89 protein-coding genes and 1 riboswitch (2 of these 90 running past the window's edge) are annotated in these 115,343 nt (G+C 34.8%); of the genes, 82 read left to right on the forward strand and 7 right to left on the reverse strand.

Annotation, left to right across the window (positions count from 1 at the left end):
• A protein-coding gene (locus tag R9X47_RS22175) for a DUF892 family protein (protein WP_432663261.1) crosses the window boundary here: on the forward strand, positions 1–471 show its 3' portion. The gene continues 3 nt to the left of window position 1, outside the view; 471 of the gene's 474 nt are visible here — the last part of the coding sequence; the start codon falls outside the window, past its left edge; its stop codon occupies positions 469–471.
• A 243-nt stretch (positions 472–714) separates the two neighbouring features.
• Here R9X47_RS22175 and R9X47_RS22180 read toward each other — a convergent pair whose 3' ends face one another.
• On the reverse strand, positions 715–1,572 hold the full coding sequence (locus R9X47_RS22180; protein ID WP_432663262.1) for a hypothetical protein: 858 nt from the start codon (positions 1,570–1,572) through the stop codon (positions 715–717).
• Between the two features lie 178 nt (positions 1,573–1,750).
• Between R9X47_RS22180 and R9X47_RS22185 the strand changes: the two genes are divergently transcribed.
• Together R9X47_RS22185 and R9X47_RS22190 are read left to right on the forward strand one after the other, a co-directional pair.
• A complete protein-coding gene (locus R9X47_RS22185) occupies positions 1,751–2,935 on the forward strand; it encodes a GGDEF domain-containing protein (protein WP_432663263.1) in 1,185 nt (394 codons plus the stop codon).
• A gap of 217 nt (positions 2,936–3,152) precedes the next feature.
• Positions 3,153–3,551 (forward strand): hypothetical protein, encoded by a 399-nt coding sequence (locus R9X47_RS22190; protein WP_432663264.1) that lies wholly within the window; start codon positions 3,153–3,155, stop codon positions 3,549–3,551.
• 103 nt (positions 3,552–3,654) lie between these two features.
• Here the strand turns inward: R9X47_RS22190 and R9X47_RS22195 are convergent, their stop codons facing one another.
• Together R9X47_RS22195 and R9X47_RS22200 are read right to left on the reverse strand one after the other, a co-directional pair.
• A complete protein-coding gene (locus tag R9X47_RS22195; protein ID WP_432663265.1) occupies positions 3,655–5,484 on the reverse strand; it encodes a YcaO-like family protein in 1,830 nt (609 codons plus the stop codon).
• Positions 5,485–5,502: 18 nt separating this feature from the next.
• Entirely contained in the window at positions 5,503–5,838 is a 336-nt protein-coding gene (locus tag R9X47_RS22200) for a YlbF family regulator (protein ID WP_432663266.1), read from the reverse strand.
• 214 nt (positions 5,839–6,052) lie between these two features.
• Here R9X47_RS22200 and R9X47_RS22205 point away from each other — a divergent pair, with 214 nt between their 5' ends.
• The 44 genes from R9X47_RS22205 to R9X47_RS22420 all read left to right on the forward strand — a co-directional run bounded on the left by R9X47_RS22205 (position 6,053) and on the right by R9X47_RS22420 (position 61,968).
• Positions 6,053–6,781 (forward strand): GntR family transcriptional regulator, encoded by a 729-nt coding sequence (locus R9X47_RS22205; RefSeq protein ID WP_432663267.1) that lies wholly within the window; start codon positions 6,053–6,055, stop codon positions 6,779–6,781.
• Positions 6,782–6,951: 170 nt separating this feature from the next.
• The gene (locus R9X47_RS22210) at positions 6,952–8,139 is read left to right on the forward strand and encodes an SIS domain-containing protein (RefSeq protein ID WP_432663268.1); all 1,188 of its coding nucleotides are present in this window, start codon (positions 6,952–6,954) and stop codon (positions 8,137–8,139) included.
• Between the two features lie 42 nt (positions 8,140–8,181).
• On the forward strand, positions 8,182–9,039 hold the full coding sequence (locus tag R9X47_RS22215; protein ID WP_432663269.1) for a tagatose bisphosphate family class II aldolase: 858 nt from the start codon (positions 8,182–8,184) through the stop codon (positions 9,037–9,039).
• A gap of 15 nt (positions 9,040–9,054) precedes the next feature.
• Positions 9,055–9,990, forward strand: a complete 936-nt coding sequence (pfkB, locus tag R9X47_RS22220; RefSeq protein ID WP_432663270.1) for a 1-phosphofructokinase — start codon at positions 9,055–9,057, stop codon at positions 9,988–9,990.
• Between the two features lie 99 nt (positions 9,991–10,089).
• On the forward strand, positions 10,090–11,364 hold the full coding sequence (locus R9X47_RS22225) for an extracellular solute-binding protein (RefSeq protein ID WP_432663271.1): 1,275 nt from the start codon (positions 10,090–10,092) through the stop codon (positions 11,362–11,364).
• Between the two features lie 212 nt (positions 11,365–11,576).
• Positions 11,577–12,506, forward strand: a complete 930-nt coding sequence (locus R9X47_RS22230) for a carbohydrate ABC transporter permease (RefSeq protein WP_432663272.1) — start codon at positions 11,577–11,579, stop codon at positions 12,504–12,506.
• Between the two features lie 81 nt (positions 12,507–12,587).
• The gene (locus R9X47_RS22235; protein ID WP_432663273.1) at positions 12,588–13,445 is read left to right on the forward strand and encodes a carbohydrate ABC transporter permease; all 858 of its coding nucleotides are present in this window, start codon (positions 12,588–12,590) and stop codon (positions 13,443–13,445) included.
• A 40-nt stretch (positions 13,446–13,485) separates the two neighbouring features.
• Positions 13,486–14,736, forward strand: a complete 1,251-nt coding sequence (locus R9X47_RS22240; protein WP_432663274.1) for a Gfo/Idh/MocA family protein — start codon at positions 13,486–13,488, stop codon at positions 14,734–14,736.
• 21 nt (positions 14,737–14,757) lie between these two features.
• Positions 14,758–15,744, forward strand: coding sequence for an N-acetylglucosamine kinase (locus R9X47_RS22245; protein ID WP_432663275.1), 987 nt, complete (start codon positions 14,758–14,760; stop codon positions 15,742–15,744).
• Between the two features lie 414 nt (positions 15,745–16,158).
• Positions 16,159–17,316 (forward strand): N-acetylglucosamine-6-phosphate deacetylase, encoded by a 1,158-nt coding sequence (gene nagA / locus R9X47_RS22250; RefSeq protein WP_432663276.1) that lies wholly within the window; start codon positions 16,159–16,161, stop codon positions 17,314–17,316.
• Positions 17,317–17,485: 169 nt separating this feature from the next.
• A complete protein-coding gene (locus R9X47_RS22255) occupies positions 17,486–18,370 on the forward strand; it encodes an energy-coupling factor transporter transmembrane component T (protein WP_432663277.1) in 885 nt (294 codons plus the stop codon).
• Positions 18,343–19,920, forward strand: coding sequence for an ABC transporter ATP-binding protein (locus R9X47_RS22260; protein WP_432663278.1), 1,578 nt, complete (start codon positions 18,343–18,345; stop codon positions 19,918–19,920). Before R9X47_RS22255 ends, R9X47_RS22260 begins: the two co-directional genes overlap by 28 nt.
• Positions 19,921–19,948: 28 nt before the next feature.
• The gene (locus R9X47_RS22265) at positions 19,949–20,575 is read left to right on the forward strand and encodes an ECF transporter S component (protein ID WP_432663279.1); all 627 of its coding nucleotides are present in this window, start codon (positions 19,949–19,951) and stop codon (positions 20,573–20,575) included.
• 92 nt (positions 20,576–20,667) lie between these two features.
• A riboswitch (cobalamin riboswitch) is annotated at positions 20,668–20,878 on the forward strand.
• A 200-nt stretch (positions 20,879–21,078) separates the two neighbouring features.
• Positions 21,079–22,014: a DUF4430 domain-containing protein gene (locus R9X47_RS22270; RefSeq protein ID WP_432663280.1), complete on the forward strand. Its 936-nt coding sequence runs from the start codon at positions 21,079–21,081 to the stop codon at positions 22,012–22,014.
• A 10-nt stretch (positions 22,015–22,024) separates the two neighbouring features.
• Complete coding sequence (locus tag R9X47_RS22275) at positions 22,025–23,338, forward strand: S-layer homology domain-containing protein (protein ID WP_432663281.1); 1,314 nt, start codon at positions 22,025–22,027, stop codon at positions 23,336–23,338.
• Positions 23,339–23,364: 26 nt separating this feature from the next.
• On the forward strand, positions 23,365–24,396 hold the full coding sequence (locus R9X47_RS22280) for an Ig-like domain-containing protein (RefSeq protein WP_432663282.1): 1,032 nt from the start codon (positions 23,365–23,367) through the stop codon (positions 24,394–24,396).
• 151 nt (positions 24,397–24,547) lie between these two features.
• Positions 24,548–25,807, forward strand: a complete 1,260-nt coding sequence (locus tag R9X47_RS22285) for a prenyltransferase/squalene oxidase repeat-containing protein (RefSeq protein ID WP_432663283.1) — start codon at positions 24,548–24,550, stop codon at positions 25,805–25,807.
• A 15-nt stretch (positions 25,808–25,822) separates the two neighbouring features.
• The gene (locus R9X47_RS22290; RefSeq protein ID WP_432663284.1) at positions 25,823–27,964 is read left to right on the forward strand and encodes an S-layer homology domain-containing protein; all 2,142 of its coding nucleotides are present in this window, start codon (positions 25,823–25,825) and stop codon (positions 27,962–27,964) included.
• A gap of 296 nt (positions 27,965–28,260) precedes the next feature.
• Positions 28,261–30,381, forward strand: a complete 2,121-nt coding sequence (locus R9X47_RS22295) for a BglG family transcription antiterminator (protein WP_432663285.1) — start codon at positions 28,261–28,263, stop codon at positions 30,379–30,381.
• A gap of 16 nt (positions 30,382–30,397) precedes the next feature.
• The gene (locus R9X47_RS22300; RefSeq protein WP_432663286.1) at positions 30,398–30,679 is read left to right on the forward strand and encodes a PTS sugar transporter subunit IIB; all 282 of its coding nucleotides are present in this window, start codon (positions 30,398–30,400) and stop codon (positions 30,677–30,679) included.
• 61 nt (positions 30,680–30,740) lie between these two features.
• On the forward strand, positions 30,741–32,009 hold the full coding sequence (locus tag R9X47_RS22305; RefSeq protein WP_432663287.1) for a PTS ascorbate transporter subunit IIC: 1,269 nt from the start codon (positions 30,741–30,743) through the stop codon (positions 32,007–32,009).
• A gap of 238 nt (positions 32,010–32,247) precedes the next feature.
• A complete protein-coding gene (locus R9X47_RS22310) occupies positions 32,248–33,069 on the forward strand; it encodes a transketolase (protein WP_432663288.1) in 822 nt (273 codons plus the stop codon).
• 1 nt (position 33,070) lies between these two features.
• Entirely contained in the window at positions 33,071–34,006 is a 936-nt protein-coding gene (locus R9X47_RS22315; RefSeq protein ID WP_432663289.1) for a transketolase family protein, read from the forward strand.
• 452 nt (positions 34,007–34,458) lie between these two features.
• Positions 34,459–36,636 carry an ATP-binding protein gene (locus R9X47_RS22320; protein WP_432663290.1) on the forward strand — a complete coding sequence of 726 codons (2,178 nt, stop codon included), beginning with the start codon at positions 34,459–34,461 and terminating at the stop codon, positions 36,634–36,636.
• 17 nt (positions 36,637–36,653) lie between these two features.
• Positions 36,654–37,985: a sigma-54-dependent transcriptional regulator gene (locus tag R9X47_RS22325; protein ID WP_432663291.1), complete on the forward strand. Its 1,332-nt coding sequence runs from the start codon at positions 36,654–36,656 to the stop codon at positions 37,983–37,985.
• 461 nt (positions 37,986–38,446) lie between these two features.
• Positions 38,447–39,634 carry a CaiB/BaiF CoA transferase family protein gene (locus R9X47_RS22330; RefSeq protein WP_432663292.1) on the forward strand — a complete coding sequence of 396 codons (1,188 nt, stop codon included), beginning with the start codon at positions 38,447–38,449 and terminating at the stop codon, positions 39,632–39,634.
• 58 nt (positions 39,635–39,692) lie between these two features.
• Entirely contained in the window at positions 39,693–40,067 is a 375-nt protein-coding gene (gene madL, locus R9X47_RS22335) for a malonate transporter subunit MadL (RefSeq protein ID WP_432663293.1), read from the forward strand.
• Between the two features lie 17 nt (positions 40,068–40,084).
• Positions 40,085–40,849, forward strand: coding sequence for a malonate transporter subunit MadM (gene madM, locus R9X47_RS22340; RefSeq protein WP_432663294.1), 765 nt, complete (start codon positions 40,085–40,087; stop codon positions 40,847–40,849).
• 308 nt (positions 40,850–41,157) lie between these two features.
• Entirely contained in the window at positions 41,158–42,705 is a 1,548-nt protein-coding gene (locus R9X47_RS22345) for an acyl-CoA carboxylase subunit beta (protein ID WP_432663295.1), read from the forward strand.
• A 47-nt stretch (positions 42,706–42,752) separates the two neighbouring features.
• Positions 42,753–43,112, forward strand: coding sequence for an OadG family protein (locus R9X47_RS22350; RefSeq protein ID WP_432663296.1), 360 nt, complete (start codon positions 42,753–42,755; stop codon positions 43,110–43,112).
• Positions 43,113–43,144: 32 nt separating this feature from the next.
• Entirely contained in the window at positions 43,145–43,546 is a 402-nt protein-coding gene (locus tag R9X47_RS22355) for a biotin/lipoyl-containing protein (RefSeq protein WP_432663297.1), read from the forward strand.
• Positions 43,547–43,597: 51 nt separating this feature from the next.
• Positions 43,598–44,761 carry a sodium ion-translocating decarboxylase subunit beta gene (locus R9X47_RS22360; RefSeq protein ID WP_432663298.1) on the forward strand — a complete coding sequence of 388 codons (1,164 nt, stop codon included), beginning with the start codon at positions 43,598–43,600 and terminating at the stop codon, positions 44,759–44,761.
• A 144-nt stretch (positions 44,762–44,905) separates the two neighbouring features.
• The gene (locus R9X47_RS22365) at positions 44,906–46,009 is read left to right on the forward strand and encodes an ABC transporter ATP-binding protein (protein WP_432663299.1); all 1,104 of its coding nucleotides are present in this window, start codon (positions 44,906–44,908) and stop codon (positions 46,007–46,009) included.
• Positions 46,010–46,412: 403 nt separating this feature from the next.
• The gene (locus R9X47_RS22370) at positions 46,413–47,270 is read left to right on the forward strand and encodes a class II fructose-1,6-bisphosphate aldolase (protein WP_432663300.1); all 858 of its coding nucleotides are present in this window, start codon (positions 46,413–46,415) and stop codon (positions 47,268–47,270) included.
• Between the two features lie 68 nt (positions 47,271–47,338).
• Positions 47,339–48,379, forward strand: a complete 1,041-nt coding sequence (locus R9X47_RS22375) for a PucR family transcriptional regulator (RefSeq protein WP_432663301.1) — start codon at positions 47,339–47,341, stop codon at positions 48,377–48,379.
• Between the two features lie 362 nt (positions 48,380–48,741).
• Positions 48,742–49,920 carry an acetyl-CoA C-acetyltransferase gene (locus tag R9X47_RS22380; protein WP_432663302.1) on the forward strand — a complete coding sequence of 393 codons (1,179 nt, stop codon included), beginning with the start codon at positions 48,742–48,744 and terminating at the stop codon, positions 49,918–49,920.
• Between the two features lie 270 nt (positions 49,921–50,190).
• A complete protein-coding gene (locus R9X47_RS22385) occupies positions 50,191–51,549 on the forward strand; it encodes a sigma-54 interaction domain-containing protein (protein WP_432663303.1) in 1,359 nt (452 codons plus the stop codon).
• Between the two features lie 668 nt (positions 51,550–52,217).
• The gene (locus R9X47_RS22390) at positions 52,218–53,411 is read left to right on the forward strand and encodes a CaiB/BaiF CoA transferase family protein (protein ID WP_432663304.1); all 1,194 of its coding nucleotides are present in this window, start codon (positions 52,218–52,220) and stop codon (positions 53,409–53,411) included.
• A gap of 26 nt (positions 53,412–53,437) precedes the next feature.
• Positions 53,438–54,622 carry a CaiB/BaiF CoA transferase family protein gene (locus R9X47_RS22395; protein ID WP_432663305.1) on the forward strand — a complete coding sequence of 395 codons (1,185 nt, stop codon included), beginning with the start codon at positions 53,438–53,440 and terminating at the stop codon, positions 54,620–54,622.
• Positions 54,623–54,934: 312 nt separating this feature from the next.
• Entirely contained in the window at positions 54,935–56,566 is a 1,632-nt protein-coding gene (locus R9X47_RS22400) for a BCCT family transporter (protein WP_432663306.1), read from the forward strand.
• Positions 56,567–56,981: 415 nt separating this feature from the next.
• Positions 56,982–58,121: an acyl-CoA dehydrogenase gene (locus tag R9X47_RS22405; protein WP_432663307.1), complete on the forward strand. Its 1,140-nt coding sequence runs from the start codon at positions 56,982–56,984 to the stop codon at positions 58,119–58,121.
• Positions 58,122–58,150: 29 nt separating this feature from the next.
• On the forward strand, positions 58,151–58,930 hold the full coding sequence (locus tag R9X47_RS22410; protein WP_432663308.1) for an electron transfer flavoprotein subunit beta: 780 nt from the start codon (positions 58,151–58,153) through the stop codon (positions 58,928–58,930).
• Positions 58,931–58,950: 20 nt separating this feature from the next.
• Complete coding sequence (locus R9X47_RS22415; protein WP_432663309.1) at positions 58,951–59,964, forward strand: electron transfer flavoprotein subunit alpha/FixB family protein; 1,014 nt, start codon at positions 58,951–58,953, stop codon at positions 59,962–59,964.
• Between the two features lie 1,134 nt (positions 59,965–61,098).
• Positions 61,099–61,968 (forward strand): radical SAM protein, encoded by an 870-nt coding sequence (locus R9X47_RS22420; protein WP_432663310.1) that lies wholly within the window; start codon positions 61,099–61,101, stop codon positions 61,966–61,968.
• Positions 61,969–62,121: 153 nt separating this feature from the next.
• Here the strand turns inward: R9X47_RS22420 and R9X47_RS22425 are convergent, their stop codons facing one another.
• Positions 62,122–62,520 (reverse strand): winged helix-turn-helix transcriptional regulator, encoded by a 399-nt coding sequence (locus R9X47_RS22425; protein ID WP_432663311.1) that lies wholly within the window; start codon positions 62,518–62,520, stop codon positions 62,122–62,124.
• 550 nt (positions 62,521–63,070) lie between these two features.
• On the opposite strand from R9X47_RS22425, the gene R9X47_RS22430 reads away from it, so the two are divergent.
• The 22 genes from R9X47_RS22430 (at position 63,071) to R9X47_RS22535 (ending at position 90,948) form a co-directional block, all read left to right on the forward strand.
• The gene (locus tag R9X47_RS22430; protein WP_432663312.1) at positions 63,071–65,032 is read left to right on the forward strand and encodes a sigma 54-interacting transcriptional regulator; all 1,962 of its coding nucleotides are present in this window, start codon (positions 63,071–63,073) and stop codon (positions 65,030–65,032) included.
• A 301-nt stretch (positions 65,033–65,333) separates the two neighbouring features.
• Positions 65,334–66,638, forward strand: coding sequence for an acetyl-CoA hydrolase/transferase family protein (locus R9X47_RS22435; protein WP_432663313.1), 1,305 nt, complete (start codon positions 65,334–65,336; stop codon positions 66,636–66,638).
• A gap of 46 nt (positions 66,639–66,684) precedes the next feature.
• The gene (locus R9X47_RS22440; RefSeq protein ID WP_432663314.1) at positions 66,685–68,145 is read left to right on the forward strand and encodes a 4-hydroxyphenylacetate 3-hydroxylase N-terminal domain-containing protein; all 1,461 of its coding nucleotides are present in this window, start codon (positions 66,685–66,687) and stop codon (positions 68,143–68,145) included.
• A 214-nt stretch (positions 68,146–68,359) separates the two neighbouring features.
• A complete protein-coding gene (locus tag R9X47_RS22445; RefSeq protein WP_432663315.1) occupies positions 68,360–69,718 on the forward strand; it encodes a hypothetical protein in 1,359 nt (452 codons plus the stop codon).
• A gap of 350 nt (positions 69,719–70,068) precedes the next feature.
• The gene (locus R9X47_RS22450; protein ID WP_432663316.1) at positions 70,069–71,616 is read left to right on the forward strand and encodes an acyl-CoA carboxylase subunit beta; all 1,548 of its coding nucleotides are present in this window, start codon (positions 70,069–70,071) and stop codon (positions 71,614–71,616) included.
• A gap of 223 nt (positions 71,617–71,839) precedes the next feature.
• Positions 71,840–72,199, forward strand: a complete 360-nt coding sequence (locus tag R9X47_RS22455; protein ID WP_432663317.1) for an OadG family protein — start codon at positions 71,840–71,842, stop codon at positions 72,197–72,199.
• A gap of 32 nt (positions 72,200–72,231) precedes the next feature.
• Positions 72,232–72,612, forward strand: a complete 381-nt coding sequence (locus R9X47_RS22460) for a biotin/lipoyl-containing protein (RefSeq protein ID WP_432663318.1) — start codon at positions 72,232–72,234, stop codon at positions 72,610–72,612.
• Positions 72,613–72,661: 49 nt separating this feature from the next.
• Positions 72,662–73,825, forward strand: a complete 1,164-nt coding sequence (locus R9X47_RS22465; protein ID WP_432663319.1) for a sodium ion-translocating decarboxylase subunit beta — start codon at positions 72,662–72,664, stop codon at positions 73,823–73,825.
• Positions 73,826–73,942: 117 nt separating this feature from the next.
• The gene (locus R9X47_RS22470; RefSeq protein WP_432663320.1) at positions 73,943–74,200 is read left to right on the forward strand and encodes a 4Fe-4S dicluster domain-containing protein; all 258 of its coding nucleotides are present in this window, start codon (positions 73,943–73,945) and stop codon (positions 74,198–74,200) included.
• A complete protein-coding gene (locus tag R9X47_RS22475) occupies positions 74,200–76,113 on the forward strand; it encodes an aldehyde ferredoxin oxidoreductase family protein (protein WP_432663321.1) in 1,914 nt (637 codons plus the stop codon). Before R9X47_RS22470 ends, R9X47_RS22475 begins: the two co-directional genes overlap by 1 nt.
• A 612-nt stretch (positions 76,114–76,725) precedes the next feature.
• The gene (locus R9X47_RS22480; protein WP_432663322.1) at positions 76,726–77,871 is read left to right on the forward strand and encodes an acyl-CoA dehydrogenase family protein; all 1,146 of its coding nucleotides are present in this window, start codon (positions 76,726–76,728) and stop codon (positions 77,869–77,871) included.
• A gap of 281 nt (positions 77,872–78,152) precedes the next feature.
• Positions 78,153–78,800: a CoA transferase subunit A gene (locus R9X47_RS22485; RefSeq protein ID WP_432663323.1), complete on the forward strand. Its 648-nt coding sequence runs from the start codon at positions 78,153–78,155 to the stop codon at positions 78,798–78,800.
• Between the two features lie 28 nt (positions 78,801–78,828).
• Positions 78,829–79,479 (forward strand): 3-oxoacid CoA-transferase subunit B, encoded by a 651-nt coding sequence (locus R9X47_RS22490; RefSeq protein ID WP_432667683.1) that lies wholly within the window; start codon positions 78,829–78,831, stop codon positions 79,477–79,479.
• Between the two features lie 23 nt (positions 79,480–79,502).
• The gene (gene fabD, locus R9X47_RS22495) at positions 79,503–80,456 is read left to right on the forward strand and encodes an ACP S-malonyltransferase (protein WP_432663324.1); all 954 of its coding nucleotides are present in this window, start codon (positions 79,503–79,505) and stop codon (positions 80,454–80,456) included.
• A 115-nt stretch (positions 80,457–80,571) separates the two neighbouring features.
• Entirely contained in the window at positions 80,572–81,435 is an 864-nt protein-coding gene (locus R9X47_RS22500; RefSeq protein ID WP_432663325.1) for a 3-hydroxyacyl-CoA dehydrogenase NAD-binding domain-containing protein, read from the forward strand.
• A 17-nt stretch (positions 81,436–81,452) separates the two neighbouring features.
• The gene (locus tag R9X47_RS22505) at positions 81,453–82,235 is read left to right on the forward strand and encodes an enoyl-CoA hydratase-related protein (protein ID WP_432663326.1); all 783 of its coding nucleotides are present in this window, start codon (positions 81,453–81,455) and stop codon (positions 82,233–82,235) included.
• 64 nt (positions 82,236–82,299) lie between these two features.
• The gene (locus tag R9X47_RS22510; RefSeq protein ID WP_432663327.1) at positions 82,300–83,484 is read left to right on the forward strand and encodes a M24 family metallopeptidase; all 1,185 of its coding nucleotides are present in this window, start codon (positions 82,300–82,302) and stop codon (positions 83,482–83,484) included.
• A 144-nt stretch (positions 83,485–83,628) separates the two neighbouring features.
• Positions 83,629–84,381: an electron transfer flavoprotein subunit beta/FixA family protein gene (locus R9X47_RS22515; RefSeq protein ID WP_432663328.1), complete on the forward strand. Its 753-nt coding sequence runs from the start codon at positions 83,629–83,631 to the stop codon at positions 84,379–84,381.
• 27 nt (positions 84,382–84,408) lie between these two features.
• Entirely contained in the window at positions 84,409–85,395 is a 987-nt protein-coding gene (locus R9X47_RS22520) for an electron transfer flavoprotein subunit alpha/FixB family protein (RefSeq protein ID WP_432663329.1), read from the forward strand.
• Between the two features lie 106 nt (positions 85,396–85,501).
• A complete protein-coding gene (locus R9X47_RS22525; protein ID WP_432663330.1) occupies positions 85,502–87,502 on the forward strand; it encodes a methyl-accepting chemotaxis protein in 2,001 nt (666 codons plus the stop codon).
• A gap of 289 nt (positions 87,503–87,791) precedes the next feature.
• Entirely contained in the window at positions 87,792–89,966 is a 2,175-nt protein-coding gene (locus R9X47_RS22530; protein WP_432663331.1) for an alpha-galactosidase, read from the forward strand.
• Between the two features lie 157 nt (positions 89,967–90,123).
• A complete protein-coding gene (locus R9X47_RS22535; RefSeq protein ID WP_432663332.1) occupies positions 90,124–90,948 on the forward strand; it encodes an AraC family transcriptional regulator in 825 nt (274 codons plus the stop codon).
• Between the two features lie 59 nt (positions 90,949–91,007).
• On the opposite strand, the gene R9X47_RS22540 is transcribed toward R9X47_RS22535, so the two are convergent.
• Positions 91,008–93,368: a helix-turn-helix domain-containing protein gene (locus R9X47_RS22540; protein WP_432663333.1), complete on the reverse strand. Its 2,361-nt coding sequence runs from the start codon at positions 93,366–93,368 to the stop codon at positions 91,008–91,010.
• Between the two features lie 445 nt (positions 93,369–93,813).
• On the opposite strand from R9X47_RS22540, the gene R9X47_RS22545 reads away from it, so the two are divergent.
• From R9X47_RS22545 to R9X47_RS22605, 13 genes are all read left to right on the forward strand, one after another.
• Positions 93,814–95,265: an extracellular solute-binding protein gene (locus R9X47_RS22545; protein ID WP_432663334.1), complete on the forward strand. Its 1,452-nt coding sequence runs from the start codon at positions 93,814–93,816 to the stop codon at positions 95,263–95,265.
• A gap of 65 nt (positions 95,266–95,330) precedes the next feature.
• A complete protein-coding gene (locus R9X47_RS22550; protein ID WP_432663335.1) occupies positions 95,331–96,290 on the forward strand; it encodes an ABC transporter permease subunit in 960 nt (319 codons plus the stop codon).
• Entirely contained in the window at positions 96,283–97,146 is an 864-nt protein-coding gene (locus tag R9X47_RS22555; protein ID WP_432663336.1) for a carbohydrate ABC transporter permease, read from the forward strand. The genes R9X47_RS22550 and R9X47_RS22555 overlap by 8 nt, the downstream gene beginning before the upstream one ends.
• 12 nt (positions 97,147–97,158) lie before the next feature.
• Entirely contained in the window at positions 97,159–99,525 is a 2,367-nt protein-coding gene (locus tag R9X47_RS22560; RefSeq protein WP_432663337.1) for a glycoside hydrolase family 95 protein, read from the forward strand.
• Positions 99,526–99,575: 50 nt separating this feature from the next.
• The gene (locus tag R9X47_RS22565; protein ID WP_432663338.1) at positions 99,576–100,535 is read left to right on the forward strand and encodes a sugar phosphate isomerase/epimerase family protein; all 960 of its coding nucleotides are present in this window, start codon (positions 99,576–99,578) and stop codon (positions 100,533–100,535) included.
• Complete coding sequence (locus tag R9X47_RS22570; RefSeq protein WP_432663339.1) at positions 100,532–102,520, forward strand: beta-galactosidase trimerization domain-containing protein; 1,989 nt, start codon at positions 100,532–100,534, stop codon at positions 102,518–102,520. The genes R9X47_RS22565 and R9X47_RS22570 overlap by 4 nt, the downstream gene beginning before the upstream one ends.
• Before the next feature lie 26 nt (positions 102,521–102,546).
• Positions 102,547–103,146, forward strand: coding sequence for a DUF624 domain-containing protein (locus R9X47_RS22575; protein ID WP_432663340.1), 600 nt, complete (start codon positions 102,547–102,549; stop codon positions 103,144–103,146).
• Positions 103,143–104,921 (forward strand): L-fucose isomerase, encoded by a 1,779-nt coding sequence (locus tag R9X47_RS22580; protein WP_432663341.1) that lies wholly within the window; start codon positions 103,143–103,145, stop codon positions 104,919–104,921. Before R9X47_RS22575 ends, R9X47_RS22580 begins: the two co-directional genes overlap by 4 nt.
• An 11-nt stretch (positions 104,922–104,932) precedes the next feature.
• On the forward strand, positions 104,933–106,591 hold the full coding sequence (locus tag R9X47_RS22585) for a ribulokinase (protein WP_432663342.1): 1,659 nt from the start codon (positions 104,933–104,935) through the stop codon (positions 106,589–106,591).
• Positions 106,592–106,694: 103 nt separating this feature from the next.
• On the forward strand, positions 106,695–107,294 hold the full coding sequence (locus R9X47_RS22590; RefSeq protein ID WP_432663343.1) for an MgtC/SapB family protein: 600 nt from the start codon (positions 106,695–106,697) through the stop codon (positions 107,292–107,294).
• Positions 107,295–107,423: 129 nt separating this feature from the next.
• Positions 107,424–107,849: an L-fucose mutarotase gene (gene fucU / locus R9X47_RS22595; protein WP_432663344.1), complete on the forward strand. Its 426-nt coding sequence runs from the start codon at positions 107,424–107,426 to the stop codon at positions 107,847–107,849.
• 508 nt (positions 107,850–108,357) lie between these two features.
• Positions 108,358–110,667 carry a glycoside hydrolase family 95 protein gene (locus R9X47_RS22600; protein WP_432663345.1) on the forward strand — a complete coding sequence of 770 codons (2,310 nt, stop codon included), beginning with the start codon at positions 108,358–108,360 and terminating at the stop codon, positions 110,665–110,667.
• A gap of 135 nt (positions 110,668–110,802) precedes the next feature.
• Positions 110,803–112,926: an ATP-dependent helicase gene (locus tag R9X47_RS22605; RefSeq protein ID WP_432663346.1), complete on the forward strand. Its 2,124-nt coding sequence runs from the start codon at positions 110,803–110,805 to the stop codon at positions 112,924–112,926.
• Positions 112,927–113,058: 132 nt separating this feature from the next.
• On the opposite strand, the gene R9X47_RS22610 is transcribed toward R9X47_RS22605, so the two are convergent.
• Both R9X47_RS22610 and R9X47_RS22615 read right to left on the reverse strand, forming a co-directional pair.
• Positions 113,059–114,441, reverse strand: coding sequence for an alanine/glycine:cation symporter family protein (locus tag R9X47_RS22610; RefSeq protein WP_432663347.1), 1,383 nt, complete (start codon positions 114,439–114,441; stop codon positions 113,059–113,061).
• 337 nt (positions 114,442–114,778) lie between these two features.
• On the reverse strand, positions 114,779–115,343 hold the 3' portion of the coding sequence (locus R9X47_RS22615) for a DNA-binding domain-containing protein (RefSeq protein ID WP_432663348.1). It continues 272 nt past the right edge of the window; 565 of the gene's 837 nt are visible here — the last part of the coding sequence; its start codon lies off the right edge, out of view; it ends in the stop codon at positions 114,779–114,781.

Genomic DNA, 115,343 nt, shown 5'->3' on the forward strand with positions numbered 1-115,343 from the left:
TTAAATTTAAGCCAAAAAGAAAGATTGTTATTAGAGGATCAGAAAAGCCATGAAGATGCTTGCGTAAAGAAATATACTAAATATGCTAATGAAGCCGAGGATCCAGCCTTAAAGCAAATGTTCTTGGATCATGCAAATCAAGAAAAGCAGCATTTTGATACTCTTAATCAAATACTAAGTGGACAGCTTCCAAGCATGCCAGGTGGGCAACAACAAGGTCAGCAAAATAATAATCAATATGCTGCACAGGCTCCAAGCGGAGGAGCTTCTTATAGTCAAAAGGATGCATATCTTTGCCAGGATCTTTTAACCACTGAAAAATATGTATCAGGCACTTACGATACAACTATTTTTGAATGTAGAGACACAAATTTAAGACAGATTCTAAACCATATTCAGAAAGAAGAACAGCATCATGGAGAAGATATATTCAATTATATGCAGAGTAAGGGTATGTATAAGGTGCAATAGGGGGTGTCTCAGAATGACGAATTTCTGCGTTATTCGAAAATTCATCGACTTGGCACGTACATGAGTACTAGCCAAACCGCTGAATTTTCAAAACCTTGAACTTCATTCATTCTGAAACACCCCTGTGGCATACTCATAAAATTCTTTTATGAGTATGCCACACTCTAGGTTTGCGGTCATTCTCTCTTGTCTACCTAGACTTAAGAGATTTGACCCAAGAACCTAGTAGCTAGAGGCTAGTAACTAATAGCTTAACTTCTTATTCTTCTCCAATATCGTCTTAGACAATATATTTTTATCACATTCTTCTATAGCGTCCATAGTAGGAGCTAAGACGTATAGAAAGAGAGATAGATCATACTCCTTTAAGTACTTAACGTAGGTTCTTCCCTTTAATGTAATCAAGGGAAAATCATCACCTGTATAATATCTATCAATAGGTTTTCCATATTGAATATAAGCTCTATGGTCTTCTTTAAAGCTATGAACGGGACTATTAGTGAGGATTGTAGAATCTACTTTAACCCAATCACCATGATTGATATAGCTGATATCATAGTCTATACTATCAATGGAAACATCAAATCTCATATCCTTTCTAGAACAACCTAAACTACTGAGAACCAACTCTTCCTGATCATATCTTGGTACAAGGGATATCTCCTCAAGATTTATCTGTCCATCACTAGAAAAACCAAATGGTGTCTTTGATTTATCAATATTTTTAACTAAATAACCTCCATAGAAGCTGCTAAAATATCTAGAGTCTGGATCATAATAGACCGATGAGCCATCCCTTAATTTAAAGTAACCGAAGTTATAGAGAATAGTTAGTGCAGCCTTCCGACCCAAAACCTCTGAAAAACCTAGATCATCATTAAATATCATAACAAAGGGGTACCAGTCTCTTTTTTTTGTGCTTAATCCCCCAGGTATTTTTAGATCGATATCATATTTACTTAATAGGCTATCTTCTTCTTGAATCCTACTATAAAAGAACATAACGAAATAGCTTCTTATGGGAAACCATAACGAGGTATTGAGAAAAATAAATAATATTATAAAGAAAATTGAAATGAAAAATATAGGTTTCTTCTTCATAATTAATACCACCTAATATTAGATTTACGAATACATATATAACTCATATTATTCATTGATACTGCAATAATTAGAAAAAGCAAAAAAAATGTCGAAAATACAGAAAAATGGGTATACAAAGTGTAAGGAATTTAATATATACTATAGGTAACCAAAGATTTTGTGAAGGAGCATTATTATGATCCAACTAGACATTTCAATACAAGCTAAGTTTCTGATTATAATATGTTTTTCTTTTTTAATATTTACGTTTACAATAAGTATGAATAGAAAGAAATCCTTATCAAAGGCTTTAGGCTTAGCCTTCATTCTCCCATTTTCTATATGTGTTTATTCCCTTATGTTTTTGGAGGGGGTATCGACATCATATATATTTTGGTCTTCAGAGATGGCCTTAACGATAGTTTTCATTATATCAATGTTTCTTAAGTTTGATAATAAGAGTTATGATTCAGCAATTGTTATTATTTTTATAACAGGTCTTTGTTCTTATTTTGTCTTACTAAAACCAGATATAATTCCATTATATTTATTATCTGATAGAAATCAAATTTTTATATCTATGTATATAATTGCTGTAAATCTAGGTCTAATAAAATATAGAAAGTTTCCCAATAAATCATTTTTCCTAGCAAACACCTTATTACTTATTAGTACAGGTTTGAACTTTTTTGAAGATAATAATTATGGCATAACTTTATCTATAGTTATTAGATTTTTTGCTTACCTGACTTTCTATAGGTATATCCATAGTGAGACTTACAATGAGATTATGAGTAAGCTTAAAGAGGCAAGTAAGCTAAAGCAAAAAATAGATAGATCAGTTAACAAGGAAGTAAAAAAGCAATTATTACATTATGAGATAGCCAAAGAGAAACTACTAATTAAATCTAAAACCGATTCATTGACTAAAGCATACAATAAAGAAGCGATAATCAATATAATTGATGAAATGATAAACTCTAAAGAAAATGACAAATTTTCAGTTATGATGTTTGATATAGACAATTTTAAGCATATCAATGATACCTTTGGACATATTACAGGTGATGTTTGTATAAAGAATTTAGTTAATACTGCGAGAAGCAGTATAAGGGAGAGAGATCTTCTAGGAAGATTTGGTGGAGATGAATTTGTTATAGTTCTACCGGGCTTAGACATTGAAGAAGCAAGTGTAGTAGCGGAACGTCTTAGAGAAAATGTGAGTTCAATGAAAAATCCTAAATTCACTATATCTATTGGAATATCTTCATATCCACAGGATGGAAATACAGTAAAAGACCTGATTTCTTTAGCTGACAACGGATTATATGTTTCGAAAGAAAAGGGAAAGAATATGGTGTCACACACTAAGTTAATTTAACTGGGAGCAAATATAATTGCTCCCAGTTTTTTACTTTTAGATTACTTTTTGAAGAGTTATCTTATTAATTCGAACTACACTCTCGGAATATTTATCTAACTTTTCTAAATTTATAACGGCTTTAATGTATTTTACTTTCACATTAATGTATCTTCTACATATTATAATATTGAACGTAAATTAAATTAATAATTCAAATTTAAGAGGTGATATTTTAATGGAACATTATGGTTATGATAATATGGAAAATGAAGAAATGATGCCGATGCAAGATATGATGCCAATGCAGTCTATGCATCCAATGCAACAAATGCAACCAATGGATTCTATGCATGCAATGGCTTGTATGTGTGCAATGGCTTGTATGAGCGCAATGGCTTGTATGCACTCAATGCATGCTATGCAGCCAATGGCAATGGACCCAATGGCGAATCAAATGATGAACCCAATGCATATGGACCCAATGGCGAATCAAATGATGAACCCAATGCATATGGACCCAATGGCAAATCCAATGATGAACCCGATGCATATGGACCCAATGGCAAATCAAATGATGAATCCAATGCATATGGACCCAATGCAATCAATGAATGGTATGTATCCGACAAGATAAGGTTAAACAATTTTAAAGTATAACAAATTTTTCTAAAATAATAGCTAGCTGTATTCAAAAAGGTTCCTATACCATTAAGGGTAGGAACCTTTTTGAATCTATATTATAGATCTAGAAGTTTTTTTAACGCCCTTTGATCAATCGGATTTGCAGCATATCGTTCCTTTAAGGTCTTATAAATTCCTTCCGTTATCTGAGTGAAGCAATGGGCTTTTAGCTTACATTCGTCACAATTCCAACATTGTAGCTGACCATATCTATTGAATATAGCCTCAGGATTTCCAATATCGCCTAGCATTCCACTTATAATATTAACTGGATAGAAGAGTTTCAGAATTTCAATTGCGTCACTTTGACTTAACCCATCTACGCGTGCTCCTATATAATCCCTAATACACTTGTAATAAGTGATTTCTATCTTGTTTTTGTAGTTTCCTAATTTTAGGTAACTTATAAATCTATCAAAAATGTTAAAGGCTTCATATAGATTTCCTAAATGGTAATGTAGGGACCCAATAAATAAATCAATATTACTATAGTACCATGGAAAGATAGCTTTAGTCTTAAAATTTAAAAATTGAGAAATCGATGAAAATCTGTTGTATTTCTCTTCTTCAAAAAAACTAAATATTTCATTTATAGACTCTGTAGATAACTTCTCTAGGTTTCGAATATGCCGTTTTACTGTATTATATCGGGAGTATCTTTCTAGAGCCCTAATATCATCGAACTTCTCTATTTCACTTAACCCAGGTATTATAACATGATAACTAGGAAAATTGAGATACGAAACATCGCGAACAAAAATACTAAAGCCTTTGTTTTCTATAAAATTAACCATATATTTAAACATTTCTACATTGTTTAATTCATGAACGGTCTCAAATTCTTTAAATTCATAGCTAAATTCATGGCTAAAGAGTTCCATTGGATAAATCCCAGAACCATTCACAAGTATATTTATGAGATTATCATGTTCATCATCAATAGCGGTTTTATATGAGAACTCCTTTACGCCCATCATACTTCTTACATTTTGACCTTGTAAAAGCTCCGTTAATGTTCTTTCAGCTGCTATTTCAAATATGGGATGAGATCCAAACTTGATGAAGTAGCTTTGATCATCCCTGTTAATAAAGATTACTCCAATTACAGGATAGCCTTCATTTAAAGAGCAATCCTTGAGTATAACAGAATAGTTACCACTGCTTTCTATACTATTTATCATTGATTCTATCCTAGGATATTTTTTTATGTATTCCCTTGGTATAGTAGGAGGAGTTATTTTATTTAAAATAATTTCTTTATTTACATGGCGTTCTATGATTTCGGATATACCTTGCACTAAAGCTTCTTGAGGGGTATTTCCTGCACACATTCCATTGGACATATACATCTTAGAAACCATTTTTATTGGTATGTGGGACAACTTATTATTACTTATGTTTAGGTATGGAAGTGATATAAAATCACAGGGTATATGTTCATATGAAATGTAGGTCCATTTATCAAGAAGTTCTTTTATATCAATTGTTGGTTCAATACGTTCTAATTGAGTGTTAATCCAATCCTCGTCACTATTCAATAGTTCACTAGTAGTTAAACATTTTTCATCAGGGGCATAGAAAAAACCCATATATTCAAAGTTTTCCTTACTAAAATCCATGGAAAGTCTGAAGTGAGATTGATTTTGTATTCTTTCTAAGAGCTCTGCATAGGCACTTGCCAAGGCATATTCATTAGTCGTTCCCTTGCCATTTGATTTAATACTTGTATTTTCAACTGATAAAGTGACTGAGTAAAAATCCTTTGCAGAATTTTGCCAGTTTGTTTCTACGGTTAAAATGCCTAGGTCAGTGAATATATTTCTTATCCTATTGATTGTATTTAATGGAAGTTCATCTTTATATTTTCTTTGACTTAATGAGTTCATAACATTATTCCCCCCATATTACTTTTCAAGCTCTGAGTCTATTAAGCTGTGTATAGTTTGAAATAAGTTGAAAATCATGTCGTTAAACTCCTTGCCTGAATTTAATAGTTTATTTACTTCTGGAACTTGAGATAATTTTCTAAAGGTTTTATTTACTTCCATGGCAAGGTGACCAGTTTCCTTGCCTTGCATATTGAGATTATATAGCTCCATTTGCTTTTTCTGAAAAAGGTCTACTTCATCCTTTAAACCACGATATTTTTCTATATCTGCCTTTGCGGTTTTAAGTTCTTTAAACTCGTCGGTATTTTGGATTGCATTTACCAGGTTTCTAATTTCCTTTTCTAATGACATATAATCAACTCCTCAATTTATTGCTAATTCATAACATTATATTCTCTCTAGCTTGTATGTATTACAAAGCAGATCATATACAGTGTTGTTGACAATATTAGGAATTTGTATTAACATAGAAAACATAAGGTACGTACCACGTTACAAGTGGCTATCATTTTACCAGTGTGAAAGGATGGAGGACCTATAAGAAATACGTAAGATGAGGTGACATATGTCAGTAATTAAAAAAGGCGACAGGGTACCATTATATTATCAATTAATGGATATCATAATCGACGAGATTAACAGTGGGAAGTATAAGGAGAATGACAAACTTCCATCGGAAAGAGAATTATGTGAAATGTACGATATTAGCCGTGCCACAGTAAGGCAAACTATTCAGGAACTTGAGAAGGACGGGTATATCTATAAACAGCATGGAAAAGGAACCTTCGTTTCACCTGAAAGATTTAAACAAGATCTCTTAAAGTTCTATAGTTTTACTGAGGAGATGAAGAAGTTAGGTAAAGTTCCTTCATCTAAGGTTATAGACTTTGAAATAGTAGAGAGTGATGAAAATATTGCTAAAGAAATGGAGATGCAAGAAGGAGAGAAGGTATATAAATTTACAAGATTAAGGCTTGCAGATGGAAGGCCTATTATGCTTGAAACAAGCTATATTCCATATAAGCGATTTGAAGGAATAACAAGGGAAGACTTAGAGCATGAAGCAATGTATGATATTTTTACAAAGAGGTACAATGCTGTTTTCTCAAAGGCCGAAGAGAGTTTTCAACCTGTTTCTACAAGAGAAGATGAGGCAGAATTATTAGAAAATCAACCGGGAGCTCCAAGTATGATGATAGAGAGAATTACCTATGAAGGAGAAAAAATTATTGAATATACTGTAGGTATTGCTAGAGGCGATAGATTTAAATATCGTGTTGTATTAGAGAAATAATTATTGTTGACAAAAGAATCAGAAAATATTATGATTATATAAAGTGGTTAGTACCAGTTGCGGTGGAAATATTTTCAGGAAGAAATTTTTTTGAATTAACTGGTACTAACAACATTATATCATAACGTTATGTTCCGATGTCCACTTGAAGAAAGGAGTGAGTTATATATATGAACTCAATCTTAGGATACGAGGAATCGTACCTTAAAGAAATAAATGGTTACATTACTGCTAAAGAAATAAGGCAACAGCCAAGGCTATGGAAAGAGACAATTGAAATTATTAAAGACAATAAGGAAAAAATAAAGGAATTTTTCAATGGCGTCAATGGAGAAGAAAATTTAAGAATAGTATTTACAGGTGCAGGAACTTCAGCGTTTGTAGGAGAGTGTGTTGCTCCATATTTGGATAACTTAATTGAAAGGCGAGTTGAAGCAATATCAACAACTGATATCGTAAGTAATCCGGAAAATTATCTACATTCAGATACTCCTACATTACTTATTTCATGTGCTAGATCAGGCAACAGCCCGGAAAGTGTTGCAACAGTTGAACTTGCCGAAGATATAATAGAAAATCTGTATCAAATAATTTTAACCTGCAACCCAGATGGAAGTTTGGCTAAAAAGGCATCTGAAAGTGACAAAAACTTACTACTGTTGATGCCAGCGGACTCAAATGATCAAGGCTTTGCAATGACAGGAAGCTTTACCACAATGGTATTATCCTCATTATTAATTTTTAATCTTGATAACCTAGAGCAAATGGAAAAAGACTTCTTAGCTATGTCTAAACTAGGAGAAGATCTGCTAAAGAATAGATTTAATGATATTAAGAAGCTTTCGGATTTAAACTATGAAAGAATCATATACTTGGGGTCTTCGACCTTAAAAGGCCTTGCCAGAGAATCTGCTTTAAAGAACCTAGAGCTGACAAGGGGCAAGATTATTTCAGACTACAATTCCTCTCTAGGCTTTAGACATGGACCAAAGTCAATAATTAATGACAAAACTCTAATTATTTCATATTTATCAAATGATAAATATACAAGGCAATACGAGATAGATTTACTAAGAGAAATGAAGGAGGAAAATGGTAATAAGAAAATTATTGCAGTTTCTGCCCAGAAAGATGACGAAGTAGAGAAGTTAGTGGACTATTTTATTTCACTGGATGCTGATGATGTGGAGTTCAAAAGCGATGCGTTCTTAGTACTAAACTATATATTGATTGCACAGGTGTTTGCATTGTTTAAATCAATCAGTTTAGACATATCTCCTGATAACCCAAGTCCAGATGGTGTTGTTAATAGAGTTGTTAAGGGTGTAATTATCCATCCATATACGATTGATGAATAAAGATATAGACTAGATATCATGAAAAACGGGGGGCAATGCAATATGTCTATAGTATCAACTAAGGAAATGCTTATAGATGCGCAGAGGAGAAAATATGCAGTACCGGCCTTTAATATACACAATCTAGAAACTATGAAGGTAGTTGTAGAAGCCGCAGAGGAATTAAGATCTCCAGTAATACTTGCAGCTACTCCTAGCACCGTTAAGTATGCTGGGGCCGAATATTTAGTTGCCATTGCAAAGGCAGCAGCTCGAAAACACTCAATTCCAATTGCACTACATTTAGATCATTATGAAGATATAGATCTAATAAAAAGATACATTGGCTTAGGTTTTTCATCTGCAATGATCGATGCATCCCATGAACCATTTGAAGAAAACATTAGAAGAACTAAAGATATAGTAGAGTATGCCAAGGTAAGAGGAGTGACCGTTGAGGCTGAACTTGGAAGGTTAGTTGGTCAAGAGGATGATTTGATAGTTGATGAAAAGGATTCTGTTTATACTGATCCTAATTTAGCAGTAGAATTTGTTGAAAAGACAAATATTGATTCATTAGCCGTTGCAATAGGAACAGCCCATGGATTATATAAGTCTGAGCCTAAGTTGGATTTTAATAGATTAGCTGAAATAAGGGAGAATGTAAGTATTCCTTTAGTTCTTCATGGTGCTTCAGGAGTACCCCATGAAAGTGTAGAAAAATCAATAGAGCTGGGCATATGTAAGGTTAACATAGCTACAGAGCTCAAAATTCCCTTTGCAAATGCAGTTATGGAGTTTTTTAAGGAGAACCCTAGGGCTAACGATCCGAGAAAGTATCTAGTACCAGGGAAAATGGCAATGAAGGAAGTTGTTCTACAAAAGATAAGGATGTGTAGAAGTTACGGAAAGGCATTTTAGAGGGGTGAATGCTCAGTGATTGCAACAATAACTTTAAATCCATCGGTAGATAAGAGATATTTTGTAACTGATTTTCAAAAGGATGGAGTATTCAGGGCAAAGGAAACCCAGGAAACAGCAGGTGGTAAAGGTTTAAATGTAGCAAGAGTAATTAAGAGTCTAGATGAACCTGTCATAACAACAGGATTTATTGGAGGGAAAAACGGTCAGATAATCGAGGAAAAGCTAAATGAGCTTCAAATAATAGACGAGTTTGTAAAAATAGAGGGCGAAACTAGAAATTGTATAGCTATATTATCAGATGATTCTAGTCAAACAGAAATACTAGAATCAGGGCCCAGTATATCCCAAAAGGAAATAGATAAATTTTTAGTAAGGTATGATGAAATACTTAGCAAAGCTACTATTCTTTGCGCTTCAGGAAGTATTCCTCATAATCTTCCTAGAGATATATATAAAGAACTAATACTAAGAGCAAAAGAATACAATGTGAAATTCTTGCTAGATACAAGCGGTGATGGATTTAAGACAGGTATTGAATCAGCACCCTATTTAGTAAAACCCAACAAAGAAGAACTAGAGGAGTTAACTGAGATTAGTATTGAATCCGAGGAAGACATAATAATCTCTGGGAAAGAGCTACTTAAAAAAGGGATAGAGATTGTTGTTATATCCCTAGGTGGAGAAGGCTCGATAGTATTTTCTAGAGATAATATATTTAAAGTAAAATTGCCTAATGTAACTGTAGTAAATCCTGTGGGATCAGGAGATTCAATGATTGCAGGTTTTGCAGTTGCACTTAAAAGAGGCTATAGCATTGAGAAAATGATAAAATTTGCTTCTGCAACAGGTACAGCAAATGCCATGGAGAAAGAAACCGGTAAGGTTTCTAGGGAAATAGTTATGGAATTAATGGATAAGATAAAAGTTGAAGTGATAAGCAAACGTTAACATAGCTAAATAATAGACTTGAGCAACATTCTGCCTGAATTTATAGTTACTAACCTTTTAACAAGGTTAAGATAAAAAAAGAAAAGGGGAGCTGAGGAAATGAAAAAAGTTTTATCAATTATACTATGTGTAGCTTTAATGGTTACAATGCTTGTAGGATGTGGTCAGAAGGAGTCAGGCACAGAAAGTAGTGATGGTGGAGATAAGCCTGTAACATTAACATTTGCTCTTTGGAATAAGGACCAAGAGCCAGTTATGCAGGAAATAGTGAAAAAGTTTGAAGAAACTCATCCAAATATAAAGGTTAATGTTCAGTTAACACCATATAAGCAGTTTTGGACTAAGATGGAAACAGCAGCAACTGGTGGGTCATTACCAGATGTATTTTGGATGAATGGTCCTCGTTTTATGAAGTACGCATCAAGTGATATGTTAATGCCGATAAGTGATAAGATAAAAGCAAACAATATTGATATGAGTAAATACCCACAGGGGCTTATAGACTTATATACCTATGATGGAAAGCAATACGGGATTCCAAAGGATTGGGATGTTACTGCTCTTTGGTATAATAAAAAACTATTTGATGCAGCGGGCGTGGAATATCCGACAAATGAGTGGACTTGGGATGATATGGTAGAAGCAGCTAGAAAAATCACAGATGTAGATAAAGGGATCTATGGTACGGCTGCAAGAATAGATGATAATCAAGTAGGAGTATATAATACTATACCGGCAGCAGATGGTTTTGTAATATCAAAGGATAGAAAGCAATCTGGTTATAATACTGAGGGAAATGTTAAAGGAATAAATGTATGGTTAGATTTAATTAAAGAAGGTCTATCACCTACAGTGGAAGAAATGACAGATACATCTGCGGTAGATATGTTTAGTTCAGGAAAAATAGCAATGATGTACGCTGCATCTTGGAATGTAAAGCCCTTTATGGAGAACGAGAATATTAGGAATGATATAGATTTAGTGGTAATGCCAAAGCTTGAGAAAAGGGCAGCCGTTATCCATGGTCTAATAAACGCTATATCTGCTGGAACCGAGCATCCAGAAGAAGCATGGGAACTAGTTAAATTCTTAGGGAGCAAGGAAGCTAATGAAATATGGGCTGAATCAGGTGTTGTTATACCTGCACATAAGGACGTTCTTGATGTTTGGAAAAACTCCTTTGCAAATATCAATCTTCAAGCCTTTGTAGAGGAACTTGAGTATTCTGAGATGTATCCATCTTCTCTTAACAATAGATGGTCTGATGTAGAATTCGAGACTTTAAAACAGATATGGAATGAACAAATATCAGTTGAAGAGGGTTGCAAGGTTATTTACGAGCAAATGAGTAATTTGTTAGAACAGGAAAAGTAGAGTAGAAGTCCAATGAGGGTGCCTCAGAATGACGAATTTCTGCGTTATTTGAAATATTCACCGACTTGGCATGTACGTCAGTACTAGCCAAACCGTTGAAATTTTAAAACCTTGAACTTCATTCATTCTGAAACACCCTGGGGCTGAACTGATAAGAGATCTTTATGAGACAGCCCCATTTTAAATTCTAAATGTTTTGAAGGAGGCTTTAAATGGATTTACAGGCTACCCAAATTAATAAATCTAACAATAAAAAAGGAATAAGGAATAAGTGGAAAAATGATTATCTATGGGCATATATTTTAATATTACCAACGGTTTTAGGTATCGGAATTTTTTATGTTGGGGCCTTTTTTCAAAATTTATTTTACAGTTTTACAGATTTAGGGACCTTTGGAAAATGGTCATGGATAGGATTTGAAAATTATCAAAGGATGCTTACTGACCCTCAGATACCTCAAACATTAGCTAATACCTTTAAATATACAATCTTAGCAGTTCCCTTAACAATATCAGTTTCAATAGTGGTAGCAGTTCTTCTTAATTCTAAAATCAAAGGAATTGGGATTTATAGGACTCTTTATTTTCTGCCTGCCGTTACGATGCCTGCCGCAGTAGCAATGGTATGGAAGTGGCTTTTCAATGGGAATTATGGTCTTATAAATGTATTGCTTGCTAAAATCGGTATAGATGGACCTGCATGGATAGCCAATCCTAAATTTGCGATGTTTGCTTTGGTGACAGTTGCAGTTTGGATGGGTGTAGGTTTTAATATGGTAATACTATTGGCTGGGTTGCAGAGTATACCTAGAAGCTACTATGAGGCAGCGTCAATTGATGGTGCTGGGCCTATAGCTCAATTCTTTAAAATAACCTTGCCATTATTGTCACCTACTATATTCTTCATATTAATAATGGCATTGATTAGGGCTTTCCAAGTGTTTGATTTGATTTTCCTCATGATAGGAAAGACGAGCTTAGCGATTGAAGAGACAAGATCAATAGTATATCTATTCTATAAACATGCATTTGAATGGCATGACAAGGGATACGCTGCTGCTATAGCTGTAATAATTTTTATAATAATAATGATTATTACGATTATACAACTTAGATTACAGAAAAAATGGGTTAATTATTAGTTAGTAATGTTATTTTAAGATAGCATGACTATATATAAACTAAGATTTACTTGGAACTCTTCATAGATGGAGGATTGATCAATGAGTGAAATTGCTATTAATAAAAATAAAAAGCTTAAGAAACGTTTTAACTATAAAATTTTAGTCCATATATTTTTGATATTGGGGATTGTTGTTACGGTAACTCCATTTATTTGGATGATACTTACATCTTTAAAAACCCTTGGAGAATCAACCTTGGTTCCACCTAAAATTTTCCCAGAAGTAGCCCAGTGGAAAAACTATATTGATGTTCAAAAAACTTTACCATTTTCAAAGTTTTACTTCAATACAGTAGTTTATACTGTAGTTAGAACTATAGGACAAATTGTTCTTTGCTCAATGGCTGGTTATGCATTTGCAAGGATAGAATTTCCAGGGAAAAAAATCATATTTATTATACTACTATCTGTACTAATGATTCCAGGGCAAACCTTTTTGTTACCTCAGTTTATGATTATGGCAAAGCTTAAGCTTATAAATACTATAAGAGCATTAATAATTCCAGGGATATTCAGTTCCTTTGGTACTTTTTTAATGAAGCAATTCTTTATGCAAATACCGAAGGAATTGGAAGAGGCTGCTATACTAGATGGATGTAATCATTTTCAAATCTATAAAAATATAATGTTGCCTCTAGTTAAACCAGGACTGATTGCATTAGCTATTACTTGTATATTAGATAGCTGGAATCAATTAATGTGGCCTTTGATTGTTAATACTTCTATAGATAAAATGACACTTTCAGCTGGTCTAGCTTCATTATCGGGAGAGCATTTTGTAAACTTCCCGCTCAATATGGCAGGGTCAGTTCTAGCCATATGGCCTATGATAGTTGTATTTATAATATTCCAGAAACAGTTCATAGAGGGTTTAAGTCATACAGGAACAAAGGGTTAGAAATCCATATATTTATTGTTAGGTAGGAGGTTATAGGAAAATGTCTAAAGTAAGAATTGCACTTATTGGTGCTGGAGATAGAGGTAAGGATAGATATGGAGAATTTGCAATCCAGTATCCAGAAAATATCGAATTTGTTGCAGTTGCTGAACCAAATGAAATAAAGAGAAAAGAGTTTGCTCAGAAGCATAATATAGCGCTTGAACATCAGTTTGAATCTTGGGAGCCATTATTAGAAAAGACAAAGTTTTGTGATGGGGTAATTATTGCGACTCAAGATGATATGCACTACGAACCTACGAAGCTTGCCATTGAAAAGGGATATCATGTTCTTTTAGAAAAACCCATGTCAAATGATTTGAAGGAGTGTATAGAACTTGGAAAACTTGCCAGCAAATCAGACAAAGCCTTTATGATTTGTCACGTTCTAAGATACACACCATTTTACAGTGCAATAAAGAAAGCAATCGATGAGAAAATGATTGGAGAAGTGAAATCAATACAGCATAATGAAAACATTGCATACTACCACTTTGCCCACAGCTTCGTTAGAGGAAATTGGAGAAATTCTGATGAGTCTAGTCCTCTGATACTAGCAAAGAGCTGTCATGATATGGATATACTATTGTGGCTAGCAGGCAAGCGATGTGTAAAGATATCTTCTTTTGGAGATTTATCATTCTTTAAGGCCGATAAAGCCTTTGAAAATGCCGGCGAAAGATGTGTAGAATGTGATGCAGAAAGGGAATGTCCATACTCTGCTAAGAAAATATATTATAAGTCTATTGGTCAGTGGCCTACCACTGTTATTAGTGAAATACAGACAAAGGAAGCAGTTGAAAAGGCTGTTAAGGAAGGGCCCTACGGTAGATGTGTGTTTAAATGTGATAATAACGTGGTTGACCATCAAGTGACGATTATAGAATTTGAAGATGGAGTAAATGCTACCTTCAATCTAAGTGCATTTACTAATAAACAACACAGAACCCTAAAGATTATGGGAACAGAGGGCGAAATAAGAGGCGATGATAACAGAAACGAGATTGAGATACAAAGATTCGGCTCTAATGAAAGAATAATAATAAATCCAGAGGTAACTACTGGAGGCCATGGTGGTGGTGACCATGGTATAATGGAGGATTTTATTTCCTTAATTAAGAACAATAGTGGAAAGGCCTTGACTTCAGCGGATATTTCAGTGGAAAGTCATGTAATGTCCTTTGCGGCTGAGGAATCAAGAGTTAATAATAGGACTATAGAGATTAAAGAGTTCTATAAGAAATTTGACTAATTTTAGATTAGGGATGGTAAAATGATATTTTTAGGCGTAGATGGTGGAGGAACAAAGACTGCTTTTATGCTCATAAATGAAGAAGGTAGGATACTTGGATACACGGTAAAGGGAACCTGCCATTATAAGCAAGTTGGAATAGATGGTTTTAGTAGAATTTTAAAAGAAGGAATTGAAGAAGGCTGTAATAAGGCTGGGATAAATATTGATGATATCTCCTTTTCTTTTCTAGGGTTACCGGGATATGGTGAGATAGTAGAAGATGCAAGAAACATGGAAAAAGAAGTAAAGACTGCTTTAATGTCTGATAGATTCAGATGTGGAAACGACGTAGAAGCAGGATGGGCAGGGTCCTTAGCATGTAGACCAGGTATAAATATTGTTGCCGGTACTGGAGCAATAGGTGTGGGTATTAATAGAAATGGAAAGATTGCTAGGGCCAGTGGATGGGGTCATATTTGTGGTGATGAAGGTTCTGCATACTGGTTAGGTAAAAAAGCCATTGAGATATTTGGTAAGGAGTCAGACGGAAGATTGGAAAAAACTCCAATATACGAGATTATGCGTAGGGAGTTAAATATAGAAAGAGATTTTGATTTGATTTCAATAGTTTTAGATAAATATAAGGTAGATAGAGGTAAGATAGCAGGGCTTGCTGAGTTTGTTTTTAAGGCGGCTCAAGAAGGGGATAAATATGCAATAGAAGTGTTTGAGGAAGCTGCTTATGAGCATTGTCTAACTATAGGGTCAATAATTAAGCAATTAGATTTTTCAGAGGAAGATGAGTTGCTTGTGTCCTATTCTGGTGGGGTGTTTAAGGCGGGAGAGTTAGTTTTAGATCCCCTTGAAAGATATATTTCAGGTCTTCATAAAAATATAAGAATAGTTAAGCCAGTGTTAAAGCCTATAACGGGATCGGCTTTGTATGCATTAAAATTAGGAGTAGAGGAATTTGATGAAGAAATAATTGTTAGATTAATAGATGATGAAAGATCAAAAGTACAATAATATGTATGACAGATGTTTATGCTTCTAAGGCGAAATAAATGAAAAAGAACGTAAAAGCGATGAAAATTTTGAGAAAGCTAAGATTCGTTCCATTGTAAAATCTTAAATCATGATAACTCGCTGCGCTCAGACAATCATGATTCTTAACAGATTTTACAATTTCACTCATCAAGTTTTCTTTACAAAATTGTTCAAAAGCTTTTACTTATCTTTTTCATTTATTTCTTATGTAGACTTACAAGGTGAGATTTTATTTGGGAAAAGAATAGAAAAACAGAATATTCACAAGGGGATTCTAATGTATAATATAGAAGTAGAAGGACAAAAAATTGTTTTTCTACTTTTATTATTGATTAATAGAGACATAAACATATGACTTTAAAAATAGAAACTTAATAGAAAGGAGAGAGTTAAATGAAATACTTAATTAAAGCTTCTGAAATTTATTGTGAAGATGGTATTGTGAAAAATGGTAGTTTAGTAGTGAATAATGAGATAATTGAAAGTATAGTTCCTTGTGAAGAAGAACAAGAATTAGATATAATTGACTGCACTGGATATAAAATAATACCTGGATTAATAGATTTACATATTCATGGTGCCAATGGTTTTGATACTATGGACTCTAGCTATGAGGCATTAAATGAAATATCAAAGTATCTTTCAGCTAATGGGGTAACTTCATTTTTACCTACTACAGTTACGGCTGACTGGGAAAGAATAAGAGAGGCTGTTGTAAATGTTGAAAAGACCATGAAAAAAGGGGTGGAAGGTGCTTCAATAATTGGCTCATATGTTGAGGGGCCATTTATAACGGAGAAGAACAAAGGAGCCCATCCTGCGGAGTTTATTAGAAGTTTAGATGATAGTGATGTTGATAAGTTATTAGAGGATTCGAAGGGTAGCATAAGGGTAATTACGATTGCTCCGGAAAAGGATGGCTCTATAGACTTAATCAAATCATTAACTTCAAAGGGGATTAAGGTTTCAATTGGACATACAAATGCAACCTTTGACGAAACTAAAGAAGCCATAGAAAATGGAGCAAATATTGCCGTACATGTTTTTAATGGCATGAGAGGGCTACATCATAGGGAGCCAGGTGTTGTAGGAACAGTTTTAGCCGTAGATGAGATATATGCTGAGCTAATAGCTGACACGATACATGTTCATCCTGAGGTAATGAAGATATTAGTTAAGTGTAAAGGGGTAGATAAGGTTTGCCTAATCAGTGACTGCATGAGAGCAGGTGGACTTAAGGATGGAGAATACAAATTAGGAGAATTAGAAGTTATTGTAAAGGATTCAGTTTCACGTTTGAAGAGTGGTTCTCTTGCAGGAAGTACACTTAAGCTTATTGATGGTGTTAAAAATATGATTGAAAAAGTTGGAATAGGTTCCATGGATGCCGTTCACATGGCATCTTTAGTTCCCGCCAAAATACTAGGTATAGATAATAAGTTAGGAAGTATAAAGGAAAATAAAGTAGCTAATATGACTATTGTTAACAATGATTTCCAAGTTGTCATGACCATTATAAATGGAGAGATAGTGTATAACGGCTTAGAATAATGAAAGAAGGAGCAAAGTAGATATATCTTAGTTTAAACCCGAAAGTCAACAAGTCTTCGGGTTTAAATTATTTATAGGTTAATTTATTTTGAAAAAAGCCCATACAATGCTATAATTAGTATGAATTATAGCAAATTAATATTTTGCGAACTATTGGGTAGGTGTTAAAATGTTAAAGCTACATCCCTTTTCAGTTATAATATTAACGGGAATTATTTTTTTTGCAGTTATTTTTTATAATCATCCAATTTATATAGCTTTTATGTTAATGTTTTTGATCAGTAGTTTTATTTTATTAGGAGAAAATAAAAAGTTGAAAAACGCTTTAAAATACAGCCTTTTTATGATATTACTAATTATAATAATAAATCCAATAGTATCAAATAATGGTATGACAGTTATATATAAAGGCTTAAGGCTACCTATAATAGGACGGTTTAAGATTACTTTAGAAGCTATCGTGTTTGGAGTGTTTATGGGATTAAAGCTTATGTCAATGACCTTAGTTTTTCTTTTATATAGTATTCTAATCGATGTAGATGATTCCTTTGGATTTTTTTCGAAGTATGCCCATAAGCTTACCTTAACCTTGTCTATGACTACAAATATAATACATAGATTAAGATTAGAAATAACGAGGGTAAGGGATGTAATGGTTTTAAGGGGAGCAAATTTAAATGAAAAGAATATCTTAAAGAGGATAAAGGCATATTATCCTATCTTAAAGGTAGTTCTGATATCATCATTAGAAGGGTCTATAAATAGAGCTGAGGCATTACATTCAAGGGGATACGGTAAAGGGAAAAGAACTCTCTACTCGAAGCTTGAGTTTAAGCCGGTAGATTACATACTAACAGGATTAAGTTTCATTTTTTTAGGATTATTAATATATGGATGGGCTACAAATAAGGGAAGCTATTCATATTATCCAAGATTAGAAGGCTATGAGTATAAAGATATTATCTTTTTAGTTATTATGAGTATACCTATGTTGATTAACCTTGTATTAATTTGGGGGTGTAAGAGATGGAAATTTTTAAAATACAAAATCTAACATATTACTATCCTAATGCAGAAGAGCCAGCCCTCAATAACATAGACCTCACTATAAATGAAGGAGAGTTCATACTACTTCTAGGGAAATCCGGATCGGGTAAATCAACATTAGGGCGAGTGTTCAATAAAATAGTACCGGAATTCCATGGTGGTAAAATTGGTGGAATTATAAATGGAACAAAGGAAGTTGGAATGGTATTTCAAGACCCTGAAAAGCAATTGGTTATGGATAAGGTCGAGAGGGAGCTTGCCTTTGGCCTTGAAAATTTAGGTATTAAACCTGACCTGATGAGAAAAAGGATTATGGAGACCTTAAGCTTTCTAAATATGTGGGAGATAAGGGACAAAAAAACCTTTGAACTTTCAGGGGGGCAGAAACAAAAAACTGCTGTAGGTGCTACAATTGCAATGGGATATAGGTTCTTAGTATTAGATGAACCTACATCACAACTTGATCCCGTAGCAGCAGAAGAAATATTGAATATATTGAAAAGGTTAAATGAAGAATTGGGATATACTATCATTTTAATTGAGCAAAGGATAGATAGATGCTTTCATTTGGCCGATAGAGTATTATTTATGGATAAGGCGAGACTAGTTTTTGATGGAAATCCTGAGGAGTTTGCCTTTTGGTGTAATTCGAGGGATATGAAATTTTTACCCTCAATGTCAGACCTATTTGTAAAACTAGAACACGACACTATACCACTTACGGTAAAAGATGGGAGAAAAAAGCTCAAGGAATTAGGTTATTACGGAAGTAATCAAGAATTAGAAAAAAATAAAAGAGATATTTTAAATGAAAAAGAAATAATAAATATCAAAAAAGTAAGTTATACATATGAAAATGGAAAAGAGGCCCTTAAAAATTTAGATTTGAAAATTGATAAGGGAGAGATATTAGGGATAATGGGTGAGAATGGTGGAGGTAAGTCCACCTTGCTGAAAAATATATCTGGGATATTAAAGCCTACAAAAGGGAAGTTGATTGTAGGAGGCGAAGTCGGATTTCTTTCTCAAAATCCCAACGATTATTTATTCAATGATACAGTCTATGAAGAACTTAAATATACATTAGATAATAAAAACATTAAAGATGATGGTAGAATAGAAAGGGTTTTGAAGGATTTAAATATCTATAAGTATATAGATAGAAATCCAAGGGATTTAAGCGGTGGTGAAAGGCAAAGAGTTGCCCTTGCTTCTATACTAGTAATGGAACCGGATATATTGCTTTTAGATGAACCAACTAGAGGATTGGACAAGGACTTAAAGGATAGATTGGGAGAGATAGCTCTTCAGCTCAAAGGGAGAGGGAAAACTATTATAATAGTAACCCATGATGTAGAATTCTTAGGAAAGTATGCAGATAAAGTTGGCCTTATTTTTGATGGGAGTATAGCCCAGATAGGTTGTAAGTATGATGTTTTAACAACAGGTATATACTATTCAACTCAGATCAATAAACTTTTTTCTGGAAATGTTGATGGAATTCTAACTTTAGATGATGCCTTGAACTTGTTTAAGAAAGAACAGGCTGCAAGTTAATCTGGATTTAAAGAAGGTGATACTAAATATGAACTATGGCATAGTTTCATCCATAATAATTTTAGCTTCTTTTTGCTTTGTTTTTATATCCTATGAGAAAAAGAAGACTTCTGTAAAGGAAATATCCCTTATTGCAACCTTAGCAGGACTAGCAGGTGTGTCTAGGGTCCCCTTTGCTGCGCTAGCTAATGTACAGCCGACTACCTTTTTAGTAATAATTTCTGGATATGTGTTTGGACCGGGATTTGGATTTATGGTAGGGGCTATAGCAACTCTTGTTTCAAACAGCTTTTTAGGTCATGGTCCGTGGAGTCCATGGCAAATGGTGGCCTGGGGGCTTGCTGGGTTTAGTGGTGGAATGCTAAAGAAGATAATGAAAAAGCCTCATAGATTAAAATTAAGTATATTTGCTTTTGTATGGGGATTTCTATTTGGATACATCATGAATCTATGGCATTGGCTGTTTTTTGTATATCCATTAAGTTTCAAAAGTTTTATAGCTATATATATTAGATCCTTCTATTTTGATTTAATGCATGCCATTGGAAATTTTGTATTTACATACTTTTTAGGTAAGGACTTTATAAATATACTTGTAAGATTCAAGGATAGGATAAGTTACAGTGAAATACCACCTGAGAAAATAATTGAATAATTCGAGTTTAATTGTAGAAAACACTTGAAATAAAAGTGGGATATTTTATAATGAATATATAAGAACTACGTAATCAAGTTTATTACAATAAAAATTTAAAATAGTGTTATGGTTTGGGAAAAGGGTGAAATGCCCTTGCTGTAGTCGTAGCTGTAACCAGGGATGAGAGTCAAATTATGCCACTGTCCAAGAATTTTGTTAGCGAGAAGATGTTTGAGTTAATAAGGTTCTGTGAGAGGATGGGAAGGCTTGACTTAAAGATGATCTGGGAGCCAGAAGACCTATCATAGCATGATTTAATTAACCTCCGACTAGAGGGATTAAATATATATGTAATTGCGGTATAGTTTTCTTTTATATCTGAATTTATGTATATTTTTAACCTTTTCCTAATAGGAGAAGGTTTTTCTATTGAGGTTATTTCTCGAAGGGAAATGCGACTAAAGCGAAGGGGTTCTACGTTCTTGAGTTCTTACTTCATTAAATTTTGGAGGTGAAATAATATGAAAAAACTATTATTTCCATTACTGATTATTTGCATATTCACATTAGTGGGTTGCAGTGAAGAAACTGTTTTAGAAAATGCTAAGGTAAATGTAATTATCTCAAAGAATTTTGGGGATGAAGAACTAACGAGTAAAGAGATAAGTGTTTTAGAAGAGTCTAGTGTAATGGAAGTTATGGAAGGTAATTTTGATATAGAAACTGCCTATGGAGGAGGATTTATAAACGGAATTGATGGTTTGAAATCAGGTTTTACTGGAGTTAAAGATAAGAAGAAAGTTGATTGGTTCTATTATGTAAATGGGATAGTAGCTGAGGTTGGAGCAAATGAATACTACCTGGGGCCAAATGATCTTGTAATATGGGATTATCATGACTGGAGCAAAAGCATTTATCTTTCTAGCATAATTGGAGCCTATCCTTTGAATTTTATAAATGGACATGGAGAAGGAAACCTAAAAACAGAAATTCTTATAAGTCAGGATTATGAAAAAGAAGGTAATGGGTTATTTGAATTTTTGAAGGCAGAAGGTCTTGAAAGTATCGAGACAAAGGGGTTAAAGGAAGAAGAACTAGAAAATGGAGAAATAAATTCAATTGTAATTGGAACGTGGAATGAAATATCGCAGTTTGACTACATAAAAGACGTCTATGAAAATGGGAAAAAAGCTGGTCTGTTTTTTAAGCTCGGTGAAAATATAACAGCCTTAGATGCAAAAGGCGAGATTTCCAATGTATATGAAAAGGGAGCGGTAATAACTTCTATAACTAAGGAGTATGGATTAAATGGAACCCTTTGGCTAATTACTGGTAATGATGAAGCCTCTATAAAAAGGGCAACTAGACTACTTTATGAAGAACCGGAAAAGATTAAGGGAAAATTTTCTGTGATTGTAGCGGATGATGATGTAATAAGCATTCCAACAAAAAAATAGGAGGGATTATATGAAAAGGTTTATTAGTTTTGTTCTTATCTTTGTTCTATTATTTTCAAGTATATCATTTGGACTAGAACTAAAAGATACAGCAGAGTATTTGAAAAACCAGGATTTAGACGAGTGGGGAATTTTAGCCTTGTATTCAAAGGGTGAAGATGTCAAAGGAATATCATTAGAGAGAATTGATTCAAAGGTTACTACAGACTATGAGGCTTATATCATGGGAGCCTTAGCTCAAGGTAAAGATATACCTAAGGAAATCGAGATAATCAAGAATAGCCAACTAAGCAATGGGAAGTTTGCCGATTTTATAGATGCTACGGGTGAAGACTTGATAAATGCTCATGTATGGGGGATTATATCACTTTATTCAGCAGGTGTAGAAGAATTTGATAAGGAAAAGGCACTCCAGTGGTTAAAGGAAAATCAGAATGAAGACGGGGGATTTCCAGTATATACTGGGGATTCAGATTCTGATTTAGATATGACTGCTATGGGAATCGTGGCCTATAAAGCATTAGGTCTTAACAAGGAATCAGAGGAAGTGAAGAATGCTCTTAGGTTTATAGATAAAAATATAAGTAAAAGGGAAAACTGTGAAAGCCTTGCATGGAACATCATGTCAAGGATAAGCGTAGGGGAAAAAGTAGACAAAGAATTATATGATAAGCTGATGACATATAAGCTCGATGACGGATCCTTTAAGCATATAAAATCAATGACTAAAGGAAGCTATATAGCAACTTGGCATAGTCTTTTAGCTAGAGTTGACTATATGAATAAGGTATCTATATTTGATAAATTACATAATGCGAATAAATCTGTAAAATTTAAGGATTTAAGTGAAAGTGATTATGGATATGATGAAATAGTAACTCTTGTTAACAAGAATGTAGTATCAGGTTATCCAGATGGAAGCTTTAAACCGAATAATGAGGTTAAAAGATCAGAATTTGCTAAGTTTTTAATCTACGGACTAGGCATGCAGGATGAAATATCAATAACTACAAATGAGTTCAATGATTTAGAAGGTCATTGGGCAAATAAAATTGTTGCCTTAGCAGTAAAGAATGAATATATAAAAGGAATTGATAATGGAAAGTTTGCTCCGGAGGATAAGATAACAGGAGCACAGGTTGCTACTATGCTTGTAAGGGCTAAGGGTTTAGAAAATGAGGCTAAAGAGATACAAGGTGAAAAATGGTATGAGGGTTATGTAGAGATAGCTGAGAAATATAATATGCTCTATGATAATTTTGACCCAAATAGTAATGCAACAAGAGCTCAATGTGCAGTATCTATATCAAAATTAAGTAAATAAATTACTTACTCATGAGGAGGATTACTATGAAAAAAAGAATGCTGGGTTTATTAATTGTATTTTCCATGATATTTAGTTTTGCTCCATTAGTTAATAGTGACTTAGAGGCTTATGCAGATAATAGCGGTAAGGAAATTCGTGTAAGAGTAGAAGGAAAGACTACGAATCTGCATGATAGTTTTATTACATTAACTGATGAAGAGACAGGACTGGATTTACTAAAGGAAGCAGTAGGAGAAGCAAGTATAGAAGGTTCAAATGGTGATTATGGATATTACATAACTGGAATATTAGGAGAGAGTGGAGAAAGTACAAGCGAATACTCTTCATCTTGGGGATACTATGTAGTATCTAACGGTGAAACTGAAATCCCAATGACAGCTATTGACAACCTACAATTAGATAATGTAGATGAGCTTATATTTTACATAACTGCATCTGGGCCTAACTGGGAGCAACTTACATTTGTACCTAAGGTAGAAGTAGGAAATGAAGGAAATGATACGTTAATAGTAGTAAATAAAATAGTAACTGATTGGTCTACGGGGGGAACAAGCCATGAGCCTGTAGAGGGAGCTACTGTATATATAGAAAATGTTGGAGAATATACAACCGATGTTGATGGTAAGGTAGTAGTAGATCTAGAAACCGGTGAATATTCTGTAGAGGTATTTAAAAATGGAGATTATCCGGAATTAGTAAGAGACGTATTTGTAATCATTGTAGAAGACAAGTTTAATGAAGATGACAGTGATTATGATCTATGGGAATCAGAAAATACTGATGTAGCATCAAATAAGACATGGAATATAGTTTTCAATATGGAAATTGAGAAGGATTCTCTTCAGGATAGCATAATAGTAGTAGATTCTGAAAGAAATATTGTTACCGGAGAAGTTGAAGTAGATTCTAATAATAAAACTGTATTAGTAAAGGCTCCAGAAGGTGGATATGATGCTGGAGAAACATATACATTGTATATAAAGAATCAAATTCAATCCATTGATGGAAAAACATTAAAAGCGTCGTTGAGAATGCCTTTTACTATCGCTGAATAATATATGGGGCTGTCTCATAAAAGTATCTCATGAGCTCAGTCCCGGGGTGTTTCAGAATGAGTGGAGTTCAAGATTTTGAAATTCATCATTGTGGGACACCTCATTTTAATATGTAATGGACTTAGAGAGTATAGAAGAAAGGATAGGAAAAATGAATAATAAGTTAAGGAAATCATTATTTTTTATTTTAATAATCAGTATGTTTTTTACAATAAACACTTCTTTTGCAGCTAGCAGCAAAGATGATGAAGAATTGATAGAGGATGCTTTAGAAGATCTATTAGATTACTATGAAGACGATGAAGAGTATAGCTTTAGGGAAGCAATTGGATTAAATTATTCTAGTGAAAACCTGGACAAGGAAATCAAAAGTATAGCTAAAAACTTTGAATTAAGTGATGAAGAGGCTGCATCAGATTATGCTGGAAATATAATCGGCATTATTGCTTCTGGAGAAAATCCAGAAGACTACGATAGCGAAGATCACGTAGAACTGCTTGTAGATTCTCAAGAGAAAAGTGGAAAGTTCATTGTAAATGCTGGTGATGATCATCCAGCTACTTTAGCTTGGAGTATAATAGCATTAGACATGGCAGAGGCGAAGTATGATGAAGAAGATGCTATCACAGCTCTATTAGATGAACAAAATAAAGATGGTGGATTTACTTCCAATCCCGATGTGGATACAGCGGCAATGGTAATAACTGCTCTTGCAAATCATAAAGATATAGATGGAGTAGAGGATGCTATAGATGAAGCCCTCGAATTTATTAAATCAAATCAGTTAGACTCAGGAGGATTTCCCTTTATGGGCTCTGATAACCCCTATTCAGTATCCTGTGTTATACAAGCTCTTATTGCCAATGATATAGATCCTTTATCTGAAGAGTGGCATGAAAATGGAAATAGTTTGTTGGATGCGCTTTTAGACTTTAAAGAAGATGATCATTTTGAATATAAGACTAAATGGGGGAGTGAAACAAACTCTGCTACTGAGCAAGCATTTATAGCTCTTGCAGACCTGTATAGAGGTGAGTCCATGTATCAGAACGTAGAGATTTATGAAGACGATTCTGATGAAGAGGAAGAGCAAAATGGAGAATTGAGCTTGGATATATACCAAGATGGAAAGTTTAGAAATGGAGAAGAGGCGAAGATTGAAGTTGAGATAGAAAATGATACTGATGAAGATCAAGAAGTTACTTTGATTATAGCTCTTTATGATATAGATGATGATGAAATGATAAATTATACGCATATTACAAGAACAATTCAAGAAGATAATGAAGAAACAGTAGCAGCAGGATTCCTTATTCCTAGAAAGGGCGACCATGAAGTTAGGGTGTTTTTGTGGGATAATTTAGATGATATGAACATACTGGCGGATCCAATATATTTAGATGTAAAATAGCAGGAGTGATTATTGGTGAAAAAATTAATTTTAGTATTGCTACTAATACTTAGTCTTACGACTCAATCATTTGCAGGGATAAATGTAGAGGTTGAAGTTGATGAGGATGCAGAGGTAAAAGTAAAAATTGATTCAAACTATGAACGTGAACCTATATCTATAATGGTTTACGATGATGACCGGAAATACTACATTGATCAGGATGTTACATATAAGGATGGAAGCGCTGAGTTCTATTTTAAACTAGAAGAGGATGAAGAGTACGATGCAAAAGTAAATATAAATGGGAGACAAAAAAAGTTTTCTATTTCAACAGAGGAAATACTCCTAGATGAGACTGTATATGTTTATATAAAGGGGCATGAAGATGTGATCCTTTCGAAAACAGAGGTTGGAATTGAAGAAGATGATACTTTGATAGATGTATTGAAAAGGGTTTTGGAAGAGGAAGACATCAATTATAAGATTAAAAGCGGATATGTGAAAAGTATAGATGGACTAGCAGAATATGATTTAGGTGCAAAGAGTGGTTGGATGTTCTCAATTAACGATGAATTTCCCGAAATTGGAGCAGACAGTATTGAAGTTGAAGATGGGGATTATATTAAATGGCTTTATACAACTGATTTAGGTGCAGACATTGGAGCTCTTAATCCCAATATTACACCTGAGGATGAGCTTGAAGAGACATTAGAGAGAGCAAGAGCATTCTTGAAAAGTTCAAAATTTACTGAGAAGGATATTATTGAAGTAATAAGCGATATAATAGAGCTTATTGAGGAGAATTTTTTAGAGGTTAATACGAGAAAAGATGCTGAGGTTTTAGTAGACTATACAGATGAAACCTTGAGGATTGTTGAAGCAGCTGTGGAAAAAATCGAATCTAGAAAATATCTAGAAAGAACAATAGAAATTTTAGAATCCCTTTCAGAATTTCTTACTGAACCTTTGGAGTTTATAAAAGAAGAAAGAATGAAAAATGAAGTTAGGGAAGATGCTTCAAAAATTATAACTATACTATTGAATGTTACATCTGAGATGAAAGATATTAAGAAGTTAGACGATGAGATTGAGGAAATAATAGATTCTGTAGCTGAAGTAGTTAGTGATCTTGATGGAGAAAAGAAATTGGAGATAAAAGAATCTCTTGGAGACGAAGACGAAATAGAAATAAATTTCCCTAAAGAGATTTTAGAGAGTATTTGGGAAGAGGGAATAGAAAGATTAGAAATAAATACAGAAATAGCTTCTTTTAATATAGAGTCTGATACCTTTAATATTAGTGATAGGAAACAAGATATACAGATAAAGCTAAGGGAAGAGAAAGATATAACAAATGAGAATCAAAATAATATAGTAGATATAGAGATAATGATTGATGGAGACCAGGTATATAATTTGCATAAGCCTATAGAAGTAAGAATTCCCTATAGTGTAAATGGACAAGACTATGGGAATATAGACGTTTTCTTATTAAAGGATGATGAAACAAAGGAAATTATAGCTGGAAAGTATGATACTTTGACTGAATCTATCAAATTTATAAGCAGCGAGTTAGGGAAATATACTTTTAGTGTACCGGAAAAACCAAAAAAGAAATTTTTTGATTTAGATAATCATAGTTGGGCAAAGGAAGCAGTGAATGTTATGATCGCAAAAGGAGTTGTAAATGGAAGAAGTGATACAGAATTCGACCCAGACTCAGAAATAACTAGGGCGGAATTTGCCACATTGATTATTAGAATGCTAGAATATGAAATAAATGATAATATCTCAATTCCATTTGAAGACGTAGATAAGAATAGCTGGTATTATAAATATGTAGCGGCTGCATATAAGAATGGGTTAATAAATGGAAGAGAAGAAACAAAGTTTGATCCCAACGGAAATATAACGAGACAAGAGATGGCTAAGGTAATAGCTAAGGTTCTTGAAAACGAATCTGTTAACGTAGAAGAAAATACTGAGCTAGACTCCTTTGAAGATAAGGAAGATATAGCTACGTGGGCAAAGAGTTCAGCAGCTCTGGCAGCAAAAGAAGGGATAATTACGGGTATGGAAAATGGAAGATTTGCTCCAAATGAAAAGGCAAACCGTGCTCAGGCCGTTGTAATGCTTCATAGATTATACAAGATATTACAAGCCAAAGTACAATAAGTAAGGGGGCTGCTTCTTAGGAGAAATAAATGAAAAAGAACGTAAAAGCAATGAAAATAGAATACTAACTTATAAAAAAACCGAAGGCAAAATAAAAGCCTTCGGTTTTTTATTTTGTGAAAAGACCTCAAATTGAAGAATTATTTATCACCAGTGGAATATATATAAGTTGTAGCTTGTACAACTATTACAGGTTATTTTAAGATTAATCCATTTTTGCAGTTTAAGAATATACATATGTTGGACTTTTATGAAAAGCTATACAAACATATTTATTAATATAAGGATGGGATTGTATGATTCTAGATAAAAGATCCAGTGCTATCTTAGTGAAGATAATTGATGAGAATAAACCCATTACCGTAAAGAAAATATCTGAAGAAGTAAATATTTCTGAGAGAACCATTAGGTATGACTTAAAAAAGATTGATGATTGGTTAGCGTTTAATGGAATTAATAAGTTAATAAGAAAGCAAGGGAAGGGACTTACCATCTCTAATGAAGATAAAGCCCTCGTTAGAGATAAATTAGAGGATATTGAAGTATATTCATATGTAAACTCCAGTGATGAACGAAAGAAAATTATTGCTTTAAAACTACTAGACTCTCAAAAACCTATAACAGTAAAGGCTTTGCAGAAAGAGTTATTTGTAAGCAAAAATACGGTGCTCAAGGAAATGAAAGCATTAAAGAAGTGGTTTGAGGAACGTGAAGTTAAACTGATTGGTAAGCCAAGGATTGGATATTTTCTTGAGGGAAATGAAAATAGAAAAAGAAGTTCTGTGAAGGAATTAATGACAGAAATCCTTGATAAGGATATGGCAATTGACATTATTAAGGCAATAAACGGAAGACACGGGGTAGACAATGGTATTTCCAGGGAGTTGAAAAGCTTATTTGAGGATATAGATATAAATCATGTTGAAGAATGTGTAAGATATGCTGAGAGGCTATTGAAAAAAGAGTTTACTTATAACTCATACTTGAATTTAGTAACTCATTTAGCGATTGCTATAAAACGACTAACATCTAATATGGAAATAAATATATCAACAAGTAACCTAGAGAAGATTAAGAGATTTTCAGAATATAAGGTCTCAGAAAAACTAGCTAGAAAGTTAGAAAAGAAAATCAGAATAGAAATACCAGAAGATGAGATTGCGTATATAACTATGCATCTTGTAGGATCTAGAGTGCAAAAAGATTTAAATAGTCAATTCGAGAGTGAGTCAGTCTTGGAAATAGTTAGTTTTTTAGTAAGCAATTTTGAGAGAGAGTACGGAATTATATTTTCTGATAAGGAAAGCTTAGTTAAAAATCTAATTTTACATTTGAGACCGGCCATATATAGATTGAAATTTAATATTAGGATACAAAATCCCCTATTGAATGATATTAAAGCCAGATTTAAAAAGATCTACGATATAACAGAAAATATTATTAAAGTGATTGAAGAGAGATATGATTTAAAAACACATGAAGGGGAGACAGCCTATATTGCTATGCATTTTGCTTCAGCTCTGCATAAGGAAAGAGATACTATTGTAAGCAAAGTTAGTATTTTAGTGGTTTGCGGAAGTGGAGTCGGTACATCAAAGCTATTAGAAGCTCAGCTTAAGGTCAAATTTCCACAAATAAATATAGTAGATACAATCTCTTCTTTTGAATGTGATAAATACAAAGATAAGAAAATAGATTTCATAATATCAACTATAAATATTGAAAGCAAGTTTTTTTCCACTTTAGTTGTAAACCCTTTATTAGATCCAGATGATTGTAGATTAATACAAAATACTCTTAATATCTCTAGAATAGGAAATAGTAGTTTAAATGAAAATATAGTGCTCAAAATAATGAATTCAGTATCAAATCATTGTGATATAAGGAATTATGAGCAGTTACAGAATGAAATAGCCTTCATTCTAAAAAATAATCAAAGAGACAATGACTTCAAAGGAGGAAAACCTATGCTAAATAATTTATTGACCCCTGACAGTATTCAATTAAATGTTGATGCAATGGATTGGGAGGATGCTGTATATAAGGGTGCTAAGATACTCTTGGATAAGGAATATATAACGAAGAACTATATTAACGGAATTATCAATAAAGTAAAGGAAATCGGACCCTATATAGTAATCGCCCCAGGAATAGCACTACCCCATGCAAGGCCAGAAGAAGGGGTAAAGAAACTTTCCATGAGCCTAATAACGCTGAAGAGACCTGTGGAATTTGGAAATGAAGATAATGATCCAGTTAAGCTTTTAATAACCCTAGCAGCCATAGACAATGAAACCCACTTAAAAGCACTATCTCAACTTATGGGGCTTTTAAATAATGGTGGTGATATTAAAAAGATACTCAAAGCAGATCAGAAGGAAGAAATACTAGATATTCTTGAAAAGTATTCTAAGTAGAGGGGAGGTGTTGTATATGAAGATACTAGTTGTATGTGGAAGTGGGCTAGGTAGCAGTTTCATAATGGAAATGAGCATAAAGTCTATTATCAAAGATATGGGAGTAGATGCCGAGGTAACCCATACAGATTTGGGATCGGCTAAGGGTGAAGGTGCAGATATTTATATTGGAACAAAGGACATAACTAGCCAACTAGAAGGGATAGGTGGAGAAGTAATATCCTTAAAGAACATGATTGATAAGGTGGATATGAGGAGACAGCTTGAGATGACTTTCAAGAAGCTTGGTGTTATGTAGGAAATTCTAATATCTGTTATGAAAAAGTAGTGAATTATTGCAAACTTAAGGGGGGAATTATATGTCATTTTTTAGATTCCTAATGTATGATGTTTTAAGTGTGCCCGCGGTTCTAGTTGGTCTTGTGGCACTAGTAGGTTTGTTAGCTCAAAGAAAGTCGTCTACTGATTGTATTAAGGGTACCTTAAAGACTATTATGGGATTCATTATTTTAGGTGCAGGAGCAGGTGTAGTAGTAGGTTCATTAAATCACTTTTCTGAAATGTTCCAGTATGGATTTGGTATAACTGGTATAGTTCCTAATAACGAAGCCGTTGTATCAATAGCTCAAAAAGCCTTCGGGAAAGAGATGGCATTGATTATGTTTTTCGGTATGATTGTAAATGTTATTATAGCTAGATTTACTAAGTGGAAGTATATATTTTTAACTGGACATCATACCTTGTATATGGGAATAATGATAGCGGCTATATTAGCAGCGGGAGGTATGTCAGGAGCAGGGCTAGTGGCGATAGGGTCAATAATCCTAGGTATTGTAATGGTATTTTTCCCTGCTATCGCACAGCAATTTATGAAGGATATAACAGGAACCGATGAGGTAGCATTTGGTCATTTTGGAACTATAGGCTATGTATTAGCAGGTTATATAGGAAGATGGATTGGAAACAAGGAGAAGTCAACTGAGGAAATTCAACTTCCAAAGGGGCTTTCCTTCCTAAGGGATACACCAGTAGCTATAGCATTTACAATGGGTATTATTTACTTGGTTTCGGCCATTGCTGCTGGTAAGGAATTTACAGAGAAAATAAGTGGAGGCCAGCACTTTATAGTATTCTCAATAATTCAGGCGATAACTTTTGCAGCCGGTGTATTTGTAATTCTTCAAGGGGTTAGAATGATTCTTGCTGAGATTGTTCCTGCCTTTAAGGGTGTAGCTGAGAAGATAGTACCCGATGCAAAGCCTGCATTAGATTGTCCAGTTGTATTCCCATATGCGCCTACGGCAGTACTTTTAGGATTTTTGTCAAGCTTTGCAGCTGGAGTTATAGGAATGTTCATTCTTATGGCACTGGGGTTACCAGTAATTATCCCAGGGGTAGTACCGCACTTCTTCTGTGGAGCCACAGCGGGGGTATTTGGTAATGCTACAGGAGGTAGAAGAGGAGCTTTAATTGGAGCCTTTGCCCATGGTCTACTAATAACTATTCTTCCGGTTTTACTAATGCCAGTATTAGGAGATCTAGGCTATGCAAATACAACATTTAGTGATACAGACTTCGGTGTAGTAGGAATTCTGTTAGGAAATATTCTAAGGATATTTGTTCATTAGGAGTTGCAGTTTGTCGGGGAGGATTATATCATCCCTGAGGCTGTTAACAAACCCGAATTTCTTCGTTGTTGCTTCAATCAAGAACCCTTACGTATGTCTATATACGCTGCAGCCGCTTGGTTTCAGCACGCCTCGAACTTCGAGTTTCTTAACAGCCTAACATCTTGTTAACTTTGTTAACAATCTGGGGGAGGATTATATCCTCCCTTTTTAATGTAATTTATAGGAGGGAGAGATAATGCAAATCGATGAATTAAAATTAAAGGCAGTTGAAATAAGGGAAAAGTTGATTGACTATGGATATAAAATAGGAAAATGCCACTATGGTGGGACATTATCGACGATAGATATATTAACGACACTTTATTATGAAGTTATGGAGATATCTCCTGATAATCCTAAATACGAAGAAAGAGATAGATTTATCCTTAGTAAAGGCCATGGTGTCTTAGGCTTATATATTATTCTTGCAGATTTAGGTTTTTATTCTATGGATAATATTAGTCAATATAAAGAAGTTAATTCAATGTTACAGGGTCATCCCCATTCCCTAAAAACTCCAGGAATAGAAATGACTGCAGGATCATTAGGGCAAGGGATATCATACGGAATGGGAAAGGCTATTGGATTGAAGCTAAAGGGTATAAAAAATAGAGTCTATGTTATGGTCGGCGATGGAGAGCTTCAGGAAGGACAGAATTGGGAAGCAATTGCAGCGGCAAATCACTGTAAACTAAATAATATGGTTGTAATAGTAGATCATAACAAGCTTCAATTAGACGATACATTGGCTAGTGAACTAAGTTATTGCGAGCTGGAAGAAAAGTTTAGGTCCTTTGGATGGACTGTAAGAAGTATTAACGGACACGATATAGGACAAATTTTAAGGTCTTTGAAGAAAGAAAATGATCTGGGACCTACAGCAATTATTGCCAATACCATAAAGGGAAAGGGTATTTCATTTATGGAAAATGAGATCGGGTGGCATTGTGGAAAGATGAGCAAAGAACAGTACTTAGAGGCTAAAAAACAACTTAAGAAATTAAGAGAGGTGATATGATATGAAGTCGCCTAGAGATGTCTTAGGGGAAGTCTTAGTTCAATTAGGTAGAGAGAATGATAAAATAATTATTTTAAATGCAGATTTAGCATCGTCAACAAGGACTAAAAACTTCAAGGATGAGTTTCCTAGTAGGTATTACAACCTAGGAATATGTGAGCAAAATATGATGTCCTTGGCAGGAGGTCTAGCTAGTGAAGGTTTTATACCTATAGCAAGTACGTTTGCGGTGTTTGCAACTGGTAGAGCATATGATCAAATAAGACAATGCGTTGCATATAGTAAAAATAATGTGAAAATTGCTGCAACCCATCCTGGATTGGCCGTTGGAGGTGATGGTGCAACTCATCAAGCTTTAGAGGATATCTCCCTTATGAGGACAATTCCAAATATGGTTGTATTGGCACCTTCAGATGAAATAGAGACAAAAAATGTTATAAAAAAGGTGATAGATTATGAGGGGCCAGTCTATATAAGAATTGGAAGGGCTGAGATGCCACAGATATATAGTGAAGATTATAGTTTTGAGATTGGAAAAGGTAATACTCTGAGGTCCGGAACTGATATTACAATAATAAGTCATGGTATTATGACCTATCATGCTCTATTGGTGGCAGAAGAGTTGATGATAGAGGGTATAGATGCAGAGGTTATAAATATGGCAAGTATTAAACCAATTGACAGTGAATTAATACTATCCTCAGTTAAGAAAACAGGAGCAGTTGTAACGATAGAAGATCATAGTATATACGGCGGATTAGGTAGTTCTGTTGCTGAAATAGTTGTAACAAATAATCCTATACCTATGAAAATAATAGGGATTCAAGATACATTTGGTGAATCGGGAAGTGTGAAGGATTTATATAAGAAGTATGGATTAGATACAGAGTCAATAAAAAATCAGATTTTGAGATTTTGTGAGAAATTTAACTTATAGTATTTTCATCAATTAACACGTGTTTTGTACACATTGTACATTTATAGATACGATCTTTGGAGATTTTGTCAATATATTACTTAACGGTTTTATCATAAAATAATATATATAGCAATATAAAGGTGGTAAAACTAAAAGGACTAGAAATCCCTCTCCCTTTAATAGATAGATAAATAATTATTGTGTATTGGATGTTTCTACAGATTGACTGAGAAAACTCCTGTACACAATAATTATTTTTTTGTATTTAAAGAAAAAATAGTAGTATACTAATTAACCTATTAAGAATTACTCGTTTTGCATATGTTGTAATTTAATTTTATAAAGGATATAATTGTGAAATATAAAATAAACAATATATGAAGTAAGCGGCTACAGTATAAAATTTAGACTAGGATGATTTTTGTAGGTATGCTTTGTTATAAAACTACTTATGAAAAAGAGGGATAGATATGAACAGAGACAGTTTAAAATTTAAAATACCCTTCTTTATTATAATTTTTGCTATTTGCTGTGTATTTTTAACTGGGTCAATACTTCAATACATAGTTTCTGATAATTTAGAGAAAAAAGCTATGGAAAAAAATATGATAATCTCAAGAATGATAAGCAACCAAATTTCATTGTATTTAGAAGATGCTAGAAAAACTGTTGTGACTGCAAGTAATTTTTCATCTCAAAGCTATGGTGACTTATCTCAAATCAAGCAAGAAATATTTAGAATATATGACAATTTTGATTACTTTTCTTTAATATTTTTCATGAATTCAGATGCAAAAATGGTATTTTCTAAACCCACTAATAAGCATGTAAAAAATAGAGTTTATACAGATAGAAGCTATTATTGGGATATTATGAATGGTAAAGAATCTACAATTAGCCCACTACTCATAAGTAGTGTTTTAGGGAAACCTCACTTTATTATAGCAGCTCCAGTATATGACTCTACAGGAGAAAAGATAGGATTAATAGGAGCTGGAATACCCCTAGATAATATTAAAAAGGTCATAGAAAAGACACAAAAGCAATTCAATGGTAACATATGGATGACTGATGAAAATGGTGTTATGGCAGTACATCCAGAAATGGATGTAGATTTCGAATTGATAAAAATGGTAAACAGAAGGGCAAATGCTGGAAAAATTGAAACGGATTTTGAAAGTATTTTTGTAAACCAAGAGGATATTATATGTGATTATAACATTGAGGGCAGAAAGCTTTATGGGGCCGTTACCTTCATGGAAGAGACAAACTGGATGATAGTAGTTGAACAAGATGAAGAGGCAATTTTTTCAGAAGTTTTAGAATTGCAGAATAAGCTGAAAAGCGTAATGGTAATTGTTATACTGGTTGCTCTAATTTCTGGACTTATATTAGCTCGTAAAATAACAAATCCAATAGAAGGTCTTGTAAATCAGATTAGAAAACTAAGTGGTGGATTAAAGGAAATTCAACCAATAGAAATAGATTTGAAATCTAAGGATGAAATAGGAGAATTAGCTAAAGCCTTTGGGGATATGAGTATAAAACTGCATAAAAATGTTAAGGCATTAGAGAATTCATATAATAGAGAGAATAGACTACAGCAGTATCTTAACAATATACTTAGGAGTTTAAAGAGTGGAATTTTAGTTATTAATAAGAGAAGTAGAATAACCGTATTAAACAAAGAACTAGAAGCAATAACAGAATTTGATTCTGAGATTTTTATGAATAGAAATATTGATGAATTTTGGAAGAAAACCGGTTTGAGCTTAGAATATACTAGCAATGGAGTATTAAATGAAGGAAAGACATTTACAGATATAGAAGTAATAATGAAAAATAAATATGATAAAGAAATATATTTAAATGTTTCGGCTTCGGCTGTTGTAGACAACGATAAAAACGTGCTAGGGGTTGTATACCTTTTTAGAGACCTAACACGGATAAAGATTATTGAAGAAGAGCTTAACAGAGAAGACCGTATTCGTACCCTTGGAGAGTTGTCGGCATCTATTATTCATGATATTGGAAATCCTTTAGCGGGGATAGGCAATTTAATTGAAATCCTACAAGAGGATATATGTGACGCTGAAATGAAAGAAGAAGTTTTAGATGTTCTTGAAAAAGAAGTGAGTGATCTAAATAATCTCGTTATAAATTTTTTAGACTTTAGTCGCACTTCAAAACATGAAAAAGAGTCTACGAACATAAAAAAATTAGTCAAGGATATTATTAATCTACTAAAGCCCGAAATAATTGCTAAGAAGATAAAATTAACAAGAAAATTTGTAGATAAAGAAATTTATCTAAATATTGAGAGAAGAAGTATTAAGCAATCTCTTATAAATATATTCAAAAATTCCATACAAGCAGTTAATATTGGAGGAGAGATATATGTTGAAATCGATATTAGAGAGGAATTTGTTGCAATAATCATTAGAGATAATGGAGTAGGTATAGATAAAGAAAAGCTAGAAAATATTTTTTATCCCTTTTTTACAACAAAGGAAGAAGGAACAGGCCTTGGACTTTTTATAGCATATAATGTGGTAAAAGAACATGGTGGACAAATCAATGTAAAAAGCGACATAGGTAAAGAAACGGAATTTCTAATAACATTACCGATAAGTGATACAAAATCATAATGAATAGGTGAGTAAATATGAAAATTCTTGTCATTGATGATGAAAAGAGCATAAGATTATCCCTTCAAATAAATCTGAAGAAACTAGGAGTAGATATTTTTACTTCTGAAACAGGTGAAAATGGGCTAGAGATAATACAATCTGAAGATATTGATTTAGCTATAGTGGACATAAAATTACCTGGAATAGATGGAATAGAAGTTTTAAAAAGAATAAAGCTAATAAAACCTTCCTGCATAGTTATTATGATTACTTATTTGAGCGAAGTAAAATTAGCTGTTAATGCTATGAAATTAGGAGCCTTTGATTATTTCACAAAGCCATTTTCCTTATCAGAAATAAATGAATCCATAAAAAAGACATTGGAATACGTTAGAATAAAGAAAGAATTAAATAAATCCATACCACAAAATGAGGTTCTCTTACTAGGTAATTCAAAGAAGATGCAAAAGATAAGAGAAATGGTATGTCAAATAGGAAGTATGAACTATAATACCTGTATCCTACTTGAAGGGGAAAGTGGTGTAGGAAAAGAGGTAGTGGCCAGGACAATCTACAATGTAAAGTGTAGCAATGAACAAGAATTTATGGCAATTAATTGTGCGGCTATTCCAAAGACCTTACAGGAAAGTGAGTTATTTGGTTATGAAAAGGGAGCCTTTTCAGATGCAAAAGCTTCAAAGATAGGTTTGATCGAAAAGGCAAACGGAGGAGTTCTTTTTCTAGATGAAGTTGCTGATATGGATTTAGAATTGCAGGCAAAAATGTTAAGGGTTCTTCAAGAAAAAAAGTTTAGAAGAATCGGAGGATTAGTCGAAAAAGAATTTCAAGCGGTTATTGTTGCTGCAACGAATAAGGACTTAAAAGAGGAAATTAAGAGAGGAAATTTTAGAGAAGATCTATATTATAGACTGAATATAGTTCCTATTAAAATCCCCCCGCTTAGAGAGAGAACAGAAGACATTTCAGAGTTAATTAATTATTTTATAAATATGTATAATAAAAAGCTTGATAAAGAGGTAATATCAATTAATAACAACGCTTTAAAGATATTAATTGAATACAGTTGGCCTGGAAATATAAGAGAGCTTAAAAACATGATTGAACGGATAATGATTTTTAAAGTAGGCACAGAAATCATGGTAGAGGATTTACCAGAGGAAATATTTGATAACACCGATTCTGACGACGATCCGAATAATTACTATAACTTGGAGACTGCTGAAAAGGAAGCTATAAAGAAGTGTCTACAAAAAAATAATTGGAATATAAGTCATGCTTCTACGGAATTGGGAATATCCAGACTAACACTCAGAAGAAAAATAGAGAAATATGAAATTAAAAAATGATAAAGTATAAAAATTAAGTGGTAACTTTTGAAAGCTAGTGGTAAAAAAGTTACCACTATTTTTATACTTTTTTTTATGTTCCATCTGTAATGAAGTGAATTGCCCGTTTTATTTTCCAGAAAATTTGGCATACTATTTGCTCAATATATATAGTTGTGGTTGAGAGTATTAAATAACTCAAGTAGTCACTGAGAGTTCTTTTGGCTCATGTTATGAGTTTGCTTTAAATTAAAAGATAAAGATTAAAACAAATTCATAAGAACCGCCAAAATGAGACCTCAGAGTCTCTCCCTTGTTTATTAAATTTCTTAGTCACATATCTAACAGAGTTGATAGTGAAACTTAATATATATATATCAAAATAAGCCGATGCCTCTAAGGTGGTCTTGATGTGTATAGATTAAAGCTTTCACTGTAATCTCTATAAAAAGATTAATAAAAATTAAAGGATGGTGTATCTTATGGAAAAAGCTTTAGAGGGTGTAAGAATACTAGATTTAACTCGTGTTTTAGCTGGTCCATACTGTACTATGGTTTTAGCTGATCTAGGAGCTGACGTTATAAAGGTAGAAATGCCAGATAAAGGTGATGATTCCCGTCAGTTTGGACCATATGTTAATGGAGAAAGTGCGTATTTTATGAGTATCAACAGAAACAAGAGAAGTATAACTATGAATCTTAAAAAAGAAGAAAGTAAAGAACAGTTCTTAAAGCTAGTAGAAGAAGCTGATGTAGTTGTTGAGAACTATAGACCTGGAACAATGGAGAAGTTAGGGCTTGGTTATGAGAAACTAAAGGAAGTTAATCCAAAAATTATTTATGCGGCTTCCTCAGGATTTGGACATTCAGGGCCATATAGTCAAAGACCTGCATACGACGGAGTAGTTCAAGCTATGGGTGGTATAATGAGCATTACTGGAGCAAAGGGAGGAAAACCAACTAGGGTAGGACCTTCTGTAGGAGATATAACTGCAGGTTTATTTACTGCTATTGGTATATTAGGGGCGTTAAACTATAGAAACCAAACGGGTGTGGGTCAAAAGGTTGATGTAGCTATGTTGGACTGCCAAGTTGCTATTTTAGAAAATGCCATTGCAAGATATTTTGCTACGGGAGTATCTCCGAAGCCAGCTGGGAACAAGCACTCTTCGATTGTTCCATTTGAGCCATTTGAAACTTCAGATGGAGAAATAATGATTGCTGCTGGAAATGATAGCTTGTGGAAAAAGTTATGTAAAGAGATGGAAAGAGAAGATTTAGCAGAGGATGAAAAGTTTATAACAAATCCACTAAGATCAGAAAACTATGATGAATTAAGACCTCTTGTTGCAGAGAGAATTGTATTAAAGTCTACTGACGAATGGCAGAAAATACTGGATAAAGCTGGTGTACCTAACGGTCCAATAAACAATATAGAAAGAGTTGTGAATGATCCTCAAGTATTGGCAAGGGAAATGCTGGTTGAAGTAGAACATTCTAAGGCAGGAAAAATGCAGATACCTGGAATGCCTATTAAGATGAGTGTTACTCAGGGAACTATAAGAACTGCAGCGCCTTTACTCGGTGAACATACTGATGAAGTGTTAAAGTCGTTGAACGGATTAACGGATGATCAAATACAAGAGCTTAGAGACAAGGGTGCTATTTAAAGATAATGATAAGTGATTAAGATAGTAAAATATTAAGAAGCTAAAGGGAGGTAAAACTATGGAAATATACGGATTGGGTATAGTTGCTTTATGCATGTTCACAGGGTCCTTTCTAGGGTACTCATTCGGAAATTTACTAGGAGTTAGTGGTAATGTTGGTGGTGTCGGAATTGCTATGTTATTCTTAGTTCTTATAAGTAATCATTATGAATCAAAAGGAAAAGCTTTTCATGAGAGAACACAAAAAGGGATTACATTTCTTAGTACCCTTTATATTCCTATTGTAGTGGCTATGGCAGCTAGACAAAATGTAGTTGCAGCTTTTCAAGGAGGAATAGTTGCATTTGCAGCCGGTGGAGTTGCAACTATAGGCGCAATGTTTTTAGTGCCTTTGATTTCTAAATTGTCTAGAGAAGGCAATGCTACAAAATAGATAAGGAGGGATTAAGAATGGTTATGGATATAATAGTTAAGTTGTTTTCAAAATATGCTTTAGTTGGTGCATTTGGAGTAGTAGCTTTAATAATGCTTGTTTCATACAGCTTAGCAGCAGCTATTGGACAAAGAAGAATGGGCTCAGCTATTGCTATAGTAGTGGGACTAGTCCTAGCATTTATTTCAGGAAAATATACAGGCGGAACAAAGGGGTTATCGGATATAGGGATATTCTCAGGAATAGGCCTTTTAGGTGGCAGTATGCTAAGGGATTACGCTATCATATCTACAGCCTTTGGTGTTAAAATCGAGAATCTAAAAAAAGCTGGCTTACCTGGAATTGTTTCCTTGTTAATAGGAGTTAGCTTTTCCTTTATAGTAGGCTCATTAATAGCCTTTTCTCTAGGTTACAAAGATCCTATTGAAATAGCAACTATTGGAGCAGGTGCAATAACATTTATTGTAGGTCCTGTAACAGGAACTGCTCTAGGAGCAAGTTCCGATATAATTGCCCTTTCTATAGCTGCAGGTGTTGTTAAATCAGTATTAACTATGATCATAACTCCTTTAATTGCAAAGAAGATAAAGCTTGACAATCCTACGGCTGCAATGGTTTATGGTGGACTTATAGGTACTACTAGTGGAGTTGCAGGAGGTCTAGCATCAACTGATCCAAAGTTGGTTCCTTATGGAGCTATGACAGCAACATTCTTTACGGGTCTAGGCAGTCTATTAGCTCCATCAATTGGATTTTTAGTTATAAGAGCAATATTTGGTTAAAAAAAGGGATGCCTCAGAATGGCAAATTTTTGCGTTATTTGAAATGTTCATCGATTTGGCACGTACTTTAGTACTAGCCAAACCGCTGAAATTTCAAAACCTTGAACTTCACTCATTCTGAAACATCCCGGTGCTAGACTCATAAGATAACTTTATGAGACAGCCCCTTAAATTAATAGCAGTTATATGAGAGTGTCTCAGAATAATAAAATTATGTATTATTTGAAATTCATTATGAAACATCCCGGGGCTGAACTCATAGAGTGATTTTATGAGACAGCCTCATTATAGTGATAGGAGGTAGGAACATGTCCGTAGATAAATTGAATGAATTACGTAAACGCCGTCAAAAGGTAGTGGAAGGTGGAGGTAAAAAAAGAATTGAAGCTCAACATAAGAAGGGAAAATTAACAGCTAGGGAAAGAATAAGTCTTCTATTTGATGAAGGTAGCTTTGTTGAGCTAGATGCCTTTGTAACTCATAGATGTACAAACTTCGGTATGGAAAAAGTGCAGACACAAGGAGAAGGTGTAGTAACAGGCTATGGTATGGTAGATGGCAGAGTAGTTTATGCCTTTGCACAGGACTTTACGGTAATAGGTGGCTCTCTGGGAGAGATGCATGCAGCGAAAATTTGTAAAGTCTTAGACAATGCATTAAAGGTAGGAGCACCAGTTGTTGGAATTAATGATTCCGGTGGAGCAAGAATACAAGAAGGGATAGACTCCTTATCAGGATTTGGAGATATATTCTACAGAAATACAATTGCTTCAGGAGTAATTCCGCAGATTACAGCGATAATGGGACCATGTGCAGGAGGAGCAGTATATTCTCCAGCCATAATGGATTTTACCTACATGGTAGATAAGACAAGTCAAATGTTCATAACAGGTCCTCAAGTTATTAAGACCGTTACGGGGGAAGAAGTATCTGCAGAAGCACTAGGTGGAGCTATGACTCATAACAGTAGAAGTGGTGTAGCCCATTTTGTAGCATCAGATGATGAAGACTGTATAGCTCAGATTAGAAGACTACTTAGTTTTTTACCATCAAATAATATGGAAACAGCTCCAACTTTTGAAATTGGTGATGATATAAATAAGATTATCCAAGAGTTTGACACAATCATTCCGGATAGTCCAAACAAACCATATGATGTGAAGGATATTATTTCATTAATAGTTGATGATGGAGATTATTATGAATATCAGCAGTATTTTGCTCAAAACATAGTTACTTGTTTTGCAAGGATAAATGGAAGTACAGTAGGAATTATAGCCAATCAGCCTAAGGTATTGGCAGGATGTCTTGACATAAATGCTTCGGACAAGTCAGCAAGATTCATAAGAACCTGTGATGCTTTTAATATACCACTGCTTAACATAGTAGATGTACCGGGCTTCTTACCAGGAAGTAATCAAGAGCATGGTGGAATCATAAGACACGGTGCCAAAATGCTCTTTGCATACAGTGAAGCAACAGTACCAAAGGTAACTCTAATAGTTAGAAAAGCATATGGTGGTGCATATATAGGAATGTGTAGTAAGCATCTTAAGGCAGATGTGGTGTTAGCATGGCCATCGGCGGAAATAGCAGTTATGGGACCAGAGGGAGCTGCAAATATTATCTTTAGAAAAGATATAGCAGACTCAGATGATCCAATAGGAACTAGACAAAGGAAGATAGAAGAATATAAAAAGGAGTTTGCAACTCCATATAAAGCAGCAGAAAGAGGATATGTTGACGATATAATTGAACCAAATGCCACAAGACCAAGACTCGTTGATGCATTTAATATGTTAGATTCTAAGAGAGAAACAAGACCAGCTAAGAAGCACGGAAATATTCCACTATAAATCATACAGACAGACTCTAAAGTAATATAGGAAAAGAGGTGGGAAGATTGTTTGGTGAAAGTATTACTTTTGCAGACGGATTACTTATCACAGCCCTAGGTATGGGAGTAACCTTTGCTGCACTAATAGCATTATCCTTTATGTTGGACTTAATGAAGGTGTTATTCTATAAAGAACCAAAAAAAGCTCCTGTTAAGGTTGAGCCTAGACCTAAGGCAGCTCCAGAGAGCCCGGCACCAGCAAAAGAAGATGATGAAGAGCTTGTAGCAGTAATTACAGCAGCGGTAGCTGCAAGTTTAAATACATCTACCCACAATATAGTTGTAAGGAATATTGTGAGGTTACCGGACAGGGCTCCAGCATGGGGTAGAGCAGGTAGAATTGATCAAATGAATAAAATGTTATAGAAAATCCCATATGAGCAGAAGGAGGAACAATTATGAGAAAATTTAATATAACTGTGAATGGTAAGGCATATGAAGTAGAAGTAGAGGAAGTAGGAGGAGTACAATCGGCTCCAGTATCAAGACCAGCAGCAGCTCCTAGAGCAGCAGCACCAGCGGCTGCACCAAAGCCAGCTGCACCAGCACCAAAGCCAGCGGCTGCGCCAGCACCGGCACCGGCAGGAGGAAACACTATAACAGCGCCAATGCCAGGAACAGTACTTGACATAAAGGTAAATGTAGGAGATACAGTTTCAAATGGTGATGTACTGCTTATATTAGAAGCTATGAAAATGGAAAATGAGATAATGGCACCGGCAGGTGGGAAGGTAGTATCAGTAAACGCTACTAAGGGAGCATCCGTAAATGCAGGAGATGTTTTAATAGTAATAGGATAGTATACAATATAGGATTAAAAGTCTAACGACGAAAGTGAGGGAGAATACAGGATGTTTTTAGAACTGATTAACAACTTTTTCGCAAGTACAGGATACGTTGCTTTAACATGGCAATCTCTTGTTATGTTAGGTATAGCTTGTGTACTACTTTACTTAGCTATAGTAAAGCAATATGAACCTTTACTATTGCTCCCTATTGCCTTTGGAATGCTCCTTGCTAATATCCCATTAGCAGGACTAATGGATTATCCAGTTTACGAAGTAGGAAAAGATGGATTACCCCACTTAAAACAGCTAGGTGGTTTATTATATTATCTATATCAAGGGGTAAAGCTTGGAATATATCCTCCACTTATCTTCATGGGTGTAGGAGCAATGACGGATTTCGGACCACTAATAGCAAACCCAAGAAGTTTACTTTTAGGAGCGGCAGCACAGTTTGGTATATTTACAACATTCTTAGGAGCCGTTGCATTAGGATTTACAGGACCAGAGGCAGCATCAATAGGTATAATAGGTGGAGCAGATGGACCAACAGCAATATTTCTAACATCTAAACTTGCACCACATCTACTAGGACCTATAGCAGTAGCGGCATATTCATATATGGCACTAGTACCAATAATCCAGCCACCAATTATGAAGGCCCTTACAACAAAGGAAGAAAGACAAATAAAGATGGAGCAATTAAGAGTCGTTACAAAAACAGAGAAAATTATATTTCCAATAGCAGTTACGTTGCTTGGAGCTCTATTACTGCCATCAGCAACAGGATTATTAGGAATGCTAATGCTAGGTAACCTATTTAGAGAATCAGGAGTAGTAGATAGAATACTTAAAACAGCACAAAACGAATTAATAAACATAGTAACAATATTCCTAGGAATAACAGTTGGAGCAACAGCAAGTGCGGATAAATTCCTTAAGGTACAAACCTTAATGATAATAGGACTTGGATTATTAGCCTTCTGTGTAGGAACAGCAACAGGAACATTATTCGGTAGACTAATGTGTAAATTAACAGGAGGAAAGGTTAATCCACTAATTGGTTCAGCAGGAGTATCGGCAGTACCAATGGCGGCAAGGGTATCACAAGTAGTAGGACAAAAAGAAAACCCATCAAACTTCCTACTGATGCATGCAATGGGACCCAATGTTGCAGGAGTTATAGGCTCGGCTATTGCTGCTGGGGTACTGTTATCACTATTTGGTTAAAAAACAGGCGTGTGCCTGTTTTTTTATTGCCCTTTGTATAGTTTGTACATTTGAGATTATTATCTTTGGAACTTTTGTCAATATATTAGTTTTAGATATTATAGTAGAATAAAAATATAAATTACTAAGAGGGGGAAATATGTAATGGCAGGATTAAGTTTAAGTAAAATAAACAAGGTTTATCCAAACGGTTTTCATGCTGTTAAGGATTTTAATTTGGAAATAGAAGATAAGGAATTTGTTATATTTGTTGGGCCGTCTGGATGTGGAAAATCTACTACATTAAGAATGATAGCTGGACTAGAAGAAATATCATCGGGAGAGCTGTATATTGGAGAAAATATAGTTAATGATGTTGCTCCAAAGGATAGAGATATAGCTATGGTATTCCAAAACTATGCATTATATCCTCATATGACTGTATATGATAATATGGCATTTGGATTAAAAATGAGAAAAGTACCAAAGGCAGAAATAAAAACTAGAGTAGAAGAAGCGGCTAAGGTATTAGGTATAGAAGATTTGCTAAAGAGAAAGCCAAAACAGCTTTCCGGTGGTCAAAGACAGAGGGTTGCCCTAGGAAGAGCAATAGTAAGGGAGCCAAAGGTATTCTTAATGGATGAGCCACTATCAAACTTAGATGCTAAGCTAAGAGTGCAAATGAGAGCTGAACTTAGCAAACTTCATCAAAAGCTTCAAACGACAATCATTTATGTAACCCATGACCAGACAGAGGCCATGACAATGGGTACAAGAATAGTTGTTATGAAGGATGGAATAGTTCAACAGGTAGCAGATCCTCAAACAATATATAACCAACCATCAAATATGTTCGTTGCAGGGTTTATTGGAAGTCCTCAAATGAACTTCTTACATGGAGACCTTTATGAAGAAGGTGGGGAAGTATACTTCAAGTTTAATAAAAATTCAGTAAAGATACCTAAAGACAAAGCCGAAATTCTACGCCAACAGGGTGAAGTAGGTAAAGAAGTAATATTAGGAGTAAGACCAGAAGATATAAAAAATGAATCTACTAAAGCTTCGGAAACTGGAGCTATAAACTCGCAGGTTGAGGTAAAAGAGCAATTAGGATCTGAAACATATCTATATCTTGAGATTGATGCTAATAAACTTATAGCTAGGGTTAAGCCTACATTCAATCCTAATATTGGAGATACTGTAGAATTATACTTTGATATGGACAAAATCCACATTTTCGATAAGACTACTGAAAAAGCTATATTTTAATAGAGTGTTTAAAAGGGGATGTCTCAGAATGGCGAATTTCTGCGTTATTTGAAATGTTCACCGACTTGGCACGTACGTTAGTACTAGCCAAACCGTTGAAATTTCAAAACCTTGAACTTCACTCATTCTGAAACATCCCGGGGCTGTGCTCATGAGAAACCTTTATGAGACAGCCCCTTTATAAATATTTTAACTAAAGCTTGATATAAAAGAGTAAAAGGGTTATAATATAAATTGAAAAAAATGATTTTGATTTCTTTGATGGGACACATGTAGTCCATGCGGGTTAAAGTTATAACAAATTTGTCCCAGTCAAATCTCTGCACCGGTTAAAATAAAGTTTCTATAATAATATATAAAATAAAGTTTTATAATATAACATATGAATGAAGGAGGAAATACAATGTTAGTATCAGGAAAACAAATACTTGATCATGCACACGAAAATGGATATGCAGTTGGAGCATTTAATGTAAACAATATGGAACAGGTTCATGCAATAATTGAAGCTGCTGAGGAAACAAAGTCACCTGTAATAATCCAGGCGAGTCAAGGTGGACTAAAGTATGCTGGAGTAGAGTACATAGCAGCAATGGTTAAGGTAGCAGCTAAAAACGCTTCTGTACCAGTAGCACTTCATCTTGATCATGGTACTGATTTTAAGCAAATAATGCTATGTTTAAGAAATGGATTTACTTCTGTAATGATAGATGCTTCACACTATGAGTTAGAAGAGAATATTAGAAAAACAAAGCAAGTTATAGATATGGCTCATGCCGTAGGAGTTTCAGTTGAAGCTGAGCTTGGTAAAATAGGCGGAGTAGAAGATGATATAGCTGTTGATGAGAAGGATGCAACATACACTGATCCAGATGAAGCAGAAAGATTTGTGAAGGAGACAGGTGTAGATTCCTTAGCCATAGCTGTTGGAACAGCCCATGGACCATACAAGGGTGAGCCTAAACTTGATTTTGACAGAATAAAGGTTATTAAAGAAAGACTTAATATGCCAATAGTTTTACATGGATCTTCAGGAGTACCTGAGGAAAGTATAAAGAAAGCAGTTAGCCTTGGTATAAACAAGATAAACATAGATACAGATATCAGAATGGCCTTCCATAAGGCAGTGAAAGAGTTTGTAAAAGAGAATCCAGATGTATATGATCCAAGAAAGATAGTAGGACCAGCTAGAAAAGCAATGAAGGAAGTAATTGCAGAGAAAATGAATATGTTTGGTTCTGTAGGAAAAGCTTGGAGATAGATAATTAGAAATCAAGAAGAGGGTAGGTTTATTATCCTCTTCTTTTTTTAAAGGTAGGTGGCTTACTTATGGATATAAGGAAAATAAGGCATTTATTTGGAAAGTTTCAAAATATAATAAAAGATGAAATAAGTCTCATGGATGATAGAGGATATGTAATATACAGCTCGAATCTTGACAGAGTTGGAGAATATGATACATCTTTCAATTATGAGGAGACTAATAATGGAATTATATCAATAAATAATAAGCTATATTATTCAATTCATACTAACTATAGCAATAACTTAATAATTTCCATTGAGGGGAATAAACCTGAAAATAAAAGATTATTACAAGTAATTGCTCTATTTCTATCTGAAAACTTAAACAAACTGACAAAAGAAGACTTTATAAAAGCAATTATTCTAAAAGAACTTAGTGACGATGATATAAAGGAACTTAGTAGTAAGTTTGACTTGAAATTTGATTCTCAGACAAAGGCAATTGTAATTAAACTCTCAGAAGAAACTATAGATGAAGCCTATAGCGTAATAACAAACATGTATCCAGACGAAATTTTGATTAGATTAAGTAATAATACACTTACCTTTATAAAAATAATAAACAATAATAAAGATTACGATGATTTAGAGCAGAGTATTTATGATACGATTTTTTCTGAATTATTATATGAACCTAATATTGGCGTTGGGATTATTGCCCATAATCTAAGTGAGCTTTATGAGTCCTATGAAAAGGCAAATCTATTGATAAAATTAGGAAGTAAATTTGCTGAGGATACAAAGATATATCATTATAACGATTTGCTCTTGCCTATGCTGATTGATAATGTGGAAGAATCTAGATTGAAAGATATAATGAATTGTGCAAATAGCAACGTAGAAAGTATATTATTAGACAAGGAACTTTTTCTAACGGGAACAAAATTTCTGGAAAACAACCTCAATATAAGTGATACTGCTAGGAAACTCTATGTTCATCGTAATACACTAATTTATCGACTAAATAAGATTCAAAATATAACCGGACTAGATTTGAGAAATTTAAATGATGCAATAAAATTCAATATATTAATGCTGGGATTAAAATTCTTACAAAATGAGTAGAAAATATATTGATAAAATATAAAACCAAATATATAGAAAGAGATTCAATTTTATTTGAGTCTCTTTTTTTATGTAAAATCATCAGTTGTTTCGGAAGTAGAATGAAAATATCAAGTTTAGAAGACTTGTCTGAATCCCTTGAAAATATTCGAATAAGACCGGTTTTTCTCTTGTCAATTCTACTGACAAATGAACGGAAACTTTTTCACTACATAGTATCTTTTTTGATACTATAATACAAAAAAGTACATACTTGATTAAAAGTATTTTGCGATATATAATTCCCTTAAGATTAAAAAGTAACTAAAAATTATAAAGATAGAATAATAAAAATATATAAATAATTTATAGGGGGAATAAAAATGAGAGAAGCAGTAATTGTTAGTGCAGTTAGAACACCAATAGGAGCTTTTAATGGGAGTTTTAAATCTCTTTCAGCCGTTGATCTAGGAGCTGTAACGGCTAAGGAAGCTATTAAAAGAGCAGGTATTAAGCCTGAGATGATCGATGAAGCACTTATAGGTAATGTATTGCAAGCGGGACTTGGACAGAATGTAGCTAGACAAGTTGTTATTAGAGCTGGAATACCTGAAACAGTACCGGCGATATCAATAAATAAGGTATGTGGTTCTGGTCTTAGAACGGTAAGTATGGCTGCCCAGTTTATAATGCTGGGAGATGCCGATGTAATCCTAGCCGGAGGTACAGAAAGTATGACTAACTCTCCATATCTTTTAAATAAGGCTAGATGGGGACACAAAATGGGGCACGATAAAGTAATCGACTCAATGATAAATGATGGATTATGGGATGCCTTCAATGATTATCATATGGGGATTACAGCAGAAAATGTTGCTGAAAGATGGAATGTTACAAGAGAAGAACAAGACAAATTTGCATTAACTAGTCAGCAAAGAGCTGAAGAGGCTATAAATGCAGGAAAATTCAAGGAGGAAATTGTTCCAGTAGAAGTACCACAAAGGAAGGGTGATCCAATAGTAGTTGATACAGACGAATACCCTAAATTTGGATCAACAATAGAAAAGCTTGGGAAATTAAGACCTGCTTTTAAGAAGGATGGTACAGTAACTGCAGGAAATGCATCGGGGATAAACGATGGCGCTGCAATGTTTATAGTAATGGCTAAAGAAAAAGCAGAGGAATTAGGATTAGATATCTTAGTTACAATAAAATCCTATGCATCGGCTGCAATAGATCCAGCTATTATGGGTTACACACCAGTACCAGCATCAAGAAAAGCTCTAGAAAAGGCTGGTTTAGCTATAGAAGATATAGATTTAATTGAATGTAATGAAGCATTTGCAGCTCAATCTTTAGCAGTAGCAAAGGACTTAAACTTTGATATGGAAAAAGTAAATGTTAATGGTGGAGCAATTGCATTAGGACATCCTATTGGAGCATCGGGAGGAAGAATTTTAGTTACTTTAATTCATGAAATGGCAAAAAGAGATGCTAAAAAAGGATTAGCAACTCTTTGTATAGGTGGAGGTCAAGCCACTTCAATAATAGTAGAGAGATAGTAAGTACTATAAAAACAATATATAAAACTTCATTAAGAACTCAAGGGTTTATTCCATAAAATGAACCCTTGAGCTTTTTCATTTGATATAAAAAATAAGGGCATATATCAATTTAAACTTAACTGATTTGATAAATTGGCATAGTATTTGCATCTCTTGTTAATGAATATGTATAAATGTATAATGGAACTTATAGATAAAATATTAACAAACTAAGAAAATACATATACATAAGGTTAGAAAACATTTAATATTTGTTGGGGTGATTTGATGATAGATTATAGTGGCAAATTCGACTTAAGAACCCTTATTGACTTAATGGACAATATTTATGATGAGATCGTGATTTGGGACAACAACTATACTGTTTTATATGTAAACAACGCATGTTACAGACATTATGGACTGAGGCCTGAGGAGATAATTGGAAAGACCCTTGATGAGTTTATTGTTACAGAAAAATATTGGTCTCCTTCAAGCTTACCATATGTATATAGTGAAAAAAAATCTATTATTCAACATCAAAAAACATTATTAGGAATAGATGTTGTGACTATATCTGTACCCATCTTAGACGAGCAAAACAATGTGAAGTATGTTATTCAAAGCGTTAGAGATGAAGATGATTACTTATATAAAAAGCTTTCTCCTATGGAGGCTTCTGCCGACGATAAGTTTCATAGGAATAATTACATAATTCATAGAAGTGATAAAATGAAGAGAGTAATTAAATTCGCAAGAAAGATTGCTCCAGTTAAAGTGCCTTGTATGATTTTAGGGGAAACGGGAACTGGAAAGAGCCTTTTAGCAAGATATATTCATGAAGTAAGTGATAGAAAAGCGAAGCCCTTTATAAGTATTAATATGGCAAGTATTAATCCTACGCTTATTGAATCAGAAATCTTTGGGTATGAAAAAGGTGCCTTTACCGGAGCAAATAGAGAAGGTAAGAAAGGACTTTTTGAACTAGCTAATGGCGGAACCCTTTTCTTAGATGAAATTGGAGAGGTACCTATGGACCTTCAGGCAAAGTTTCTTCATGTTATACAGGAAGAAGAATTTATTCCTATTGGAGGAATTACCCCTATAAAGCTTGATGTAAGGATAATATGTGCTACTAATTGTGACTTGAAACATATGGTAGAAGTTAATAAGTTCAGAGAAGATTTATATCACAGGTTAAATGTATTTGAAATCACTATACCACCACTTAGAGAAAGAGAAGAAGATTTATACACTCTTATTTCACATTTTTTGAATGTTTTCAACAAAAAGTACTCTAAAAACTGTATTTTTTCTGAAAAATCCATGAGTTTATTAATGGCTTATCCATGGAAGGGCAATGTAAGAGAACTTTCCAATGTTGTTGAAAGAGGTATTCTTACAGCGGAGGAAAACCTTATCCTGGCTACTGATTTACCCGCCAGTTTTTTTAAGATTGACAACCTTAAATCTAACTGTGATAGTCATTTAGAAAACTTAAGCCTTTTAGAAGCAATAGAAGAGGTCAAAAGAAAGATGATTACCGATGCCTATAAAAAATATAAAACTACAAGAAGAGTTGCTGAGGCGTTAAGCACGAGTCAATCAAAGGCATGTAGGCTAATTAAGAAATATGTTAATGAATAATTTTTGATAGTATGTAAACGGGTTGTTGTGAAATAGTATTGATAAAGAAAAAATCTTATAAGGTGAGAATAAAGAGTTGTACTGTTAAGGAGTATATGTCTAAAGGGCATATGCTCCTTTTTGCATGCTGTTAAGCTGATTAACTCTTTTGTTACTAGACAATTCTGATATTAATAAAATTCTCTGTCTATAATATTTCTCTTTTTTCAAAATTTTTATCCAATTAAAATTGAAGTGTTGAAGCTGAGACTATTACTTGATTATAGCCTATATTAGGCTTGGATGTTTGTTAAAAATATATTGTTAACTTTGTTAAAAATCTATGTATTTTTTTATAAAAAAACGCATTATTTTTGATTTTCTATAGTTAAGCTCAAAAAATGAGTCATAAATGAAATCTTGAGTTAAGCTTGACTCAAAATAGCTATTGTGATTATATTTGCAATATTTGAACAGATTTTAAGATGGGTCATAGGCATAATTTTTCGAGTCAAGAGTAACTCAAAGAACTATATCATATGATAAAAATATAACGAAAATCTCGCTTTTTGTTGAATTTTTCACATGGCACGGTTATTGCTTTTAGAGTATACACGAGCTCAAGAAATAAATCGATATCGTACCACAATTAAAATTAAACTATTAATTCATAGAAAGGGGTATAAATTATGAGACCTTTAGAAGGAGTCAAAGTAGTAGATTTTACTCAAGCACACGCAGGAAGCTTAGCCACTATGATTTTAGCCGACTTTGGTGCGGAGGTAATTAAAATTGAAAGAGCAGGTGTTGGCGATTTAGCTAGATACTGGGCACCTATAAAAGATGGTAATAGTGCTTACTATGCTTATCTAAATAGAGGTAAAAAGAGTATTAGTATTGATGCAAGAAAAGAAGAGGGTAAAGAAATTATTAGAAAGCTTGTTGCAGAAGCTGATGTAGTATGTGAAAACTTTAAATACGGTAGTATGGACCGTATGGGACTAAGTTATGAAGAACTTAAAAAGATCAATCCTTCAATAATTTATGCATCATTAAATGGATTTGGACAAAATGGTCCATATAAAAAGGCTATAGGACTTGACTTACAATTACAAGCGATGAGTGGACTTATGGACAGAACAGGATTCCCTGATGGAGCGCCTACAAAGGTTGGTGCAGCTATGGGAGATCAATTCAGTGGTCATTATATGGCTATGGCGATTAACCTTGCTTTAATCCATAAGAAAAAGACTGGTGAAGGACAACAGATTGATATAGCAATCTTAGATTCACTATTCTCTATACTTGAGGCAGCTCCAGTTACACAATGCTTAAGGGGATCTGTACCGCCAAGAGTTGGTAACTCATATCCTTCAATCTCACCTTATGATACTTTAGAGACTAAAGACGGTTATGTTTCTGTTGGTATATCTACGGACAGACAATGGCAAAAGTTCTGTAAGGCTCTTAATCTAGAACACCTTGCAAATGACCCTAGATATGTAAACAATGAAAGTAGAGGAGAGCACTACGAAACTGGTTTAAAGCAAGCTTTAGAAGAGGTTACAAGAGAAATGTCTAAGTTTGATATAGAGAGAATCTTAAGAGAGGCTAGACTTGCTTGTGGTGCTGTTTATACAGTTGAAGAAGCTATGAGATCTGAAAATGTTGCTGCTAGAAAAATGCTTGTAGATGTTGAAGACAAGGCACTAGGAAAAGTAACTATGCCAGGTATTGTTATTAACTTAGAAGGTACTCCTGGAGAAATTTCTCATGGAGCCCCGCTTTTAGGTGAACATACAGATTCATATCTTACTCAGTTAGGATATACAATGGATGAAATTGCAGCGTTATCTGATCAAAAAGTAGTTGAAAGAGCCTAAATTGTAGAAGGAAAGGGGAGTTAAATATGAAAGTATTAGAAGGAGTAAAAGTAGTTGACTTTACGCAAGCTTATAGTGGTCCGTTCTGTACTATGCAACTTGCTGACTTTGGTGCAGAGGTAATTAAGATAGAGAGAAGAGGTATAGGAGACCAATCACGTGAGTGGACACCTATTGAAAATGGACATAGTGGTTACTATTCAGCAATTAATAGAAATAAAAAAGGACTTTCTCTTGATATAGCTACTCCTGAAGGTCGGGAAATCGTTTTAGGCCTTATTAAAGAGGCTGATGTGGTTGTTGAAAACTTTAAAGTAGGAACTCTTGATAAACTTGGTCTTGGTTATGAGGAAATGAAGAAAGCTAACCCTGAGATTATTTATGCATCTATTTCAGGATTTGGTGAAACTGGACCATTAAAAAGTTTAGCAGCATATGATAATGTTGTGCAAGCTATGACTGGAATCATGGAAATGACAGGTTTCGTAGATGGTATACCTACTAAGGTTGGCCCTGCTATCGGAGATAACTTTACTGGACTTACAATGTCATTAGCTATTACAATGGCATACTTAAACAAGCTGAACACAGGTAAAGGACAAAAAATCGATGTAGCTATGTATGATGCTATATTTGCTATTCTTGAAAGTCCAATCCTTTTTGATACAGTATTAGGCGAAAAATCAACGAGAACTGGTAATGCTGATCCGGCTACACTTGTTCCTTATGATGTATATGAATGTCAAGATGGATACTTCTCAGCTGGTATTGCAAGTGATTCAGGATGGCCTAAGTTCTGTGAAACAATTGGAATGCCTGAGCTTATTGAAGATCCTAGATTCGTTGATAATGACTTAAGATGTAAGAACTATGAAGAGTTTACTGCGATTGTTTCTGAGTACTTTAAGGCTAAGACAAAGATTGAATTAGCTGACACTTTTGTTGCAGCAGGTGTACCTAGTGCTCCAGTTTTAACTGTTCCAGAGATCATGGAACATCCTCAAATTGTTGCTAGAGATATGATGATTGAATTAGAAGACCCAGGTATTGGGAAACATCTTGCTATTGGTAATCCTATGAAATTAAGCAAGACTCCTGCTGTTATACAAAAAGCTGCGCCTTTAATGGGTGAAGATACAGATGAGATACTTAGGGGAATCGGATATAGTGATGCAGAAATCAAGAGTTTATATGAAAATGAAATAGTGTAATTAAGTTTGTACGGATGTAGAATTTGATTATATATTCTATGTTGTATAGCAATAGTGATCTGTATAGTATACCACCTTTTGGTAAGACTGTGTTTTACATAGCTATATCAAAAGGTGGGATAGTTTAATGAAAATATTGGCCGGGTAATAACTTTTCAATTCTGTGTAATTTTAGAATTTAACGCTATTTTTAAAAGGATTTATTTCTGAATTATAAATAATAGGGGATAAACATAAAATCTGAAATTATATTTATAGAACAAATTCCTGAGGGTGAAAAATTGATTTATCAAAAATATAGGGGGAATTAATGTGGTGAAAAAGAACGAAAGTACATCTACATCAGCACTGCACGAGAGATATGAAGTTGTCCTCATGGCTTTAAGTATCTTAGTTATTGTTGGCGTAGTTGCAGGTTTAACTCTTTATCCTGAACAAGGTAAAGTGGTTGCAAATAGTATTCTTAGTATGCTGACCAATACATTTGGTTCGCCTATGCAATTATTTACAGTATTGGTTCTTGCCTTTTTAGTATGTATATCTTTATCTAAGTATGGGGATATTCGACTTGGAAATTCTAAGCCTCAATATTCTACACTTAGTTGGGTAGCAATGATGTTTTTCTGCGGAAATGGTGCTGGAACAGTATATTGGGCCTTCTTAGAATGGGGATACCATTTTAACGCTGCGCCGCAATTGAATGGTGTGCCGATTAGTGAGGCTATGAACTATGAGCTAGCTATGGCCTATACTTTCTTTGACTGGGGTCCATCAGCTTGGGCGTTATTATGTGTATTTGTTTTACCATTTGCTTATCATTACTATATTAAGGAAGATAGCGAATTACGTTTCAGTATTCTTTGTAAATATGCCATGGGTGAAAAAGCCGTTCGTGGTTTATTTGGTAAAGTGGTTGACTTCATATTCATCTTTGCAGCTGTTGGTTCTATAAGTATCACAGCAGGAAGTTCTGCTTCAACTATTTCAGCTGCTATAGCTGATTTAACAGGAATACCGCATACATTTACGTTAACAACTTCGGTTCTTATTGGTGTAGCATTACTGTACTCTGCAAGTTCCTTTGTGGGTATAGAAAAAGGTATGAGAAGAATTAGTGACTCTAACGTTTATCTTTGTATGACACTACTAGGTTTCATACTGATAGCTGGACCTACACAACAGATAATTGACTCTATGATTAACTCTCTTGGTATCTTAGCAGCGGAGTATCCTAGAATGAGTTTATGGACAGATCCAGTAGCAAGAACAGGATATCCACAAAACTGGACTGCTTTCTATCTAGTATATTGGCTTACATTTGGACCTTTCACTGGATTATTTGTAGCCAAAATTTCAAAGGGAAGAAAAATAAAAGAAGTTGTAGCAAACATGATAATAAGTGGATCTTTAGGTCTTATATTATTCTTTGGTATCATAGGTGGATATCAACAGTCATTAAGAATGAATGGCGTATTGGATATTCCTAAAATGTTGGCGACTGGAGAAGCACCATTAATCGCTACAGCTACAGTAAATTCCCTTCCACTTGCTAAAATAGTAATGCTTGTATACCTTTTTGTAATCGTATTATTCTTAGCAACAACTCTAGATGCGGCTTCATTTACATTGTCTTCAACGGTGTCTAAGAAGCTAAAAGCAACTGAGGAACCAAACAAGTTCTTAAAGTTGGTATGGTGTCTAGTATTAGTAGCACTACCTATTGCAATATCATTTATTGGAACGGATATTAATACGATTAAATCTATTGTACTCTCTACGGGACTACCTTTAGTAGCGATACTCATCATTATTTATGTTGGCTTCCTACGTGAGTTAGTTAAGGACTTTGGAAGGGTAAGCCGTGAAGAGATACAAAGAATGGGAGATTTAGGAGGAGATGCAGAAGTAACTCCTCAAGAAATATCAAAGGTAGAAGCATCTTAAGAAGAATCCCAAACCCCTCAGGTATCATAATTACATAGATAGGAAATTCAGCTGGAGTAAAGATTCCAGCTGAATTATATTTTGTCTTGAAATGGATAAATTTAACTTTAATATCGATAGTATCTTAAAGATACTATACTACTTATATGGAACTACAATTCTGTTCGGATACTACAATACAAAAACGGTACAATAAAACAAAAAAGTGCGTACTTGTAGATAAGAAAGAAATTGGTTAAAATTATATCAGAAAGAAAATTGAAAAAATTATAACAATGATGTCGACATTATTATAATGAATATTAGTTAATCTTTGTTAAGAACAGATTTTTTTAACAAAGATTGAATGAAGATTGAAAAATTTAGAATTAAGTAGATAAATCAAATTAAAATCTAATATTTAGGAGGTAAGTAAATGAACTTTGAATTGACCAAAGAGCAAAAGTTAGTAGTACAGGCGGTTAGAGAATTTGCAGAAACTGAAATAAAGCCTATAGCTGCAGAAGCTGACCAAACAGGGGTTTTCCCAATAGAGCAATATAAGAAGATGGGAACAATGGGACTTATAGGTTTACCTTACTCAACAGATTATGAAGGAGCAGGTGGAGATTATTTATCATATATCCTTGCCGTTGAAGAAATCTCAAAGGCCGATGGTTCTTTAGGAATATCTTATTCAGTACAAACATCACTTTGTATGGGTGCATTAAATGCTTTTGGTACAGAGGAACAAAAACAAAAGTATCTTCCAGACCTGTGTACAGGTAGAAAAGTTGGTTCTTTTGGATTGACTGAGCCAAATGCAGGGACAGATGCTTCAGGTGTTCAAACGATAGCTGTGAAAGATGGAGATCACTATGTACTTAACGGACAAAAATGTTTTATAACAAACAGTCCAATCGCGGATACATTTGTAATATTTGCTATGACAGATAGAAGCAAAGGTACTAGAGGAATTTCAGCATTTATAGTAGAAAAAGAATATGCTGGAATCTCAATAGGAAAAATCGAAGATAAGATGGGAATCAGATCTTCTCAAGTTGGAGAAGTTGTTCTAGAAGATTGTAGAGTACCAGCAGAAAACCTACTTGGTAAAGAAGGTAAGGGATTTGGTATAGCAATGAAGACTCTTGATGGAGGAAGAATTGGTGTAGCGGCTCAAGCCTTAGGAATTGCAGAAGGTGCTTTAGAAGAAACTATCACATACATGAAGGAAAGAAAGCAATTTGGAAAGCAACTTTACAAGTTCCAATACTTAGCTTTTAGAATGGCTGATTTAAAGGCGAGAATCGAGCAAGCAAGATATCTTGTATATAAGGCTGCTATGGATAAAAATGATGGAAAGCCATACGCAGTATCAGCAGCGCTGGCAAAAATGACTGCATCTGATTGTGCTATGTACGTAACAACAAACTGTGTACAAATGTTAGGTGGATATGGATTTATTAAGGAGTATCCAGTAGAAAGAATGATGAGAGATGCTAAGATAACTCAAATCTACGAAGGAACAAACGAAGTTCAAAGAATGATAATTTCAGGAGATATGTTCAGATAATATAAAACCATAATGAGGAGGGTTAAGTAATGAATATCGTTGTTTGTGTAAAACAAGTTCCAGATACAAATGAAGTTAAGATAGATCCAGTTAAAGGAACGCTTATAAGAAGTGGTGTTCCATCAATTATCAATCCAGATGATAAGAATGCTTTAGAAGAGGCTTTAAGATTAAAAGATGCCTTTGGAGCGAATGTTACTGTTATCACCATGGGACCTCCACAGGCAGAAGCTGTATTAAGAGAGTCAATTGCAATGGGTGCAGATGATGCAGTCCTAATTACTGATAGAGCTTTTGCAGGTGCAGACACATTAGCAACTTCACATGCATTAGCGGGAGCATTAAGAAAGATAGACCATGATATAGTATTTGCAGGAAGACAGGCGATAGATGGTGATACTGCTCAGGTTGGACCAGGAATCGCAGAGCACTTAGAATATCCTCAGGTTACTTATGTTGAAGAAGTAGCGGTTGGAGAAGATTCGCTAAAGGTAAGAAGAGCATTAGAGGACGGATATGAGATGTTAGAAATTAAAACACCTTGTCTTCTTACAGCAATTGATACATTAAATGAACCAAGATATATGAATATGAGAAATATATTCACTACATTCGAAAAGGAAATAAAGATTTGGAATGCAGAAGATATAGGTGTAGATAAATCACTTCTAGGTTTAAGTGGTTCCCCGACTAAGGTATTCAAATCTATGACTAAAGAACCAAAAGGTAAAGGTGAAGTAGTTGAACTATCACCAAAGGAAGCAGCAGCTGTTGCAGTTTCAAAATTAAAGGAGAAGCACTACATTTAATAGACTAGGAGGGATAAAGGATGAATTTAGCTGATTACAAAGGCGTTTGGGTTTTTGCTGAGCAAAGAGATGGAGAAGTACAAAAAGTTGCATTTGAATTATTAGGAAACGGAAGAGAAATAGCAGATAAGCTAGGAGTAGAACTAACAGCAGTTCTTTTAGGAGATAAAATAGAGAATCAAGCAAAGGAATTATTAGCTCATGGAGCTGATAAGGTTATATATATAGAAGATGAGAAGTTGGCAAGATATTCAACTGAAGCATATACGAAAGAAATATGCGATATAATCAATGAAAGAAAGCCAGAGATTGTATATATCGGAGCAACATATATAGGTAGAGATTTAGGACCAAGAGTAGCAGCAAGAATTGCGACAGGTTTAACTGCAGATTGTACGGCACTAGATATTCAAGAAGGAACTGGTCACTTATTAATGACAAGACCTGCATTTGGTGGAAACCTAATGGCAACAATCATTTGTACAGATCACAGACCACAAATGTCAACTGTAAGACCAGGTGTATTTGATAGATTAGAGAGAGACGAAGCAAGAATAGATGAAGCAAAAATTGAAAAATTATCTGCTAGCTTAACAGAAGCAGAGATGAGAGTTAAGTTATTAGAAGTTGTAAAAGAACTTAAACAAGTAGTTGATATTAGTGAAGCAGAAGTATTAGTTTCTGGTGGTAGAGGAATGGGTAGTAAGGAAAACTTTACAATCCTTCAAGAACTTGCTGATGCATTAGGTGGTACAGTAGCAGGTTCAAGAGCAGCTATAGACAACGGATGGATAGACCATGCACTACAAGTAGGGCAAACTGGAAAAACAGTAAGACCTAGAATATATGTTGCTTGCGGTATTTCAGGCGCAATTCAGCATTTAGCAGGTATGCAGGATAGTGACTTCATCATAGCTGTAAATAAAGATTCAGGAGCTCCGATTATGCAAGTTGCAGATCTAGGATTAGTTGGAGACCTAAACAAAATAGTTCCGGAGTTAACAGCTCAAGTTAAGGCTATGAACATAGCTTAGTAATAATCTTGGATATTAGATATAAAATGTTTCTTAGATTGAGATAAGCAGACCTAATTAGATATAAATTACTTTAATAAATTTTAGATGGAACAGCTGACCTGATTCAGGCAGCTGACTCCGATAAATGAGTATATGACGGCTTAGATTTAGATTGTGAGATCAAATGCTAGCCTATAAAAATGATTTAAATTAGATTCGGTAAGTGAAAGGATAGAAACTACAATAAAAATTTTATATTCGGAATCCTTCAAACAACTGCTGTATAAAATTAAAATGTAGTTTTATAAATCCATTCTATAAATAGACTTGTGAACTTATAGGTTTTACTTTAAAGCTTTTTTGCAATGTCCCTTGTAAATAGTTTTTACCCCAATAAAAATAGTATGTAAGGCGGAGAAAAGCTTTGCGAAGTAGAATTAATAAAGTAGATGTCTATAATGATGATAGCGTTAACGTTGTTATGAACTAGCTTACCGAATTTAGTTTATAATAAATTATAGAAATAAACTATAAATCCACTCCATTTTGATCCCCAGAGTAGCTTTGAAATATTGGTTATTCATAAAATCAAGATGTGGATTTATAAGAGGATTCTATATGAATTAAGAAAAGTGAGATGTTAAAAAAATTAGTACGCCTTTTTAGATTAAAGGCGGGGGTTGGGAAGAAACTTAACATAGAAACGGAATAGCAATCATTATGGGGCGTATTCATAAAATCGTCTCTTGGGTTCAGCCCTGGGGTGTTTCAGAGTGAAGGACATTCAAGGTTTTGAAAATTCAATGGTTTGGTTGGCACTGACGTAGGAGCCAAAGCCTTGAAATTTCAAATAACCTAGAAATTCTTTATTGGGAGACACCCCCATGTATATTTTGTAGAGAAGTTATATGTGTAGTTCTATTAATATACTTTCTGACTTGATTACACCCTATGAGAATGTTATTATACAGATAAAATAAATTTAAGGAATCAAGGAAGTGACAAAAATTCTTGGTCACTTCTTTAGATTCATTGAATACATTAATAAATCTACATTTTGATTTTCTGAATAGGAAACTTTTAGGGATATTCAGAGAATGAAAATGTAATTGATTTATTGGCATTGTGATATTGACAAAAGGAGAGATACGTATGAGATATGAAGGTAGTGTGTATAGACCACCAAGTGAAGCTCGCAGCCTTATTATACAAGTGACAATAGGATGTTCACATAATAAATGTACGTTCTGTAACATGTATAAGGACAAAAGATTTAGAGTAAGGAAATTAGAGGAAATAATTGAAGACTTAGAAGAGGCAAGGGAATATTATCCTCGTGTAAGAAAGATATTTTTAGCTGATGGAAATGCCTTGGTACTAAAAAATGAAGATTTAAAAAAGATTCTACTAAGAATCAAGGAGCTATTTCCAGAGTGTGAAAGGGTAGGAATATATGGTGCGCCGCAGGATATATTAAGAAAATCTGTTGAAGAACTCAGGGAATTAAAAGAGCTGGGTATAGGAATTGTTTATCTAGGGATTGAATCCGGCAGTGATGAAATCTTGAAGGAGATAAATAAAGGAGTTAATTCTGCACAAATGATAGAGGCCGGTCAAAAGGTTGTTTCCTCAGGAATAGGGTTATCTGTAATGATAATATCCGGATTGGGCGGTAAAGAGAAATGGAAGGAACATGCAGTGGAATCAGCTAGGGTATTAAATGAAATAAACCCTGACTATATAGCATTACTTACCCTGTTATTAAATCCGGGGACTAAAATGCATGATGATGTGCAGTCTGGAAATCTAAAGTTATTAAATCCAAATGAGGTTATGGTTGAGACAAAGGAGCTAATATCAAATCTTGAGGTGACAAATTGTATGTTCAGAAGTAATCATGCATCAAATTATGTACCTTTAGGTGGAACCCTATCTGAGGATAAAGATATGTTATTAGAGCAATTGGATGCAGCAATCAAGGAGCAATACAATTATAAGGATGAATTTTTTAGAAGGTTGTAAAGTAAAAAAAGAGCTGTCTCTCAAAGGAATCTTATGAGTTCAGCTCTGGAGTGTTTCAGAATAAATGAAGTTCAAGGTTTTGAAATTTCATCGGTTTGGTTAGTACTGGTGTACGTGCCAAGTCGGTGAAATTTCAAATAACGCAGAAATTCGTTATTCTGAGATGCTCCCTTTCTCTACAGTATTTTTAATTATGGTTTCAGTAAGACCTGTATCAACTTCTACCTCATACATATCTGAATATTTTATTCCCCATTTGTATAACGAACGTAGCATAGGCAAAACTGTTTTTCCGAGTTCCGTAAGGGAGTATTCAACCTTCGGTGGAACTTGTGGATATACTTCTCTATTAATCATACCATCAGCTTCTAATTCTCTTAATTGTTGAGTCAGCATCTTTTGCGTAATTCCTGGAAGTCTTCGTTTCAACTGACTAAATCTAAGAATATCCTTTCTCAGGTGCCATAAAATTACACTTTTCCATTTTCCGCCGATTAGATCTATCGACAATTCTAGTGGACATCTATAAATTTTTTCTTGTACCTTTGACATTTATTCTTACCACCCTTTTATGTAGTATATTTTTGGATACTATAGTATTCAATTGATATAATAAAATAAATACAACTGTATACATATTATTGTATCATTATATCTCTAATTATACCATTTTTTAAGGGATAATTCAAAAGCAAGGAGGGATGTTTTGGGATTAAAATTCAGAATTATATGAAAATATGCACAATATTTTAAAGGAAAATAAAACCACGTGTAGAATCTATAGTTTAGCACGGTGTCCTGAATCAATTTGCTATAAAAATTGCATAATTAATGGGGTATAGCTTTGGGGAGCTAAGATTATATGTAGTATTGGGTAGTAATTATGCAAGTTGTTTAATTGAATTTTGGGCAATGAATTCAATGTATTTCAATCGGAGGGGGAGGGGTAACTATTTTAACTATTAAAAATTCAGATTTAATTAAAAAGCCTTATATTAGAACGGATCAAAATCTGAGAGAAGTAATTAAAATTTTCAAAAGAGTACCTTATTCACTGCTACCTGTTGTAGATGACAAAGGCTTGTATATTGGACTTGTGAGTTTGAGACATATAATCAGTACAAGCTATATGAATTCAGAGAAAATAAATTCAAATGATATTATTTCATATCCTCCAATAAAGGTTACAGATAATCTTCTAGAAAGAAAGTGGACAATGAACTTTGATATTGTCCCCGTAGTTAACGATGAGGATTTATTAGTTGGGTTTATATCGAAGGATAGAATGATGAATACAACCTTTGATCAGTATGTAAAAATGTTCAATAGGTTTAAACAGGTTTTGAACTCAACATATAATGGTATAATTGCAATTGATAGCGAGGGGAATATTATAGTATACAATCCTGCGGCCGAGAGGATTTTAGGAATAAAAAGGGCCGAGGTAGTTGGGAGACATATATCATATATGGACCCTAAAATGGGTCTCTTAGAAACATTATATAATGAGGAATCTGCCATTGGCGTTAAAAAGAAATATGGTGATAGAGTCATTCTTTCAAACAGAACTCCTTTGATTTATGAAGGGAAATGTATTGGGGCAGTGGGAGTTTTCGTAGACATTTCAGATTTAGAAAGGGTAAGTCATAAGCTAGATGCTCATAAAAAGCTAGTTCAAGATTTTAACGGCATCTTTGAATCATCCTATGATGGCTTATATATTTGTGATAAGGACGGGAGGGTAACGAAGGTTAATTCTTCTTGGGAAATGATCTCAGGATTTAAAAGAGAATTTGTAATAGGAAAAACTCCCGATGAACTTATGCAAATGGGACTTTACGATAACTCAGCTGCATCTCTAGCTCTTAAGAAAAAGAAAACTACATCAACCATGATAGAGATTACTGCAGGTCCGAAACAAGGACAGATAATTATGGCAACGGCAACTCCTATATTTGATGATAATAAAGAACTCAGTCAGGTTGTAGTAAATGTAAGGGATATTACAGACTTAGAAAATCTTAAATCCCAGCTGCAAGAAACCGAGGAATTGACTAAACGATATGCCAGCGAATTAGAGGAGATTAGGTTGCAACAGCATCAGAAGCTTGAAGATTACATAGCCAATAGTCCAACTATGAAAAAAGTTATAGAATTGGCTATTAGAGTTTCACGAGTTGACTCGACGGTAATCATAACGGGAGAGTCAGGCGTTGGAAAAGGTGTCCTCGCTGAGAAAATACATCTTCTTAGTGAAAGGAAAGGCAATTCTTTAATTACAATAAATTGTGGTGCGATACCGGAACATCTCCTTGAATCAGAATTGTTTGGTTATGAAGGTGGAGCATTTACAGGAGCTAAACGTGAGGGCAAAGCAGGTATGTTTGAATTAGCGTCGGGAGGGACCCTTTTCCTAGATGAAATAGGTGATCTACCACTGAGTCTTCAGGTAAAACTACTTAGGGTTTTACAGCAAAAAGAGATTGTAAGGGTAGGCGGTGTAAAACCGATTAAAGTCGATACACGAATTATAGCGGCTACTAATAAAGACCTAGACAAAATGGTTAAAGAGGGTAAATTTCGAGAAGATTTATATTACCGCTTGAATGTAATAAATATTTGGATACCACCACTTAGAGAGCGTAAAGAGGATTTATTTCAATTAATATGCACTATAATGAACTCTCTTAATAAGAAGTATCATGAGAATAAAAAGGTTTCTCAGCCAGTAATCGACAGATTGCTTAGCTATGATTGGCCAGGAAATATTAGAGAGTTAGAAAATACCCTTGAGAGACTGGTTGTCTTGTCCTATGGGAAAAACATATCTATAGAAGATTTGCCAGGATATATTCAAGGTAACAATGTTAATACAGATATAATCACTTTAAATAATATAGTTCCATTGAAACAAGCGGTGGAGGAGGTAGAATCTCAATTGCTAACCCTTGCATTAAAGAAGTATAAGACTACTAGAAAGGTTGCAAGTGCATTGGGAGTCAATCAGTCAACAATAGTTAGAAAGATTAAGAATTATAACCTAGGAAATGCAGATGCAATTTGACATCATCCAGATGCAAGGTTACATCGTTAGTAAAACATTGATAATATGAGGTTTATATTTTACTAAGACACATTCGATGCATAAGTACATCGAATGTGTTTCTTTTTATTTGAGTATTTTAAATCTTAAAAAACTTTAAGATGAGTAAATGAAAAAAATAAAACCTCTATTGAACCTTTAAAATCCAAGCTTTTAGGAAGTATAATTTTCTGAAAATTAACAATGTTTTTTATATTTGGCATACTTGTTGCTACTAAGTAAAAGTACAACACAAAATTAACAAATGGAAAGGAGTGATAAAGTGAGTAAATGGTTGGAGATGTATAAGCAGAAATTTAAAACAGCCGATGAGATTGCTACAGAAATCAAATCCGGTGATATCTGTGCTAGTACCTGTGCTCTTGGAGAACCTATTGGAATTGTTGAAGCTCTGACAGAGAGAGCGGAAAGAGAAGATCTTAAGGGCATTACACATCACTTATTACTTTCACTTAAGAATCATAAGTTTTTCTCTCCTGGTATGGAGGATAAGATACGTCACGTAGCTTGGTTCACAAGCGGGGCAGCAAGAAAGTCGGTCCAAGAAGGTAGAGCGGGTTTTATGCCTTGCTATTATCATGATGCACCAGGATTATGGAGAGAACTTGTGGAGCCAGATGTTTTTTATGCTACTGTATCTCCTATGGATAGGCATGGATGGTTTAGCTTTGGTGTATCTGCAAGTGTAGCAAGGGCTCAGATGTCTAGGGCAAAGAAAATTTTCCTAGAAGTTAATAGAAACATGCCGAGAACCCATGGAAGTGCAGTTATACATATTACAGAAGTCGATGCACTATGTGAAAACGATCTCCCGTTAGTAATATTTCCAAATCCACCTATTTCAGAGAAAGATAAAATCGTAGGGGATTATATAGCTGAATTAATACCAGATGGAGCGACAATACAACTGGGTATCGGAGGAATTCCTAATGCTGTGGCACAAGCATTAAAATCCAAAAAAGATTTGGGATTACACAGTGAAATGTTCACCGATGGTATGGTAGATCTTATTGAATCAGGAGCAGTGACAAATAGAAATAAAACTATAAACCCTAATAAGTCAATTGCAGCATTTGCTGCAGGAAGTCCTAAAATGTATGAATTCTTAGATGACAATCCTGGCGTTGAGTTTCATAGTATTGATTACGTTAACAATGTAAATGTAATAGCTCAGCATGATAACTTTGTTTCCATTAATGCCACGGTAGAGGTAGACCTTATCGGACAGGCATGTTCCGAATCAATTGGTCACAAGCAATTTAGTGGAACCGGTGGTCAGGTAGACTTTGTAAGAGGAGCAGGAATGTCTAAGGGTGGAAAGTCCTTTATTACAACCTACTCTACAGCTAAAAATGACACCATAAGCAAGATCAAACCGGTGCTTACTCCTGGATCACATGTAACATGTTCAAAAAATGATATAGATTATGTAGTTACTGAGTATGGAGTAGCAAAACTAAAGGGAAAAACAGCTGCACAGAGAGCTAATGAATTAATAAGAATTGCTCATCCAAAATTTAGAGAAGAATTAACCTTTGAAGCTAAGAAAATGAACTTAATTCCTTAGGGGATTTTGAATATTAAAAAATAAAAAGAAAAAGGAGCTGTGTATTATGGCACTAATGAATGGTCAGCAATATAGAGAAAGTTTAAAGAAAATGCGTCCAAATATTTATAAGTGGGGTAAATTGATAGAAGACGTTACTACTAACCCTGCTACAAAGCTACATATTGACTCAGTAGCACATTCATATGACATGGCATTTGATGAAGAAAAGAAACATATTTACACTAAAAAGTCACATCTTACTGGAGAAACTGCTCACAGATGGAATGCTTTAAACATGACTTTGGAAGATCAAATGGCGAACTCTGATATGAAACGTGAACAGTATAGATGGTCAGGCACATGTCAAGGAGCAACTTGTGCAGGCTGGACTGGATTAAACGTATTATGGGCTGTAACATATGAAATGGATAGAGATCTAGGTACAAATTATCATGAAAGATTAAAGAAATATTTCCAATACGTTGAAGATAATTCTTTAGCTTTAGCAGGAGCTATAACAGATGCAAAAGGAGATCGTTCAAAAAGTCCATCACAGCAAGCTAACAAGGATACAAACTTACATATAAAAGAAATTCGTGAAGACGGTATTGTAATAAGGGGTTACAAGATCCAAATCTGTGGTGTTGCAGCTGCCCATGAAATTATTGCTGTACCAGGTAGTGGATATAAAGAAGCAGACAAAGACTTCTGTATGGCAGTAGCAGTTCCTCGTGATGCTGAAGGTTTAACAATAGTTGAAACTCGTGGTCCAAATGATACTAGAGATGAGGAAGAAGGATGGGACGCACCGAAGGTTGGAGCGATCACACAGGCATACTTATTATTTGATGATGTATTCGTTCCAAATGATCGTGTTTTCATGGCAGGAGAATACAAATATAGTGGAAAGATCATTGCTTACTTTGCAGCCATATATAGATCTGCCATCGGAGCCTGTGTAGCTGGTCAAGGTGATGTAATGTGCGGTGCAGCAATCAATATGGCTAGAGTTAACGGATTAAAGAGAAAAACATTCCAAAACAAACTAAATGAAATGGCTATCAACAATGAAATAACTTATGGTTTGGGTTTAGGATCTATGGCTAAGGGTAAGCAGCATCCATCAGGACTTTTCATACCAGATGCTCTATTGGCTCACGTTAATAAGACTCAGGTAGCGAGCTTACCTTACGATACTAAGGTTATGACTCAAGATATCTCTGGAGGTATTGCAGAAACAGGATGTATGCCTTCTTATATAGATATGAAATCCCCACTTTATGGAGAGAAGCTATTAGAAACACTTGCGGCTGGAAAGTCAGGAGAATCCCGTGCGAGAGCTGCTAGACTTGTAGAGTGGTTGACAATTGGTGGAGGTATTCCAGGATGTATGCATGGTGGAGGTTCACCGGATGGTGCAAAACTAGTTGTAAGAGCCTTTACTAAGTGGGAAAAGCTTGCTGAAGATGCAAAGAGAATTGCTGGAATTACTGAAGATATATCGGAACCTCCAAAAAAGAAGTAAATTAGAGCGTTATTGAACATATAAGGGCATCTTACCATCTTAAAGGGAGATGACCCGACGTACACGGAAAGCATGCTTTTAAGGGAAAAGGGATAGTTCAATTGATTTTAGATATAAAAGGGCCTCTCACCCTTTAAGGGGAGAGGACCCAATACTATTATATGATGAGTATTGTCCTCTGGCGAAGAGGATTAAATAGGAGGAGAACAAGCTTATGGCGATGAATCGTGAGCACGGCAAGGAGCACCCTTATGTTAATTTAGGTTTATTTAAACTGCGTATACCGTTTGTCCATACTAGATGGGAGTGGCCTGAAGCTATTCAAGGGCTTATTTTGGTTTGTGTTGCAATGGGAGCTATTCCACTAGTTCAAGAAGTTTTAGGCTGTTCTTTTGAAGTTGCATTAACAATGATGGTATTAAATGGTCTTTTATATCTTTTACATCCATTATTCGGAGATCCAGTTTTTCCAGGGTGGATTACTCCAGCAATACCACTAGTAATGGGTTATACAGCCGGATTTGCACAAGGTGTTGATAGAATACACGCAATAATTGCCCTACAATTATCTATGGCAATAATTTTCACATTTATGGGTGTAACGGGATTGGCTAAGAGACTGGTAGGAAAGGTACCAGTATCCTTACGTGCTGGTATAATTCTTGGAGCTGGTATTGCAGCTGTTACAAGTGTTATAAAACCAGGTGGACGTATGGAAGGTAAAGAAATAACAATCTTAGTAGGATCTGTAATCTGTTATCTAATCTTATTCTCACATCGTTATTCAGTAGCAAAGAACAAAAATAAATTTTTGCAGGCTCTCGCTAAGTATGGTATGGTACCTGGATTTATAGTTGCAGCAATCATCGGGCCTATTTTTAAAGAGATACCAATACCTACGATCGAGTGGGGTTTCACACCACTTAAATTTGGTGAGGCAATATCTGGATATACTGTTTTTGGTGTTCCTGGGTTCCCGCCTATTGAGTATTTCATAAAAGCTATTCCGCTAGTAATTGCTGCGTACATCATTGCATTTGGTGACTTTGTACTTGCAGAGGTAGTAACAAAGGATGCGGAGCAAACTCGTGGTGATGAACATATCGACTTCAATCCAAACAGATCAAATGTTATATCTGGTATAAGAAATTTAATTATGGGATTATTTGCACCTTACGCACCACTAAATGGTCCATTATGGGCTGGTGGAACTATAGCAGTTGCAGAACGTTATAAGCATGGTAGAAAAGATATGGATTCTGTATTTGGTGGACTTAGTTCATACACTGTAGCTATGGCTCTTGCTGCTTTCTTTACACCTATAGTAAGTTTACTAAAGCCTGTACTACCTGCGGGGTTAGCTTTGACTCTGACCGTTCAAGGTTTTGCATGTGCGTATATAGCTTTAGATATGGTTAAGTCAAAGGAAGAACGTGGTGTAGCAGGAATAATGGCTATTTTCCTAGCATTTAGAGGTTCGGCTTGGGGATTAGCAGTTGGTATTATTCTTCATCTATTAATAGGTGTTAATAAACAGGGTATAGTGGCACATGCTGCTGAAACTGAAGAATAGAGATGATTTCAATTATATGATTTGTGGTTTTTAAGAAAAAATATTAATAAAGGTAAATAAATAATATAAACCTCTTCGCTAGAAAAGAGTACTTGTCAGATACTCTTTGGACAATTTGATTTATTCTATATATTAATAGATTTATAAAGAAGTTTAATATACTGGTCTTTCTCTTATGGATTAGTATATATTTTTTGTATAAAAATGAAGATGAAATTGTAGAAAAATAGCATTAAATATGAGATTCTAACGGAATTTGTAAGATTTTAAACTATGACACTGAGGGAGTCAAATATAGATATATGTAATTTTAAAGACTATCACTGCTTTAATTGAATGGAGGGGGAACAATGATAGAAAACAGATTTAATAAACTTGAGGAAATGCGCAGGAAAATCAACGAGGGCGGTGGCAAAAAAAGAATAGAGGCGCAGCATAAGAGAGGAAAGTTAACAGCTAGGGAAAGGTTAAACCTATTGTTTGATGAAGGTAGTTTTGTTGAGATAGATGCCTTTGTAAAACATAGATGTGTAAACTTCGGAATGGAAAATGTTGATACGCCTGGTGAAGGAGTAGTAGCTGGTTACGGTATGGTAAATGGAAGATTGGTCTATGCATATGCTCAAGACTTTACAGTGGTTGGTGGTTCTCTGGGAGAGATGCATGCGGCTAAAATATGTAAGGTATTAGATAATGCACTAAAGGTAGGCGCTCCAGTTGTTGGGATCAATGATTCTGGTGGAGCAAGAATCCAAGAGGGAATAGACTCTTTAGCAGGATTTGGAGATATATTTTATAGAAATACAATTGCCTCTGGGGTTATACCTCAGATTACGGCTATAATGGGGCCTTGTGCAGGTGGAGCGGTTTATTCACCGGCAATAACAGATTTTATATTCATGGTTGAACAAACTAGCCAAATGTTCATAACGGGACCGCAGGTAATAAAAACCGTAACAGGGGAAGACGTATCGTCTGAAGTCTTAGGCGGTGCAATGACCCATAATAGAATAAGCGGCGTGGCTCACTTTGCAGATAAAACAGAGGAAGAGGCCATAGAAAGAATCAAGCGTTTACTTAGCTTTTTACCATCTAATAATCTAGAAGATCCGCCAAACTTTGAAGTTCAGGATAACATTAATAGAATTGAAGAAAGACTAAATGAAATAATACCTGATAGTCCAAATAAACCCTATGATATGAATGACGTTATAGCTTTACTAGCTGATAATGGTGACTTTTTAGAGTGTCAACCATTCTATGCACAAAATATAATAACTGGATTTATGAGATTGAATGGAGCAACGGTGGGGGTTATAGCTAATCAGCCTAAGGTGTTAGCTGGATGTTTAGATATAAATGCTTCTGATAAGTCTGCCAGATTTATCAGAACCTGTGATGCATTCAATATTCCAATTCTATCCTTAGTTGATGTACCAGGATTTTTACCAGGAAGTAATCAAGAGCATGGCGGAATCATAAGACATGGTGCCAAGATGCTTTTTGCATACAGTGAAGCAACAGTGCCTAAGGTAACGGTTATCACAAGAAAGGCATATGGTGGCGCATATATTGCAATGTGTAGCAGACACCTTAAGGCAGATATTGTGCTAGCGTGGCCATCGGCAGAGATAGCGGTTATGGGACCAGAGGGAGCAGCAAATATCATTTTTAGAAAAGATATAGCGGATTCAGATGATCCAATAACAACTAGACAAAGGAAGATAGAAGAGTATAAAAAAGAGTTTGCAACTCCATATAAAGCAGCAGAAAGAGGATATGTTGATGATATAATTGAGCCAAATGTCACGAGACCAAGACTTGTGGATTCTTTTAATATGTTAGCATCTAAGAGAGAAACAAGACCAGCTAAGAAGCACGGAAATATTCCACTATAAATAATACAGACAGACTCTAAAGTAACCCATTGGGCTAGTTCCAGCCGTCGGGAGTGATGATATTTCTTTTTCGTTCATACAATCAGCCTGTTTTTCAATATATTTTGAAGGATAAAACAGACTGATAAAAATCACTCAAATGAAATATCATAACTCCCTAAGTATTGAAGATCCTAATATAGCGCGAGAGGTTAAAGTAATATAGGAAAAGAGGTGGGGAAGATTGTTTGGTGAAAATATCACTTTTGCAGACGGATTACTTATCACAGCCCTAGGTATGGGAGTAACCTTTGCTGCACTAATAGCACTATCCTTTATGTTGGACTTAATTAAATTGATATTCTATAAAGATCCAACAAAAGCTCCTGTTAAGGTTGAGCCTAGGCCTAAGGCATCTCCAGTGAGCCCTGCACCAGCAAAAGAAGATGATGAAGAGCTTGTAGCAGTAATTACAGCAGCGGTAGCTGCAAGTTTAAATACATCTACCCACAATATAGTTGTAAGGAATATTGTGAGGTTACCGGACAGGGCTCCAGCATGGGGTAGAGCAGGTAGAATTGATCAAATGAATAAAATGTTATAGAAAATCCCATATGAGCAGAAGGAGGAACAATAATGAGAAAATTTAATATAACTGTGAATGGTAAGGCATATGAAGTAGAAGTAGAGGAAGTAGGAGGAGTACAATCGGCTCCAGTATCAAGACCAGCAGCAGCTCCTAGAGCAGCAGCACCAGCGGCTGCACCAAAGCCAGCGGCTGCGCCAGCACCGGCACCGGCAGGAGGAAACACTATAACAGCGCCAATGCCAGGAACAGTACTTGACATAAAGGTAAATGTAGGAGATACAGTTTCAAATGGTGATGTACTACTTATATTAGAAGCTATGAAAATGGAAAATGAAATAATGGCACCGGCAGGTGGAAAGATAGTATCAGTAAACGCTACTAAGGGAGCATCCGTAAATGCAGGAGATGTTTTAATAGTAATAGGATAGTATGCAATATAGGATTAAAATTTAATATGAAAGTGAGGGAGAATACAGGATGTTTTTAGAACTGATTAACAACTTTTTCGCAAGTACAGGATACGTTGCTTTAACATGGCAAGCCATTGTAATGTTAGGTATAGCTTGTATACTACTTTACTTAGCTATAGTAAAGCAATATGAACCTTTACTATTGCTCCCTATTGCCTTTGGAATGCTCCTTGCTAATATCCCATTAGCAGGACTAATGGATTATCCAGTTTACGAAGTAGGAAAAGATGGATTACCCCACTTAAAACAGCTAGGTGGTTTATTATATTATCTATATCAAGGGGTAAAGCTTGGAATATATCCTCCACTTATCTTCATGGGTGTAGGAGCAATGACGGATTTCGGACCACTAATAGCAAACCCAAGAAGTTTACTTTTAGGAGCGGCAGCACAGTTTGGTATATTTACAACATTCTTAGGAGCCGTTGCATTAGGATTTACAGGACCAGAGGCAGCATCAATAGGTATAATAGGTGGAGCAGATGGACCAACAGCAATATTTCTAACATCTAAACTTGCACCACATCTACTAGGACCTATAGCAGTAGCGGCATATTCATATATGGCACTAGTACCAATAATCCAGCCACCAATTATGAAGGCCCTTACAACAAAGGAAGAAAGACAAATAAAGATGGAGCAATTAAGAGTCGTTACAAAAACAGAGAAAATTATATTTCCAATAGCAGTTACGTTGCTTGGAGCTCTATTACTGCCATCAGCAACAGGATTATTAGGAATGCTAATGCTAGGTAACCTATTTAGAGAATCAGGAGTAGTAGATAGAATACTTAAAACAGCACAAAACGAATTAATAAACATAGTAACAATATTCCTAGGAATAACAGTTGGAGCAACAGCAAGTGCCGATAAATTCCTTAAGGTACAAACCTTAATGATAATAGGACTTGGATTATTAGCCTTCTGTGTAGGAACAGCAACAGGAACATTATTTGGAAGACTAATGTGTAAATTAACAGGAGGAAAGGTTAATCCACTAATTGGTTCGGCAGGAGTATCGGCAGTACCAATGGCGGCAAGGGTATCACAAGTAGTAGGACAGAAAGAAAACCCATCAAACTTCCTACTGATGCATGCAATGGGACCTAACGTTGCAGGAGTTATAGGCTCGGCTATTGCAGCTGGGGTATTGTTATCGTTGTTTGGATAAAAGAGGGTATCTCATAATGGCGAATTTCTGAGACACCTCGGGGCTGCACTCATAAGAAACCTTTATTATGAGGCAGCCCCTTGTTTTTTTATTAAGTAGCTAAAAGGTGGTGAAACTGTGAAAAGAAAGATGGCAATTACACCAAAAAAGTGCACAGGCTGTACCACATGTGCCTTAACATGTTCGATTCTATATAATGATGCCTTTGATCTATCTAATTCTCACATTAGAATTATAAAAAATGATTTTCGAGGAACCTTTGAAATAATATTAAAATCAACATGTCTAAGCTGCTATAAATGTGCTGAGACCTGTCCGACTGGATGTCTTGAGACAGTGAATATAACAGATCTAAATCTAAAGGAGGGAAGTTGATGTACGGATATGCAGGAAAGTTTTTAGATATTGATCTTACTAGTCTAGTAGTTAAAGAGCTTAAACTTGATGATGAGTTATTAAGAAAGTATGTTAGTGGCGTAGGTATTTCTAGCAAACTTATATATGACAACATTGAGCCTGGAATCGATCCTCTAGGACCACAGAATGTCTTATGTTTTGCAGTAGGAGTTTTTGTAGGAACCAATATTCCAACTGCCTGTCGTACAGAGGCTTCAGCAAAGTCACCACTTACAGGGTTGATAGGTACTTCGAATTCAGGAAACTTCTGGGGAAGTGAACTAAAATATGCAGGGTATGATGGAATGATTTTAAGAGGTCGCTCTGAAACTCCGGTTTATATATCTATAAAGGATGATGAGGTTAAGATACTTCCTGCCAATAACCTTTGGGGAAAGGATTCATGGGATACCATTGACTATATAAGGACAGAGCTTCAGGATGATGAGATCCAGATTGCTGCAATTGGTCAGGCAGGAGAAAATCTATGTAGATTTGCAAGTATCCAAAATGGACCAAATGATGCATGGGGCAGAACAGGACTGGGTGCAGTAATGGGATCAAAAAACCTAAAGGCCATTGCTGTTAGGGGAACTAAGGGAATCGAAGTCTTTAATAAAAAAGAATTTCTTAAGACCGTTAAGGAATGTTACAGAGTAATATATGAATCACCTTTCTATGGCCCCTTTAGTAAATACGGAACTATGTTAGCCACGGCACCCTATTTCAAATTTGGAGCCCTGCCGGGGCGAAACTTTCAGACGGGTGTATTACCGAATTGGATGGAGACACGTAGCTATAAATTGGTAGACAAATATAGCGATAGAGGTATAGCCTGTATTTCATGTCCTATCTCTTGTGCTCACTGGGTTGAAGTTGAAGAAGGGCCCTACAGTGGTTTAAAGGTTAAGGATATGGAGGTTACTCCTGTTATTGGCTTTGGTGCAGGCTGTGACATTAATAATATTCCTGCGTCAGCTAAGCTTTGTGAAGTCTGTCAGCGTTATGGAATAGATATGGTTTCAGCTTCATCGACCATAGCCTTTGCTATGGAGTTATACCAAAGAGAAATATTAACAGAGAAGCATATCGGATTTGACCTTCAGTGGAGCGATGAAGAAGCCGCATTTAAACTATTAGATTTAATAATGATGCGAAAGGGAATCGGAGATATATTAGCGGAGGGAACGAAAATGGCTGGAGAAAAAATTCCAGGAGCCCAGTACTATGCAATGCATGTCAAGGGAATGGAAATCCCTATGGCCGATGCAAGGGGGAGATGGTCTACATGGACATTTGGAAACCTAACGAATATCCGTGGCGGAGATCATCTGAGGAATCGTAACCCCGTTGAAAACTTAAGATATAACTTAAATCCAGTTAAGTATAAAACTGAAAAGTTTGGTTTTCCAGATAAGGTATACGATGAATTGGATATGCCAGAAGAAACAAAGGATGAAATATTTGATGATAAAGATAGGGATGTAAATATACCTAAGATGTCAAAATGGTCGGAGGATCTTATCTCAGTCTATAATGCCGTTGGTATATGTATAAGGCCGCCAATATTAAATACTATCGGGCCGAGTTTAATAGCACGTCTATATACGTCATTGACGGGTATAAAGATAACTCCCGATGAAATAATGAAGGCTGGAGAAAGGACTTGGAACTTGCAAAAGTTATTTAACATTAGGGAAGGTGAGGTCAAGGCCGATAGTGTATATCCTGAAAGATTCTACGTTGAGGCTCTTCCGGAAGGTCCAAGTGCTGGGAAAAAGCTTAGCAGGGAAAAGGTGATGGAGACTCTAGAGGAATATTACGATTATAGGGGTTGGGACAAGAAAAGTGGTGTTCCACGTAATGAAAAATTGAAAGAATTAGAATTGTAATATGAATTACTTATATGAATGTGCGATAGAGAGGTTAAACCTACTCAGGTAGCCACTGAGAATCCTTTTGGCTCATGCTATGAACCTGTTTTGATTTGAAGAATAAAGGTTAAAACAGGTTCATAAAAATCGCCAAAAAGAAACCTCAGAGGCTACCTTCGTTTATGAAGTTTGTCAGGCACACATCTATAAAGTCTTTATTTAAATTCCTATAGAAAAATGGAAGGTTGTTCTAAAGTAATTTATTAGATTATCAAATAGAATTTAAAAATTTGGTGAAAAATTATGAATTTTTAGAAAAAACTCACTCAAATATGATCAAAAAAGGAGCAAAAGGAAGATTTAAGGATTAATAGATGCATCGATGCATCTACACAAAGTAAATATGCATCAGTAATAATGCGTGGGAAATAGATGGATTAGTACAAGATTTTTTAAGAAAAAAGCTTGAAGCTTAAAATCCAGATGCACCCACGCATCGTTATTTTACCATAAAATACCATAAAGGCCTTGGAAATGGGTAAATAGCAGAATTGCATTCAATAGAGAACTTTGGCACGACTATTGCGATTAGTAGAAAGTGTATTAAAAATTTAAAGGGGGTTTAATCATATGAAATTTGAATTTACTAAAGAGCAGGAAGACATAAGGAAATTGGTTCAGGAATTTGTTGAGAAGGAAGTAGCTCCTGGCGCGGCAGCTCGTGACGAAGGTGAAGACTATGCTCCTACTTATGAATTGATTAAAAAAATGGGTAAATTAGGACTTTTAGGGCTTCCATATCCTAAGGAGTATGGCGGAGCTGGAGCGGATCAAATCGCTTATTGCTTAGCAGGATTTGAAATTAATAAGGTTGATGCTTCATTAGGTTGTTCTTATTCAGTACATATTTCATTATCAGCATGGCCGATTTTCCATTATGGTAATGAAGAGCAAAGACAAAAGTATTCTGTTCCAATGTTTAAAGGGGAAAAATTAGGTGCATTTGCATTAACGGAACCAAATGCTGGTAGTGATAGTGGTGCTAGTGAATGTACTGCTGTTTTAGATGGAGATGAGTATGTTTTAAACGGAACAAAGATTTTCTGTACAAACGGTGGATATGCTGATATATACGTAGTATTTGCAATGACTGACAAATCTAAAGGCGTTAAAGGCCTTACTGCATTTATAGTTGAGAAAGACTATCCAGGATTCAACTTTGTTAAGACAGAAAGAAAATGTGGTATTAGATCAACTGTACAAAGAGAAATCGTTATGGAAAATGTTAGAGTTCCTAAGGAAAACCTTTTAGGTAAAGAAGGTATGGGCTTTAAGATCGCAATGACTACTTTAGATGGCGGTAGAATTGGTATAGCTGCACAAGGCGCTGGTATTGCACAGGGTGCTTATGAATATGCACTTCAATATGCTAAAGAGCGTGTACAATTTGGTAAGCCGATTGCAAAGCAACAATATATCGCATTTAAATTAGCAGAAATGGCTACCAAGGTAGAAACATCTAAGCTTCTTACTCTAAAGGCTGCAGATGACAAGGATAATGGTAGACGTTACTCTGTATCAGCTGCTATGGCTAAGATGACTGCGACAGATAATGCTATGGAAAATGCAGTAGACGCTGTACAACTTCTTGGCGGTCATGGATTCCTTAGAGATCATCCAGTAGAGCGTATGATGCGTGATGCTAAGATTACTCAAATATATGAAGGAACAAATGAAATTCAAAAGCTTGTTATATCTGGTTCAATCCTAAGATAGGTAGATCAGTACCATTCCAATATAAATTTTCACGGTAGAACTACTGCAAATAAAAATTTGCAGGGTTCTACCGTATTATCTAAATTTAATACCTAATGATTTTTACTTAGATTAGTCTATAAGTCAGTAGACGACATACCTTAACCCAGATTATTCATAGCATGTTTGAAAATCAGTTAGTGGGTCTTATACACAGGAGTTTTAAGCTTCCTATGAATAATCTAGGTTTAAATAAACTCTATTACAAAAAAACATTTTAAAATCCTGAAGGAGGTTTGATTATGCCCAAAATCATATCCATTGAAGAGGCAATGGATTTTATTCAAGACGGAATGAGACTTATGATTCCAGGATTCCTAGCAGTAGGAACACCTGAAAAGCTAGTGGATGCAATAGTGGATAAAAAGACAAAAGACATTACATTAATAGCTATTTCAACGGCATATCCAGATAAGGGGAGTGGAAAGCTGGTAGTTAGCCGTCAAATTAAGAAAGCTATAGTTTCCCATATAGGTACTAACGCTGAGACACAAAGGCAGTTACAAGCAGGTGAAATAGAGATCGAATTTGTTCCTCAGGGTACCTTACTTGAGAGAATACGATGTGGTGGGTTCGGATTGGGTGGTGTTTTGACACCAACTGGAGTAGGAACAGAGGTTGAAGAGGGGAAACAAAAGATATCAGTTGATGGTAAAGAGTATTTATTAGAAACGCCTTTAAGAGCGGATGTAGCTATACTTAAGGCCACTAAGGCTGATAAGGCTGGGAATTTAGTTTATCGTAAGGCTACTAGAAACTCAAATGTACATATGGCGGCAGCTGCAGATATAACGCTTGTAATGGCAGATGAGATAGTTGAAGTTGGAATGATTGATCCTGATGAAGTAATGACACCGGGGTTATTTGTGGACTATATAGTACAAGGTTAAGGAGGAAAGATTAATGAAAGCAAAGGTAATGGATGCAAAGGAACTAATTGCTAGGCGAGTTGCCCAGGAATTTAAAGATGGAGATTTTGTTAATCTTGGTATAGGTATTCCAACACTTTCAACAGCTTACCTTCCGGATGGAGTAAATGTAACTCTACATTCTGAAAATGGACATTATGGTTTTGGATCTGCACCGCCTGAAGATGAAATAGATTATGAATTAATCAATGCAAGTGGGCAATATTGCACTATGAATCCAGGAGGAGTATTCTTTGACAGCGCAGTATCCTTTGGAATTATTCGTGGAGGACACTTAGATGCCACAGTATTAGGTGCACTACAGGTTGATCAAGAGGGTAATATAGCCAACTGGAAGATACCAGGAAAAAAAGTCCCAGGTATAGGCGGGGCTATGGATTTAGTTGTAGGTGCAAAAAAAGTTATTGTTGCTATGGGACATACTTCAAGGGGACAGAAGAAAATACTTAAGAAATGTACCATACCTCTAACAGGAGCTAAAGAAGTTGACATGATTATAACGGAAAAGGCCGTTTTTGAAGTGACCGATAGAGGCCTTGTTTTAACAGAAACGGCTCCAGGTGTCACTATAGAAGAAATAAGAGAAATCACTGATGCTGATTTCATTGTTGATAAAGATGTTAAGGAGATGAAGGTATAAAACTACCGTAAAGGAGTGAAAAAATGAAGAATGTCGCTTTTGTTTTTCCCGGACAAGGAACCCATTATGCTGGAATGGGCCTAGAAATTGCCAAAAGGTACAAAGAAGCCAATGATGTTTATGAGATAGCAAACGAGATCATGGGTATGGATATACGCAAATTGTGTTTTGAGGGACCAGAAGAAGAATTAGTTAAAACTGAGAACTCTCAACCAACTATTCATACAACAAGTATTGCGATTTTAAAGGTATTGGAAAAGTATGGACTTAGCGGAGATGTAACAGCCGGTTTTAGTCTAGGCGAATATTCTTCTTTAGTTTACGCCGGTGCACTAAACTTCGAAGAGACCGTTAAGCTTGTTAGAAAAAGAGGTTTATATATGGAGAGTGCCGTTCCAGATAATAAGGGCAAAATGTGCGCAATAGTTGGACTCGGTAGAGAGGAAGTATATAAAATTGTTGACGACTCAAAGCATCTAGGACATATTGAACCTTCTAACTTCAACTGTCCTGGTCAAATAATTGTAGCTGGTTATAATGCAGCAGTGGATCATGCTGAAAAACTTGCTAGAGAAAGAGGGGCGAAAAGTACGGGATTCCTGAAGGTAAGCGGGCCATTCCATACTGTTCTTCTTGAAGGTGCAGGAATTAATTTAAGGTCAGAGCTGGATCAAATCGAAGTTAAGAACCCGCAAAAAAGATATGTTGATAATGTTACAGGAAAATTCTTTACAGATGAAGATGACTTAAAGGAATTACTAAAGCAGCATGTCTATAAACCAGTTATGTGGGAAGACTCTGTTATTTCAATGCTAAATGACGGCGTAGATACTTTTATAGAAATTGGACCAAGTAGTGTACTTACACCTTTCAATATAAGAACGGCTCAAAAGTTTAATAAGGAAGTATGCTGCTACAACGTTGAAGATGTTGCTTCCCTTGAGAACCTTCTTAGGGCTTTTGATAAGAAAATATAGGTAAATGCAGTATTTCATAGATGCAAAATGTTCAAAGCTAACGGACTTAGTGTTCGTTATCTATAGATGAAACATGTTAAATAAAATAAAACAAATATAAAGGAGTGTGTAACTTATGGAAATTAAAAAAGTATTAATAGTTGGTTCAGGTCAAATGGGTAGCGGGATTGCTCATGTTATGGCACAAAAAGGTATTAAAATTTCTATGCGTGATGCTTCAATGGAAATCGCTGAAAAAGGTCTAGCTTCAATTGAGAAAAATCTTAATAGACAATTATCTAAGGGCAGAATAACAGAAGAGCTTAAGGAACTAACATTAAGCAATATCAATATAGGTGGAGAATTCACTAAGGAAGATTGCGATGTTGACTTAGCTATTGAAGCAGTAACTGAAAATATGGAATTAAAGGTTAAAATATTCAAGAAATTAGATGAGTGGTGTCCAGAAGACACTATCCTTGCCACTAATACATCGTCATTGCCAGTTACAGCACTTGGATCGATAACTAAGCGTCCAGAGAAAATGGTTGGAATGCATTTCTTTAGCCCAGTGTTCATTATGAGGTTGGTTGAGGTTGTAAAGAGTTTAGCAACTAGCGAAGAAACTGTTGCAACTATCATGGAACTTGGTAGATTCATCGGTAAAGACCCAGTTGAAGTAACTGATTATCCAGGATTCGTTGGAAATAGAATAATGGTGCCTATGATGAATGAAGCAATAACCACATTATATGAAGGTGTTGCAGATGCAGAAACTATAGACGCAGTTGCAAAGCTTGGATTCAATCATCCAATTGGTCCATTGAGATTATGTGATGCGATAGGTAATGATACTATACTTGCAGTTATGGAAGTTCTTTATGAAGGCTTTGGAGATCCTAAGTACCGCCCATGCCCATTATTAAGAAAGATGGTTGAAGCTGGATGGCTTGGTAAGAAGTCTGGTAGAGGATTCTATAACGACTATAAGAAAAAATAATGAAAGGAATGGATTATATGGCTGAATATAAAAATATAACCTTTGAAAACCAGGATGGGATTGGAATATTAACTATGAACCGACCTAAGGCCCTTAACGCTCTTAATATGGAGACTATGAAAGAGTTAGATCCCTTCCTCGATGAGATAGCAAAGGATGAATCAGTTAAAGTTCTTATAATAACAGGCTCAGGAAAATCCTTTGTTGCTGGAGCTGATATTAAAGAAATGCTTTATATGACAAGTAAAGAGGGATATGCTTGGGGTAAGGTTGGCCAAAGTGTATTTAACAAGATTGAAAGATTACCTCAACCTGTTATAGCAGCTGTCAATGGATTTGCCCTTGGTGGTGGATGTGAGATGGCAATGTCTTGTGATATTAGAGTTGCTTCTGAAAAGGCAAAGTTTGGCCAGCCTGAGGTTGGACTAGGAATAATTCCTGGATTTGCAGGATCTCAGAGACTACCTAGGTTAGTTGGAAAGGGTAGAGCTAAGGAACTTTTATTTACAGGAGAGATTATAGATGCTCAGGAAGCCTATAGAATAGGACTAGTAAATAAAATTTATCCTGTAGAAGAACTAATGGATTCTGTTAAAGCCATGGCTAAAAAGATTATGAAGCAAGGCCCATACGCAGTTCAATTATGTAAGCAGGCAGTAAATACTGGTATGGAAGTTGATTTAGATAGTGGGCAAGAGTTTGAAGCATCATTATTCGGAATCACTTGTTCAACAGAGGACAAAAAGGAAGGTATGACAGCATTCGTAGAAAAACGTAAAGCTACATTTATTGGGAAATAAATTAGAAAGAACAGGCCCTTGTATTTTCATAAACGAGGGCCTTTGTGATAAAGGAGGGGAGAACTTGCGATATATTCCCAAAACAGAAATAGATTCACGAATTGAACAGCTTCAGAAGATGTTATGTGAGAATGATATCGATTGTGCACTTATTTTTCAGAATGCTGATAAGCTATATTTTGCTGGAACAACTCAAAATGGGTACTTATTTGTGCCTTCAAAAGGGGAGCCATTATTACTAGTAGGTAAAATTCTTGAAAGAGTACGCAAAGAATCTTCTATTGAAAAGATTGTAGAACTGCAAAAATTCAAGGACTTACCTGAGAAACTTAAGGATCAGGGATATAGTTCATTTAACAAAATTGGATTAGAGACGGATGTGTTGCCGGCAAATCTATTTCAAAAAATAGATAGACTATTTTCCCCTTCAAAGCTCACAGATATAAGTTTAATAATACGGTCTATACGTATGGTAAAGTCCCCCTATGAATTAGAAATAATACGTAGAGCAGGCAAGATGGCGGCAGAAATTTTCACAGTCACTAGAGAGAATCTAAAAGATGGTATGAAAGAGTTTGATATGATCAGCATTATTGAAGAAGTATCCCGCTCAAAGGGGCATCCAGGATATATTCGAGGAAGAAGCTTTAATCAAGAATACTTCTATATACATTTTACTTCTGGCATTGATAGTTCGGCTCCTAGTTATGGAGGCGGTCCTCTTGGTGGATTAGGTACAAGTGTAGCATATCCACAGGGATCATCAAATCGAATTATTGGAAGAAATGAACCTATTGTTCTTGACTATGAATCATGGGTAGATGGTTATATGGCTGATATGACTAGAACCTTTTGCATAGGAAAATTACCAAAAGAAATGATTAAGGCCTATGATGTGTCACTAGAAATACAAGAAATAGTAAAGAATTCAGCAAAACCAGGGGTTAAATGTGGTGATATATATCAATTAGCAAGGGAAATAGTGATAAAACGCGGTTTCGAGAAGCATTTCATGGGAATGGATAAGCAAGTTGCATTTATAGCCCATGGTGTTGGTTTGGAGGTTGATGAATTGCCAGTTCTGGCAAATAGAAACTCAACCTTACTTAAGAAAAACATGGTTATAGCAATTGAACCTAAGTTCGTTTTTGAAGGTGGAGCAATAGGAATAGAAAACACCTATATAGTAGGTGAAGATGGGCTAGAAAACATTACAGTTTTTGATGAAGATATACAGTATTGTACTTAGCTATAGATATTGGCTATAAGATAATTTCAGTAAACCTAGGGGTATGGGGAATAAGTAATATAAATCGGATTTGTATCATATGAATATTGATTTGACTATATTTGCTTTTGAGCCAGCACTGACTAATTAAAGGGGGGGACTAATTTGAAGATATTAGTTTTAGTAAAAGAAATTATTGATACAGAAAGTAAAATAGTCTTAGATCCTTCAAATCACATAAATGAAAGTGAAGTTAGTTATACGGTAAATATATATGATGAATATGCCCTTGAAGAGGCTATCAGAATTAAAGAAAGATTTGGGGGAGAAGTAATAATATATTCTGTCTGTAGGGACGGGGCTTTAGATACATTTAGATATATAATGTCTATGGGAGCCGATAAAGCTACATTGATTAAGTCGGGAATACGAGATAGTATAACGGTTTGCGAACTTTTAGCTAATGCGATTCGTGAAGAAAATAATGATTTTGATCTAATTTTAGCCGGCTGGGTAGGTATTGACCAAAATAATGGTCAAGTACCTGGGCGAATAAGTCAGATATTGGGAATTCCATTTATAAATATTGTGACTAAGCTAGATATAGATGGAAAGAAGATAGTCTGTGAAAGGGAAGGGGAAGTTGCCCAAGAGATTATAGAAACTGAGCTTCCAGCCCTTGTGACTATTCAAAGAGGAATTAATGTGCCAAGACAACCTACTGCTCATAATATAATGGAATCTAAAAAAGAAAAAATAAGAATTATTGATTCAGGAATAAAGACAAGAAAGGACAACTTGAAAGTGACCTATGAGTATCCAAAGACAAAAAAAGTAGGATATAAGGTAGATGAGATGGAACCAAGTAAGGCTATAGAGTTGTTAATAAAAAAGCTACTGGAAGATAAGGTTTTATAAGCCTTAAAACCGAAGAGGTGTATTCTAATGGGCAGAAAGATATTGGTGATCGTTGAACATAAGGATGGACATATTAAAAATGTTTCTAGGGAGACATTGAGTTATTGTAGTGCAGCTGGCAAGAAAGTCGGATACAATATAAAAGCCCTCATATATGGAAGAAAAATTGATAAAGAAATATATACTGAAATAGCTAATTGTGGAGTAGAAGATATATTCAGTATTGAGGCTGAAAATCTAGTGAATCATAATCCAGAATTAATTCATGGCACTATTGTTAAAGTTATCAATAACATAGAACCAGGGCTTATTATTTTTGGTAACACTGCTATTGGTAAGGACTTAGTTCCGTGTCTTGCCCAATATTTCTCTTCAGCTATGATAAGCGATGTAATAAATATAGATTTTGGGATTAACAACATAGATGTTACCCGTCCAATATATGGTGGAAAGGTATTAGAGAATATTAAAATATTGAATGGTGAAATGGTGTTTATAACAGTAAGACCAAATGTAATCGGTGTCCACGAAACTGTGCATCTAGAACCAAATATTGTGAATGTAGAATTGGAGAAGATAACTAGAAGAACATATATAGTTAAAGATGTTTTAAAAAAGGCACAAATTGAGCTGCCAATAAACGAAGCGGAAATCATAGTGGCAGGGGGGAGAGCCTTTAAAAAAATTGAGGATTTTGAAATACTTGAAGAGTTAGCTAAGGTTTTAGGTGCCACAGTTGGAGCATCAAGACCCGTAGTAGACTTAGGAATTAAAAGACGTTCCCTTCAAATTGGTCAAAGTGGAAAATCAGTTTCTCCTAGACTTATTATTGTTTGTGGAATATCAGGGCAGATTCAATTTGTTGCTGGTATAGCAAATGCCAAGACCGTCATTTCAATCAATAAAGATCCCGATGCAACCATTTTTAAAACAAGTGATTACGGTATAGTTGGTGATGTATTTAAAATAGTACCATTGTTAACTAAGGAGTTTAAGAAAATTCTAATAGAGTAAGTCTATATAAAAAAAATTAAAGCTTTAATGTAATATGTTTAAGTCAAGTTAAGTTGATACAAGTAGAATTTTACAAAGGATAAAACTTTTGATAAGAGGTGTTCTTATGAAGTCAATTAAAATGCAAATGTTAGTTTATTTTGGACTGCCAATACTAATTTTATCTCTGGTTTTGGGAGGCTCTCTTTTTTTTAAAGCACGAGACACTGTAGTTCAATTGACAGAAGAAATGAGTCAAGAAATTGTAAGAACTAGTTCTTCAGAGATAACGGCTCTAATAAACGGATATCTTAATGAAATTGCATCAATGACGCAGAATGAAAATATTAAAAGTGGCGATATGAAGCTTATAAAGAGGGAACTAGACAGGCGAGCCAAAGTACTTAATAAAGATTTTGAGATTCTATTTTTTGCAAACAAAAATGGTGACTTCTATACTACATTAAAGGCTCAGGGCAACGTTGGGAGCAGAGGTTATTTCAAAGAAATTATGGGAAAAGATAAGAAGTTTGTGGTAAGTGATCCTATTGTTTCAAAATCTACTGGAAAAAATATATTTGTTATTGCCCATGAAGTAAGAAATGATAGAAATGAAAAAGTGGGTATTTTTGCCGCAACCATAATGTTAGATACCTTATCGGGGATTAGTGGAGATATTAAAATTGGGGAAAGTGGATATGGCTGGATAATAGGAAGCGATGGACTTATAGTTGCACATCCCCATAAAGAGGTAATTATGAAGCTGAACGTACTAGAAAGCGATAAAGCAGGATATAAAGGTCTTGTGGAAGCAGGAAATAAGATTATTGCAGGAGAAAGCGGTATTGGAAAGATTACTACTCCTGACGACATAAAGGCAAGTATAATATATCAACCTATAAAAAATACTTCTGGTTGGGCTCTGGGGGTAACAGTTCCCGAGTCGGACTTGATGAGTAAAGCATCTGTATTAATTAATACCAGCGTAATCTTAATAGTAGCTATATTATTGATCTTATTAGTATTAGTGATTATTGTCTCCAATATAATTACTAAACCATTAGTTTCAATTGTTGGTTGTTTAAGAACATTTGGAAACGCAGATTTTACAGTGACGATACCTCAGAAATTAATAAATAGAAAAGATGAAATTGGACATATTGCCGATTCAATGAAGACTATGCAAGAATTTCTTAGTGAACTAATGGAGAAAGTTTCAGATGCAACGAGGGTGATTTTAGACTACTGTAACAACCTAGCTAATTCTTCAGAGCAGATTAATACATCATCCATAGAAATTGCTAGAACTATAGAAGAAATAGCCACAGGGGCAAATGAACAGGCCGAGAATACAGAGGTTGGATCATTAAAAGCCTTTGAACTGGGAAAGTCCATTGAAAAGGACCAAGGTTATATGAAGGATCTAAACGTTTTATCGGAAAAGATGAAGGTATTAAGTGATGATGGATTGAATATCATGAACATACTTGGTGAAACAACTAGACAAACAAATGAAGCTTCTAATAAAATTAATGAAATAATTCTAAGGACTAATGAAAGCTCTGAGAGTATAGACGAAGCAAGTAACATAATTGCTTCTATTGCTAAAAAGACTAATCTTCTTGCACTTAACGCTGCTATTGAGGCTGCAAGAGCTGGGGAATACGGAAGGGGATTTGCTGTTGTTGCTGAGGAAATTAAGAACTTAGCACTTCAATCTACAATGTCCACTGAAAAGATAAATGAGAAGGTAAAGGAACTTCAGTTTAATTCTAATAATGCAGTTTCTACTATGGGAAGTATATCCACTATGATCGATGAGCAAGAAAAGAGTGTAGAGCTTACAAATAAAAATTATAAAGAGATAATTGAGGCAATTGAAAAGTCTCAAGAAGCTATTGACAGGTTAAATATTTCCGGTAGAGAAATGGAAGTAAATAAAGAAGAAATTATAAGCAACATCCGAAATCTAGCTGCTATTGCTCAGCAGAATGCAGCAGGTACTGAAGAAGCCTCCGCTGCAACTGAGGAACAGACTGCTTCCATTAATCAGATTGTTGGTAGAATTGAAGAATTAAAGGGACTGGCAGGAAATTTGGAGAATACAGTTTCTAAGTTTAAATTTTAGATCTATGTAGTGATGTAGTAAATATTGCATCGCTCTGAACTTGAAAAGCTTTACCTACTCAAGTAGGCTCAAAAGGAAACTTCAGAGCCTACTTTCGTTTACTAAATTAAATACTGATTATCTGTGAAAAATTTAAAACTCTACTGCGTCTTTTCAAACTTTTCATGAATAGTCCGAGTTAAAATATACGAAAAAGTACAAAAATATAATAAATTGGCATATTAATGACATGGTGAATGGAAAATAGTCATGCTATAATCTGGGTAATAATAAATGAAGGATGATAAGTATGATATCATATTGCAAAGATAGAAAAACCTTTAATCTAATGACAAGAAACTCTAGTTATGTGTTTAGAGTTTCAAGCAGCGGTCATTTGGAACATATACATTGGGGTGGTAAAGTAACTCAAGAAGATTATTCATTAGTAAATCCATTTCTTAAAAGAGCGTGGAGTGCTAATCCTCTTAATGATGGTAGTTATTTCACACTAGATACATTTAGATCAGAATACCCAACCTATGGATATTCTGATTTTAGAGAGCCTGCCATCGAAGTCCTTTTTCAAAGTGAAAATAGAGTATTAAATTTAATCTATAAAAATCATGTTGTAATAAAGGGTAAAAAACAATTAGAGGACTTGCCATGTTCACAAGGTGATGAAGAAGTTGAGACCTTAATAGTGAATCTAAAAGACGATATATTTGATTTAAGGGTAAGACTTCTTTATTCTATTTACTATGAGGCAGACATAATTGTAAGGTCAAGCCTTATTATTAATGACACTTCTGAAACGGTAAATCTTGAAAGAGCTTATTCAGCTAGTATAGATTTTGATGATAATGATTTTAAACTCCTACACCTTTCTGGATCATGGGCAAGAGAAAGGCATATTATGGAGAAAGACTTGAATCAAGGGTTTTATGCCATTGAGAGTAAGCGGGGAAACAGTTCTCATCAGCATAATCCTTTTGTTGCTTTCAAAAGGCAGGAAACCACAGAAAAAAATGGTGAAGCCTATGGTATGAGTCTTATTTATAGTGGTAATTTTAAAAACTCTATTGAGGTCAATGAGTATGATCAAATGCGTGTTGGTTTAGGGATTAATTCCTTTGGATTTAGATGGACGTTGAAACCCGGAATGAGTTTTCAAACGCCTGAAGCTGTGTTGACTTATTCGGACAAAGGTTTAAATGGAATGAGTCATAACTTTCATAGTTTTATAAAAAAATATATATTAAGGGGAATACATAAAAGCGCTGAAAGACCTGTATTGATAAACAATTGGGAAGCTACATATTTTGATTTTGATGAAGAAAAGCTATTAGCTCTTGCAGAAGTAGCAAAATCAGTAGGAATAGAGCTCTTTGTATTGGATGATGGTTGGTTTGGTAAGCGTGATGCAGCCGATTGCTCATTGGGCGATTGGTATGTAAATACTCATAAAATTCCATCAGGTTTAGATGGATTGGCTAAAAAGCTAAATGAGAAGGGATTAAAATTTGGCTTGTGGGTTGAACCAGAAATGGTATCTCCTGACAGCGATTTATATAGAAAGCATCCTGACTGGTGCATACATGAAGTAGGTCGAAGTAGGTCACAGTGTCGTAATCAATTAGTTCTAGACTTTTCGAGAGAAGATGTTCAAGACTATATTATTCAAAGGTTAACCAAGGTATTTAACAGTGCCAACATTGAATATGTGAAATGGGATATGAATAGAAATATTACAGAGGCTGGATCAGCTTTAAATAAAATATCCGGTGAGATATTTCATCGATATATACTTGGACTATATAGAGTATTAAACCAGCTAATGAAAAATTGTCCTAAAATCTTATTTGAAAGTTGTGCAGGTGGCGGTGGCAGATTTGATCTTGGTATGTTGTATTATATGCCACAAGTTTGGACTAGTGATAATACAGATGCTTTTGAAAGAATAAAGATTCAGTACGGAACTAGCTTGGCATATCCTCCTGTTGCTATGGGATCCCATGTTTCGGATGTACCAAATCATCAAGTAATGCGTATGACTAATTTAGATGCTAGATATCATACGGCTATGTTTGGCAATTTAGGTTATGAGTTAGATTTAACAAAACTTAATTCTGAGGAATTAATTGAGATTGAGAAGCAGATAAAAAAATACAAAGAGGTAAGATCTATATTACAATATGGAACCTTTGATAGACTTATTAGTCCATTTGAAAAAAACTATGCTGCATGGCAGGTTATGAGTGAAGATGGCAATGATATAATAGCTTACTATGCTAGAGGTTTATCAAGACCAAATGATAAAATAAGACGATTAAGGTTAGTAAATCTTAACCCAAATGACAATTACAGGATCTTGAATCAAGTTTATCGAGGTAACTATTTGATGGCTATAGGTCTAACAATATTGCCTAAGAAAGGTGATTTTTTAACTGAGGTTTATCATTTGAAGAGAATGGATGTAAAATAAGATGGCAAAAATATCACATCTCATAAATGTAAATTTTCAAACCCGTATTATTTATGAATAATGCGGGTTAAATAATTTAGCGTGGAAATTTGGAAGATGTATTAGCGTTATTGAAATAGACATTTTACTTGCTTATAATGATAAGTGAGGTGAAGATATGCTAAAGCTAGGACCACTCAAATATAAACTACCAAATGATATAAAGATTTATCATAAAGGTCGTGAAGATTGTAAACCAGGCAAGTTTTTTGGACCTTTTAAAAGAGACCACTATCTAATTCATATAATTATCAATGGTGAGGGGACTTTTGAAAAGGATGGGAATATTTATAAATTAAAGTCAGGACAAGGCTTTTTAATTAAACCTGATGAAATAACCAAGTATAAAGCAGATATTCAAAATCCGTGGTCCTATTACTGGTTTGGTTTTCATGGAAAGAATGTCGAGGCTTACTTAGATCAATTAAATATTGAGCTTACAGGATTTGATGTTAGTGAGTTGACAGAAAAGCTAATAAAAAATATTTGTGATATGAGTTATATGGAAATGAAAAATGAACTTTACAGCCGTGGGATGGTATTGACATTTTTGGGATCTATATTGAAGGATCAAGAAGAGATAAAAGAAAAAAACTATGGGAAGAATGGTTGTATTGATGAGGTTTGCCAATATTTATATTCACAATATTCTAGCATAAAGAAGATGGAAGAAGTCGCTAGAGCAGTACAGATGGATCAAGAATATATCTCGAGAAAATTTAAAAAAGTCATGGGAATAAACATGAAGGAGTATTTATTACAAATAAAAATCGAAAATGCTAAAAAGCTTTTAGAATATACTGATATGTCTATTGCAGAAATAGGAGATTCAGTAGGTTATCCTGATCCTTTCTATTTTTCAAAAATGTTTAAGAAAAAGACTGGACAATCGCCTAAAGGTTTTAGAAAAGAGAAAAAAAATCAACAACATAATTCTAAATAAGAATGGGTTATGTTGTTGATTTTTTTTTCTAAAATGATGAATTATTGACTACAACTGTTTTATTGATGAAGTCTTCTGAATTCACCAGGAGTAATGCCTTCCTGTTTTTTGAAGTGTCTATTAAGACTTTGATCGTTGTTATAACCTATATTAGAAGCAATATTTTTAATACTTATAGATGATGTATATAATAATTCCTTTGCTTTTTCAATTCTGAGAAAGTTTATATATTTGTTACAATTCATTCCAGTTTGTTCAATGATGATTCTTCGTAGTTGCTGGTAAGGAATACTTAAGTCATCAACTAATGCGGCAACATCAAAGTTAGGGTTTGTAAAATTTTTATGAATATAGTCTATAGCCTGTTTAGCATAATTTTCTTCAGAAAGAGTATTTGATTTCTGATGGATAATAATCTTTTTGATGAAGGATAATATCAGAATTTCAATTTCTTCTAGAGTTTCTGAATGAACCAAGGATTCGGAAATATTTACATCATCATCTTGTATTTCTGTAATTATGATGTGAGAAATTTCTAGATATTCAAGCATTGAACTTACCAAACCATAGAAAATCTGAATGATGTTTTCGTAACTGATATTATTTTTAGATTTTAATTCGGAGACTAAATCGCTAATGAGAATTTCAATTGCTTTATAGTTATTAATTTTTAAATTATTGATGATTTTTTTGTCAATATTAGTTGCAGAATAATATCCCTTATAATAATCATTCAAATCTTTGTAATGAATAATTGAACTATGACCTTTGAGTATCCTATATTTTAAAGTTTCAACTGACTCTAAATAGGAGTTTCGTATCATGTGAGCCTGCTTATAAGTACTTCCAATACCTATAGAAATGCTAAATTGATTCAACAGAGCAATTTGCTCCTTAATGGCATCTGTGATCTTATCGATCATCTGCTCAAAAGATTTATTTTCTTTTAAATTAGAAGCTACAACTATTACGACTCTATCTCTCTGCATAATGCTACCAGAGCAAGGAGTATATTGAGATGTTGTTTTTTCAGCTATTTCGAGTATTAGCCTTTTTAAACTATTTTGTTCTGTGTAATCATATTTTTCAGTAAATTCCTTATACTTGTCAATAGATAGAACCATGCAAGTAAAATGGCTCATTTCATTACCAAATAAGTTTTGATAGTGTGTTGTGTTACCTCTAATAATCTCTTGAACATAGGATTGTTTGATGCTCTCTTTTTGACTTTCAAAAATGTTAGATAATTTATTACTTTCTTTAATCATTTTACTTATTGCATTAGAAAGAATCTTAATCTCATTACGCTTCTCTTTCGGTATATTACTAAGTTGAATGTTTAGAGTTTTTAGTGTGCTCTCAATAGGATTATAAACCTTCATAGCCTGGTTATAAGAATAAAGGGTACCTCCTAATGTTAAAAGGATAGAAACAAAAACTATTAATAGGCGATAGAAATTTAACTTCTTATAAAGCTTATTAATATCTGTTGTTTTAATATAAACTAAATCATGATCATCTGAATATACATAAGTTATCAAATATTGCGTATCACCGTGTTTTGAAGAAATATATCCTGAGAGCTTGTCTTGTTTGACAATACTTGTCACAATTTTGTTTAAATCATAATCAGGTGTGTCTATTTGACTTGATATTACTATTCCATTTGATTTTGCAATAATGATATTACTATCATTTTCAGTATCGGTAATATTTTTAGCAAAACTCAAAGCATCTTCGTAGACGTTAATCATCAAAGCACCATTTAAAATAGTATTTGGATATAGTTTAAAGGGATAGATAAAGGTTACAACCTTTTCATTTGCATGATACCATTCTGGGTCAAGCCTTTTATGCTTATCAAAATAATCATCATCAATAGGTCTATGTTGAGGCATTAGTTGAATGAAGTCTCTATTTTGCTCGTACATATCGTGCCAATGGGTATCATAAAAGTTATCTAATTTTTCAAGTTGTTGTTTGGATGTTAGAACATCGTTAGTAATATCATTGTAAATATACATTGAATGAATATAGCTATTGGCGTCAGAATTTGCTCTTAAGAACGTCATTAAATTTATAGCAGCCTCAACATAATTAATTCCCCTTAATTTCTTAATATATTTTGCAGTATAAAAGCTTTCAACATAATCACTAGAGGCTATAAAAATACTTTTACCTTTAAGTTCATCTAAAATACCATCGGTATTTTCTTTTATAGAATTCAAGTGGGAGAGATTGGATAGGTTGATTTCGTCTTTGAAGGCCTTAAGAATATTAAAATAAAAAATTGAACCGAAAAGTATAATAGGAATAATTAGAACAACTATGCTATTTATAAAGAGTCTTTTTAAGATGGAACTATTTAATAATTTATTTATATGGGCTTTAATTTTTAAACTATTTAATAGATTTTTCATGAGATATCACATCCTATTTGAGATAATTACCTCAAGATTAATCATGTAATTTTAATAAAGATGCAAGTAGTTTTGAATTTTCTATGATTAATCTGGGTTAAAGCTATGATTTTTTTCAAATAAATATAAGTCAAAGTATTTGCTTAAATCTCAATAAAGCACTTATTTTTAGTATATAGAAATTTTCTTGTGTTTAGAAGCTTCAAAAAAAAATCGAATATGCAATAATTATAAGAGTTAAGGAGAAAATGCAGTTACAGCCTATGAAATAGCAGAATTTTAGAAATATCATATTAAAAATTGAAGGTGAAAAAAAATTGAATGTTTACAATTTTATGAGGAAATTCTAGAATAAGATTACAGGATAGATTGTGCACAAGTTACACCCTGTGAAGAGAAATATCTGCAATAAGCAAATAAAAAAGATAACAAGAAGGAGGATCTTATGAGTTTCATAAATAAGAAAGGTTTAGTGTTAGTTTTATGTTTGATACTTGCTATAAGTGCTTTTACTGGGTGTAGTAATAAAAAAACTGATAGTGAAGTGACTAAAAGTGAGGTTGAGAATCAAACAAATGAAGTTGCTCAAGAAGAAAAGAAGCAAGAAGCTCCTGTTAAGATATTTGCATCAATTACTGGAGGGAAAGACCCAGAAGAACACGAACTTTGGGTTAAGGCATTTTCTGAAGCTTCAGGTGTAGATATTGAAATGCAAAAGTTTGAAGGTAATGAATATTCAGAAAAGGTAGCTGCTGCTATAGCTGCTGGTGATGATTATGATGTCTTCTACTTAAATGCAGATGATTTTGAGAAATTCTTTAAGATGGGTGTATTTGAACCAATAACAAGCTACATTGAAGAATCAGAAGTATTAAGCGATCCGAGTATAATTGATCCAAAGGAATGGGATAGAATCCGTAGAGTCGATGGTGAAATCTACGCTGTATTTACAAAGTATGAAGGTGGACGTCTACCATTAGTTAGAGGGGATTGGCTTCAAAAGCTAAACATAAAACCACCTACAACTCTAGATGGATATTATGAGATGCTAAAAGCATTTACTACAATGGATCCTGACGGTAATGGAAAAGATGATACCTATGGTTTTACAATGAAGAAAACATATGATATTCAACCATTTATGAGTACTCAAGGTCTTGTTCCAGGATTTGCATATGATGACAATCACAAATTGTACTATCCTTGGGCATCTGATAAGGCTGCTGTAATCTATGATTGGTTAGCTAAGCTTTATAAAGAAGGTATATTAGATCCAAATATTGCAACAAACTCAAGCTCAAATTGTAGAGAGTTAATTTTCTCATCTAGAGCAGGTATGTTTACTTATTGGGATGCTTGGGCAGGTCAATTTAATGAAATCGCAAGAGGTGATGATCCAAATACAATCTTTGAAATGAAAGGTATTGCACCTCCATTAGATGAAAATGGTAATGCAATCTTGACTGCTGGTCAAGATGGTTTATTCGTTATAAATAGAAATAGTAAGAATAAAGACTTTGCATTTAAGGCTCTTGAATTCCTTCATACTCAAGAGGGGAATATGTTAACAACTTTAGGTATCGAAGGACATGACTATACCGTTGAGAACACTGAGTATAAGTTAACTGAAATCGGACAAGGTCACGGAATGAACCATGGTTCTATGACACCTAAGTCCTTGAAGTGGAAGAATCCACTTGGTGAAGCTATGGGTACACCTGAAGCTAGAGAAGTTGTACTGAAGTATGCAAAGCCAGAAATGTTAACTCAGCATTCAAAGGGAGCTAAAGACATAGTAGATAAATATGCAATGAAAGCAATTATGGGAGAAATCTCAGGCGAAGAAGCCGTTAAAGCAATGCAAAAAGAAATGAAAGCTGAAAATATGATCGATTAAATACTATAGACTGCCTTAATTTTTAGGCAGTCTAAATATATAACAAATTTCGGAGGTGACATCAAATGATCGTAGATTCTCAACCACAAAAAGAAATAAATGCTGGTTCAAAACTCAAAGAAAAGTTAGAAGTAACGGTCAAAGCTATTTGGGAAAAAAGGGGAATCTATCCATATCTTTTACCTGCATTTATATATCTATTGATATTCACATATATACCATTAATTAATGGATTTAAAATAAGCTTACACGATTATGCATTTTTTGGAGAAAGTCAATTTGTTGGATTAAAGCATTATGCTTCTATCCTTGGAGATAGTTTATTTTGGGAAGCCTTTAGAAATACTTTGACTTTTACAACCGGTAATCTATTATTTGGTATAACGTCTCAAGTATTAATTGCAATACTTTTAAACGAAGTGCTACAGACGAGATTCAAAAAGATTAGCCAAACTATTGTCTATACACCTCACCTTTTTTCATGGGTTGCTGTAGGTGGTATATGGATTAGCCTTTTGGCACCTGATAGGGGATTGGTGAATAATCTCATTGAGATATTTGGTTATGAGAGGATACATTTCATGACATCAAGTGTATGGATTCAGCCAATATTTGTTTTTTTAAACACTTGGAAGACCATGGGTTATGGTTGTGTTATCATCTTGGCAGCATTAACATCCATTGATCCCCACCTATATGAAGCAGCATACATTGACGGGGCTAATAGATTGCGACAGGTTTTCAGCATTACTATCCCTTCGATTATGAGTACTGTAAAGGTTGTTTTTATGCTTAACTTAATTGCAAACCTAAGGATGTTTACCCAGTCTAATGTCCTATCTAATCCTGCCGTATTAGATAAAACAGAGGTTGTTATGACCTATACCTTTAAAAGGGGGCTAAGGGATTTGAGATTAGATTACTCATCAGCCATTGCAGTGATAATGATATTGATAACGTTAACATTGATAGGAATTTTAGAGTTTGTTGTGAAAAGAAAAAGGGGTGGTGATATAGATGAATAAGCAATATAGATCAAAATCTAGAAAAATCTTTGAAGTATGTAATATTTTGTTTCTTATCATTCTCTCTATGTCAATGATTATTCCAATACTTAATACCTTTGCAATATCATTTTCAACAAATATGAATTCTATGTCAACTGGCATTGTCCTATGGCCAAAGCCGTTCAGCTTAGAGGGTTATGAAACACTTTTTAGAGAAGTTAAGATATTAAGACCTCTTTTAAACAATATTTATGTAACTGTGGTAGGAACATTTCTTCACGTAACATTTTGTTGCCTAACAGCATACATTTTGGCTCGTCATGAATTTTGGGGTAAAAAAGCATTTATGTTGTTTATTCTTATTACTATGATGATCCCGATACAAAACATAATGATACCAATATATATTCAATATAAAAAATTACATTTGCTAAATAAGTTATTGGCAATTATTCTTACGGGAACCATTACAGCCTATTCAGTTATTCTACTAAAGAACTTTTTTGAGGGTATACCAAAATCAATAGGGGAATCGGCCTATATTGATGGTGCAACTGAGCTTCAAATGCTTATCAAGATTTATCTACCACTGGCAAAGCCCGGTATAGCAACAGTGACACTTTTTCAATTTGTAGATAGGTGGAATCATTTTATGGAGGCAGTTTTATTCTTGAATACCCCCGATAAGTTTACGTTACAATTAGCGTTAAAATCTCTCGTTATAACATCTGATGGTGCAGCAGCAGTAACTGGTATAACAAAAAATACCCAAATGGCAGGTGTTGTTATTGCTATAATTCCATTGTTAATTATATACCCATTCGTACAGAAATATTTTGTATCAGGCATAATGCTTGGGTCTACAAAAGGTTAGTTGGAGGTAGAAATGACAAAAAATAGAATAATTCATTATAATACACATGCTAAGAACTGGAATGAAGCTCTTCCCATTGGAAACGGTAGAATGGGTGGAATGGTCTATTCAGACCCGTTGTATGAACATATTAAGCTAAATGAAGATACTTTGTGGTCCGGGATGCCCTATAAAAGACCTTACAATAATATGGAAGAACCCTTAAATAGAGTGAGAGAACAGCTTTTTAACAAGAACTACATTGAAGCCCAAAAAATCTTAGAGACCGAAATGATGGGACCGTGGAACGAATCCTTCCAACCAATGGGTGATATTTACTTTGATATGAATCATCTCGGAGCTATAGAGAATTATAAACGATATTTAGATTTAAATAATTCCATTTTAAGAAGTATTTATGAAGTTGATGGATGCAAATACGAACGAGAAATCTTTGCATCCTACAAGCATGATGGATTTGTCATGAAGTTCAATTGTTCAAAGCAAAAAATAAATATGAAAATCAGGCTTAGTAGTTTGCAAAACTGGTCTTTTGAAGAGATTAATAAACATACTATTGCTTTAAATGGTACTGCACCAGCCCATGTAGAGCAGCATGGCTCGAAAAAGAAACCAACCTTTATTATTAATGAGGAAGAGGGTATAAGATTTCAGTTTTCATTATCAGTAAGTAGTACAGATGGGAAGGCTTACATAAAGGATCAGATGCTTTGGGTGGAAGATGCCAGTGAAGTAATTTGTCTGATAACCTCTGCTACTAGCTTTAACGGTTTTGATAAGGATCCTGTGAAAGACGGTAAAGATTATAAGTTGATTTGCAAAAAGATAATAGATAATATGTTGGAATTAGACTATCAGACACTATTTAATGAGCATTTAGAAGATTATCAAAATTTATTTAAGAGTGTAGATGTTAGTTTTAATGGAAAAGAAATATCAGATATTCCTATAGATAAAAGACTAAAAGAATTCGATGGTCGAGTTGATACAGATATGGTGGAATTAATGTTTCATTATGGTAGGTATCTAAAAATCATATCATCAAGACCAGGCACTCAGCCAACGCATTTACAAGGACTTTGGAATTCAGGTAGAAGACCATATTGGGCAAGTAATTATACTATCAATATTAATACTCAAATGAATTATTGGTTAGCTGAGAGTACAAACCTTTCTGAGTGCCATGAACCGCTTTTTAAGATGATTGAAGAGCTTTCTGATACTGGAAGAGCTTTGGCAGAAGTCTATGGCTGCAAAGGCTGGGCTGTTCATCATAATGTAGATCTATGGCGTAATACAAACCCTCGAGGTGAAACAGATCCTAAACCTGGTAAGTGCCGGCATTCTTTTTGGCCAATGGGAGGACCATGGCTTTGTCAACATCTTTGGGAGAGGTATGCTTATACTCTAGATGAAGACTTTTTAAGGGAACGTGCATATCCTTTGATGAAGGGTGCTTCAGAATTTGTACTAGATTGGTTGGTAGAAGATGAAAAGGGTCAGCTGGTAACGGCTCCATCCACATCTCCTGAGAATATGTTTTTAACTCCAGATGAAAAAATGTCTTGCAGTGTGAGTGTTGCAACCACAATGGATATGGGAATTATAAGAGACTTGTTTGAAAATCTTGTTAAGGCATGTGACATATTAAAGATTGATGATGACTACAAAATGACGCTATTAAGTGTCCTTAAAAAACTGCCAGCATATAAGATAGGAAGACATGGACAGATTCAAGAATGGTTAGAGGATTTTGAAGAAAAAACACCGGGTCATAAGCACCAGTCCCATTTATTTGGGCTTTACCCTGGGAAGCAGATTTCTCACTTTAAAACTCCAGAACTTGCAGAAGCTTCAAAAAAATCTTTACTGAGAAGAGAAGCCTATGGCGGTGGTTATACTGGATGGAGCTGTGCATGGTTGATTAGTATGTGGGCAAGACTTTTGGATGGTGAAAAAGCCTATCAATGGATTCAGACTCTGATTGGTAGATCCTCATATACTAATCTTTTAAACCTACATCCACCTATGCAGATTGATGGGAATTTTGGCCTTGTTGCAGGGCTTGTTGAAATGATGATTCAAAGCCATGATAATATAATTCACTTACTTCCAGCACTACCAAAGGCATTACAGAATGGTTCTTTTAAAGGAATCAAAGCTAGAGGCGGTTATGAGTTTGAGCTTGAATGGTCAAATGGATGTATAAAAAATGGAAGTATTAACTCCAAAAGACAAGGTGTTTGCTCAATAAGATCATCCAGTCCAATAGTAATACTAAATAGTCAGAACGAGATTGTTTCAGAAACTGTAACGGAACAATTATATACTTTTAAGACAAAAGAAAATGAAACCTATAAAATTATTGGGATTGAATAGGCTGAATTAACGTCTATTGTCAATCAATAAAATAAGGGGGATACTTAAGCATGACATCGTTTTATCAGCAACTTAGTATATCCACAATGTATAATTGGAAGCGACGTTTAAAGGGTGCAACGGGAAAAATGCTACTAGATGAATTGATAGGTTTAGGGTTTAATACATTCGAGCTGAACTATCAAATTACGAAAGAAATGCTGGCTGATATTGAGTCATATTTAGAGCGAGGAAAGATAAATATAAGTAGCATTCACAATGTTTTTCCACATGTAGAGGGGAAAACATTTGATACAGATTCTCTACTATTAGGCTACCCCGATGAAAAATTAAGAAAACAAGCGGTTGAATTGACAAAAACAAGTGTTGATTATGCCCATAGGTACGCTGCAAAGGCAGTAGTTATTCATCCAAGTGAAATACCTAACCCAGAGGGTCTATTCTATGATAAATTACTTAAGGAATTGTATAATCAAGGGTTAAAGGGGTCTAGCAAGTATAATAAACTATTTGAAGAAATGATGGATCATAGAAAAAAAGAAAGAGCTAAGTATTGTGATTTGATTGTTAAGAGTGTTGAAGAGGTCTGTGATTATATAGAAAAGAAGGGTTATGATGTTGTTTTAGCCATTGAAAATAGAGCAATGTGCCATCAAATACCTACATTTGATGATATGAACTATATCTATAAAAAGCTTAATGATGCTCCTCTTTATTTTTGGCTTGATATCGGTCATGGCATAGCTATGAAAAACCTTGGGATGTTCGATGACTTTGAAGGTATAAGGGCAATCAAAGACAAAATTTATGGAGCGCATATTCATGATACCATTGGAGTGGTTGACCATTGGGTTCCCTACACAAAGGGAGATCAAATCGATTTATATTTAGATATTATTAAAGAAATTCCTATTAAAGTGATTGAAGTGGATGATAAAAATTCCCATGAAGATATTATTAAGGGGATAAAAATACTTAACTATAAATTATATGGCGGTGAAGTATTATGAAGGACTTAGATTTTAGACAAATTCACTTAGATTTTCATACATCGGAAAATATCGAAGAAATTGGAAAGAATTTTTCTAAGGAGCAATTTCAAAAATCATTACAAGATGGGCATGTTGGCTCTATTAACTTATTTGCTAAATGCCATCACGGATGGGCCTATCATCCTACTGAAAAGAATATTATGCATCCACATCTTAGCTTTGATCTGTTTGGTGAGATGGTAGAAGCTGCTAAGGAAATTGGTGTTGGTGTTCAAACTTATATATCAGCGGGCCTAGATGAAAAGATTGCAAGAAAACATCCCGATTGGCTTTTTAGACATAAGGACGAATCTACAACCTGGGTAGAAGATTTTTTAACTCCTGGATACCATCTCTTTTGTATGAATAGCCCTTATTTAGATGTATTACTAGACCAAATTGAAGAAGTCGTGATTAACTATGAAACAGAGGGTATATGGCTAGATATAGTTGGTGTTAGGCCGTGTTATTGTCAAAACTGTATGAGGCAATTGATTGATGAGGGCAAATCACCCCGTAATATTGAAGCTGTTTTAGAATTAGCTGAAAGTGTTTATAAAAACTATACGGATAAGGTAAAAGAGGTCGTTGAAAAGCACCGTCCAAATATGAGAATTTTCCATAACTCTGGTCATTTAATTAGAGGTAGAAGAGACTTAGCAGGAATGAATACTCACTTGGAATTGGAATCTCTGCCTACTGGAAACTATGGCTATGACCATTTTCCACTTTCTGCAAGATATGCAGAAACCCTAGATAAGCCATATTTATCTATGACCGGTAAGTTTCATACAAATTGGGGTGAGTTTGGCGGTTATAAGCATCCAAATGCTTTAATATATGAAACATCATTAGCATTAGCCCATGGAGCCTATTGCTCTATAGGTGATCAAATGCATCCTGACAGTTTAATGGATGAAGCTACTTACCATTTAATTGGTGAAGCATATAGGCTTGTGGAAGAAAAAGAGTCATACTGTAAAAATACAAAGCAAATCTCAGATATTGCATTTCTATCAATAGAGGCAACTAAAAAATCAATCAGCAGTGTATTCGGTGGTCCCGAGGGTGTACCATATTCAGATTTAGGTGCTCTAAGAATCCTTCAAGAGGGTCACTACTTGTTTGATATTGTAGACGTTGAGGCAGATTTTAATGCCTATAAGGTATTGATTTTACCCGATGAAGTGGTTATAAATGACGATCTCAGTGGCAAAATTCATGATTTTTTAGAAAAAGGCGGTAAAATTCTTGCAACGGGAGCTTCCGGTTTGAATGAGGAACAAACAGCATTTGCTATAGATATGGGAGTCAAGTATTTAGGGGTAGACGAATATAAGCCGAGCTATTTTAAACCAAACCCTGAAATAGATAATTTAAGGCAGGCGTCCTTTGTGATGTATGAACAAGGTTATAGGGTTGAAGCAACAACTGGTAAATCCTTAGGGATTTGTGAAGAATCTTATTTTAATAGAGAAGTTATACACTTTTGTTCCCATATGCATACCCCTAATAGAAAAATAAAGGCATATGATGCTTTTGTAAAAAGCAATCATGGAATTTATATTGCATGGGAGATCTTTAAAGACTATGGGAAATTAGGAAGCTATCATTTAAAAGCTATGATTCATAAGGCCTTAGATATTCTGTTGGCAGATAATAAAACCCTTGAGGTTAGTTTACCAGCCCAGTGCTTTACTTCCTTAAGGTCACAAGAGAATGAAAAACGTATTATTCACCATATAGTATATGCATCACCTATTCAAAAAGGTAGTGTTTCTGTGGTAGAGGACTTATTACAGCTCTACGATATACCTATTAGAATTAGATTATCAAAGGAAATAAAAAAGGTCTACCTAGCACCCCAGATGCAGGAGATTCCTTTTGAATATAAAGAAGGCATAATTTATTATAATGTTCCAAAAATACATGGACATCAGATGATTGTTCTTGAAGAAAAGTAATCCCTATATCATTGGAGGTAGTTGCTATGAAGGGTATGTTGTCTTTACAAAGATTTGAAAGAATTGGCAATATTATTTTTAACATGATGTACTTGAATATTTTATGGATAATTTTTAGTTTACCTATTATAACTATGGGTGCAGCCACTGCATCCATGTTAGATACAATTGGTCAAGTAGAAAAGGATAAAAATAGTGTTACCTTTAAAGCATACTATAAAGCCTTCAGTTATCATTTTTTATTGGCAACTCCATTGTTCTTAATTATTACTTCTATCATAGCAATTGCTATTCGTAATATACAGCATATTAGTGAAATGGGCAATTTATCAGGTTATTTCTATGGTATGCAGTTGATAGCCATATGCTTTGCCCTAATCCTTTTCATATATGGTTACCCATTAATGATTCTAAAAAGATTTAAACTTACAGAAATTATAAAAATATCTTTAAGAGTTGGTTTCGGACATATTATTAGGACCCTTGGTTTTATTACAATGCTATATTTACTAATTACTAAATTTCATAGCTTGTTAATTATCAAAATTGGTTTATGGGGTTATATTCAGTATTATTTTGTTAATAAAATTATTGAAAAATATAATTTAAGGAGAGATAATATATGATAAAAAGATTACATGGTTTCTTACCAAAGATAGGAATAAGACCAGTAATAGACGGACGTAGACAGGGGGTTAGGGAATCCCTAGAAAACCAGACAATTACTATGGCAAGGGCCGTAGCAGAGCTTATCGAGACAGAGCTTAAGTACCCAACGGGAGAACCGGTAGAGTGTATAATTCCTGAGTTTACAATAGGAGGGGCTTCGGAGGCAGCCAAATGCCAAATGCTATTTGAAGAAGAGCACGTTGGCTGTACCATAACAGTTACCCCATGCTGGTGCTATGGAACAGAAACAATAGATACCAGCCTAGCAATACCAAAGGCAATATGGGGATTTAATGGAACAGAAAGACCGGGAGCCGTATATCTAGCCGCAGCCCTTGCAGGGCATACCCAGTCAGGTAATCCTGCCTTTGGTATATACGGACGAGAGGTTCAAGACAAAGATGACCAGTCAATACCAGATGACGTAAAGGAAAAGCTTCTAAGTTTTGCAAGGGCAGGCTTAGCAGTAGCAATGATGAAGGGAAAATCCTACCTGTCAATAGGAAGCGTATCCATGGGTATAGCAGGATCAATAATAGATCCAAGCTTCTTTGCAAAATACCTGGGAATGAGAAACGAATACGTAGATATGTCAGAGGTAACTAGAAGATTAAACCATAACATCTATGACCCGAAGGAATATGAAAAAGCTCTTAAATGGACAAAGGAAAACTGCAAAGAGGGCCGTGAAGTAAATGAAGAAAGTAAAATAAAGAGCCGAGAAGAAAAGGATAAGGACTGGGAAACCGTAGTAAAAATGACACTGATCATGAGGGATCTAATGGTAGGAAACCCAAAGCTTTGTGAGCTTGGATACCAAGAAGAAGCCGAGGGACACAATGCCATAGCATCGGGCTTCCAAGGACAAAGGCAGTGGACTGACTTCATGCCAAATGGAGACTTCTCTGAAGCCATACTCAACTCATCTTTTGACTGGAACGGAATTAGGGAGCCCTACATTGTAGCCACAGAAAATGACTGCCTAAACGGAGTATCCATGCTGTTTGGAAACCTACTTACAAATACAGCCCAGATGTTCTCCGACGTGCGTACATACTGGAGCCCAGAAGCAGTAGAAAGAGTTACGGGGTATCCGCTGCAGGGATTGGCTAAGGATGGCTTTATCCACCTAATAAACTCGGGCTCAACCTGCCTAGATGCAACAGGAGAGCAGAAAAAAGATGGAAAACCAGCAATGAAAGCCTACTGGGAAATAAGTGATGATGAAGTGAATTCTTGCCTTGAAGCAACAACCTGGTGCAGTGCAGACATGGGATACTTCAGAGGAGGCGGATACTCATCCTGCTTCAGAACACAGGGAGAAATGCCAGTTACCATGAGCAGAATAAACCTAGTAGACGGCCTAGGTCCCGTAATACAAATAGCAGAAGGATACGCAATAAACCTACCGGATGAAGTACACAAAAAACTAGATGACCGTACAAACCCAACATGGCCAACAACATGGTTTGTACCAAGAACCACAGGCAAGGGCCCCTTCAAGGATGTATATACAGTAATGCTAAACTGGGGTGCAAACCACGGAGCCATCAGCTACGGACACATAGGAAAAGAGCTAATAACACTGGCATCAATGCTTAGAATACCAGTATCAATGCACAACGTAAAAGAAGAAGAAATTTTTAGACCATCGGCTTGGAGATCATTTGGAATGGATATAGAAGGATCAGACTATAGGGCATGTAAAACCTACGGCCCATTATACAAATAGGGGGTGATGGCATGAAAAAATACACACTAGGAATAGACTATGGGTCCCTATCGGGACGAGTAGTATTAGTAGACATCACAAATGGAAATATAGAAGCAAGCCATGTAGTAGACTATCCTAACGGAGTTATGAGAAGCCAAATACCAACAAGCCCAGATCCATTACCACAGGACTGGGCCCTCCAGCACCCCGGCGACTACCTTCAGGTACTAAAAAAAGCAATACCAGCAGTCCTAGGAGAAAGAGAGGTATCACCGGAGCAAATCATAGGAATAGGCGTAGACTTCACAGCAAGTACAGTAATGCCAATAGATGAAGAGGGAATCCCCCTTTGTCTAAAAAAAGAATATACAAAAAGGCCCCACGCATGGGTTAAGCTGTGGCAGCACCATGCAGCCCAGAAGGAAGCAGACCTAATAAACGAAATAGCAGACAAAACCGGTGAAGGCTTCATAAAAAGATATGGAGGAAAAATCTCCTCGGAGTGGATGCTGCCAAAAGCCCTTCAAATCCTAAAGGAAGACCCAGAAATCTACCATAAAATGCATAGATTCATAGAAGCAGGAGACTGGATAGTACAGCACCTAACAGGAAAAGAAGCCAGAAACAGCTGCGCAGCAGGATACAAAGCTCTATGGAGTAAAAAAGAAGGATACCCGGAAAAAGAATTCCTAAAATCCCTCCACCAAGACCTAGGAGAATACTACAAAACAAAGGTAGATAAGAGGGTACACTCCGTAGGAACAACAGCAGGTGTCTTAACAGAAGCAGCAGCAAAGGAATACGGACTAGAACAAGGCACACCAGTAGGCGTAGCCAACATAGATGCCCACGTAGCAGTACCAGCAATAGGAGCAGTAAAGGACGGAGACATGATGATGATAATGGGAACATCAACCTGTCATATGTTAGTATCCAATGAAGAACACATGGTACCGGGGATATCGGGAGTCGTAGAAGATGGAATATTACCGGGAATGGTAGGCTATGAAGCAGGACAGAGCTGCGTAGGGGGGCACTTTGAATGGCTGCTAGAAAACTGCATACCACCGTCATACTACAAAGAAGCAGAAAAAGCCAGCAAGAGCATTCATAGCTACCTAGAGAATAAAGCTCAGCAGCTTCCACCGGGCTCAGGTGGAATATTAGCCCTAGACTGGTGGAATGGTAACCGTTCTATCCTTAACAACTCAGAATTAAGCGGAGTATTCCTTGGACTAAAGCTAACAACAAAACCAGAGCAGCTCTACAGAGCCCTCATAGAAGCAACGGCCTTTGGAACAAAAATTATAATAGATCAATTCACATCATCAAAGGTCTTCATAAATCAGCTCTACGCCACAGGAGGCATAGCAACAAAAAACAAACTAATGATGCAAATCTATGCAGACATAATAAACAGACCAATCCACGTATCAGACTGTGAGCAGGCCTGTGCCCTTGGCTCAGCCATGTATGGAGCCGTAGCAGCAGGAGAAGAAGCAGGAGGATACAAAGACATATATACAGCAGCAAAAGAAATGTCAGCAAAGCCTGCTGTAACCTATTACCCAGATCAAAAGCGCCATAAAAAATATCAGAAAGCCTTTTCACTTTACAAAGAGTACCATGATTTACTAGGAGTAAAGTATGTAAATCTGCTAACATCCCTAAAGAAGCTAGAAGAATAGGAAAAAGAAAAACCATACAGAAAGGGGTTGATTACCCATGCTGAGCGTATCAGACATATTCACTAGAATCATTTTGTCATGTTTCTTAGGTGGAATAATAGGAATGGAAAGAGAAAGCATAAACAGGCCCGCTGGACTTAGAACACATATACTAGTATGTATGGGATCAACCTTAGTAATGTTAACAGGAATACTAATGTTTAACCAATACAGCACTGTAGCAAGTATAGACCCGGCTAGGCTAGGAGCTCAAGTAGTCAGCGGTATAGGTTTTCTAGGAGCAGGGACAATACTAAGAGAAGGCCTAACGGTAAAGGGGTTAACCACCGCAGCAAGCATATGGGCAGTAGCATGTATAGGTCTGGCAGTAGGCAGCGGTTTTTATTCAGGCTCAAGTATTGTAACTATCTTAGCGTTTATCATATTATTTTTCTTTTCAAAGGTTCAGCAATATGTAAGCAAAAAACATAATGAGGTATATTTTAAAATTGTCACGGAAAATAAATTAGGTCAAATCGGTAAAATAGGAACAGAACTTGGTAGAATGAATATATCTATCGCAAACATTAAGCTAGAAGATATAGACGAAGCTATGGTTGGCGTCTTAATAATAGCTAAACTTCCCAGAAATTCAAGTACAACTGAAGTTATAGAAAGAATGATATGTCTAGATGGAATACATGGGGCTGAGGTTGTTGAGTAATATAAATATAAAAGTTTAACCTTAAGTTACGTTATGATTTATATAAGAAATATTAAGATATTTATGATTACTTTAGTATAGAGGAGAATAAAGATATGAAGCAATTAATGAAAGAAGGAGAAATAGAAAATGCTAAAAGGAATACCTAAAATCATACCTCCACAGCTAATGAAAATACTGATGGAAATGGGTCATGGTGATGAGATCGTAATAGCAGATGGAAACTTTCCAGCAGAGTCAATGGGTCAGAGAGTAGTGCGATGTGATGGTTCTGATGTACCAAGCTTATTAGAAGCAATTATAAAATTTTTCCCTTTAGATACCTATACACCCTATCCTGTAGGACTAATGGAGGTCGTGAAAGGAGATCAAACAAAACCAACTATTTGGGAAAAATATAGAGAAATCATAGCTAAGGAATACGATGATTTTAAAGAATTTGATATGATAGAAAGATTTGACTTTTATGAAAAAGCAAAGAAAGCTTATGCTGTTATTGCTACCAATGAAAGGGCATTATATGCAAATATTATACTTAAAAAGGGTGTTGTATAGCTGTAGACAATAGAACATTTATTTCGGAAACGGTACAAAAGTAAGATTATAGAAAATGAAGCCTACTTATCAGAATCTTGTTAAGTTATGGTTTAATAAATTCAGTATCAATTATAAATATACTTATAAGGAAAACATAGTAGATATTGAATTTATATTAGATGAAGAAATTGAATAGTTATTACTTGGCACAATTGAATGATATATATAGTATGGCTCTAGGGCTTGTAAGACTATATGTAGTAGCAAGTTTTTTAGGGGAGTAATTATGTAATTTGCTCAGATAAATACAAGGTTAAAAAGACATAGCACACAAGCTATGTCCATTTTTCTGTCTCTTTTGTATGTTTTGAATATACAAAAATACCAATAAGGTGTATAGGTGTCCAAGCTATAAAGATATACATACTACAACCTCCGCTTCTATTTATCAACGTTAAAAGCTTGGAAAGAGGCTGTTTTATAGAATTGATTTATTAACTTCATTATACGAGGAGGAATAGAATCTATGACAAGAAAAATGAGATTAATGATAAGCAAGCCAGCATATAAATGGGAGGAAGCATTGCCAATAGGGAACGGTTCCTTTGGAGGAATGGTCTTTGGTCGTTGCGATAAGGAGGTTATTGGACTTAATGAAGAAACCCTATGGTCGGGAAAACCGTTAGATCAAGAAACATACGATGTGCAACACCATCTTCCAAAGGTGAGGGATTTATTAGATAAGGAAGAATATTATGAATGTAATAGGTATATTAACGAGCATATGCTTGGTCATTGGACCCAGAGCTATATGCCTTTAGGTACTATTTTTATGGATTTTGGACACAAAGGCTTAGTCGATGATTATAAGAACGAGCTTGATATGGAAAGGGGTATTGTGAATCTTTCCTACAAACATGAAGGAGTGGAGTATAAAAGGGAATATTTCTGTTCAGAAGTCGACGATGTGATGATTATTCATCTCACATCTAGCCGCTTTGCGGGGATCAGATGTTTGCTTGACTTTGATAGTTTATTAAAGCATGAAATGAATGCACCGTGGGAGTATATCTATTGTGAAGGAGAAGTACCTATACATGCTGACCCTATATACGATAGCAGTGAAGAACCCCTTGTCTATGGCGAAGATGAAGAGGGAATTAAGTTTGGAACGGTGATAAGGGTCCAGACAGATGGTACTGTGATGACAAATGGTAACACTCTTTCAATACAGAACGGAACTGAGGCTACAATTTTTATTGCTTGTAAGACTAATTTTATAGATGCAGATACAGCATCAAAGGATTCTCACCGTGTTCCTATTAAAGAGTGTGAAGAAATCATAAAAAGTGCCATGAGAAAGGGTTACGAAACTATAAAGGAGGATCATGTTAAATATTTTAGCAAATTAATGAATAGAGTTCACGTTGCTTTTGGTAAAAAGAAAGATGATATGTTACCTACAGACCAGCGTATCATCAAGATGAGAGAGAGTACTAGTGAGGGCTTTGACCTATCTTTAGTAGAAGAATTATTCCAGTTTGGTCGTTACCTCGTTGTAAGTGGTTCTAGTCCAAAATCTCAGGCAACCAATCTTCAGGGAATTTGGAATAACTTACTTCAAGCGCCTTGGTGTAGCAATTATACCATTAATATTAACACTCAAATGAACTATTGGCTAGTAGATGTTACAAAACTTTCAGAGTGCATGGAACCTCTTGTGAAACTTGTAAAGGATTTAGCAAGGAAAGGAGACGTTGCTGCAAGAGGTCTTGGATGCCGAGGGTGGACGGCACATCATAATACTGATTTATGGCATCAAACATTGCCTGTAAGTGGTAATGCACAATATGCTTTTTGGCCTTTAGGAGGTCCGTGGCTTACTACTCATCTTTATGAACATTATCGTTTTACAGGTGACCAAGAGTTCTTAAAAGGAGTCTATTCTATCATGAAGGGAGCAGCAGAATTTTGCTTAGACTGGTGTATCGAGGAAGAAGGGAAATTGACCACCGCACCATCTACCTCCCCAGAAAATGCCTTTTTTTATAAGGAAAAGAACAATGGAGATGAGAAAAGATCTTGTGTAGTAAAGGGATCAACTATGGATATTTCAATCATGTGGGAGTTATTTGATCAATGTGAAAGGGCTATGAAAGAGCTGAATTTATCGGATGAAGACTTTGCTAAAGAGTTAAGGGCAGCAAAGGAAAAACTATTTCCATATCAGATCACTGAAGATGGTCGCATTCAAGAGTGGCACAAAGATTTCAAGGAGAGGGATATGGGGCATAGGCATATTTCACATCTTTTCGGACTCTATCCGGGGACAAGAATCAATACAGATGAGGATGAGAAGCTGTTAAAGGCATGTAGCAAGTCCATAGAAACAAGATTGGAACATGGAGGCGGTCACACCAGTTGGAGCTGTGCATGGGTTATGCTTCTTTATGCAAGGCTCAGAGATAAAAAGATGGCAGGAGAGATGATTGAGAAATATCAGAAGCACTCTTTGATTAGAAATGGGCTCAGTAGTCATCCACCTTTTCAGATCGATGGGAACTATGGTTTTACGGCGGGTATTGCAGAGATGTTACTTCAATCTCATAATGACTACATTGAAGTTCTTCCTTCATTACCTAAGGAGCTAAATGAAGGTTCCTTTGAAGGGTTATGCACAAGAGGAGGTTACGAAGTGAAGGCCATATGGAAGAACGGTAAGGCTGAAAAAGTAGAAGTAAAATCAGAAAGAGTTTCTAGCTATCAGATAAAAATCAATGGAACTATGTATAACGTTGATTGTCAAAAGGGAGAGTGGACAGATATTAGACTTTAATATAATTTTCTAGGATGTTGATTAGAAATATTTTTTAGTGATATCTAAGACAAGTTTATGAAATTGTAATTTTGGGTGATAAAAACCACCTATGTGATATAATAAAAGGCATAGCATAGGAGGTGCTTGAAGGAAATGAGCTTAGATTTTTTTAACTTCCTTAAGGGAGAGTGCAATATAGATTTTAATGAAAAACAGAAAGAGGCTATTCTACACAAGAATGGTCCAGTGCTGGTTTTAGCTAGTCCGGGGTCAGGGAAAACGACGGTTTTGAATGCTCATATTGCTTACCTGATATTTAAGCATAAGGTTAACCCTTCCAATATCCTTGCCCTTACCTTTAGTAAAGCTGCGGCTACTGATATGAATGATAGATTCTATGATACCTATGGAAGATTAATACCAGATGGTATAAAGTTCTCTACCATACACAGTTTTTCATATAAGATTATTAGACATTACTATTATATAAACAACATTAAATATGAGCTTATTGAAGGTGTTAAAACACACCACAGTAAAAGATATATATTACAAAAAATATACAGAAGCATAAATAGGAGCAGTATTAATGATGATAAATTGGACGAGCTCTCTAACTCAATAAGTTTTGTTAAGAATCTTATGATTGATATAAGGGATTTTAGAGACTATAAGTTTCAAACTAAAAACTTTGACAAAATCTTTGTGGCCTATGAGGAATACAAAAAAAATAATGAACACAACATGATTTTATTAGATTTTGACGATATGCTTATTGAAGCAAATAATATCTTAGAGAGAAATCCTAATATATTAAAAAAGTATCAGAGTCAGTATAAATATATAATGATAGATGAGGGGCAGGATACATCACTTATTCAAAATAGAATAGCAGAGAAAATTGCTTTTCCTGCAAATAACCTATTCATTGTATGTGATGATGACCAATCAATCTACCGCTTTAGAGGGGCTGAACCAGGATATTTACTTGATTTTCAGAAGAGATATCATGATGCGAATGTAATATTTATGGAGCGAAATTATCGTTCAGGTAAAAGCATTGTAGATATCAGTAATAAATTAATAAACAATAACTCTATGAGATATCCTAAAAGCATGTTTACAGAAAACTATCATAAAGAACCTGTTAAAATAGTAAAGCTGTCTACGGAAAAGGAGCAGATAGATTATATTGTGGGCTTAATCAAATTAAATAATATCCAAGGAGATACTGCTATATTATATAGAAATAATCTATCTGGCATAGGATTAGCCCAAAGATTACATGAAGAGAATATAGCATTTTATATGAAGGATTATCATAGAAATTTCTTCAGTCATTGGGTTTTAAATGATATTCTGAATTTTGTAAGATTTTCCTACGATGATACCAGTCTTCATTTGTTAGAAGCAATTTATACAAAGTTCTTTTCATATATATCTAAGAAGGAACTTGAATATCTTAGGAGTCAAGATCAAGCCAGATCGGTTTTTGACAATATAGTAACATTTCCAGGAATGAAAGAGTTTAAGAAAAGAAGCATGGCAAATTTTAAGAGAGATTTTAGTAGTCTAAGAATAAAAAGACCACTAGATGCCATTAGATCTATTAGATATGATTTTAAATACGAAGAGAGACTAGGAAGCTACGCTGAAATTGCCGGATACTCCATAGATAATCTGAAATATATATTAAATACTTTAGAAGAGATATCTAGAGGAACTAATGCAATGCAGGAGTTTGTTGATAAACTTAATGACTTAAAAAGAGCTATGCATGAATCAAGAGAAAATAGAAATGGAAATGCCGTAACCCTGTCGACCCTTCACTCTTCAAAGGGTTTGGAGTTCAAAAGGGTATTTATGATTGATCTAATAGAAGGTCAAATTCCAACTAAGGACAGTATCAAGCTAGACTCTATAGGAGATTCCACGTCATTGGAAGAAGAAAGAAGGTTATGGTACGTTGGTATGACAAGAGCAAAGGAAAATCTGGAACTTTTAACCGTTGAATACAAGAATAAAGAAGATGTACAGCCCTCAAGATTTATCAAAGAAATAGAAGCATTTATATCTAATGACACAGATACGAAGGGGTCAGATATACCTCTGAAACCAACATCGATAGTAAGACATAAGAAATTTGGATTAGGAATTGTAAAGGCTATTAAGGATAGATTAATTACTATAGATTTCGATGAAAAGGGAGAAAAACAGCTATCAGTTGATACTTGTATAAAGAAAGATCTATTAGAAGTGGTAAAAATAAATGTGTAAGAGAAATAACTTCAAACATAGAGAAAGAAGCGCTAAACTAAAGCGCTTCTTTCTCTATATTTATATTAATGCTAAAAGATAGGATTGGAAAAGTTAAATTATGATATATAAAATTAAGTTATACACTATTTATTAGCTAGCTTTACTTTTATCTTGATTCTCGCTGTCACGTGTCATAGCAAAGATAAGTGGACTAAGTGCAAGTAGACCAATAAGGTTTGGAATAGCCATTAAACCATTGAATGTATCTGAAAGATCCCAAACTAAACCAACTTTGAATATTGCACCAAACCATACAAGTACTATAAACACGTATTTGTAGATATTAACAGCTTTAATACCAGCAATATACTCAAGACACTTAGATCCATAATAGTACCAGCCAAGAATTGTTGAAAAAGCGAAGAAGATCAATCCGAAGGATACAACTAAGCCACCAACTCCCGGAAATGCCATATCGAAAGCTGTTGTTGTCAGAGCTGCTCCACTTAACCCGTTTGCAATAGACATTGCACCAGTAGAAGGGTCAAGGGTTACAAGACCAGATACTAGGATAACAACTGCTGTCATAGAGCAAACAACAAGAGTATCAATGAAAGAACCTAGCGATCCTATGATTCCCTGTCTTACAGGATCATCGTTTGTAGAAGCGGCATGGGCAATCGGAGCACTACCTAGACCGGCTTCATTAGAGAATACACCTCTAGCAACACCATATCTAATAACTGTACCAAATAGACCTCCACCAACGGCTTTTGCTGAGAATGCATTTGAGAAGATCATGCCGAATGCTGCTGGAACTGCAGATGCATTTTTAAATAGAATAGTTAATGAACCTACAATATATATAACAGCCATAAGAGGAACTATTTTTTCTGTTACACTACCTATACTCTTAATTCCACCTAAGATAACTAGAGCAGTAGCTACAGCAATTATACCACCTGATACTACCGGTGAAATACCAAGAGATATTTTCATTGATTGAGCAACTGAGTTCGCTTGTACCATGTTACCAATACCAAAGGCAGCAAATGTTCCAAAGAATGCAAACAACCAACCTAACCAAGACCAGTTTCCACCATATCTTTCATTCATACCTAGTTTGATGTAGTACATAGGTCCACCGGACTTTTCACCTTTTTCATTGGTAATTCTATATTTTATAGCTAGAAGTGCTTCTGCATATTTTGTTGCACCACCAAATGCAGCTGTAACCCACATCCAGAATACAGCACCAGGGCCACCGGCTGCAATTGCACCAGCAACTCCAGCTATGTTACCTGTACCGATTGTTGCAGCAAGAGAAGTCATTAATGCCTGGAAAGGTGTAATATCTCCCTCTCCCTGATGATCTTTGGAGAATAGTAACTTAAAAGCATATCCAAGCTTCCTGAACTGAACAACTCTAGTTCCCATAGTAAGGAAGAAGCCTGTACCAACAAGGAAGAAGATCATTAATCCTCCCCATGCAAAACTATTAATTTTACCAATAAGTGCGTTTAAAGCTTCCATTAGTAATTCTCCTCCTTTATAATAAGTATAAGAAATAAAAAAAAAATTAAAAAACCTTCTTGTTCCTCCTTTCACTCACCATTGACATTATTGTAACAGGTGAGTTTCGAGAGGTTTCAGAAGGTTTCAAAAGACTACAAAAATAAATCTAAAATTATGAAAAATCAGACTATTGAAAGGCTGTCTCGTAAAAGAATCTTATGAGTTCGACCTCAGGGTGTTTCAGAATGAATGAAGTTCAAGGTTTTGAAATTTAGGTGGTTTGGCTAGTACTTACGTACGTGCCAAGTCATCTGAATTTTAAATAACGCAGAAATTCGTCATTCTGAGACAACCTTTATAGAGTATTACTATAATGGAACAATCCATCGATAAATTTTCTTATACTTACCTTTCCACGAGCTTTAGTTTTACCACGTATATAATCCATTTCTATTTTAACTTCTTTAAAGTTATATAATCCACTTGAATATTCCAAAAAGGTGTCATTCATATTGTCTTCAATACCTAGATGGGCTAAATTAACCATACCTTTAATTGCAGTACGTCGAATTCTTTGCTCAATAGTTTTTGGATTATAGCTGAACTTTTTACATATAGCTTTAATTGTATAATTAGATAAATTTACATTTGAATTAATTAAAAAATTAATAATTTCGATAATATCCTGTGTTCCTGCTTCGCCCATAACTCCAATTTTTTGAAGAACATATTTTAGATTTTTTTCATGATTAGGTTTTTGAAGTTGTTTAGCTGAAGCGTGCTGAATGTCGAAAAGATTTTTGATTTGGTTCAATTTACGTTTACTATCGAGTTTATCCTTTACACTTAGAAGAACATTTTGAATTTCGATGGCATTTACAGGTTTTTGAATATAAAATTCAATACCGCTTTCATAGGCC

Source organism: Wukongibacter baidiensis (assembly GCF_050888315.1).
GTDB lineage: Bacteria > Bacillota > Clostridia > Peptostreptococcales > Caminicellaceae > Wukongibacter > Wukongibacter baidiensis.

Coding starts and splice junctions, on each gene's coding strand:
- R9X47_RS22180 (WP_432663262.1), bottom strand. CDS start 1,572: ATGAAGAAGAAACCTATATTTTTCATTTCAATTTTCTTTATAATATTA.
- R9X47_RS22185 (WP_432663263.1), top strand. CDS start 1,751: ATGATCCAACTAGACATTTCAATACAAGCTAAGTTTCTGATTATAATA.
- R9X47_RS22190 (WP_432663264.1), top strand. CDS start 3,153: ATGGAACATTATGGTTATGATAATATGGAAAATGAAGAAATGATGCCG.
- R9X47_RS22195 (WP_432663265.1), bottom strand. CDS start 5,484: ATGAACTCATTAAGTCAAAGAAAATATAAAGATGAACTTCCATTAAAT.
- R9X47_RS22200 (WP_432663266.1), bottom strand. CDS start 5,838: ATGTCATTAGAAAAGGAAATTAGAAACCTGGTAAATGCAATCCAAAAT.
- R9X47_RS22205 (WP_432663267.1), top strand. CDS start 6,053: ATGTCAGTAATTAAAAAAGGCGACAGGGTACCATTATATTATCAATTA.
- R9X47_RS22210 (WP_432663268.1), top strand. CDS start 6,952: ATGAACTCAATCTTAGGATACGAGGAATCGTACCTTAAAGAAATAAAT.
- R9X47_RS22215 (WP_432663269.1), top strand. CDS start 8,182: ATGTCTATAGTATCAACTAAGGAAATGCTTATAGATGCGCAGAGGAGA.
- R9X47_RS22225 (WP_432663271.1), top strand. CDS start 10,090: ATGAAAAAAGTTTTATCAATTATACTATGTGTAGCTTTAATGGTTACA.
- R9X47_RS22230 (WP_432663272.1), top strand. CDS start 11,577: ATGGATTTACAGGCTACCCAAATTAATAAATCTAACAATAAAAAAGGA.
- R9X47_RS22235 (WP_432663273.1), top strand. CDS start 12,588: ATGAGTGAAATTGCTATTAATAAAAATAAAAAGCTTAAGAAACGTTTT.
- R9X47_RS22240 (WP_432663274.1), top strand. CDS start 13,486: ATGTCTAAAGTAAGAATTGCACTTATTGGTGCTGGAGATAGAGGTAAG.
- R9X47_RS22245 (WP_432663275.1), top strand. CDS start 14,758: ATGATATTTTTAGGCGTAGATGGTGGAGGAACAAAGACTGCTTTTATG.
- nagA (WP_432663276.1), top strand. CDS start 16,159: ATGAAATACTTAATTAAAGCTTCTGAAATTTATTGTGAAGATGGTATT.
- R9X47_RS22255 (WP_432663277.1), top strand. CDS start 17,486: ATGTTAAAGCTACATCCCTTTTCAGTTATAATATTAACGGGAATTATT.
- R9X47_RS22260 (WP_432663278.1), top strand. CDS start 18,343: ATGGAAATTTTTAAAATACAAAATCTAACATATTACTATCCTAATGCA.
- R9X47_RS22265 (WP_432663279.1), top strand. CDS start 19,949: ATGAACTATGGCATAGTTTCATCCATAATAATTTTAGCTTCTTTTTGC.
- R9X47_RS22270 (WP_432663280.1), top strand. CDS start 21,079: ATGAAAAAACTATTATTTCCATTACTGATTATTTGCATATTCACATTA.
- R9X47_RS22275 (WP_432663281.1), top strand. CDS start 22,025: ATGAAAAGGTTTATTAGTTTTGTTCTTATCTTTGTTCTATTATTTTCA.
- R9X47_RS22280 (WP_432663282.1), top strand. CDS start 23,365: ATGAAAAAAAGAATGCTGGGTTTATTAATTGTATTTTCCATGATATTT.
- R9X47_RS22285 (WP_432663283.1), top strand. CDS start 24,548: ATGAATAATAAGTTAAGGAAATCATTATTTTTTATTTTAATAATCAGT.
- R9X47_RS22295 (WP_432663285.1), top strand. CDS start 28,261: ATGATTCTAGATAAAAGATCCAGTGCTATCTTAGTGAAGATAATTGAT.
- R9X47_RS22300 (WP_432663286.1), top strand. CDS start 30,398: ATGAAGATACTAGTTGTATGTGGAAGTGGGCTAGGTAGCAGTTTCATA.
- R9X47_RS22305 (WP_432663287.1), top strand. CDS start 30,741: ATGTCATTTTTTAGATTCCTAATGTATGATGTTTTAAGTGTGCCCGCG.
- R9X47_RS22310 (WP_432663288.1), top strand. CDS start 32,248: ATGCAAATCGATGAATTAAAATTAAAGGCAGTTGAAATAAGGGAAAAG.
- R9X47_RS22315 (WP_432663289.1), top strand. CDS start 33,071: ATGAAGTCGCCTAGAGATGTCTTAGGGGAAGTCTTAGTTCAATTAGGT.
- R9X47_RS22320 (WP_432663290.1), top strand. CDS start 34,459: ATGAACAGAGACAGTTTAAAATTTAAAATACCCTTCTTTATTATAATT.
- R9X47_RS22325 (WP_432663291.1), top strand. CDS start 36,654: ATGAAAATTCTTGTCATTGATGATGAAAAGAGCATAAGATTATCCCTT.
- R9X47_RS22330 (WP_432663292.1), top strand. CDS start 38,447: ATGGAAAAAGCTTTAGAGGGTGTAAGAATACTAGATTTAACTCGTGTT.
- madL (WP_432663293.1), top strand. CDS start 39,693: ATGGAAATATACGGATTGGGTATAGTTGCTTTATGCATGTTCACAGGG.
- madM (WP_432663294.1), top strand. CDS start 40,085: ATGGTTATGGATATAATAGTTAAGTTGTTTTCAAAATATGCTTTAGTT.
- R9X47_RS22345 (WP_432663295.1), top strand. CDS start 41,158: ATGTCCGTAGATAAATTGAATGAATTACGTAAACGCCGTCAAAAGGTA.
- R9X47_RS22355 (WP_432663297.1), top strand. CDS start 43,145: ATGAGAAAATTTAATATAACTGTGAATGGTAAGGCATATGAAGTAGAA.
- R9X47_RS22360 (WP_432663298.1), top strand. CDS start 43,598: ATGTTTTTAGAACTGATTAACAACTTTTTCGCAAGTACAGGATACGTT.
- R9X47_RS22365 (WP_432663299.1), top strand. CDS start 44,906: ATGGCAGGATTAAGTTTAAGTAAAATAAACAAGGTTTATCCAAACGGT.
- R9X47_RS22370 (WP_432663300.1), top strand. CDS start 46,413: ATGTTAGTATCAGGAAAACAAATACTTGATCATGCACACGAAAATGGA.
- R9X47_RS22375 (WP_432663301.1), top strand. CDS start 47,339: ATGGATATAAGGAAAATAAGGCATTTATTTGGAAAGTTTCAAAATATA.
- R9X47_RS22380 (WP_432663302.1), top strand. CDS start 48,742: ATGAGAGAAGCAGTAATTGTTAGTGCAGTTAGAACACCAATAGGAGCT.
- R9X47_RS22385 (WP_432663303.1), top strand. CDS start 50,191: ATGATAGATTATAGTGGCAAATTCGACTTAAGAACCCTTATTGACTTA.
- R9X47_RS22390 (WP_432663304.1), top strand. CDS start 52,218: ATGAGACCTTTAGAAGGAGTCAAAGTAGTAGATTTTACTCAAGCACAC.
- R9X47_RS22395 (WP_432663305.1), top strand. CDS start 53,438: ATGAAAGTATTAGAAGGAGTAAAAGTAGTTGACTTTACGCAAGCTTAT.
- R9X47_RS22405 (WP_432663307.1), top strand. CDS start 56,982: ATGAACTTTGAATTGACCAAAGAGCAAAAGTTAGTAGTACAGGCGGTT.
- R9X47_RS22410 (WP_432663308.1), top strand. CDS start 58,151: ATGAATATCGTTGTTTGTGTAAAACAAGTTCCAGATACAAATGAAGTT.
- R9X47_RS22415 (WP_432663309.1), top strand. CDS start 58,951: ATGAATTTAGCTGATTACAAAGGCGTTTGGGTTTTTGCTGAGCAAAGA.
- R9X47_RS22420 (WP_432663310.1), top strand. CDS start 61,099: ATGAGATATGAAGGTAGTGTGTATAGACCACCAAGTGAAGCTCGCAGC.
- R9X47_RS22425 (WP_432663311.1), bottom strand. CDS start 62,520: ATGTCAAAGGTACAAGAAAAAATTTATAGATGTCCACTAGAATTGTCG.
- R9X47_RS22440 (WP_432663314.1), top strand. CDS start 66,685: ATGGCACTAATGAATGGTCAGCAATATAGAGAAAGTTTAAAGAAAATG.
- R9X47_RS22445 (WP_432663315.1), top strand. CDS start 68,360: ATGGCGATGAATCGTGAGCACGGCAAGGAGCACCCTTATGTTAATTTA.
- R9X47_RS22450 (WP_432663316.1), top strand. CDS start 70,069: ATGATAGAAAACAGATTTAATAAACTTGAGGAAATGCGCAGGAAAATC.
- R9X47_RS22460 (WP_432663318.1), top strand. CDS start 72,232: ATGAGAAAATTTAATATAACTGTGAATGGTAAGGCATATGAAGTAGAA.
- R9X47_RS22465 (WP_432663319.1), top strand. CDS start 72,662: ATGTTTTTAGAACTGATTAACAACTTTTTCGCAAGTACAGGATACGTT.
- R9X47_RS22475 (WP_432663321.1), top strand. CDS start 74,200: ATGTACGGATATGCAGGAAAGTTTTTAGATATTGATCTTACTAGTCTA.
- R9X47_RS22480 (WP_432663322.1), top strand. CDS start 76,726: ATGAAATTTGAATTTACTAAAGAGCAGGAAGACATAAGGAAATTGGTT.
- R9X47_RS22485 (WP_432663323.1), top strand. CDS start 78,153: ATGCCCAAAATCATATCCATTGAAGAGGCAATGGATTTTATTCAAGAC.
- R9X47_RS22490 (WP_432667683.1), top strand. CDS start 78,829: ATGGATGCAAAGGAACTAATTGCTAGGCGAGTTGCCCAGGAATTTAAA.
- fabD (WP_432663324.1), top strand. CDS start 79,503: ATGAAGAATGTCGCTTTTGTTTTTCCCGGACAAGGAACCCATTATGCT.
- R9X47_RS22500 (WP_432663325.1), top strand. CDS start 80,572: ATGGAAATTAAAAAAGTATTAATAGTTGGTTCAGGTCAAATGGGTAGC.
- R9X47_RS22505 (WP_432663326.1), top strand. CDS start 81,453: ATGGCTGAATATAAAAATATAACCTTTGAAAACCAGGATGGGATTGGA.
- R9X47_RS22520 (WP_432663329.1), top strand. CDS start 84,409: ATGGGCAGAAAGATATTGGTGATCGTTGAACATAAGGATGGACATATT.
- R9X47_RS22525 (WP_432663330.1), top strand. CDS start 85,502: ATGAAGTCAATTAAAATGCAAATGTTAGTTTATTTTGGACTGCCAATA.
- R9X47_RS22530 (WP_432663331.1), top strand. CDS start 87,792: ATGATATCATATTGCAAAGATAGAAAAACCTTTAATCTAATGACAAGA.
- R9X47_RS22535 (WP_432663332.1), top strand. CDS start 90,124: ATGCTAAAGCTAGGACCACTCAAATATAAACTACCAAATGATATAAAG.
- R9X47_RS22540 (WP_432663333.1), bottom strand. CDS start 93,368: ATGAAAAATCTATTAAATAGTTTAAAAATTAAAGCCCATATAAATAAA.
- R9X47_RS22545 (WP_432663334.1), top strand. CDS start 93,814: ATGAGTTTCATAAATAAGAAAGGTTTAGTGTTAGTTTTATGTTTGATA.
- R9X47_RS22550 (WP_432663335.1), top strand. CDS start 95,331: ATGATCGTAGATTCTCAACCACAAAAAGAAATAAATGCTGGTTCAAAA.
- R9X47_RS22555 (WP_432663336.1), top strand. CDS start 96,283: ATGAATAAGCAATATAGATCAAAATCTAGAAAAATCTTTGAAGTATGT.
- R9X47_RS22560 (WP_432663337.1), top strand. CDS start 97,159: ATGACAAAAAATAGAATAATTCATTATAATACACATGCTAAGAACTGG.
- R9X47_RS22565 (WP_432663338.1), top strand. CDS start 99,576: ATGACATCGTTTTATCAGCAACTTAGTATATCCACAATGTATAATTGG.
- R9X47_RS22570 (WP_432663339.1), top strand. CDS start 100,532: ATGAAGGACTTAGATTTTAGACAAATTCACTTAGATTTTCATACATCG.
- R9X47_RS22575 (WP_432663340.1), top strand. CDS start 102,547: ATGAAGGGTATGTTGTCTTTACAAAGATTTGAAAGAATTGGCAATATT.
- R9X47_RS22580 (WP_432663341.1), top strand. CDS start 103,143: ATGATAAAAAGATTACATGGTTTCTTACCAAAGATAGGAATAAGACCA.
- R9X47_RS22585 (WP_432663342.1), top strand. CDS start 104,933: ATGAAAAAATACACACTAGGAATAGACTATGGGTCCCTATCGGGACGA.
- R9X47_RS22590 (WP_432663343.1), top strand. CDS start 106,695: ATGGAAAGAGAAAGCATAAACAGGCCCGCTGGACTTAGAACACATATA.
- fucU (WP_432663344.1), top strand. CDS start 107,424: ATGCTAAAAGGAATACCTAAAATCATACCTCCACAGCTAATGAAAATA.
- R9X47_RS22600 (WP_432663345.1), top strand. CDS start 108,358: ATGACAAGAAAAATGAGATTAATGATAAGCAAGCCAGCATATAAATGG.
- R9X47_RS22605 (WP_432663346.1), top strand. CDS start 110,803: ATGAGCTTAGATTTTTTTAACTTCCTTAAGGGAGAGTGCAATATAGAT.
- R9X47_RS22610 (WP_432663347.1), bottom strand. CDS start 114,441: ATGGAAGCTTTAAACGCACTTATTGGTAAAATTAATAGTTTTGCATGG.